Origin of the sequence: Roseburia amylophila (assembly GCF_025567465.1) — a bacterium.
GTDB classification, from domain to species: Bacteria; Bacillota; Clostridia; order Lachnospirales; family Lachnospiraceae; genus Roseburia_C; species Roseburia_C amylophila.
The window spans coordinates 57,672-173,014 of sequence record NZ_JAOQKI010000001.1 but is presented as its reverse complement, the minus strand read 5'-3'; the positions used below and the strand labels follow the sequence as shown (position 1 = coordinate 173,014).

99 protein-coding genes, 3 pseudogenes and 1 riboswitch (2 of these 103 cut by a window edge) are annotated in these 115,343 nt (G+C 40.5%); of the genes and pseudogenes, 15 read left to right on the top strand and 87 right to left on the bottom strand.

What is annotated here, in order from left to right:
• The 15 genes from yabP to OCV43_RS00750 form a co-directional block, all read right to left on the bottom strand.
• Positions 1-51, bottom strand: the 5' end (the start) of a protein-coding gene (gene yabP, locus OCV43_RS00820; protein ID WP_022242341.1) for a sporulation protein YabP. Its footprint begins 237 nt before the window's first position; 51 of the gene's 288 nt are visible here — the first part of the coding sequence; its start codon is at positions 49-51; its stop codon lies beyond the left edge, outside the window.
• Between the two features lie 82 nt (positions 52-133).
• Positions 134-373 (bottom strand): RNA-binding S4 domain-containing protein, encoded by a 240-nt coding sequence (locus tag OCV43_RS00815; protein ID WP_022242342.1) that lies wholly within the window; start codon positions 371-373, stop codon positions 134-136.
• Positions 374-981: 608 nt separating this feature from the next.
• Complete coding sequence (locus tag OCV43_RS00810) at positions 982-1,257, bottom strand: HU family DNA-binding protein (RefSeq protein WP_262623175.1); 276 nt, start codon at positions 1,255-1,257, stop codon at positions 982-984.
• 134 nt (positions 1,258-1,391) lie between these two features.
• Positions 1,392-3,128: a phospho-sugar mutase gene (locus OCV43_RS00805; protein ID WP_117697716.1), complete on the bottom strand. Its 1,737-nt coding sequence runs from the start codon at positions 3,126-3,128 to the stop codon at positions 1,392-1,394.
• Between the two features lie 94 nt (positions 3,129-3,222).
• On the bottom strand, positions 3,223-4,485 hold the full coding sequence (locus tag OCV43_RS00800) for a PEGA domain-containing protein (protein ID WP_022242345.1): 1,263 nt from the start codon (positions 4,483-4,485) through the stop codon (positions 3,223-3,225).
• Between the two features lie 66 nt (positions 4,486-4,551).
• Positions 4,552-5,559 carry a phosphotransferase gene (locus OCV43_RS00795; protein WP_262623173.1) on the bottom strand — a complete coding sequence of 336 codons (1,008 nt, stop codon included), beginning with the start codon at positions 5,557-5,559 and terminating at the stop codon, positions 4,552-4,554.
• 50 nt (positions 5,560-5,609) lie between these two features.
• Positions 5,610-6,944 (bottom strand): CCA tRNA nucleotidyltransferase, encoded by a 1,335-nt coding sequence (locus OCV43_RS00790; RefSeq protein WP_262623219.1) that lies wholly within the window; start codon positions 6,942-6,944, stop codon positions 5,610-5,612.
• Positions 6,945-6,966: 22 nt separating this feature from the next.
• Complete coding sequence (locus tag OCV43_RS00785) at positions 6,967-10,296, bottom strand: tetratricopeptide repeat-containing diguanylate cyclase (protein ID WP_262623172.1); 3,330 nt, start codon at positions 10,294-10,296, stop codon at positions 6,967-6,969.
• 256 nt (positions 10,297-10,552) lie between these two features.
• A complete protein-coding gene (gene cuyB / locus OCV43_RS00780) occupies positions 10,553-11,254 on the bottom strand; it encodes a cysteate racemase (RefSeq protein WP_262623171.1) in 702 nt (233 codons plus the stop codon).
• Between the two features lie 141 nt (positions 11,255-11,395).
• Positions 11,396-12,379 carry an SIS domain-containing protein gene (locus OCV43_RS00775; RefSeq protein ID WP_117697731.1) on the bottom strand — a complete coding sequence of 328 codons (984 nt, stop codon included), beginning with the start codon at positions 12,377-12,379 and terminating at the stop codon, positions 11,396-11,398.
• Positions 12,380-12,421: 42 nt separating this feature from the next.
• A complete protein-coding gene (locus tag OCV43_RS00770; protein WP_022242350.1) occupies positions 12,422-12,841 on the bottom strand; it encodes a hypothetical protein in 420 nt (139 codons plus the stop codon).
• Between the two features lie 23 nt (positions 12,842-12,864).
• Positions 12,865-13,770: a fructoselysine 6-kinase gene (locus OCV43_RS00765; protein WP_022242351.1), complete on the bottom strand. Its 906-nt coding sequence runs from the start codon at positions 13,768-13,770 to the stop codon at positions 12,865-12,867.
• 234 nt (positions 13,771-14,004) lie between these two features.
• The gene (locus OCV43_RS00760; protein ID WP_022242352.1) at positions 14,005-15,318 is read right to left on the bottom strand and encodes an anaerobic C4-dicarboxylate transporter family protein; all 1,314 of its coding nucleotides are present in this window, start codon (positions 15,316-15,318) and stop codon (positions 14,005-14,007) included.
• Positions 15,319-15,614: 296 nt separating this feature from the next.
• The gene (locus OCV43_RS00755) at positions 15,615-16,244 is read right to left on the bottom strand and encodes an HAD family hydrolase (RefSeq protein ID WP_262623170.1); all 630 of its coding nucleotides are present in this window, start codon (positions 16,242-16,244) and stop codon (positions 15,615-15,617) included.
• Positions 16,244-17,254 carry an SIS domain-containing protein gene (locus OCV43_RS00750; RefSeq protein ID WP_227701292.1) on the bottom strand — a complete coding sequence of 337 codons (1,011 nt, stop codon included), beginning with the start codon at positions 17,252-17,254 and terminating at the stop codon, positions 16,244-16,246. The genes OCV43_RS00755 and OCV43_RS00750 overlap by 1 nt, the downstream gene beginning before the upstream one ends.
• Before the next feature lie 155 nt (positions 17,255-17,409).
• Here OCV43_RS00750 and OCV43_RS00745 point away from each other — a divergent pair, with 155 nt between their 5' ends.
• Entirely contained in the window at positions 17,410-18,120 is a 711-nt protein-coding gene (locus OCV43_RS00745; protein ID WP_262623169.1) for a GntR family transcriptional regulator, read from the top strand.
• Between the two features lie 101 nt (positions 18,121-18,221).
• Here the strand turns inward: OCV43_RS00745 and OCV43_RS00740 are convergent, their stop codons facing one another.
• From OCV43_RS00740 to OCV43_RS00715, 6 genes are all read right to left on the bottom strand, one after another.
• On the bottom strand, positions 18,222-19,886 hold the full coding sequence (locus OCV43_RS00740; protein ID WP_262623168.1) for an EAL domain-containing protein: 1,665 nt from the start codon (positions 19,884-19,886) through the stop codon (positions 18,222-18,224).
• Between the two features lie 69 nt (positions 19,887-19,955).
• The gene (locus tag OCV43_RS00735) at positions 19,956-20,843 is read right to left on the bottom strand and encodes a hypothetical protein (RefSeq protein ID WP_262623167.1); all 888 of its coding nucleotides are present in this window, start codon (positions 20,841-20,843) and stop codon (positions 19,956-19,958) included.
• Positions 20,844-20,863: 20 nt separating this feature from the next.
• Entirely contained in the window at positions 20,864-21,157 is a 294-nt protein-coding gene (locus OCV43_RS00730; RefSeq protein WP_262623166.1) for a HAMP domain-containing protein, read from the bottom strand.
• A gap of 35 nt (positions 21,158-21,192) precedes the next feature.
• Positions 21,193-21,657 carry a response regulator transcription factor gene (locus OCV43_RS00725; RefSeq protein ID WP_262623165.1) on the bottom strand — a complete coding sequence of 155 codons (465 nt, stop codon included), beginning with the start codon at positions 21,655-21,657 and terminating at the stop codon, positions 21,193-21,195.
• Between the two features lie 310 nt (positions 21,658-21,967).
• Positions 21,968-23,563 (bottom strand): GH1 family beta-glucosidase, encoded by a 1,596-nt coding sequence (locus OCV43_RS00720; RefSeq protein ID WP_262623164.1) that lies wholly within the window; start codon positions 23,561-23,563, stop codon positions 21,968-21,970.
• A 510-nt stretch (positions 23,564-24,073) separates the two neighbouring features.
• On the bottom strand, positions 24,074-25,009 hold the full coding sequence (locus tag OCV43_RS00715; protein WP_117841594.1) for a glycoside hydrolase family 113: 936 nt from the start codon (positions 25,007-25,009) through the stop codon (positions 24,074-24,076).
• A gap of 153 nt (positions 25,010-25,162) precedes the next feature.
• On the opposite strand from OCV43_RS00715, the gene OCV43_RS00710 reads away from it, so the two are divergent.
• Positions 25,163-26,059: an AraC family transcriptional regulator gene (locus OCV43_RS00710; RefSeq protein WP_262623163.1), complete on the top strand. Its 897-nt coding sequence runs from the start codon at positions 25,163-25,165 to the stop codon at positions 26,057-26,059.
• A gap of 24 nt (positions 26,060-26,083) precedes the next feature.
• Here OCV43_RS00710 and OCV43_RS00705 read toward each other — a convergent pair whose 3' ends face one another.
• The 4 genes from OCV43_RS00705 to OCV43_RS00690 are packed head-to-tail and all read right to left on the bottom strand — an operon-like array spanning position 26,084 to position 27,908.
• The gene (locus OCV43_RS00705; RefSeq protein ID WP_262623162.1) at positions 26,084-26,401 is read right to left on the bottom strand and encodes a LiaF transmembrane domain-containing protein; all 318 of its coding nucleotides are present in this window, start codon (positions 26,399-26,401) and stop codon (positions 26,084-26,086) included.
• Positions 26,402-26,406: 5 nt separating this feature from the next.
• Positions 26,407-26,943: a hypothetical protein gene (locus OCV43_RS00700; RefSeq protein WP_262623161.1), complete on the bottom strand. Its 537-nt coding sequence runs from the start codon at positions 26,941-26,943 to the stop codon at positions 26,407-26,409.
• A gap of 1 nt (position 26,944) precedes the next feature.
• Positions 26,945-27,403 carry a hypothetical protein gene (locus OCV43_RS00695; protein ID WP_262623160.1) on the bottom strand — a complete coding sequence of 153 codons (459 nt, stop codon included), beginning with the start codon at positions 27,401-27,403 and terminating at the stop codon, positions 26,945-26,947.
• A 1-nt stretch (position 27,404) separates the two neighbouring features.
• Entirely contained in the window at positions 27,405-27,908 is a 504-nt protein-coding gene (locus tag OCV43_RS00690; RefSeq protein ID WP_262623159.1) for an RNA polymerase sigma factor, read from the bottom strand.
• A 215-nt stretch (positions 27,909-28,123) separates the two neighbouring features.
• On the opposite strand from OCV43_RS00690, the gene OCV43_RS00685 reads away from it, so the two are divergent.
• A complete protein-coding gene (locus tag OCV43_RS00685) occupies positions 28,124-29,482 on the top strand; it encodes an MATE family efflux transporter (protein WP_262623158.1) in 1,359 nt (452 codons plus the stop codon).
• A 140-nt stretch (positions 29,483-29,622) separates the two neighbouring features.
• On the opposite strand, the gene nrdD is transcribed toward OCV43_RS00685, so the two are convergent.
• The 5 genes from nrdD to OCV43_RS00660 all read right to left on the bottom strand — a co-directional run bounded on the left by nrdD (position 29,623) and on the right by OCV43_RS00660 (position 37,643).
• Positions 29,623-31,785 (bottom strand): anaerobic ribonucleoside-triphosphate reductase, encoded by a 2,163-nt coding sequence (gene nrdD / locus OCV43_RS00680; RefSeq protein ID WP_117841589.1) that lies wholly within the window; start codon positions 31,783-31,785, stop codon positions 29,623-29,625.
• Between the two features lie 94 nt (positions 31,786-31,879).
• Entirely contained in the window at positions 31,880-33,802 is a 1,923-nt protein-coding gene (pulA, locus tag OCV43_RS00675; RefSeq protein WP_262623157.1) for a type I pullulanase, read from the bottom strand.
• Positions 33,803-33,910: 108 nt separating this feature from the next.
• Positions 33,911-33,986, bottom strand: a riboswitch (cyclic di-GMP riboswitch).
• A gap of 88 nt (positions 33,987-34,074) precedes the next feature.
• Positions 34,075-35,544, bottom strand: a complete 1,470-nt coding sequence (locus tag OCV43_RS00670) for a UDP-N-acetylmuramoyl-L-alanyl-D-glutamate--2,6-diaminopimelate ligase (protein WP_262623156.1) — start codon at positions 35,542-35,544, stop codon at positions 34,075-34,077.
• 17 nt (positions 35,545-35,561) lie between these two features.
• A complete protein-coding gene (gene dapF, locus OCV43_RS00665) occupies positions 35,562-36,422 on the bottom strand; it encodes a diaminopimelate epimerase (protein WP_022243023.1) in 861 nt (286 codons plus the stop codon).
• Between the two features lie 36 nt (positions 36,423-36,458).
• Positions 36,459-37,643 (bottom strand): trans-sulfuration enzyme family protein, encoded by a 1,185-nt coding sequence (locus OCV43_RS00660; RefSeq protein WP_022243024.1) that lies wholly within the window; start codon positions 37,641-37,643, stop codon positions 36,459-36,461.
• Positions 37,644-37,850: 207 nt separating this feature from the next.
• Between OCV43_RS00660 and OCV43_RS00655 the strand changes: the two genes are divergently transcribed.
• The 3 genes from OCV43_RS00655 to OCV43_RS00645 all read left to right on the top strand — a co-directional run bounded on the left by OCV43_RS00655 (position 37,851) and on the right by OCV43_RS00645 (position 41,334).
• A complete protein-coding gene (locus OCV43_RS00655) occupies positions 37,851-38,684 on the top strand; it encodes an AraC family transcriptional regulator (protein ID WP_227701326.1) in 834 nt (277 codons plus the stop codon).
• Positions 38,685-39,221: 537 nt separating this feature from the next.
• Positions 39,222-40,385, top strand: a complete 1,164-nt coding sequence (locus OCV43_RS00650; RefSeq protein WP_262623155.1) for an SLC13 family permease — start codon at positions 39,222-39,224, stop codon at positions 40,383-40,385.
• 88 nt (positions 40,386-40,473) lie between these two features.
• A complete protein-coding gene (locus OCV43_RS00645; RefSeq protein WP_262623154.1) occupies positions 40,474-41,334 on the top strand; it encodes a class I SAM-dependent methyltransferase in 861 nt (286 codons plus the stop codon).
• 74 nt (positions 41,335-41,408) lie between these two features.
• On the opposite strand, the gene OCV43_RS00640 is transcribed toward OCV43_RS00645, so the two are convergent.
• From OCV43_RS00640 to OCV43_RS00595, 10 genes and pseudogenes are all read right to left on the bottom strand, one after another.
• Positions 41,409-42,335, bottom strand: a complete 927-nt coding sequence (locus OCV43_RS00640) for a site-specific integrase (RefSeq protein ID WP_262623153.1) — start codon at positions 42,333-42,335, stop codon at positions 41,409-41,411.
• A gap of 83 nt (positions 42,336-42,418) precedes the next feature.
• Positions 42,419-45,565 (bottom strand): type I restriction endonuclease subunit R, encoded by a 3,147-nt coding sequence (locus OCV43_RS00635; RefSeq protein ID WP_262623152.1) that lies wholly within the window; start codon positions 45,563-45,565, stop codon positions 42,419-42,421.
• Positions 45,566-45,581: 16 nt separating this feature from the next.
• Positions 45,582-46,139, bottom strand: a pseudogene (locus OCV43_RS00630) (restriction endonuclease subunit S); the annotation flags it as partial.
• Positions 46,140-46,163: 24 nt separating this feature from the next.
• Entirely contained in the window at positions 46,164-46,637 is a 474-nt protein-coding gene (locus OCV43_RS00625) for an NADAR family protein (protein ID WP_262623151.1), read from the bottom strand.
• A complete protein-coding gene (locus OCV43_RS00620; protein ID WP_334307675.1) occupies positions 46,634-47,062 on the bottom strand; it encodes a hypothetical protein in 429 nt (142 codons plus the stop codon). Before OCV43_RS00620 ends, OCV43_RS00625 begins: the two co-directional genes overlap by 4 nt.
• Entirely contained in the window at positions 47,059-47,712 is a 654-nt protein-coding gene (locus OCV43_RS00615; protein ID WP_262623149.1) for a DUF3990 domain-containing protein, read from the bottom strand. The genes OCV43_RS00620 and OCV43_RS00615 overlap by 4 nt, the downstream gene beginning before the upstream one ends.
• 13 nt (positions 47,713-47,725) lie before the next feature.
• Entirely contained in the window at positions 47,726-48,361 is a 636-nt protein-coding gene (locus OCV43_RS00610; protein WP_262623148.1) for a restriction endonuclease subunit S, read from the bottom strand.
• Entirely contained in the window at positions 48,342-50,912 is a 2,571-nt protein-coding gene (locus OCV43_RS00605; protein ID WP_262623147.1) for a type I restriction-modification system subunit M, read from the bottom strand. The genes OCV43_RS00610 and OCV43_RS00605 overlap by 20 nt, the downstream gene beginning before the upstream one ends.
• A 70-nt stretch (positions 50,913-50,982) precedes the next feature.
• Entirely contained in the window at positions 50,983-51,189 is a 207-nt protein-coding gene (locus tag OCV43_RS00600) for a helix-turn-helix domain-containing protein (RefSeq protein ID WP_262623146.1), read from the bottom strand.
• Between the two features lie 284 nt (positions 51,190-51,473).
• Positions 51,474-51,770 (bottom strand): hypothetical protein, encoded by a 297-nt coding sequence (locus tag OCV43_RS00595; RefSeq protein WP_117697786.1) that lies wholly within the window; start codon positions 51,768-51,770, stop codon positions 51,474-51,476.
• A 214-nt stretch (positions 51,771-51,984) separates the two neighbouring features.
• Here OCV43_RS00595 and OCV43_RS00590 point away from each other — a divergent pair, with 214 nt between their 5' ends.
• Complete coding sequence (locus OCV43_RS00590) at positions 51,985-52,815, top strand: substrate-binding periplasmic protein (RefSeq protein ID WP_227701603.1); 831 nt, start codon at positions 51,985-51,987, stop codon at positions 52,813-52,815.
• Positions 52,802-55,003: an ATP-binding protein gene (locus OCV43_RS00585; protein ID WP_262623145.1), complete on the top strand. Its 2,202-nt coding sequence runs from the start codon at positions 52,802-52,804 to the stop codon at positions 55,001-55,003. The genes OCV43_RS00590 and OCV43_RS00585 overlap by 14 nt, the downstream gene beginning before the upstream one ends.
• An 88-nt stretch (positions 55,004-55,091) precedes the next feature.
• On the opposite strand, the gene OCV43_RS00580 is transcribed toward OCV43_RS00585, so the two are convergent.
• The 7 genes from OCV43_RS00580 to OCV43_RS00550 all read right to left on the bottom strand — a co-directional run bounded on the left by OCV43_RS00580 (position 55,092) and on the right by OCV43_RS00550 (position 63,734).
• The gene (locus OCV43_RS00580; RefSeq protein ID WP_262623144.1) at positions 55,092-57,113 is read right to left on the bottom strand and encodes an ABC transporter permease; all 2,022 of its coding nucleotides are present in this window, start codon (positions 57,111-57,113) and stop codon (positions 55,092-55,094) included.
• Positions 57,106-57,873: an ABC transporter ATP-binding protein gene (locus OCV43_RS00575; protein ID WP_022243488.1), complete on the bottom strand. Its 768-nt coding sequence runs from the start codon at positions 57,871-57,873 to the stop codon at positions 57,106-57,108. The genes OCV43_RS00580 and OCV43_RS00575 overlap by 8 nt, the downstream gene beginning before the upstream one ends.
• Positions 57,874-58,094: 221 nt before the next feature.
• Positions 58,095-59,090, bottom strand: a complete 996-nt coding sequence (locus OCV43_RS00570) for a sensor histidine kinase (RefSeq protein WP_262623143.1) — start codon at positions 59,088-59,090, stop codon at positions 58,095-58,097.
• On the bottom strand, positions 59,087-59,758 hold the full coding sequence (locus tag OCV43_RS00565) for a response regulator transcription factor (protein WP_117841571.1): 672 nt from the start codon (positions 59,756-59,758) through the stop codon (positions 59,087-59,089). The genes OCV43_RS00570 and OCV43_RS00565 overlap by 4 nt, the downstream gene beginning before the upstream one ends.
• Before the next feature lie 58 nt (positions 59,759-59,816).
• Entirely contained in the window at positions 59,817-61,850 is a 2,034-nt protein-coding gene (locus tag OCV43_RS00560) for an LTA synthase family protein (RefSeq protein WP_262623142.1), read from the bottom strand.
• Positions 61,851-61,956: 106 nt separating this feature from the next.
• On the bottom strand, positions 61,957-62,721 hold the full coding sequence (locus tag OCV43_RS00555; protein WP_117841569.1) for a TraX family protein: 765 nt from the start codon (positions 62,719-62,721) through the stop codon (positions 61,957-61,959).
• A 20-nt stretch (positions 62,722-62,741) separates the two neighbouring features.
• Positions 62,742-63,734, bottom strand: a complete 993-nt coding sequence (locus OCV43_RS00550; protein ID WP_227710757.1) for a lysylphosphatidylglycerol synthase transmembrane domain-containing protein — start codon at positions 63,732-63,734, stop codon at positions 62,742-62,744.
• A gap of 726 nt (positions 63,735-64,460) precedes the next feature.
• Here OCV43_RS00550 and OCV43_RS00545 point away from each other — a divergent pair.
• Complete coding sequence (locus OCV43_RS00545) at positions 64,461-65,426, top strand: zinc dependent phospholipase C family protein (protein WP_262623141.1); 966 nt, start codon at positions 64,461-64,463, stop codon at positions 65,424-65,426.
• On the opposite strand, the gene OCV43_RS00540 is transcribed toward OCV43_RS00545, so the two are convergent.
• The 5 genes from OCV43_RS00540 to OCV43_RS00520 form a co-directional block, all read right to left on the bottom strand.
• Positions 65,390-66,340 (bottom strand): D-2-hydroxyacid dehydrogenase, encoded by a 951-nt coding sequence (locus tag OCV43_RS00540; protein ID WP_262623140.1) that lies wholly within the window; start codon positions 66,338-66,340, stop codon positions 65,390-65,392. The genes OCV43_RS00545 and OCV43_RS00540 overlap by 37 nt on opposite strands.
• Positions 66,337-67,794, bottom strand: coding sequence for an MFS transporter (locus OCV43_RS00535; protein WP_262623139.1), 1,458 nt, complete (start codon positions 67,792-67,794; stop codon positions 66,337-66,339). Before OCV43_RS00535 ends, OCV43_RS00540 begins: the two co-directional genes overlap by 4 nt.
• A 12-nt stretch (positions 67,795-67,806) precedes the next feature.
• Entirely contained in the window at positions 67,807-68,658 is an 852-nt protein-coding gene (locus tag OCV43_RS00530; RefSeq protein WP_117947180.1) for a patatin-like phospholipase family protein, read from the bottom strand.
• A gap of 30 nt (positions 68,659-68,688) precedes the next feature.
• On the bottom strand, positions 68,689-69,114 hold the full coding sequence (locus OCV43_RS00525; RefSeq protein WP_022243497.1) for an NfeD family protein: 426 nt from the start codon (positions 69,112-69,114) through the stop codon (positions 68,689-68,691).
• A gap of 99 nt (positions 69,115-69,213) precedes the next feature.
• Positions 69,214-69,654 (bottom strand): MarR family winged helix-turn-helix transcriptional regulator, encoded by a 441-nt coding sequence (locus OCV43_RS00520; RefSeq protein WP_262623138.1) that lies wholly within the window; start codon positions 69,652-69,654, stop codon positions 69,214-69,216.
• Between the two features lie 128 nt (positions 69,655-69,782).
• Between OCV43_RS00520 and OCV43_RS00515 the strand changes: the two genes are divergently transcribed.
• Both OCV43_RS00515 and OCV43_RS00510 read left to right on the top strand, forming a co-directional pair.
• Positions 69,783-71,534, top strand: coding sequence for an ABC transporter ATP-binding protein (locus tag OCV43_RS00515; protein ID WP_117841563.1), 1,752 nt, complete (start codon positions 69,783-69,785; stop codon positions 71,532-71,534).
• Positions 71,534-73,408 (top strand): ABC transporter ATP-binding protein, encoded by a 1,875-nt coding sequence (locus OCV43_RS00510; protein WP_262623137.1) that lies wholly within the window; start codon positions 71,534-71,536, stop codon positions 73,406-73,408. The genes OCV43_RS00515 and OCV43_RS00510 overlap by 1 nt, the downstream gene beginning before the upstream one ends.
• 219 nt (positions 73,409-73,627) lie before the next feature.
• Here OCV43_RS00510 and OCV43_RS00505 read toward each other — a convergent pair whose 3' ends face one another.
• From OCV43_RS00505 to OCV43_RS14160, 6 genes are all read right to left on the bottom strand, one after another.
• On the bottom strand, positions 73,628-73,954 hold the full coding sequence (locus OCV43_RS00505; RefSeq protein WP_022243501.1) for a putative quinol monooxygenase: 327 nt from the start codon (positions 73,952-73,954) through the stop codon (positions 73,628-73,630).
• 391 nt (positions 73,955-74,345) lie between these two features.
• The gene (locus OCV43_RS00500) at positions 74,346-75,230 is read right to left on the bottom strand and encodes a MurR/RpiR family transcriptional regulator (RefSeq protein ID WP_227700789.1); all 885 of its coding nucleotides are present in this window, start codon (positions 75,228-75,230) and stop codon (positions 74,346-74,348) included.
• Between the two features lie 15 nt (positions 75,231-75,245).
• On the bottom strand, positions 75,246-75,908 hold the full coding sequence (locus tag OCV43_RS00495) for an HAD family hydrolase (protein ID WP_262623136.1): 663 nt from the start codon (positions 75,906-75,908) through the stop codon (positions 75,246-75,248).
• A gap of 76 nt (positions 75,909-75,984) precedes the next feature.
• Positions 75,985-76,701, bottom strand: a complete 717-nt coding sequence (locus OCV43_RS00490) for a 4'-phosphopantetheinyl transferase family protein (RefSeq protein WP_262623135.1) — start codon at positions 76,699-76,701, stop codon at positions 75,985-75,987.
• A gap of 225 nt (positions 76,702-76,926) precedes the next feature.
• Positions 76,927-77,529, bottom strand: coding sequence for a P-loop nucleotide/nucleoside kinase family protein (locus tag OCV43_RS00485; protein WP_117697827.1), 603 nt, complete (start codon positions 77,527-77,529; stop codon positions 76,927-76,929).
• Between the two features lie 158 nt (positions 77,530-77,687).
• On the bottom strand, positions 77,688-78,287 hold the full coding sequence (locus OCV43_RS14160; RefSeq protein ID WP_227700791.1) for a glycoside hydrolase family 3 N-terminal domain-containing protein: 600 nt from the start codon (positions 78,285-78,287) through the stop codon (positions 77,688-77,690).
• Between the two features lie 95 nt (positions 78,288-78,382).
• Between OCV43_RS14160 and OCV43_RS00475 the strand changes: the two genes are divergently transcribed.
• Positions 78,383-78,982 (top strand): HD domain-containing protein, encoded by a 600-nt coding sequence (locus tag OCV43_RS00475; RefSeq protein WP_227700792.1) that lies wholly within the window; start codon positions 78,383-78,385, stop codon positions 78,980-78,982.
• 281 nt (positions 78,983-79,263) lie between these two features.
• Entirely contained in the window at positions 79,264-79,824 is a 561-nt protein-coding gene (locus OCV43_RS00470) for an RpnC/YadD family protein (protein WP_262623134.1), read from the top strand.
• A gap of 201 nt (positions 79,825-80,025) precedes the next feature.
• On the opposite strand, the gene atpC is transcribed toward OCV43_RS00470, so the two are convergent.
• The 24 genes and pseudogenes from atpC to OCV43_RS00350 form a co-directional block, all read right to left on the bottom strand.
• Entirely contained in the window at positions 80,026-80,442 is a 417-nt protein-coding gene (gene atpC / locus OCV43_RS00465; RefSeq protein WP_022243510.1) for an ATP synthase F1 subunit epsilon, read from the bottom strand.
• Positions 80,443-80,473: 31 nt separating this feature from the next.
• Entirely contained in the window at positions 80,474-81,874 is a 1,401-nt protein-coding gene (atpD, locus tag OCV43_RS00460) for a F0F1 ATP synthase subunit beta (protein WP_022243511.1), read from the bottom strand.
• A 15-nt stretch (positions 81,875-81,889) separates the two neighbouring features.
• Entirely contained in the window at positions 81,890-82,783 is an 894-nt protein-coding gene (gene atpG, locus OCV43_RS00455) for an ATP synthase F1 subunit gamma (protein ID WP_022243512.1), read from the bottom strand.
• 18 nt (positions 82,784-82,801) lie between these two features.
• Positions 82,802-84,322, bottom strand: a complete 1,521-nt coding sequence (gene atpA, locus OCV43_RS00450) for a F0F1 ATP synthase subunit alpha (RefSeq protein WP_416906615.1) — start codon at positions 84,320-84,322, stop codon at positions 82,802-82,804.
• Positions 84,319-84,837 carry an ATP synthase F1 subunit delta gene (atpH, locus tag OCV43_RS00445; RefSeq protein WP_022243514.1) on the bottom strand — a complete coding sequence of 173 codons (519 nt, stop codon included), beginning with the start codon at positions 84,835-84,837 and terminating at the stop codon, positions 84,319-84,321. Before atpH ends, atpA begins: the two co-directional genes overlap by 4 nt.
• Entirely contained in the window at positions 84,815-85,267 is a 453-nt protein-coding gene (gene atpF, locus OCV43_RS00440) for a F0F1 ATP synthase subunit B (RefSeq protein WP_022243515.1), read from the bottom strand. Before atpF ends, atpH begins: the two co-directional genes overlap by 23 nt.
• A gap of 33 nt (positions 85,268-85,300) precedes the next feature.
• Positions 85,301-85,531, bottom strand: coding sequence for an ATP synthase F0 subunit C (atpE, locus tag OCV43_RS00435; RefSeq protein WP_012743658.1), 231 nt, complete (start codon positions 85,529-85,531; stop codon positions 85,301-85,303).
• Positions 85,532-85,587: 56 nt separating this feature from the next.
• A complete protein-coding gene (locus OCV43_RS00430) occupies positions 85,588-86,274 on the bottom strand; it encodes a F0F1 ATP synthase subunit A (RefSeq protein ID WP_117698228.1) in 687 nt (228 codons plus the stop codon).
• A gap of 309 nt (positions 86,275-86,583) precedes the next feature.
• Complete coding sequence (locus OCV43_RS00425; protein ID WP_022243517.1) at positions 86,584-86,904, bottom strand: rhodanese-like domain-containing protein; 321 nt, start codon at positions 86,902-86,904, stop codon at positions 86,584-86,586.
• A gap of 23 nt (positions 86,905-86,927) precedes the next feature.
• Positions 86,928-89,594, bottom strand: a complete 2,667-nt coding sequence (locus tag OCV43_RS00420) for a hybrid sensor histidine kinase/response regulator (RefSeq protein WP_262623132.1) — start codon at positions 89,592-89,594, stop codon at positions 86,928-86,930.
• Positions 89,595-89,678: 84 nt separating this feature from the next.
• Positions 89,679-91,799: a SulP family inorganic anion transporter gene (locus OCV43_RS00415; protein ID WP_262623131.1), complete on the bottom strand. Its 2,121-nt coding sequence runs from the start codon at positions 91,797-91,799 to the stop codon at positions 89,679-89,681.
• Positions 91,800-91,973: 174 nt separating this feature from the next.
• On the bottom strand, positions 91,974-93,875 hold the full coding sequence (locus OCV43_RS00410; protein ID WP_262623130.1) for an NPXTG-anchored protein: 1,902 nt from the start codon (positions 93,873-93,875) through the stop codon (positions 91,974-91,976).
• A 128-nt stretch (positions 93,876-94,003) separates the two neighbouring features.
• Positions 94,004-94,546, bottom strand: coding sequence for an ECF transporter S component (locus tag OCV43_RS00405; protein WP_262623129.1), 543 nt, complete (start codon positions 94,544-94,546; stop codon positions 94,004-94,006).
• 126 nt (positions 94,547-94,672) lie between these two features.
• Complete coding sequence (locus tag OCV43_RS00400) at positions 94,673-96,604, bottom strand: [Fe-Fe] hydrogenase large subunit C-terminal domain-containing protein (protein WP_262623128.1); 1,932 nt, start codon at positions 96,602-96,604, stop codon at positions 94,673-94,675.
• A gap of 224 nt (positions 96,605-96,828) precedes the next feature.
• A complete protein-coding gene (locus OCV43_RS00395) occupies positions 96,829-97,404 on the bottom strand; it encodes a DUF6553 family protein (protein ID WP_262623127.1) in 576 nt (191 codons plus the stop codon).
• A gap of 18 nt (positions 97,405-97,422) precedes the next feature.
• Positions 97,423-98,436 carry a galactose ABC transporter substrate-binding protein gene (locus OCV43_RS00390; RefSeq protein ID WP_317246650.1) on the bottom strand — a complete coding sequence of 338 codons (1,014 nt, stop codon included), beginning with the start codon at positions 98,434-98,436 and terminating at the stop codon, positions 97,423-97,425.
• A gap of 16 nt (positions 98,437-98,452) precedes the next feature.
• Positions 98,453-99,418, bottom strand: a complete 966-nt coding sequence (locus tag OCV43_RS00385) for a sugar ABC transporter substrate-binding protein (RefSeq protein ID WP_262623125.1) — start codon at positions 99,416-99,418, stop codon at positions 98,453-98,455.
• Positions 99,405-101,285, bottom strand: a complete 1,881-nt coding sequence (locus tag OCV43_RS00380; protein WP_331494949.1) for a cache domain-containing sensor histidine kinase — start codon at positions 101,283-101,285, stop codon at positions 99,405-99,407. The genes OCV43_RS00385 and OCV43_RS00380 overlap by 14 nt, the downstream gene beginning before the upstream one ends.
• Positions 101,286-101,299: 14 nt before the next feature.
• The gene (locus OCV43_RS00375; RefSeq protein WP_117841665.1) at positions 101,300-102,898 is read right to left on the bottom strand and encodes a response regulator; all 1,599 of its coding nucleotides are present in this window, start codon (positions 102,896-102,898) and stop codon (positions 101,300-101,302) included.
• Between the two features lie 167 nt (positions 102,899-103,065).
• Positions 103,066-104,718, bottom strand: a complete 1,653-nt coding sequence (locus OCV43_RS00370; RefSeq protein ID WP_022243527.1) for a galactose/methyl galactoside ABC transporter permease MglC — start codon at positions 104,716-104,718, stop codon at positions 103,066-103,068.
• 19 nt (positions 104,719-104,737) lie between these two features.
• On the bottom strand, positions 104,738-106,246 hold the full coding sequence (locus OCV43_RS00365; RefSeq protein WP_262623124.1) for a sugar ABC transporter ATP-binding protein: 1,509 nt from the start codon (positions 106,244-106,246) through the stop codon (positions 104,738-104,740).
• 88 nt (positions 106,247-106,334) lie between these two features.
• Complete coding sequence (locus tag OCV43_RS00360; protein WP_022243529.1) at positions 106,335-107,612, bottom strand: substrate-binding domain-containing protein; 1,278 nt, start codon at positions 107,610-107,612, stop codon at positions 106,335-106,337.
• A gap of 168 nt (positions 107,613-107,780) precedes the next feature.
• Positions 107,781-108,248, bottom strand: a complete 468-nt coding sequence (locus tag OCV43_RS00355) for a hypothetical protein (RefSeq protein WP_118057006.1) — start codon at positions 108,246-108,248, stop codon at positions 107,781-107,783.
• Between the two features lie 172 nt (positions 108,249-108,420).
• A pseudogene (locus tag OCV43_RS00350) lies at positions 108,421-109,329 on the bottom strand (ORF6N domain-containing protein); the annotation flags it as partial.
• 18 nt (positions 109,330-109,347) lie between these two features.
• Between OCV43_RS00350 and OCV43_RS00345 the strand changes: the two are divergent.
• A complete protein-coding gene (locus OCV43_RS00345) occupies positions 109,348-109,965 on the top strand; it encodes a hypothetical protein (RefSeq protein WP_262623123.1) in 618 nt (205 codons plus the stop codon).
• Positions 109,966-110,157: 192 nt separating this feature from the next.
• Positions 110,158-110,238 (top strand): annotated as a pseudogene (locus tag OCV43_RS14155) (DNA polymerase family A protein); the annotation flags it as partial.
• Between the two features lie 131 nt (positions 110,239-110,369).
• On the opposite strand, the gene OCV43_RS00340 reads toward OCV43_RS14155, so the two are convergent.
• The 5 genes from OCV43_RS00340 to OCV43_RS00320 all read right to left on the bottom strand — a co-directional run.
• Positions 110,370-111,551: a sigma-70 family RNA polymerase sigma factor gene (locus OCV43_RS00340; protein WP_262623122.1), complete on the bottom strand. Its 1,182-nt coding sequence runs from the start codon at positions 111,549-111,551 to the stop codon at positions 110,370-110,372.
• 381 nt (positions 111,552-111,932) lie between these two features.
• Positions 111,933-112,427 carry a hypothetical protein gene (locus OCV43_RS00335; RefSeq protein ID WP_262623121.1) on the bottom strand — a complete coding sequence of 165 codons (495 nt, stop codon included), beginning with the start codon at positions 112,425-112,427 and terminating at the stop codon, positions 111,933-111,935.
• A 56-nt stretch (positions 112,428-112,483) separates the two neighbouring features.
• Entirely contained in the window at positions 112,484-114,478 is a 1,995-nt protein-coding gene (locus OCV43_RS00330; RefSeq protein ID WP_262623120.1) for an AAA family ATPase, read from the bottom strand.
• Positions 114,460-114,633, bottom strand: coding sequence for a hypothetical protein (locus OCV43_RS00325; protein ID WP_196805302.1), 174 nt, complete (start codon positions 114,631-114,633; stop codon positions 114,460-114,462). Before OCV43_RS00325 ends, OCV43_RS00330 begins: the two co-directional genes overlap by 19 nt.
• Positions 114,626-115,343, bottom strand: the final stretch of a protein-coding gene (locus OCV43_RS00320; protein ID WP_262623119.1) for a DEAD/DEAH box helicase family protein. Its footprint extends 1,493 nt past the window's final position; the window shows 718 of its 2,211 coding nt (coding positions 1,494-2,211); its start codon lies off the right edge, out of view — the gene reads right to left on this strand; its stop codon occupies positions 114,626-114,628. The genes OCV43_RS00325 and OCV43_RS00320 overlap by 8 nt, the downstream gene beginning before the upstream one ends.

The window sequence follows — 115,343 nt, the reverse complement described above, 5'->3', positions numbered from 1 at the left end:
CCGGTTTGCCAACAATACTTTATGTGCTTTTGCTGTTTTCAATTCTTCCATTCAGTCTCATACTCCTTTACCCGAAAGTTAGTCCTTTCCAAAATATATGAGACTGTTTCTCTTTTTATGCGTTTTTACTCTTTTACAGATAGCGGAATAATTCTCCTGCCTCTTCTTTCTTGGTGGTATCTGCGATTGCAACCACTTCTACTTTCACCGTCTTCTGGCCAAACATGATTTCGATGATGTCACCTGCTTTTACATTGACGGATGCTTTCGCCGGTTTGCCATTTACGGTGACACGTCCGGCATCACAGGCTTCGTTGGCAACGGTTCTGCGTTTAATCAGGCGGGTTACCTTTAAATATTTGTCTAATCTCATTTGCTTACCTTCTTTCTTTTTTGAAATTCGAATGAAAACAGATATCTTTTCCTTCTTTCAAGTACAGCATGTACAGGAAACAATCCTGCCAAATCAGAATGTTGTAATTGCAAGGCTGCGTTTTTTCTTTTCTGATAAAACCAGTCTTTCCAATGTTTGACAAAATGCGGTGGATTGTTCGTCTGCATGCGGATACATGAACGAGACGGTTAGGGCGGCTTGCATTCTTTGGAGCAACCGGCAACGCTGACACAGGGATGTGTCAGCGAGGCGCAATTGGAGCATGGATGCGACTTTGCGCCGGTTGCCGGAACAGCCATTTTTTTTAAAAGAATGCCTAGCCGCCCTTACTGGTGAGTGTCGTATCCGCAGCAGACGGACAACCGCCGCATTCCGTCAAAGCAACCGGAAAGACAGGTTCTGCCAGAAAAAACGCAGCCCTGAAATTACCACGCATTCTGATTTCACGCAGCATTCTTTCCTGTACATGCTTTACTTTAAAAAAGTGAAAAATAAATCTCTTTCTCATTCGAATTTCAATAAAAAAAGGTGTAGCAAAAGCAGTTTTCTACTTTCGTTACACCTCTAATCAGAATCATTTTATCAACTTATTTATTGATTAAATCTTTTAAAGCTTTTCCTGCTTTGAACTTAGGTGCTTTAGAAGCTGGAATAACCATCTCTTTACCGCTCTGTGGGTTTCTTCCTGTTCTTTCAGCTCTTTCAGATACTTCGAAAGTACCGAATCCAACTAACTGGATTTTCTCACCTTTTTTTAATTCTTCAGCTACGATATCAGTGAAAGCTTTTAAAGCTACCTCTGCATCTTTTTTAGATAAAGCTGTTTTTTCAGCCATAGCTGATACTAATTCTGCTTTGTTCATGTTAAAATTCCTCCTCTGGATTTTATAATTCTTCTTGAGGTCTACACTCTCCAAGATTACCTACGAATATATTTATACTTGTTTTTCCTTTATTTGTCAAGGAAAATACGGTAAATTAAGGCATACAATTTGGTCTATAACATTTTATTGATTTTGTCCAAAACTGCTTTTCCAAGGACTTCATATTTCTGCTCTGCTTCTTCCATAGATGAACCCTTCACACCAATGTAGAATTTTACTTTCGGCTCGGTACCGGATGGTCTTACACAGAACCACGCAGCATCGTTTAATTCATAGTAAAGTACATTAGAGCTTGGAAGTCCTGTTGCTGTTACTGCTCCGGTTGCAAGGTCTGTAATGGTATCCTTCTTGTAATCACGTACTTTTTCAACTTTATAGCCACCGATTTCAGTTAAAGTTTCGCTGCGCAGTGTATCCATGATTTCCTGAATCTTAGCCAGACCCTCGATTCCCTTTAATGTAATAGACTCAACATGGTCTTTATAGTATCCATATTTTTCATACATGGCAAGCATTGCATCCCAAAGAGTCATATTCTTGGTCTTGTAATATGCAGCAGCCTCACATAACGCCATAGATGCTACCACTGCATCCTTATCTCTTGCATAGGTTCCGGTCAGGCAGCCGTAGCTTTCTTCCATACCAAAGAGGTAGGTTCCTTTTCCGGTCTTTTCGAACTCTAAGATTTTGCCACCGATAAACTTGAATCCGGTTAATACTTCGATTAACTGAATGCCATAGTATTCTGCAATGGCATCTGCCATATTGGTAGACACGATGGATTTGATAAACGCACCATCTGCCGGCAGGGAGCCGTTGATTGCTTTCTTCTGTCCGATGATATAATCACCAATCAGGCAACCGGACATATTTCCGGTTAAGGAATGATATTCTCCCGTCTTAGAATCCTTTACATATACACCGAGGCGGTCTGCATCCGGGTCAGTTGCAAGGATTAAGTCTGCATCTACTTTCCTGCCCAGTGCAAGTCCCAATGCAAATGCTTCCTCTGCCTCCGGGTTCGGATAACTTACGGTTGGGAAATCTCCATCCGGAAGCTCCTGTTCCGGAACAACATATACATTTTCAAAGCCAAGCTCTTTTAACACACGGCGGACCGGGATATTTCCTGTTCCATGTAATGGTGTGTATACAATCTTAAGGTCTTTGCCTACTGCATCAATGGCATCCTGATGTACCACAAGCTTCTTAAGCTCTGCAATATAAGCATCATCGATTGCTGCACCGATGGTCTCATAAAGGCCTGCTGCCCTGGCATCCTCTAAGGACATGGTCTTAACGGTACTGTAATCAGTTACTTTCTTTACTTCATCCATAATTCCGGTATCATGAGGTGGTGTAATCTGTGCACCGTCCTCCCAGTATACCTTGTATCCATTGTATTCTGGCGGGTTGTGGCTTGCTGTAATATTAATTCCGGCAGTGCATCCTAATTTACGGACTGCATAAGATAATTCCGGTGTTGGTCTTAATGACTCAAATACATATGCTTTGATTCCGTTTGCTGCAAGGCAAAGTGCGGATTCATCTGCAAATTCCGGTGACATATGTCTGGAATCGAAGGCAATTGCCACACCCTTATCCTGTGCATTTACTTTTAAAATATAATTTGCAAGACCCTGTGTTGCTTTGCGGACAGTATAGATGTTCATACGGTTGGTACCGGCACCGATCACCCCACGTAATCCTGCTGTACCAAACTCAAGATCTTTATAGAAACGATCCTCAATTTCCTTGTCATTGTCTTTGATTGCCTGAAGTTCAGCCTTGGTTGCCTCATCAAAATACGCTCCCTCAAGCCATGCTTCGTAAGTTTCCTTGTAACCCATTCCTGATTTCCTCCTGCTTTTCATTTATGTTGTTTACCAAAAGAACCTGCCAGTGGCAGCCTCCTTCGGATGTCTCGCCCTTTCATTTCTCCCACTAATTCGTAAGACTGTTAACTACCTGATTTAATGTACTTGTCGAAGAATTATTGTTACTGGTTAATGTATCAATAATTTCACTCAATGCCTTCCTATATGCATCAGAGTCACTGGATGAACTTCCACTGGAGCTGTTAGTTCCACTGGAATTCGATGTACTGTCGGAATGCTTATGCTCCACGGTTGTGTTCTCTTCATTTCCGGCAGTTTCCGTCGATTCTGTCTCTGTACTGCCCGTATCATCACCTGACAACGCAATCTCTATCTGCGCTTCCGGCGAATTTACATATAGCCGCTTCGACCAGGTATCATATCCATCTGCAGTAATCTGTATGGAATGGATGCCATACTGCAACTGTAATGGCTGTGTATAATCAACCTGACTACCATCAATATACATCAAAGCGCCTGCAACATCAACCGCAAAGGTTAAAGTACAATATTTCGGATCCTCACCCTTTATGGAATCCACATCCACGGAGGTCTGCTCATTTCTTGTTACAGCTACCTCTGTGGAACCGCCGTAGCCATTGCCGGCAACGGTTAATTCATAGGTTCCTTCCGGCACCTCTAACTGCATATTCTCCGTGATCTTATAATAATTCTTATGATTCAGGCTTAACCAGCCGCCCTCTAATGCCTGTGTATTTACAAGCTGGATGACTCCATGTCCTGTTGTAACGGACACTGACAGCACTTTCCGGTCAATTCCCTGTATTCTTAAGGTGTCCTGTCCGGTAACTGCGGACAATTCTATGGCTGCATCTCCGGAAAACACTTGTAATTCTTCATCATAAGAATACTTTGTGTCTCCGATGGTAAATATCTTATCTTCTTCATTATAGGAAAATTTTCCGATATCGTCCATCTCCCATGCATCTGCCGACTGCTCCACCTTTTCTAATATCAGGTCTTTGTCCCGTAGTGTTAAAGTAACCACTTTTCCCGGTACCATGGATGCTGCCGAAATCAGACTGCCATGTCTGTCTTTAAAAATTGTCCCGTCTGTATAAGAATACTGTTCATAACGTCCCGTGTCAATATTCAGAAATGTCATTGTTGAAAGTGTTGTATCAACACCACTTACCGTATACAGGCTGCTTTCCTCTGCCTGTGTCTCTTCCTCCGTTGCTGCCTCAACACCTGATGCATAGCCTTTCATGCTGACAGGCCCATCGTCTTTCTTTCCACAGCCGCTCAAGGCCACAAATACTGTGAAAATAACCAAGGCCAACAGCCAGTGCTTCCCTGATTGCTTCATTTCGCACCTCTTTTTCTCCTGTATGCTCTTTTCCTCCGGCAATTGCCTGTACATGATTATACATGATTATTCCACAAAATAAAATAACATTCTTAAAAACTGCTGGCGGATTTCTTCCTGTTCGATAACCCGGTTCAACTTCTCAATGTCTCTGCCGGACACCCACGCCTTATTGGCATTAAAGTAGTGATTTGCCACTTTCCAGAACTTCTGTGGGTATGCCATCCTTACATAAAGCTGCTCCCATTCCTCTGGTAATAATTTTCGTCTTTTTTCGTAAGCTGCCAGCATATCCGTTGCCAGTCCGATATTAAAATTATGTTTTTCCATCAGTTTCCGTAAGAAATGCGCCAGATCCCCTACCAGCACATCATAATGTGCCTGTTCAAAATTTGTAATTATAATTTTACCATGGGTAAATAATACATTATGCTGGTTAAAGTCTCCATGGCAGATTCCATACATTGCTGCTTCCCGGCTCTGCTTTCCGCTCTGCCCCTGCGTTTCACCCGGATTTGGTTTCATCAGCCGATGTTCCACGTCCAGTGCCTGTTTTAAGAAAATCTCATAATTGCGCATAAATATCATTTCAAACTCATTCTTTTTATGCTTTCCATGAATATAATTGCGCACCTTTTTAAGCTCTCGGTTGTGCCGGAATACCTCCATGGCATAATCCTGTCCGCCAATTTTTAAATTTTCATCCTCCACCTTCTGAAGGACAAGATGCAGCTTTGCCAGTTCTTCTACCGCAGCAAGTACATCATCACGGCTCCTGGTCTCACACTCTCTGCCCTCCATATATTTTCTGGCATAGTACCATGTTTCATCCACCTCCTGGGCTAAAATTTCTCCTTCCCTGGTATGTATGATTTCATCTGCTTCTATTCCATTTTCTTTCAGACGGAGCAAAACATGTTCTATAGCTTCCACTCTGCCTTTTGACCCGCGAAAAGATCCTATTATTATTTTTCCGCCCTCTGATGTCGTGCAGATATAGGTTCCCCTTCCTTTCTGGATGGCGGTTACCTCAAACGGATACTGTTCTAACAACTGGCTCGATAAATTATACACAAAAACCCCTCCATACGACGAATTCGCACAAATCTTTATGCGTCTTTCTATCATATGAAGAGGTTCTTTAAAGTATAACCTGTCAGATATTCTTTTGTATTCTTTTCCGGTTCTTCAATTACCACATCTAAAAGCTTTGCCAAAATGTTCCCTATCTGCGGACCGGGCTTCACACCAAGTTCTATTAAGTCCCGTCCGTTAAGTGCAAGGTCTTTTAGTGTCAGACAGTCTGCATCTTTGATTATTTTATCATAAATCTTATGATATCCGTCCAATGCTTCCAGCTTTTCTTTCCTCTGATAATCACTCTGGGCTAAAATATCTGCTTTCTTCAGTTCAAATATAACCGGATAGCACTCTAATCCCGCTTTCTGTATTGCCTTTCGTACGGACTCCGGTGTCAGTGCCGGGTTAATATCGTGAATTGCCACCAGCCGGCAGACCATATCAATGGTTGCATTGTCGAATTTTAATCTGCGTAAAATTGTCTTCGTCTTCTTTGCTCCCACCTGCGGATGCTCGTAGAAATGGTCAATTCCATCTTCATCTGTACTGCGGCAGTCGGGCTTTGCCACATCATGAAATAATGCTGCAAGCCGTAGCACCTTGTCTGCTTCCACACCTTTTAACACTTCAATGGTATGCTCTCCTACTGTATAACAGTGATGGGGATTATTCTGTGGTGTACGCATCATCACCGAAAATTCCGGCAGTACCACATCAGCAATTCCTGTGGCATATACGGTATGCATCTCCTCCGGATGGACTGAGGTAAGAAGCTTAACCAGTTCTACCTGAATACGCTCTGCACTGACCTTTTTTAACATCGGTGCAAGCTCCTGAATCGCTTCTGCTGTCTCTTCTTCTATATCAAAGCCCAGCTGTGCCGCAAAACGCACTGCCCGAAGCATCCTTAAAGCATCTTCCCCAAATCTCTCCTTTGGTTCTCCTACACAGCGGATGATGCCACGCTTTAAATCTCCTGCTCCGTCAAAAGCATCCACCAGTCCCCGCTGTTCATTATATGCCATGGCATTAATGGTAAAATCCCTGCGTTTTAAATCCTCTAAAAGATTATCTGTATAGGTTACTTCCTTCGGATGTCTGGCATCCTCATATTCGCCATCAATCCGGTAAGTTGTCACCTCATACCCTTTTTTATCCAGCATTACCGTTACCGTTCCATGCTCAATTCCGGTATCGATGGTGCGCCCAAAAATTTCTTTTACGTCTTCCGGATAAGCAGAAGTGGTGATATCCCAGTCCTGAGGCACACGTTGAAGGAGGGTGTCTCTGACACACCCTCCTACTGCATATCCTTCAAAGCCTGCTTCCTGCAGCTTCTCAATTATAAACTTAACATGCTCTGGAAGCTTCATTACCATACGTTTTCCCGTTTCCTTTGCCTTACTTCTGTTCCTGTTCTTCAAAGAACTTATACGTTCCTTTGGATTCTGCTTTTACTGCATACAGAAGATCATCTGCCACTTTAATCATTTCATCAATGTCTTCTGCCTTCTTTACCTGATTGGAAGAAATAATACCAATAGAGCAGGAAAGTAATTTCTTATCATCAATCTCAACCGGCTGTCCGATTTCTTTTGCAATCAGTTCCCTGAACCCATCCTGTTTCTTAATCTCTTTATAGATAGCCTTTGCGGTATCCTCTAAGGTCTTTTTTTCTCCGGTGTAGAGGAAAATAATAAATTCATCACCACCGAAACGTGTCACAAAGCCCTTGTCCCTGCAGACCCTGCTGAAGATATTTGCCATGGACTTAAGCAGCAAATCTCCCACATCATGTCCAAAGGTATCATTATATCCTTTGAAATTATCCAGATCGATAAACATAATACCAAACTCATGCTTCATGCGGCCCTTTTTAATCTTCTGGATAATTTCCCCGATGTTCTGATAGAATCCCTTCCTGTTGAGAATTCCTGTCAGCTGATCGGTTACTGCAGATTTATACAATGCAGCATTCATTTCATAGAGCTTCTCATATGCATAGAGACGATTCAGTGCATACTGTACCTCCCGGAACAAAAGCTCATAAATCCGCATATCACTCTCATCTAACATATACCGGCTGACAGAGGAATGCCAGTTATCCTTCATCAGAATATATGCTATCATAATGCTTGTTACTTTTCCATTGTCAAAGAATGGAATGGCAACAAGGGAGCATACATTATCTTCATCAAACAGTTTGACCACATTCAGATGTTCCGAATAGTTACTGCTGATTTTCGATACAACAAACCCTCTCTGTGTCTTTTCGAACACTTCCTTTAAATACTTCTGCTCCTTCATAGAAAGGCTGGCTTCTGTATTATCATAAAGTACCTTTGGTTTTCTTCCATGATACTGTATATATAATGCCCGGTCCAAATTAAAGTGATACAGGAATGTCCGCATCACATTCTCTACCATTACTTCTGCCGAAACATCCGTCACATCAATGGTCTTCTGCCATGTCGACAGAAAATCCATCTGACGTCGTTCCTGCTTGTAAGCACGGTTAATGCTTTCCTGCTTCAGCTGCATTTCCATCTCCAGGGTAGATATCACATGAAGAGGTTCTTCTGATAAATACTGTTCCAATGGCTCTAATACCTTAATTTCTTCATCTGTGAGAGAATGGGTATTATCCTCAAGATATTGTTTTAAGATTGCCTCTTCATTGCTCTTAAGTTCCATTCTTCCTGTCTGCCCATAAAAGCGGATCCTGTCCTTACGGAACACCTGATAACAGAAAAACTGGTTTCCCTCAGTCCGCACCAGATGTGTCTCTGCACAATTAAAATCTTCAAATGCTGACGAATCATTACCGGAATCCATTTCAAGTAGTGCCCGTGTGAAATGATAAAGGAACATATCATCATCACAACGTGCATAATCGTGGATGATTCCCAGATCATTCTGAAGCTTTTCTTTTTCAATTATGTAATTTAAGAACTGTTTGCAGTTATTGAGGTACTGTTCACAGTTGAAGCGGTTGCCAAGCTTCTGATTGCACAATGCTAAGAGTCCATACAATTTACTTAAATTACAGACCCTCAGACTATTTAAATGCAGACGTTCAATGGCCTTCATACAGCGCATCAGATATTCATTGGCTTCCTTGAATTCTTCTGCTGCAATACAGTTAATTGCCATATTGTAATATACTTCCGCAATATCCTCCGGCAATTCCAGATTATATAAAATTTCTACTGCTTTCTGAAAATAACGCTTTGCAAGGTCATTCTGTCTTAATGCCGTTAAAGTATAACCGATTCCCGAGAAAATACGTCCACTTTCCACGGAGCATTTATTATCCAGTGCTTCGAAAGTTCTTACCGAATACAGCAGCGCAATCGGATACATACCGTTGCTAGACGCCAGCATAATGTTCTTCTGGTATGCATTGTAAATAAGCTGTGTATTGCCAATTTCTGTTGCCAGTCTGATTCCCTTACTGAAATAAATAAGCTGGGATTCGGAATAATATGCCTTTGCTACAATCTCCGGCTTATTGTCATAGGCATACACATAAATGTACGCCAGATGATTCCGGTAGTCATATTTTATTAATTTTTCAATCATGGCATCGCTGACTTCCACGTTCTGTGCGCAGAAGAAAATATTATTCCAGCCTGCCATCTTCGCCTGTATTTCTACCAGCTCTGCTTCAAACTGACCACGCTCCATGCCGCCTTCTGTTGCAATATTTTTTGCAACACCTGCACATTCAGTGGCTTCCTGCAGTTTTGACTGATACATATAAATTACAGAGCGGATATAATATGCATAAAAGCGCATCCTGCGGTTCTTTTTCTTCTCTGCAAGCTGTAAGATACTCTCACTTATTTCCAGCGCTTTTGGCAAATCCCTCATATATACCGATACATATGCATAGAACTGCCAGAGTTCGTATTTCACTTCATCCGATACGGTAAAATTTTCAAATCTGATTCTGCGGTCTACTTTTTCCAGATAAAACAACGCCTGTTCAAAATCCATGAAAAAAACAAGATTCTGCAATGTTCTGATATCATCTGCAATACTTTCTGCTGTAATAACCTCATCTCTTTGTTCCCGGGATTCTCCGGCATTTCCAATGCGGAATATTGCAACATTATTGTCCAATTCCTCCGTTACGCTTTCCCAGCCCGGCAGCATATATTCCGGCAGACGCTGCTGCTCATTCATACCGAGAACGATTCCGATATTCTCTGTATGCTCTGCTTTTAACAGTTCATAGACTATTTCTAGGGTTCCCTTTCCGGCAAACTGCATACGGTTAATCCAAAGCATAAACGGCTGTATCTTAGAAACTTCAACAAGCATTGCCACAATAGCATCATGCATCCGCTCCCGCTCATAGTCAACTTCTGTATACAATAAACTCTCTTTCCGGATACATTTTCCGGTCTCCCGGTATGCTGCAATAATCGGACGCTGCAGGGAATAGACATTACACTTGTCCAGAAATTCATCAAATGTCATCTCCTTCTGCTGGTCGAAAAGTTCAAAAATCAAATCCAGAAACGGCTCATATGCTCCCGATAATTTCTCTGCCCGGAATTCGTGGGCTGCAAAATGAACCTTTTTATTATTTGTTATCTGCTCTGATATTTCCAGCTGCTTTAATGAAAAATCATTACTGTATTTTGCCAGAACAATGTTGTGTTCTTTCTTTCCAATCTGTGCAAAAACCTGTTCCAGAATACTGTTATAATATTTTTGAATCATCTGTTTCCCCCTCAGAAATATTCAAAAAGGCTCTGAAAATATATGATAATTTCCTGTTATCATATACCTCCCTTTCTCTTTCTGTAATAACCTGTCTGGTATTTATAATTTATATATTAGTATAGTCCTCAAACCCACGGATTGTCAATGTTTGTTGCGACTTTTTGAAGGGAGTTTGAATGAAGTCCTGAAGCAGGTTTTAATAGAAATCCAGTCCTTTTCCGGTATCATTTATTTTCATAAAAATACAGCTGCTTTATAATGCATGTATTGGTAATTGCAGAAATTTTAATGCAGCTCTTGCTGCAATCTCCGTCGGGTCAACTATATTTTCTCTGATTCCTGCCAAGGAAAAAGCAATTGGTAATTCAGTACATCCCAGAATCACACTTTGCGCACCCTGTTTAATCAAGGATTTTAAAATATCGTCAAGTCCGTACTTTTCTACATCCTTTTTTCCAGCTTTAATACACTGATAGATTACTGCCATAATTTTCTGTTGCTGCTCTGCATTCGGATAAATCGTTTTGATTCCCTGTGCCCGAAGCTCTTTCTCATAAACCCCACTCTTTATCACGCCATCCGTAGCCAATACGGCTGCACATGATATATTCTGCTCTTTTAAAGCTTTTACTGTCTCGCGGGGCATATGCAATATCGGGATATCAGTAAATATTTTTAACCGGTCATAAAAAAAATGTGCTGTGTTACAAGGTATCATCAATAAATCTGCTCCCATATTTTGCAGACTTACTGCACTTTTTACCATCTCTGGTATAGGATCCTCTCCATTTTCAAGAATAGCTTTCGTTCTATCCGGAATATTCGTGTTACAATCAACACAAACATGCACATAGTTCTGATCGCAGTCTGCATCTGACACTTCAAAAATCTTTTTCATTAAATCGCAGGTAGCCATCGGTCCCATGCCACCAATAATACCTATTGTTTTTTTCAATTCCGTTCCTTCTTCCTCAGGTCATGTGTCAAAGCTCAGAAAGCCCGGAAATCATTATCATTTCCAGGCTTTCCTTGTAATGTACTTCAAATTTTCCATCAAAATCTGACATGCTGTATGTTTACATCATTTTTTAAGTTTTTAATACTCTACCTTCCACATATAGCGTCGTGTTGTCAGTGGATGCTGTCTCTCCTCAGCCAAAGCCTTATTATAAACCGGATATACATTTGTGAATAAGGAATGGTTAAAATAGTCTACGACTGATGCATCAATTGTAGACAGCCCTAAATCCTTTGCATCAATTACTTCAATCCGTTTTGCATAAGTCTTCAAAAACTTCAATGCACGTTCATCCAACGGTCGATTGGTTCCCTCAGAAACCTGAAGCACAAATGGTACTTCTTTATCTGTAATTTCGAAAGGTCCATGGAAAAATTCCCCACTGTGAATACTGGAAGAATGAATCCACTGCATTTCCATAAAAATACATATACTTTGCATATATGCTGCACCATAACCCGCTCCGCTTGCCATAGTATAAATAATTTTATCATCTTTATATTCCTTGGCAAACAGTTCAGCCCGTTTTTCCACATGCTTACATGCATGTTTCACAATACCATCAATACGTCCAACACCATCCATAAATTCTTCATAATGCTCATACCCTTCTGTCTGATTCAACAGTTCCACTGCCACCAGAAGTGCACAGATAATTTTTTCACCAGCAATATCCTTATTATCCCCAAAAGTATAATTGATAATATAATCACCAAATGGGGTAATCTCTGATTCCTCTTTCCATGTCAGAATAATTACAGCTGCACCTTTTTCCTTTGCCAGCTTCGCTGCATTAATTGTTTCCGGTGTATTTCCCTTATGGCATGATAAACACACGATTACATTTTTCCCCAAATCCTTCGGAGTACTATATACAAATTCATTACTATTAATTAGTGCTGACTTAATATTTGCACATTCTCTTTCCATAAATGTTTTCGCTGGATAAAGTGCTCCATTAGAGCCACCACATCCCACAAAATATAATGCTTTAATACCGCCTTCTTCTTTTCTGCTTTCTAAAATTTCTGTAATTACATTCTTGATTTCTGTTGGTTTCATTGATAATCCTCCTATAAATATTTTTAATACATTGTTGTTATATTATTCTGCAAGCATTGGTCTTGCTAATTTCTGAATATATGAAATTTCTTCCTGGCTCAGTTTACAATACTCACTATTATCCATACTACATCCGGCATCCTGCACATACATCATTTTGGTATCCTTTTCTACAATAGTAAAAAACCAACGCTCTTTAGGTACATTGTATAAAGTTCCTTTCTCCACCGGAGTTAATTCAATATTAAACTTTCCATCTATTCTGTCCGCTGTAATAATAATACATTTTCCAGAAATCAAAATGAATTGTTCATCTGTCGTATGATGTATCTCTAAATGTTCTAACCCATCAATGTCATTATTCGGTTTCCAATTTTTAATACAAACAACCCATTTTTCATTCCGATATGCACATTCTATTCCTTCTCCATCATATCTGTAACTTGTCGGCTTTATATCCATATACTGTTCCTCCCTAAACCTTTTTAATTATTTCTATTATCAATTATTCTTCCTGCAATTGGCATTCCATACCCAAACGCTCCTTCGACACCGCAAATCTTTGAAGCGAATTCTGCTCCAGCCTGCATGGCTTTCTTTAAAAGTTCTTTAGCATTCCCATCATCTTTACTTTCTTCTTTAAAAAATTCCGGGTCTTTATGCCGTAAAATATATGTCAAAAATGTCGCGAAATAAGAGTCTCCTGCACCCATAGTATCCATAATGCTTTCTGCCTTTACAGCTTTTTCATACATCATTTCACCATGGTATAAAATGTATGAGCCAGCTTCTCCTATTGTTCCCAGAACAAATGGGACTCCAAGCTCTTTTACTTTATTCATTTCCCTTTCGCGTTCTTTATCACTTAAATGTGCACAGGAAAGCATCGCCACTTTAATATGCGGACAAATTTTTTTCAGATATTCGTCTGTCCATCGATTTGAAAAATCAAATGCAACCGGAAGACCCAAAGAAGCAATTTCTTCTATGTCATCATCTATATAGGCATTCAGATTTGTATAAATCAGATCAAACTTTCTTATATATGAAAAATCTTCCTGCGTAAAATCATAAGGATACTCTTTTGCCACACCTCCATGATTGGATCCGATAAATACGCGATCTCCCTGATTCAGTGTCACACATGCAAATCCATTTTCACCTTCATAATTCCTGCTATGTGAAAAGTCTACATTCATATTTTTCAGTGCTGCCTGAATGCATTCTGCTACTTCATCATTTCCAAATTTACCTAAAAATGCACTTTCTGCATTATTCATATGCGCATATGCACATGTGTTAACACACTGACCTCCTGGATACATTTTCCCCCTGGAAAGATATTTGTCACAAACTGCATCTCCAATTGCAATTATTCTAGGCTGTCTCATTTTTATTTCTTTCTCCTTTCTTTCAATTTTTCTTTCACCCAGACTCCCTCACCTCTTCTTTTTGCAACAAGCAATTATTTTTCCAGATTCGCTCTTTCATTTTTTCAGATAGCCATTATTAATATTTATGTATATCTGGCAATCCATCATGAGGTGGCAGTTCCCACAGCCTGTCAGAATAACACAGGCTGTGTGCTATTACTGTTTTCTTTATTTTGCCACCACCGGTTTTTATCAGAAAACAAAATATCCGATTCCTGTTGCTACTAATACCGATACAATTGTACATACAAGTCCCGGCCGCATATAGCTGTGATTAAATATGAATTTTCCAATCTTCGTAGTACCTGCCGTGTCAAAAGCAAGACCTGCTATACACTGGCTGGAATCCGGGATAAAGTAGTTGGATGAGCATGCCATCCATCCACCTACGATAATATAAGCCGGCAGTTTCAATGCAATTGCAATCGGAATCATAATCATTGTCGTAGACGCTTGTGAACTCGTCAGTGCACCTACCAGAAATACTGCAATAATATAAATCCAAGGATATTTATTTGTTAATGCTGACAAATTTTCTGTAATGAAGTCTGTCTGTGCTCCAACAAAGGTATTTACCAGCCAGCAAAGTCCCGCTGCAAGAATAACAGCAAAGAATCCAGTCTTTAACAACGGTACTTCTAAAATGTCGTTACTATCAATTTTACTTACAATAACAATAATTGCGGCAGCTACATACATAATAATCTGGATTAAAGATGTCATTGCTAACTGTGTACCATCGCTAAATGTTGGACGGAGTGCCGGGAAAATACCGCATATTGCAATTACTACCATAGAAACCAGGAAGATAGCAACAGAAATCTTTGCTTTTTTGGTTACCTGTTTTTCTCCTTCTACTTTCTTTTTAAAATCTTTTACCAGTCCATCTGCAACCCTCTGCTGATATTCAGGATCATCCTCTAACTCCAGGCCTTTCTTGTATACAGACAATGCTGCAACCAATACTCCTATCAGTGCTGCCGGAATTGCTACCAGCATAATTGTTGCCAGATTTACTTTTTCAAAAATAGTCATATAACCCACAATAGCTACTGTTGCAGCTGTTATTGGTGATCCGGTATTTGCCTGCTGGGATGAAATAATACTAACAGAAATCGGGCGCTCAGGCCGAATTCCATTTTCCAATGCTATTTCATTAATAACCGGAAGTAACGAATATACAATATGTCCGGTTCCACAACAGAATGTAAATAAATACGCTACAAAAGGTGCTACCAAAGTAATGTTTTTCGGATTTTTCCGTAATATTTTTTCTGCAAGCTGTACCATAAAATCCAATCCGCCAGTCGCCTGCATCGTACAGGCTGCGGTAATTACTGCCAACATAATCAGTATAACAGTAATCGGTGGATCTGATGGAGTCACTCTAAAGATATATACGAAAATCAACATTCCGATGCCGCCAGCCATTGCCAGGAAACTTCCACCTTTTCTGGTTCCCCACACAATAATCAGCATTAAAACAATAAATTCAATCCAAAACATGGACATCTACCTCCTCTTTTTTATTTATTCCAAAGCATGTGCACTACTTTAAAACCCAAATGTGTTAATTTGTTTTTATTTGTATTGTTTTATTTTGTATCTATTTGTATTATATATATTCCATACATTTGTGTCAATAAAGAAATACATTTTCGACATTATGCACAATTTTTTGTTTCACTTTTTGTACATCAATATCAATTTAATTGTGCATAGTAAAACCCGCCAGGAGCACTGGCGGGCATACAATTAAATACTTTTTATTCTTCTGTTTTCTCTTTCTTTCACTCAAGCAGTTAAATGTATGAAGAAATAACATCATCCGCCTGACTTACATCCTGATTCTCACCAGCTCCTGTATACGCAACTACCTCTATATTTGCAGCCTTTGCTGCCTGTATACCAATAAACGAGTCTTCTATTGCAATACATTCTTCCGGCTTTGCTTCTAAATATTGCATTGCCTTTCTATAACATTCCGGATCCGGTTTTCTATTCCGGCACATGTCTCCGCATACCACCACATCGAACAAACCCAGCATTTTCATCCGGTTCAATGCTACTACAATCAGCCGTGTAGAGGTCGAAGAAACCACTGCCAGCTTTTTCCCCTGTTTTTTCAAACCGGCAATAAACTCCAGTAATCCCTCCATCGGCTTAATGCAGCCATTTTCATATGTATTTCCTATTTCTTTTCTTTTTTGCAAAAGCTGTTCCATTGTTATTTTCTCCGGCGAGCGTTCCAGTAGTCCCAGCAGAATATGGGAATCATGTGAGCCAATTAGTCTATCCCTGTCTTTTTGTGTCAGTTCCACTCCAAACTCTTTTAATGCCAGGCCCAGATAATTACCATTACTCTCTTCTGTATCTGCTATAACTCCATCAAAGTCAAACAATACATATTTTTTTTCACAGAATTTTTTCATTAATATTCTACCTTCCACATATAGCGGCGGGTTGTTAACGGATGTTCACGCTTTACTGCCAGTGCGTGGTTGTAAATCGGATATACATTATTAAACAGTGCATGGTTAAAGTAATCTACTACTGATGCATCAATTGTGGATAAGCCAAGCTCTTTCGCATCAAGAACCTCAATACGTTTTGCATATGTTTTCAGAAATGTAAGTGCTCTCTCATCCAGTTCGCGGGTTGAGCCTTCTGATATCTGAATCATAAACGGACGGTTTGCATCTGTAACTTCAAATGGACCATGGAAAAATTCACCGGTATGAATACTGCTTGAATCAAGCCACTGCATCTCCATAAATATACAGATGCTCTCCATATAGGCAGCTCCATATGCTGCACCACTTCCCATTGTATAAATCACTGAATCGTTCTGATACTCTTCTGCAAATGCCTCTGCTCTGGCAGCTACATGTGTACGTGCATTTCTGATGATATTGCTAATCATGCCTAAAGCTTCATAGAATTTATCATAATTAGCATATCCCTCCGTCTGTGCAACTAATTCCACTGCCACAAGCAATGCACACTGTGTCTTTTCTCCTGCATAATCAATATCCCCTGCAAGATGGTCAGGACTTGCATCAAATGTATAATGGATAATGTAATCTCCAAATTCTATAATTTCTGATTCCTCCAGCCATGTCAGAATAATAACCGCCGCTCCTTTTTCTTTTCCTAATCTGGCAGCCTTAATCGTTTCCGGTGTATTTCCCTTGTGACAGGCAAGACAAATAATAGAATTTTCTCCAAAGTCCTTTGGCGTACTATGTACAAACTCATTACTGTTTATCCAGGCTGATCTCAAAACCTGTGATTCTCTTTCCACAAATGTTTTTGCCGGATAAAGTGCACCAAGTGATCCTCCACATCCCACAAAATAAATATTTTTAATTCCACCGATGTCTTTTTTTTCTTCTAAAATTTCTTTCACAATGTTTTTAATGTCTTTACTTCCGTATCCCATTTTTTCTCTCCTTTTTTATAATGTATTTATTTGTTCTATGTATTTACTATAATACAATACAATACATTCTGTCAATATATATAATACAATATATACATTTTTGCAAATTTGTTTTATAATATTTGTGAAAGTTATATTAGGAGAGAGGTATTTATATGAAACTGAACAACACCATTGCCACACCACTGTACAAACAATTGGAGGAAAAAATACGAAAAGAAATTGACGCCGGAGAACGGGCAGCCGGCAGTCGTCTGCCTACAGAAAATGAATTAAGTGAATCATACCATGTGAGCAGAGTTACTGTCCGAAAAGCATTAGCCGTTTTATCTGAATCCGGATATTTAGAAAGGAAATCAGGAAAAGGGACTTTTGTAGCTGAGAAAAAATTGCAGCGTAACATTACAGAAGTCATAAGTTTTTCTGATATGTGCCGGATGAAAAACGCAACACCTGGAGCTAAGACCATAAAAATTGCATTGGAAGATCCTTCTGAACGGGATTTAACTGAAATGTCACTACACGAAGGGGATAAAATACTTGTAGTGGAAAGAATCCGTTATATGGATAATGTCCCTGTCATCTTAGAGTTCAATAAATTTCCTGAATCCTTTTCTTTTTTATTTGGAGAAGATTTAAACGACTCATCTTTGTATGAAATACTAAGAAAACACAATATCATTCTGGATCATTCACGCAAAACACTTGATATTGTTTTCGCTAATGCCCAAGAGGCTAAGTCTTTAAACATCAGTAAGGGATATCCTCTGCTCCGGATATCAAGCACCATCCACGATGTTGACAACACTATCACGAATCTTTGCAAACAGCTATGTATCGGTGATAAGTTCCAGTTTATTATTTAGTTACAATTTACACCATTTCCAATGCGGCTCATCTAATAGCAAATGCGATAAAGTTCCCTATTACAATTAACTTTATCGCATTTATTATATCCTTAAAGAGGTCATTTCTTAGCAGAAAGAAGTATCTCCAGTTCATCTGCTCCAACCGGTTTGGAATAATAGTATCCCTGAAACCAGGTGGCTCCCACAGTCCGGAGATAATCTTCTAATGCCTTATTTTCCACGCCCTCCAGACAACTCTTGATATTGGCTGCATTGGCAAAATCCACCATGCTCTGGACAATCGCCTTATTCTTTTTATTTACAAGAATCTTCCGGATAAAGCTCATATCAATCTTAATCTCATCAATCAGCATCTCAAGTGCCATGGCAGAAGATGAACTTCCTGTTCCAAAATCATCCATGGCAAATTTGATTCCATAGCCTCTTAATACCGCCATCCGCTCATTGATTACCGATACCGGAAGACTTCTGCATCGTTCCGTAATCTCAAGGCAGAGATGTCTTACCGGAAATTCCGTCTTATCCAGAAGCTCTAATACCACCCGGCAGAAATCCGGCCGCTCCAACTGCTTGGCAGATACATTTACATTAATAAAAAAGTCCGGGTTCTGCTGCAGGAAGAGTTTGCTGTCCCACAATGCCTGTTCCAGTACAAAATTTCCCAAATCATACATGGATGGGTCATTTTCCAGCCAGTCGATAAAAAGTCCCGGTGGAATTGCTCCATAAGGCTCCTTCTTCCAGCGCACCAGTGCTTCCGCACCCATTATTTTTCCATTCTCAGAAGTTACAATCGGCTGATATTCCACGTAGAATCCATCGCAATGATTCAATACGGACTGATGAATGATTTTCATCAAATCCAAATCCATGCCGCCATAGGACAGCACTAAATCATTAAAGAATAAAATGCCGGTGCTGCGGCGTTCCCTTGCTTTCTCCAAGGTGTATTCCAGCTTACTTTGAACCGTGGAAATATCTCCCTTATAATCATCTAAAATCAGCCCGCTGGCATAGATTTTAAATTCAAAAAAATGCCCGTCAATATATGCATTTTCCTTTAAGGTGTCCTTTATCTTTTCCATATATGCTTCCGCTTCTTCCCGGTCTGCATCCCTTAAGATAAAGGCAAAATTGGAACTGTTCATGCGATATACTGCTGTATCAGCATCCATCATATAGATGAAACGCAGTCCGATTTCCCGCTGCATCTGCTCGCTGTAATTCGTTCCATATAAAATATTCATGTCATTCATATGGTCAAATTCGATTTCAAGGACTGCCACTTTCCGTCTGGTCGCAAGATAATCTTTGATATGTTCTTCAAACTTGACCTGACTATATAAATCCGTCTGCGCATCAATCTCCTGAAGCGCATTTTCATTCTTCAGTACAACAATCAGATATTCCCGGTTCTCTTTTCTTAATACATCCACAGAAAAGCCCATCATATAATCCGTTTTCTCTTTTCCCATACGAATATAAAGAGGTTCTGAAAGTGCCTCCTTCTTAAGACGTTTTCCCATTGCTTCTTCATATTCCGGTATATCATATGGATGAACATGTGCCGTCAGTTTCTGATAAAAATCCAGACTGTATCCGGCTTCCATTCCAAGAAATTCTGCTGTTTTCTCCGGTACAAATGTCTGATTTTTCTGCAAATCAGTCACTAAAAGATACAGATTCCTTGACAAATCTGTTATCTTAGCCATCATATCTGAAAAAAATTCCACATCCTCTATCCAGAAGTCTTCCTGTTTCATCTTCAATCATCCTTTTTGCAATAACTGCAGGTGACCATCTATGCCCTAAAAAATACCTTGCCTTCTTTTTTATTTTACCATGTTACGCTTCGTTTGGCTATCTGATATTGTGCTGATTCCATAGATAAATCTTGTTTTATCATAGAGTTCAAAGTACCGATATGAGGCATCCTTTTCTTCCTGTATGTTATCGGATTTTATCCTCAGTCCGGCTACGTCCAACCCCGTGTAGGAAAGCTGTTCTGCCAGCTCTTTATCCACTGTTTTTTCTTTCTCTTCGCCATCATCTTTACCAGATGAGGAAGTTTCCTCTGTTGCTGCCGTCTCCGATAAAATATCTTCTCCTTCTGCCTCAGCCAGTAAAACGGTGCCATCCTCTAAGAGAAATACCATATGCTTCTCTGTGCCGTCATATTTTGTAAAAACAAGCTTCCAGTAGTAAGCACTGTAGGTGTGAAATGTGGTATCCAGTGCTTTCTCCGGAAATGCTTCCCAGGTATACCAGTTGGCATAAGAAGAAGCTAAATCAGAAGGATACTGCCCTTTCTGATAAATGGCTTCCATACTGTCTCTTGCCAGTGCCGCTGCCTCGTAATCCTTTAAAGTCATCTCATAGGAATAGGCTTCCTGTGTCTCACTCTCCCACTGCCCGGTAATCAGCTGGATGCGGTCATTAAGCTTAAGGCTTTCCGATGCCTCCTTTGCCAGCAGGGAATCGGAAGCAATATACTGTGCCGGAACCGCCTGCACTTCTCCCACTGCTTTACGTTCCTGCCCTTCAATCAGAATTCCCGGCAGAAAAATTCCTGTCAGCACCACCAGAAGTTCTTTATTTCCGCACAGTACTGCCGGCTCGATATTTTCCTTTAACACAAGCCCTTTTGCCTCAAAGGACGGTATCACCACCTTAAGTACTTCACTGCTGACATTTTCAACCTGAACTGCTTCCTTTTCCATTTCATGTTCTCTTAAATAAATCAAATCAAAGAGCTTTCCCGACATCCGCTCCAACCGTCTGCCTTCCGGTTAAAGTTTTCTGCCAGAAGTCCTACTTCATCCTGACTCTTTACTGTAATCCTCGTCTCATAAGAGCCATCGGTAATCTCCTCTGCCACCCGGTTCAACTGCTCCAATGGCCTGGTCAGATACCTGCTGATAACATAAATAAGCAGAGATTCTATCATAAGGCAAATGAAAAGAATCAGCCGGAAATAACGGATTTCCCGGTCTCTTAATGCGTAGGCATCGGACACATCACTTCTGCTGATCATGCAGAGGTTCTCATCCTCTACCTTACTGGCTGCCGTCACATAAATATAATAATTAATCTCTGGATATGAAGGTCTAAGGTTCTTGACTCTACGGAATATTCCGTTCCCCAGATTTCTTCATAGATTCTTTCCCGGAACAGTGTAATATTCCGGTTGCGCATCAGAATTTCTAAGAGTTCAAATTCCTTTGGCGTAAGCTCCACTTCTTTTCCTACCTTTGTCACCACCTGATTTTCACTGTCTAATTCAATATCCATAAAAGTAATCTTCTGCTCCATCTTATGATAGCGGCGCAGCACAATATTGACCCGTGCCAAAAGTTCTACCACTTCAAAAGACTTTACCATATAATCCTCTGCCCCGGAGGTCAGCCCCTGCATCCGGTCTTTTAGGGAATCCTTTGTAGTCAGAAAAATCATCGGAATTCCCATTGGACGGATGTATTCCATCAATTCAAATCCATTTAATTCCGGCAGCATAACATCCAATATCCGTATCATGCTGCCCGCTCCTTTTACTACTCTTTGATGTTTATTTTAACATATATTTGTATCTAAAATGTATCTGAACATTAAAAAAGAATGTGCCTTGCACATTCCCGCGCCTGCGGCGGTCGCTTGCGACATCTACCTTATACGCCGCAGTGCGCATCCTCGCGGAGCGTTTTTTGCTTTACAGGAAAGCAATTTCCTGTAAAGCAAAAAAAGTTTCTTCTATTCCTTCTGATTGCTCATCGGAATAAAAGAAACTTTTTTATTTCTTCCAGTAAACTATTTTCTCTTGAAAAAAAGTTCTCTATAAAATATTATCTTACGCCTGCACCAGTGTCATATTTCCACTGCAATGCATCTTCCGAATACCTTCCGGTATTGTAAGCCTGTCTCCGGCATCTACCCAGATGCTGCCGATTAAACCGCTGCCGGATGCCACATAAATAACATCTGTACCATCAGAAAGCAGCAAATCCATTTCCTGCTCTACCTTAAATCCTGCGCCTGTTACTTCTACGGTGCCACGCTCTATCCGGATTTTTCTATCCGGCTGGTTGCAGGATAACACTGCTCCATTGCTTTCCATGACTTTCTTATACCAGAATGCAGAATCCTTTACATAGCGCTGCTGGGTTGCATAATCCACATAAATGATTCCGAACCGTTCGGAATATCCCTCATGCCATTCGAAGTTATCTAAAAATGTCCATAAGAAATAGCCTGCAATCTCTACTCCTTCGTCTGCTGCCTTCTGCAGATTGCCAAGGTACTCATCTAAGAACTGGATACGGTTGGCATCATGTACACTGCCATCTGCTTCCACATTGTCATGACAGGACATTCCATTTTCCGTAATATAAATCGGAAGCTGATAACGTTCGTAGAGGAATTTTCCTGCCCAGTATAGGCATTCCGGTGTCACCGGCCATTCTGCGGCAGTCTTTGGGAATCCTGCCGGACGGTCTACAAATTCCGGCTCTCCATCTGCTCCTGCACGAACCGGATATCCGTTATAAATATTCTGACCGTAAAAATCAATAGGCTGGTGAATCAGTTCCATATCTTCTTTCGTGATTTCCGGCAGATACTCCTTGTATTTCTCAAGACCTTCCTTGGGATAATGTCCTAAAATAACCGGGTCGGAATACCAGGATACATTCCAGGTCCAGTTGTCGACATCATTATAAAAGCCAAAATATACCTTCTTTGCAGCTTCAATATCTTCCGGGGAATTACTTGCCGGATATGCCACCCCACTGGTTGGTGCATAGCCAATCTGTATCGGCTGCTTTGCATATTTCCGGAGAGTAATAACCGCTTTTCCATGTGCCCGCAATGCATTATGCGCAATCCGGAAGCTTTCCTCTGGTGTGACTTTCTTTCCCGGTGCATGAATACCACGGTAATATCCCAGTCCGATAAAGCACTGTGGCTCATTCAAAGTAAAAATCTTGTCGCAGATATCAGTAAAATTCTCTGCTACTACTTTTGCATATTCTGCAAACCAATCTATGATTTCTTCATTGAGCCAGCCGCCTTTATCCTCCAATGCCTGCGGAAGTTCCCAGTGATAAAGTGTCATATATGGCTCAATGCCGTTTTTCTTCATTTCAAGAATCATATCACGATAGAGTGCCACCGCTTTTTCATTGACTCTTCCGGTTCCCTCCGGCATCAGTCTCGCCCAGCTTACGGAAAAACGGTATGCCTTCACACCGAGTTCTCTCATCAGCGCATAGTCCTCTTTATAACGGTGCATGTCATCGGCACTGACATAGGCATTATGATGTTCGAAGGTTCTTCCCTCTTCGGTAAAGGTGTCCCAGATGCAGGTTCCTGCGCCATCGTTTTTGTCTCTTCCCTCTACCTGATAGGCACTGCTGGCAACGCCCCATACAAAGTCTTTTCGAAACATTTGTTTTCCTCCTGATTCTATTTCTTGTGTTATTCTTCTACAATTGTGAAAAATACTATAATTTTTTCAGTTCGAATATCTGTGCAGTTCCTCGAGTGCGAATGCCACATAAGAACTGCAAGGGGCACTAAGAATTTTGCGAACCCTTTTCTTTTTCCCGGCAACCGGCACAAATTCACATCCATGTTCATATGTGCCTCGCTGGCACTTCCCTGTGCCAGCATTGCCAGATGCCGGACAAAATTCCAAGTGCCCCTAGCAGTACTTAAAATGCATCCGTACTTCGACGAACCACCCAGATATATTCCAATCATAAAAACATATCATTTTTCACAATTGCAGAAGCATTCTCTTAATCGTTTTCGTTACAAAAACACTCTACCACGAAACAACTGTTCCGGGATAGAGTGTTTTACCTTAAAAATGGTAGAAATCTATTCTATTAAGAAAAATCAGAATGTACGGATTCCATATGACATAACAGTTTGTTTTAAGTCATTTGACTTTTTGTTACTTTTGAATAGAATCGTAGTATTTTTTCACGATTTTCTCCGCTGGTTTTGCATATATTTCATAATCTTTTCTCTTTAGGGCAGCATTCTTCGTGTAAAGATGACTGTTCCAGGACCAGAATGCCATGCCCCTTACCCATTCTCTTTTTAAGCAGGCTTCAAACATTGCTTCATACCAGTCTGCCTGTCCCTTAGCATCTGCTTCTCCCTGCACCGTCCAGTCATTTGGCACTTTATTGGAATCCACGATAGACATACATCCTGCCTCTGCAAAGAAAAATGGTTTTTGAAATTTCTTTACCACCGCTTCAATCCGGTCAAGCTGGTTCTCCCAGTCCTCCAACGGATAATAGCCACTGGAAGAAATCACATCTACTGCATCCCACCATTTCACATTATGCTCCTGATATTTATCGGTATTATAGGAAACAAGTCCGTCAAATTCACTCCGGATATCAGCGATCAGCTTCCGCCACTCTGCTTCCCTGCGCTCTGCCATAACCATTTCGCAACCTGCAATATGCATTTCCACACCCATTTCTTTTGCCAGTCTCGCATAATGAAGCTGAAATTCGGTATAAGATTCAAACCAGTTGCACCACTTCGGTTCACAGACTACGTCTTCGTCAAAGAAATTTACATGGGCACGCCAGGTTCCGTTCTTGCAGTTTACCGTAGGCTTTAATGCCACACGCATACCAAGCTCTTTCGCATAATCAATCATGCCCTTTAATTCATCATCTGACACCGTTGCTTCAGAAGTATAACAAATCTCTTCCGACTGTGCCGTATCCTGCAATCCGTTGGGTGCTAAGATAACAAAATTGCTGTTGGTATTTTCTTTCATTTTCTTTAAGCTGTCAAAAGCACTCTTCTCCTGATAGCTCCCTTTTCTTGCAAATGGTGCATATGTCATGCCGCAGATATATTCCATGGTAAGTGTTTCCTTTCTCCTCTTTCAATGACTTTTTATGATGGGAACTATAGCATTCGCCCTGTAATCTTGCTATAATGATTTATTATAAAAATAGTAAAAATCTCTTATGGCAGGAATTCATTTATTTTAAATATATTGGGGGATGACTTTATGAATTCACTTTTTGAATACAGCGACCGGCTGAATGCTCCTTTTGAATGCTTCTTATTTGACACGAGAATCCATTCTTTTCCCATCCGGTCCCACTGGCATTATTTTGTTGAAATTCTGTATATGTTAGAAGGCACCGCCATCATCAACTGTGATGATGATACTTATGTACTAGAAGAAGGTGATATGACGTTATTTCTTCCGCAGGCAATCCATTCTATCTATACTGCCACAGAGCAGCCATTGGTTTATTATGTCATGAAATTCGACTTAAACCAGCTTGCACCATCCGGCAATGCATTAAGCACCACCTTTTCCGGGATTAATTTTGTATCACTTTTCAATCTGGCGAAGAGTGATTCCCATGCTCCGAAATATTTTTCCAAAGCGATGTTAACAGGCTATCCCATTGCCGGAATCTTTTCCTCCTGTGAACACGAAATGCAGCAGCAGGAATACGGTTACCGGATTCTGGTACAGTCCCAGATTAATTCCCTTTTGACCTTTATCTTACGTATCTGGCGGGCACAGGGTTTTAATACGGATAAAGCTCTGGCTATTCCGCAAAATACAGAAGAAGCGTCCATACACTCCATTACGGAATATATCGACGCTCATGCCCAGGAGCCATTAAAGGTGGAAGACCTTGCCAGAATGTGTAATATGAGTTATTCCTATTTTGCCAAAAGCTTCCGGGAACTCTATGGCCAGTCCTGTAAAAAATATATTGAATTTATCCGCCTTTGTAAGGCTGAGGATCTGCTGCTCTTTACCAATCTTGACTTGAATTATATCAGTCAGGAAACCGGATTTTCCGATTGCAGCCATTTTATTAAGGCTTTCCGAAGCAAGCACAAAATGACGCCAAAGCAGTACCGGAAGGAGCATTCCTCTTAAAGTTACATTCTTAATGCTGCATTCTTAAAGGTGCATATAAATATCTGCCTGCTGGATTGCCACATCTGCTCCTGCCATCAGCATGGCAAAGAAGGTTAATGTGGTGGTAAGGAATACTGCCTTACCATCATAGACAAATTCCACATTCTTCTTCCGGTTGGCAAGAAGAATTTCTATTCCAAGTAAGATAAAGATACATGGCCAGATATGGAAAATGATTTCATAGGTCAATACCGGCACAAACAGATGCACCAGAAACAGGATTCCAAATAAAACCAGTGCACTGCCTAAGGTAATGCTGCCCACTCTGTGGGTGCGTACTTCTTTCACATTCTCATCCATTTTCCTTATGCCTCCTTTTTCTCTTCTTCCTCAAGGGATTTTTTCTTACCATGAACCAGATAAATTCCTGCTGCTATAATTGCAATTCCTGCCAGCAGTCTTGGAAGCCGGTAACTGATTTCCTGAAGTACCCAGACCGTTTCATCCGGAATTAAATTTGCAATCATCCAGTAGAAACTGTTCCAGATCAACATAATACCAAGCAGTATCAGCACGACCGCAATAATGGTACGATAACGCTTTACAAAGGATTTATCTTTCCCGCCTTCTCCACTTAAATGGAATAAATAATCATCCTCCACGGCATAGAATTCTTCATCGGATAAACCTGCTAAATTGTGTACATGGAAGAAGCTGTAAAACCATGCAATGACTGCAAGCACTGCCAGCGGTCCAAGTTCAAAAATGGATGCTGCCACAATAATGCCGAAGAACATCGACATCAGGCTTAAGCCCATTTTCATAAATCCCATATACATTTCCCCTGCTCCCGGTAAAAAGGAACAGCAAAATCTTAAAAATCCATTTCTCTTTTTCGTCATGTTATCTTTCCTCCTTTAAAAACCATCCATTTGTCGTCTCAGTAATAAAATTGCAAAATGCACTGGACGCATCATTTACACTCTGCAAGAAATTCTGTTCTTCACTACGCTTTTTCGTTTTCTCTTTCTGTTCCTGTAAGTCCTTATTGACCTGCTCTTTTGCTTCTGCCACATAAGTTTCCATGTCCGGTCTGCTCTGCTGCTCCACCGTAGGAACTACAATCAGAAATGCGATTGCCGCTGCCGCCGCTGCCATTACTTTCATGCTATAAATCAGGAGTTTCCGCTTCGCTGACACTTTTTCTTTGTATACGGTAACCTTCTGCTGCTGTTCAATTTTATGTAGAATATTTTCTTCTAAATATTCCGGCGCTTTTATCATCGGTCCTTCTTCTGTTTCCCGGATCAGTGCCTCTAACTCTTCGTCACTTAAATACTCTGGTGTATCTTCTTTTCTCATATCAGCTCCGCTCCTTTCCATATAGTTTTCTAAGCATTGCCCGCGCCCGGTATATCTGTGTCTGCACGGTTTTCAAATTTTTCTGCTTTAACTCTGCTATCTCACTGGCAGGACGTTCTTCACAGAAGTACAGCTTTGCGATTTCATCATAAGGTGGTTTCAACTGTCCGCATTTTTCCTGCAGTTCTTCCCGGACCACCTCTTCGATGCACTGCTCTTCCGGTCCTCCCGCTCTCGCCGGATGGCTTCCTAAGACTTCGTCTTCGGTGGGCACCATCCGCCTTGCCGCCTGTCTGCTGTAATCGATACATTTATTGGAAGCAATCCTGCAAAGCCAGGCTTTCTCATTCTTACCGTCGAACTCTTCTTTGTGCCGGTAGGCAGATAAAAATGTTTCCTGCGTCAAATCTTCTGCTGCAAAGTAATCTCCGGTCATCTTAACGCAAATAGAAAATACCAGATTCTGGTATTTATGAACCATCTGCGTAAATGGTTCCTGACACATTTTTATCCACCTCCTTGTCTCTTAAGAACGTTCTCATAATATATAACGAGTATCTTTTTCTATTGTCTTCAATTTTTTCAAAAAATCAATATTTTTTTAATTTATTCTATCCGGAATCCATTCTATTGACTTTTCTTTTCCGTGAAACTATAATCATTGTGGTTATCATAAATGATAGAGCAATTGCCAATACATCTAATATACGAGGGATTTAAATGATGGAAAAGAAGAAAAACTCCATTGATATGACACATGGAGCTTTATGGAATAAAATTTTGATTTTTGCGCTGCCGCTGGCTGCCAGCAGTATCTTACAGCAGCTTTTTAACTCTGTCGATACCGCTGTCGTCGGCAACTTTGCCAGCAGCCAGGCTTTAGCTGCCGTGGGAAGCAACAGTTCCCTGATTGCTTTGATGATTAACCTTTTTATCGGTATTTCACTGGGTTCGAATGTTATTATTTCCCGATATATCGGTCAGGGTGTCCATAAGAATATCAAAGCAGCCATTCACACTGCCATTGTGGTGGCTCTGGCTGGCGGCATTTTCCTGCTGGTTTTGGGACAGTTTATTGCAAGACCGGTTCTGGTGCTGATGGGAACACCGGATGATGTCATTGACCTTGCAGTCTTATACCTTCGGATTTACTTCCTTGGTATGCCATTCATTCTGTTATATGACTTCTGTTCCTCGATTCTCCGGAGTACCGGAGACAGCAGACGGCCGCTTTACGCACTGATTGCAGCCGGTGTTATCAATACCGGGCTGAATCTTATTCTGGTCATTGCCTTCCACCTTGGCGTATCCGGTGTTGCTATCGCTACCGTGGTTTCGAATATTGTAAGCTCCGGAATCCTGATTTACATCCTGCTGCATGAGGATGATCCGATTCGTTTAGAGCCAAAGGCACTTGCCATCTCCTGGCATGAATTAAAGAAGATTCTTGTCATCGGCGTTCCTGCCGGATTGCAGGGTATGGTCTTTTCCATTGCCAATGTCTGCATCCAGAGCACCATTAACAGCTTCGGCTCTGATGCTGTCGCCGGTTCTGCCGCATCGTTAAACTTTGAATATTTTTCCTATTTTGTGGTAAATGCTTTTGCCCAGACAACCGTTACTTTCACCAGCCAGAATTACGGTGCCGGTAAATATGACCGCTGCAAAAAGGTATTCCGTTTAAATATGATATTTTCCCTTATCTTCTGCGGACTCCTTTCCAGTGTCTTCATCTTAGGACGGGGCTTCTTCCTGCACCTCTACAGCAACGACCCGAAGGTACTTACCTTTGCCGTCCAGCGCCTGTTAATTGCAACAGCCTTAGAGCTTTTGACTTCTACCTATGAAATCAGCGGAGGCGCCATGCGTGGACTGGGACATTCCCTGTCGCCTGCACTGATTACCGTTTTCGGTTCCTGTGTCCTACGGCTCATCTGGGTATCTACCGTCTGTCGGTGTTTCCATGAGTTCTGGGTAGTTATGATTATCTATCCGATTTCTTGGGTGCTGACCGGAAGCATGATGCTCCTTGCCTATTACCTGCTGCGCAGGAAGTTATTCCGAAAAAGTGCAGTATAGAAAATCTGTCGAATGATTGAAATGTTTGCTAAAATGAAACCCCGGAAGCAGATGGTTCCTTCTTCCAAAGAATGAATCTTTCTGTTTCCGGGGTATTTTTATGGAGCCAGCTTTAAAGTACTCCTTTTTCTAAATTTTCTTTATAAATGTAATACACGGTCTTTGATTTCCTGGGTTCTTCCCTGATTCCAGAACTGGGTTCCGATATAACCACAGGTACGTCTTGCCACGTTCATCTTATCCTGGTCACGGTTACCACAGCTTGGGCATTCCCACACCAGCTTGCCGTATTTGTCTGTCACAATTTTAATCTCGCCATTGTAACCACATTCCATACAATAATCACTCTTGGTATTCAGTTCTGCATACATAATATGGTCATAAATATAACGGATGACAGACAGTACCGCTTCAATATTATCCTGCATATCCGGCACTTCCACATAGCTGATTGCACCGCCCGGGGAAAGCTCCTGGAACTTTGCTTCAAAACCAAGCTTCTTGAATGCGTCAATATGCTCTGTCACATGAACATGATAGCTGTTGGTAATATAACTCTTATCCGTAACGCCCGGAATAATTCCGAAACGCTTCTGTAAACATTTTGCAAATTTATAGGTCGTAGACTCAAGCGGTGTCCCATATACACTGAAAGCAATATTTGTCTCTGTCTTCCACTTATCGCAGGCATCATTTAAATGCTGCATCACTGCCAGTGCAAATGGTGTTGCTTCCGGATTAGTATGGGATTTACCGGTCATATAACGGGTACATTCACACAATCCTGCATAGCCTAAAGAGATAGTGGAATAGCCGCCATATAAAAGCTTGTCTATGGTCTCGCCCTTCTTAAGACGGGCCAGTGCACCATACTGCCAGAGAATCGGTGCCACATCTGAAGGTGTTCCCTTTAGGCGGTTATGTCTTGCCATCAATGCCCGATAGCATAATTCCAGACGCTCATCGAAGATTTCCCAGAAACGGGTCATATCTCCGCCGGAGGAACATGCAATATCCACCAGATTCAGTGTTACGACACCCTGATTGAACCGTCCGTAATATTTCGGCTTTCCTTCTTCATCCTTGTATACGCTTAAGAAAGAACGACAACCCATACATGGATAGCAGTTGCCCTCTTTCAGCTGTTTCATAATTTTTTCTGAAATATAATCCGGTACCAGACGCTTTGCGGTACATTTTGCAGCCAGCTCTGTCAGATAATAATACTTGGAATCCGGCTCAACATTATCCTCTTCCAGCACATAAATCAGCTTTGGAAATGCCGGTGTAATGTAGATGCCCTGCTCATTTTTCACACCAAGAATTCTCTGCTTTAAGACTTCTTCAATAATCGCTGCAAGGTCGTCTCTTACCTGTCCTTCCGGTACTTCATCAATATACATAAAGACTGTTACAAACGGAGCCTGTCCATTGGTGGTCATCAGTGTGATAACCTGATACTGAATCATCTGGACGCCGCGCTTGATTTCGTCTTTTACACGAATCTCTGCTACTTTATTAATCTGTTCTTCTATTAATTCCAGTCCTGCTGCTTCAAATTCTGCTGCTACCTGACGCCGGAATTTCTGACGGCTCACATTGACAAACGGAGCTAAATGTGCCAGCGAAATACTCTGTCCCCCATACTGGGAACTTGCAATCTGGGCAATACTCTGGGTTGCAATATTGCAGGCAGTCTCAAAGCTCTTTGGCTTATCAATCATGGTCTCACTGATTACGGTTCCATTCTGCAGCATATCCTCCAAATTAACCAGACAGCAGTTATGCATATGCTGTGCAAAATAATCGGAATCGTGGAAATGTATAATTCCCTGCTCATGAGCCTCTACAATATCCTGTGGCAGGAGGAAGCGCTTGGTAATATCCTTGCTGACTTCTCCTGCCATATAATCACGCTGCACACTGCTTACCGTTGGATTCTTGTTGCTGTTTTCCTGCTTTACTTCCTCATTCTTGCAGGCAAGCAGCGTCAGAATCTGGTCGTCGGTAGAATTGGTCTTTCTTACCAGAGCACGTTTATAGCGGTAAGTAATATAATTTCTGGCTACCGTATACGCACGCTGATTCATAATCAGGTTCTCCACCAGATCCTGAATCTCTTCTACGGTTAATGCACGGTTCATGGTATTACATGCCTTCTCCACATTTTCACCAATGGCATTAATCTGTGCCTCTGTCATACGCTCGCTGTCTACCACACTTTCATTGGCTTTACACACAGCCGCTAAAATCTTCTCTTTATCAAATATAACTTCCGTCCCACTTCTCTTAATGATTTTCATATTCGCACCCCTATTCAAAATAATTCATTTTCAACGCGTATACTATATATTGTATCAGATTAAATTATCTTTTCAAGGTATTGTGCCAAATTGTTTATTCTTTTTCTAATACAAGAGCGGAAAGCGGCTCTACATCGGCCTTTGCGGAAATAATTTTTTTACCGTCTGCACCTGCCGTTTTGTCATCCACCAGAATTTTCCATTTTCCTTCCGGCAAATTATACAAAATCTCTTCATCATTTCCGTTGAATATTACCAAAATGTTTTCTGGTGTATCATCTGCACCTTTTCCTTTTAAAAGATATGCCACAACATTTTCCGGTGTATCTGATAAGAAGCAGAGATTCTGTGTCATTTCCGCTTCACTCTGCATACGGAATACCGGATGGGCTTTCCGCAGTGCCATCAAGCCCTTATAGTATGCTATCATATCCGGATATTCATGTATATTATCCCACTTGATGCTGTTTACCGCATCCGACATATTATAGCTGTTTTCTGCAAAACCTTTTTTCTCCGGCAGCGGTTTGCTGCGGAGGAATTCTTCACCTGCCTGGATAAAAGGCACACCCTGGGAAGTAAATACAATGGCTGCGCACAACCGGTTCATGGCTTTCTTCTTTTCTTCCGATGCCTCCGGGCAGGAGACGGATAATTTATCCCACAGGGTATAGTTATCATGACAGGAGACATAATTAATACTCTGTCCCGGCTCTTTCGCCCACGGCTTACTGCCATAGGCATCATAATCTACCTGTGGATGTGCGACTGCTCCTGTAATGCCATAGCGCAATGCATTTTCCAGATGGGCGCCGCCATTAACGAAGCCCAGATGATCATCATAGAATACGCTTCCTTTTATGGTATCACGGATGTCATCATTGAACATGCCGATTCCCGGCATCTTTTTTGCACTGGCTTTAAATGCACGTTTCTCCTCTGCCAGAGAAGATGGGCCACCGTTCCAGCCTTCTCCGTAAAGGTAGATATCCGGACGTATTTCTTTTAACCGCTCTGCAATAACATTCATCGTATCAATATCCAGAACACCCATCAAATCAAAGCGGAATCCATCGATATGATATTCCTTTGCCCAGTAAATCAGGGAATCTACGATTAATTTCTGCACCATCGGACGGTCACTGGCCACTTCATTGCCACAGCCGGAGCCGTTGGTATATCCGGTCTCATCACTTCTATAATAATAACCCGGCACTATCTTCTGAAGGTTGGAATCATCCCTTCGATAGGTATGATTAAAGACCACATCCATAATCACTCCGATTCCTCTGCTGTGCAAAGCCAGCACCATCTGTTTCATTTCCTGAATCCGCACTGCTCCATCATATGGGCTGACTGCATAAGAACCTTCCGGAACATTATAATTATCCGGATCATATCCCCAGTTATACTGTGCTTTCTGATTTTTCTCATCTACAGTCTCAAAATCAAATGCCGGAAGAATCTGTACATGTGTCACACCAAGGCCACTAATATAATCAAGTGCCGTTGCTTCTCCAAAATGATTTGTAGTATTGGCTTCCGTCAGGCCTAAGAACTTTCCATTATGAAATACGCCGCTGGATTCATCCATCGTAAAATCCCTGACACTGCCTTCATAGATAATGGCATCTGTGATATGCTCCGGATTCCGGTACCCATCCATTTCAAAGCCCTGTGGGTTTGTCTTTGCCAGATTGATAACCATACCGCGCTGTCCGTTTACCCCGGCAGCTTTTGTATACGGATCTACTGCCTCCTGCTCTTCCCCGTGATTTACTACTGTATAGGTATAGTAGATTCCATTACAATCTCCCTGTTTTTCAAAAACGTAAGTACCGTTTGCTGACTTCTTCATAATATGCTGATCTATGAGATTATCTCCTTCGCCCTGTTTATAAAGGTTCAGCTTCACGGATTCTGCCTCTGGTGCCCAGACCTTAAATCTTGTCATTTTCGGTGAGTATACCGCTCCTAAATCATTTCCTGTGTATACTTCATAATCAAACTTCTGCATATTTGTTTCCTTTCCCTCGTTACCTGCGTACGGCTACAGGAAACACACTTTGCGCATTTCCCGCATAACCGAAAAAAGGAAGCTTCCGCCAATGCACGGATGCTTCCTTCTTGCAACTGGCTGTCATTTCAAAGACCCTATAGCTTTGCGTCACAGGCTTTCACCTGTTTTGCTGATACATAATCTTTATTATAATGGTGGCACAATTATAAGTCAATGACCCCGGTTACTTATTGCAATTCTTATATTTCAGTATAATTCACATATGTGAATTATAAATTTAACTCTTTTTTGACTTCGGCGATTGCTTCTCTTTCATCAAAATGATATTTTACACCTTTAATTTCCTGATAATCTTCATGACCTTTTCCAAGCAGCACTATCATATCACCCTTTTTGGCATTTTCGATACAATATTTGATGGCTGCTTTGCGGTCATCGATTTCGATATATTTTCCGTTGCTCTTTGCAAGGCCAATCTTAATATCGTTGTTGATGTCGCGGATTTCTTCATCTCTTGGATTATCACAGGTCAGCACGCTTAAATCTGCCAGTTCTCCTGTCACTTCCCCCATGTCATAACGGCGCAGCTTGGAACGGTTTCCACCGCCACCATAGACACAGATTAAACGCTTCGGATGATACTCTTTTAATGTGGTAAGCACACTTCTTGTGCTGACTTCATTGTGGGCATAATCAATAATTACCGTAAAATCTTTGGAAACCGGAACTAATTCCACACGGCCTCTGACTTTTACTTTATCCAGTCCACGTAAAATTGCCTCATCGGAAATTCCTGCCAGATGACAGGTCAGCATGGTTACCAGTGAATTGTATACTGAAAAGCTTCCCGGAATATGAACCACTGCATAAACATTCATACAGCCGGTAGTGGTAAAATGCATTCCAATCTGTCCCTCTTCATCCAGATATCCAACAGCTCCCGCCATCAGGTCTGCGTCTTTCTTACAGGAGAAGGTATGAAGCTTACAGGTATGATTTTTGATAATTCCATCTACGTGCTCATCATCTGCATTTACGATTCCCTCTTTGCACTGACGGAATAAGAGACTCTTGCATTCCTGATATTCTTCAAAGCTAGCATGCTCATTTGGTCCGATATGATCCGGTGATAAGTTGGTAAAGATTCCATAATCAAATACAATTCCTGCCACGCGGTGCATCTTAAGTCCCTGGGAGGATACTTCCATTACTACATATTCACATCCGGCATCTACCATGGCACGGAACATCTTATGTAATTCATAAGATTCCGGTGTGGTATTCTTTGCCGGAAGCTTCTCCTCGCCGATCAGGGCACCGATGGTTCCAATCAGTCCGACTTTCTTACCTGCTTCTTCTAAAACGCTCTTTATCATATAAGTAGTAGTGGTCTTTCCTTTAGTTCCGGTCAGTCCAATGGTGGTAAGCTCTCTGTCCGGGTGTCCAAAGAAAGCAGCCGACATAATTGCCAGGGCATAACGGGCATCTTCTACCTGAAGAACCGTACAGTTCTCCGGAATATCAATTTCTACTGCATGCTCTACCACAAGGGCTGCAGCACCTTTCTTTACCGCATCTTCAACAAAGTCATGTCCGTCTACAACAGCTCCTACCATACAGACAAATATGGTGTCTTTTTCTACTTTTCTCGAATCATAGATAATATCACTGATTTCTTTCTCCATCTCTCCCTGCAGGCAGGTATAGGTCAATTCTTCACATATTTCTGCTAATTTCATACTTCTCTCCTAATGTATTATTCCGCTGTTCCGATAATGTGGCTTGCATCAATTTCCGATTCAAATACCGTATGGGAAGGTCCGGTCATAAACATATGTCCGCTTTCTTCCTCCCACTCAATATAGAGCGGTCCGCCAATCTGCTCTACCGTTACTTTCCGGTCTAAGCGTCCGGTTAATACGCCGGCTACCACTGCAGTACAGCATCCGGTTCCGCATCCGATAGTCTCTCCGGTTCCTCTTTCCCATTCCCGGATTTTCACATAATCCCTGCGAACAAATTCCACAAAAGTTACATTGGTCTTATTGGTAAAAAGTTCTGTCATATGTTCAATGGTTTTTCCGTATTTTTCTACATCAAGGTCTGCCACGCTGTCTACATACATGGCACAATGCGGGTTGCCCCAGGATACTGCCGTAATATGGAAGGTCTTATCCAGTACCTGTACCGGCTGCTCTACAAATTCATCCAGCTTTGTGTTGACCGGAATCACTTTTGCAGACATTCTCGGTGCTCCGATATCTGCTCTGATATTGCTTACCAGACCGTCCGTTACGGTTAAGTTCAGATGCTGCATGCCGCCTAAGGTTTCAATTACAAGGTCTGTCTTATCCGTCAGTCTGTGGTCGTATACATATTTTCCTACGCTGCGCAATGCATTTCCACACATCTCGCCCTCTGTTCCATCCGGGTTAAACATCCGCATCCGGAAATCCCCTTTTTCGGACGGACAAATCAATACCATTCCGTCAGAACCAATGGCAAAATGCCGGTCACTTACGAATCTCGCAAGCTCCGGCAAATTGTCAAGATGCTGATGAATGGCATCGATATATACATAATCGTTTCCAAATGCCTGCATCTTTGTAAATTTCATTTATTTTCTCCTTGCTTTCTCTTTCCTTTATTTTTCTTAAGCATTCATTGCCCGGTCTAAATCTGCAATGATATCATCCACATTTTCAATTCCTACTGACATACGAAGGAAGCAGTCTGTAATACCAAGCTTCTCTTTTACATCAAGCGGTGTATCCTCATGAGTCTGTGTGGTCGGATATGTGATTAAGGTCTCTGTTCCACCAAGACTCTCTGCAAACATAATCATATCTACATTTTTAAGAATCTTTTTAACGGTCTCATAGCTGTCTACGGTAAAGGAAATCATTCCGCCAAATCCTGTTGTCTGGCGGCAGGTTACTTCGTAATCCTTATGGTCTTCAAAACCAACATAATATACTTTCTTTACCTTCGGCTGTGTACGAAGCCACTCTGCAACCTTCCTGGCATTCTCATTGTGACGGTCCATACGGACTGCAAGGGTCTTGATTCCCCTTAATACCAGCCAGCTGTCTAACGGTGCCAGCTGGCTTCCATGGGATTTGATATGGATGTGAATCTTATCTGCGATTTCTTTGTTATCCTTTACCACGACGATTCCGGAAATGGTGTCATTGTGTCCCCCCAGATATTTTGTTGAACTGTGGGTTACAATGTCAGCTCCCAACTGCAGCGGTTTCTGGAAATATGGTGTTAAAAATGTATTATCTACAACGGTTAATGCTCCGATGGATTTTGCGATTTCAGAAATGGCATGAATGTCTGCCACCTTCATCATCGGATTGGTCGGTGTCTCAACGAAGAACATTTTTGTATTCGGGCGGATAGCTGCCTTTACTTCGTCTAATTCAGACATATCTACATAAGTATGCTCGATTCCATATTTTCCAAATACATCTCCAATGATACGGAAGGTTCCACCATAAATATCATCGGAAAGAATTACATGCTCACCCGGATTTAATAAGGAAAATACTGCCATATTCGCAGCCTGTCCGGAAGAAAATGCAAATCCCTGGATACCGCCCTCTAAAATTGCCATGGTACGCTCTAATTCCTGTCTGGTCGGATTCTCAAGACGGCTATAGGCAAATCCTGTTGTCTGTCCTAATTCCGGATGACGGAAGGTTGCTGCCTGAAAGATTGGCATGCTGACTGCGCCGGTTAATGGTTCCGTTCCTAATGCTCCATGTACTGCCTTGGATTCAAAATGCAAATCCTCTTTTGTACTGTAATCGGTATAGTTGCTGAAGTTTTTCATATTGTTACCGCCTTTCTTCGTCTTAATTACCCACCAGATATTTTCATTTCTAACAGGACAACCGTCTATTGATGCACTTGTCCTTTTTCATATATCAATTATTATACCAACATTTTATTGAAATTGATAGTAAAATAATGCTTTCCTTATTGCAAATCGTGCTTTATACTGTTCCTAGATTGACTTTGTATATAGGATGTGATTTTTATGAAAAAATATGAGAAAACCGGATATCTTCATCATGATTTCAAGATATTTCACCTGACTGACCACGAAATGTCTGCCTACGACTTTCATTATCATGATTTTCACAAACTGCTCTTTTTCCTAAGCGGCAATGTCACCTATTGTATTGAAGGAAAATCCTACCAGCTTACCCCGGGGGATCTGGTTCTTGTCCGTGCCGGTGAAGTCCACCGTCCGGTCATTCATGATACCACACCCTACGAGCGGATGATTATTTATGTCTCTCCGGATTTTGCAGTTACATCATCCGATAAGACTATTTTCTTAAACCAGTGCTTTCTTCCGGACGCTGCCATGCCGTCCAATGTCCTGCATTTATCCGGCATGAAGGAACGGCGGCTCTTAGATACCATGATGGAGCTTGTCCACTCTTTTTCCGAAGACAGCTTTGCCAATGAGATTTACCAGAATACGCTTTTCTTAGAATTTATGATTCACTTAAACCGGGCTGCCTTATCCGGCACCCTGCAATATGAAGATTCCTTTCAGGCAAATGAAAAGATTCTGTCGGTTCTTACCTATATGAATGAACATCTGACGGAGGATATTACGGTGGATTCTTTAGCCGAGCACTTTTTTACCAGCCGCTATTATCTGATGCATTCTTTTAAGGAGCAGACCGGGTATACCATCGGAAATTATCTTTCCACAAAGCGGCTTCTCTTTGCCAGGGATTTAATCAGCTCCGGCACTGCAGTAACCGATGCCTGCTTTGCCTGCGGCTTTCACAATTATTCTACTTTTCTTCGTGCCTATAAGAAGCAGTTTGGAAAATCCCCGCGGGAAATGATTTAGGTGCTGCGAAAGAATAACATTTTAACAGAAATTTCTTTGCTATTTGAAGTAGGTGTGTTTATGTGCGTCAAAATACCAGTAGTTCTTAATATTATGTTTTGCTTGTCTGCAAGCAGTCTTTCCGTTGCTTTGACATAAGATAGTGCCACTGTCCGTCGAATACGGATGCCACATAACGCCTGCAAGGGGCACTAGGAATTTCGAATAATTAAGAAGTCCGTCTGGCAACCGGCGCATATTCACATCCATGTTCAGATGCGCCTCGCTGGCACGTCCTGTGCCAGCGTTGCCGGATGCCAGGCGAAATTCCAAGTGCCCCTAACAGCCTTTATCAGGCATCCGCACTTTGACGAACAGTGGTGCTATCTTTGTTAAACATTGGAAAGACTGGTTTTATCGCCAAAAGCAAAACTAATATTTTAGAACTACGGTATTTCGATGCAAAACAAAGATACTTTACATAACAAAGAAATTATTAGCAAAATGTTATTATCTTTCGCAACTGCCTAAGATATGATTTCATAGAAGGAGACCTGTATGTTTACAAAAGTGAAAGATTTTTTCAAAAAAGAAACCGTCTGCTGCATTGCTTTCCTGCTGGCAGTTGTATCCATGTTTTTTATTCCACCATCCGTAAATTACTTTTCTTATATTGATTTCCGGGTACTGGCTCTTTTATTCTCCCTGATGGCTGTGGTAAGGGGGTTTTCTTCGATTGGCGTCTTTACCAGACTTGGAACCCTGCTCCTTCATAAGGTGCATTCCCTGCGGACACTGGCAGCCCTTTTTGTCTTTCTCTGCTTCTTTTTCAGTATGCTGATTACCAACGATGTTGCCCTGATCACTTTTGTGCCTTTTACAATTCTGGTGCTGTCGATGGCTGACCAGCGACAGGCATTGATTCCAGTTATCGTTCTTGAAACCATTGCTGCCAATCTCGGCAGCATGCTGACGCCTCTTGGCAACCCGCAGAATCTCTATCTGTATACAATTTCCGGTCTGTCTCTATGGGATTTTATCCGGATCATGCTGCCCTATTCCGCTGTATCCGCCCTGCTGCTCATCCTTTTCCTGCTGGTTCTTCCAAAAGTCTCTTTCCAGGCAGGCAATTTTTCTACAGTCCAAACGGAATCTTCCGCCTGTTCCACTGATAAGCCAGCCTCTTCCCGCAGTCACAGGAATCCCCGGATTCTGTTTGCCGCTTATTGCATTCTTTTTCTGATATGCCTTCTGACGGTACTGCACATTCTGCCATTTCAGATAATGCTGCTTATCGTTTTCTTTAGTTTTCTTATTCTTGATTACCATGTGTTAAAAGATGTGGATTATTTTCTGCTGCTTACTTTTTTCTGTTTCTTTCTCTTTATCGGGAATATCAAACAGATTCCTTTTGTTCACGACCTTATTGCCGTGCTTTTAGTTCAGCATGAAGTGTCCATAGGAATTATCAGCAGCCAGATTATCAGCAATGTGCCTGCTGCCATCCTGCTTTCCGGTTTTACTAATAATTATTCCGCACTGCTTATCGGTGTCAACTTAGGTGGTCTTGGCACACTTATTGCTTCACTGGCAAGCCTTATTTCCTTTAAGTTCTATGCCAATACCGATGGCAGTAACAAGAAACGTTATCTTGGTATCTTTACCCTTTATAATGCCATTTTTCTTGTGATTCTCTTCGGACTTTACCGATTCTTTGGTTGACGGAACATTTTTGCCCTTATATAATAGGATTCAGATGTTTTAAGGAAATAATCATGAATCATACCGTAAGAATATTGGAGGAAATGCTATGTGGCTTGCAGATAACTGGAAAGATTATGAAGTAATAGACTGTTCAAAAGGTGAGAAATTAGAGCGTTGGGGTGACTATATCCTGGTTCGTCCGGATCCTCAGGTTATCTGGGATACGCCACGGAAAGAAAAAGGCTGGCATAAAATGAACGCCCACTATCACCGCAGTAAAAAGGGCGGCGGCGAATGGGAATTCTTTGACCTGCCACAGCAGTGGAGCATCCACTACCGCAGCCTTACTTTCCAGTTAAAGCCTTTCAGCTTCAAGCACACCGGTCTTTTCCCGGAGCAGGCTGCTAACTGGGACTGGTTCTCTGAACTTATTAAAAAAGCAGGAAGACCAGTTAAAGTCTTAAATCTTTTTGCCTATACCGGTGGTGCTACGATTGCTGCCGCAGCAGCAGGTGCATCCGTTACCCATGTAGACGCTTCAAAGGGTATGGTTACCTGGGCCAAGGAAAATGCTGCTTCTTCCGGTCTTGCAGATGCACCAATCCGCTGGATTGTAGACGACTGTGTCAAATTCGTAGAACGTGAAATCCGCCGTGGCAACCACTACGATGCTATTATTATGGACCCTCCATCCTACGGCAGAGGTCCCAAGGGTGAAATTTGGAAAATCGAAGAATCCATCCATCCACTGGTCAAACTCTGTGCACAGCTTCTGGTGGACAGACCTTTGTTCTTCCTGATTAATTCCTATACTACAGGCTTACAGCCGGCGGTTCTCTCTTACCTTATCGGAACAGAGCTAAAACGTTTCCCTGGCAAAGTCACAGCCGACGAAATTGGTCTTCCGGTCAGTTCCAACGGACTTACACTTCCTTGTGGGGCTTCTGGACGGTTTGAGGGGATTTAAATTTAATGCAAGAAAAGCTGCCATCGGCAGCTTTTCTCATTACTTTCATCAGCGTAAGTCTTCCTTATATAATTTTATAATCCTGATAAAGTTCTCATTACCAAATCGACATCCTTATTTTCAAGTTCCTGTATTATGTGTAAATATGTTTTTTGTGTTGTAGTCATACTTGCATGTCCCAATCTTCGAGCTACACTTGCAATGGATACTCCTGCAAATAGCAGTAACGACGCATGCGTATGGCGGAGTCCATGTATTGAAATTTCAGAAATACCACATTTTTTGCAATGCCTTGTAAGTATATCATTTACTGTAGAATTATATATCTTGGACTTTCCTACAAAAATCGGTTTATCATCCGGTAACCCTTTTACTAATTCTGAAAACTTAACTACTATCTGCCAATCAATCTGTATCTTTCTCACCGAAGACTTATTCTTTGTCGGCAAAAATCCTCCTTCTCCTTTATAATCCCAAGTCTTACTAATGGATAATGTTTGTCTTGAAAAATCAAAATCAGCTGGTGTAATAGCAAGAGCCTCAGAGAATCGCATTCCTGTTTTTGCCACCAAAAGAATAAACCAATCCCAGTTAGCTTCTTCTTTTATATCTAAATTGGCAATTAATGTATGCAATTCAAACTGATTTAAATACTTAATCTTCTTTGCTCTTGGTGTTTTCCCCTTTATTATCGCTTTTCTTGTTGGATCTCTTTCCAGCATCCCTTCATCTACCGCATCCAGAATTGCTCCTTTTAACTGATGGTGAAAATCCAGTGTTGTCTGTCTCTCATGTTCTTTTGCATAATCATTTAAAAGTTTCTGATAAGCAGTTCTCGTCAGTTCTGATAGTTTTAATTCGGGTGCTAATTTTTTAATCCATTTCTGGGACATCAAATATTTTGACATGGTTGCTTCTCTTATCGCACCCTTTTTGTACACATCCACCCATTGTTTATAATAATCGCAAAAAAATACCTGATTGTTCATATCCGTTAGCATAAGTTACCTCCATTTTGAATTTACTTACGCTGACATAAACATAATATATCATCCGATTAGTGCAATATTCTTATCTTACCTAACTACTTATACTCTTCCGGCATCTGAATTTCAAAGCCACCTCTGATAATAAATTCCCGCAGCAACTTGTCAACTTTAATATTAACTTTAGGTGGTATTATTTTTCTTCCTTCAATTCTTTCAAAATATTCTTTTGCCCTATTCTTATCAATAGTCTGTCTTAGCTCTTCATACCGACCAAACTCATTTATATTTGTATCATTTAATTTCAAGTCCATAATAATTCTAAGTTTTTCTTCATCCACACCTATGGCAAAGGATATTTGATGAATTTGGTTATCTTTCGCTTTTGACATGTATTCATTGATATAATCTCTCAATGATTTTCCAACAGTCACTTCTACATCTCCCCGCTGGATATCATGCAGGAAAATATTTGCATATTTCTGTTCTTCCTGAGAAAGTGTTGCAAATGTCTTATGCAATTCTGTTTCTGCCTGATCTACAGTTTCCTGTGTTGAACCTTCTCCATAAAGCAATTTAATATATTTATCAAAACGGGAATTCATATAATCTGAATCAATCAGACCTGTATCGATTTCTGTAATATATCCTTCCAAATCATAGGGTGCATCGCCATCACTCATTCCCACATCGTTACCACCTAGTTCTTTATAGCGAAGTACTAAAATTAAATATGTTTTTTCGTCTATACAGACATCAATTATTTCACCTGTATTCTCATTTACATATGAAGGTTTGCTCCATTTAAACCCTTGTATTTTAGCTGCCTCTAAATAACTATTTAATCTATTAAATTCCTTTGCAAACCTTCCACAAACCGATTTGTCTTCGGGCAGCTTTTCAAAGTTAGTTACTCCTGCATTTTCAAACAACTCTGATATTTCCGCAAAAATCCCATTCATCTCTTCCAAATTCTCTGGCAAATGCTGGACAAATAATCCCAATGGTCTATCACCTGAATAAAGTTCTACCGCATCATTAATATTCTTTTCCATTGTATGTGGTTTACGATAATAACGAATTGTTCCAAATGGTTTATCTGGTCCAAATAGACGATTAGTTCTTGAAAATGCCTGTATTAAATTCTCATACCGAAGAACTTTGTCCATATATAAAGTATTAATCCATTTAGAATCAAATCCTGTCAACATCTGGTCTACAACAATAAGCAAATCAATTTGTTTATCTGGCTCACTTGCAATTCTCTCATATGGCTTTTTGTGTGCCAGACGAGCCGCAATATCCTTTTTCATCTTTGGAAATGTTGCAATCGAAAATTCCTGACCATATTTTTTCTTATAATCTTCAATTATTTCAACAAGTCCGTCCTCTTTAAATGCAACACCGCCATTATTATCTATATTAGAATCAAACAGTGCTGTAACCTTCAATTCCGGCTTCATTTTTTTAAATAAACGATAATATTCTATTGCTTCCAGTATGCTGCTTGTTGCAAATATCGCATGGAATTTACTATTATGGCTTAGAGTTATCCAGTTATCCAATATATCTGTTACTACTGTTTTAGTATGCTCTTCTGTTCTATATTGAACATTCGGAATATAATCCTCAATTCCTTTTATATAATTACCTTTTTTATCAATATCTCCTGTCATGCTTACCTGACTTACATCCATATATTTATAATAAATCTTACTTTTATCAGGATTCGCAACTGCTTCTTCCTCCGTCTTTGCTTTGGCTTTTTCCAACGCAACAACTTTGCGGATATCTTTATCTTTAAAAGTCAATACTTTATATGGATCAAATCCAAGCACATTCTTATCTCTGATTCCATCTGCAATACTATATCTATGAAGCTCATTTCCAAAAACTGTTGCCGTTGTATTCTTTTGTTTTTCATTCTTCTCATGAATCGGCGTTCCTGTAAAACCAAAAAACATTGCTTTTGGAAATGTATTTTTTATTGTAATTAACATATCTCCAAATGTAGAACGATGACATTCATCAATAATAAATACAATTCGTTTTTTATTAATAGTTTCAATGTCACATGTATTCAGACCATCAGCTTCTTCCTTAATATTGCTCATTTTTTGTATAGAAGTAACAATAAGTGTGTCTGCCGGATTCGAGCTTTTTAATTTGGTAATAAGCACACCTGTATTCTCCGTTGCCTGAACAGTTTCGTTTTCATCTGCAAATCCACGATATTCTTTTAATGATTGTGTGCCAAGCTCAATCCTATCTACAAGAAAAATAACTTTATCTGCATCTCTTGAACTGGCTATAAGCTGTGCTGACTTAAAACTAGTCATTGTCTTTCCCGAACCGGTTGTATGCCAGATATAACCACCAAGCTGATTGTCTCCTTCCCACTTTGCTTTTGCCACCTTATCTGATATTGCACTTGCTGCAAAGTACTGATAACTACGCATTACTTTTAACAATCCATCAGAATCATCTGCAACCGTATAAAAACCAATCAGCTGATGTGCCATCGGAATGGAAAGCAGTGTAGACGCAATTTTATCCCATTCGTTAATTGGTTCGTTATTATAATCTGCCCAATGGAAATAATAATCAGAATTAAATTTACCATCTGGTCCAGGATTAGCAAAATAAACCGTTTCATCAGGTTCCATTGCCACAAAAATCTGAACCAAAGAAAACAATCCACTAAATACACCCTCCCGTGAATATTTTTCAATCTGATGATATGCCTTGCTTACTGGCACTCCACTTTTTTTCAATTCAATATGTATTACAGGCATACCATTAATAAGCAACATTAAATCTCCACGCCGATCATTCAACACACTCGACTTAGTTGGGAATTTAGGCTGTTGTACAATCTGATATCTGCTCTGTCCTGCTGCAATTTCACGACGGTCGTATATTTTAAGGCTGATTTCTTTACCAAAATGTAATTTATCATCCGGATTATCCCTCACAATAGAAACACTTTTTCCATTAATAAATCCATTTAATTTTAATGGAGTTCTGAGTGTTTCAATTTGTTCCAGAATCTGCTGCATTTCGCCATCTGTCAGTGGATAATCATTTAGTCTGTCTATATCACGGTTATTTTCAAAAAGAATATCTGCCCAATTTCGCAGTAAATCCTCTTCTGAGTAGTTTTTAAGTACTTCTTTTTCCCAGCCTTTTTCAGATAATATTCTAATTAAGGCTTCTTCAAAATCTGATTCTTTATTAAAAACCATTTTCTTCCTCCTTTGTTCAAATTATTTTACTTAACTTACGCTGATGAAGGGTGATAAGGCGGTCGAGTTGCTTGAAATATGCTCCGATTTGCTCCTGTTCTGACTCAGCTTTAGGATACATAATGTATGTATTTTGTATTGCGGATTTCGAAATTGATGAAATCTTCGTCCCCTGAATCAACGGAAGTAACTGGTCATGATATGAACCCGAATTCATATAATATCCCAGATAGCCTTCTGCGAAATTTTCTTTCGGTCTACATGGAATAGTATGCAGTCCTGACAATACTATTTCATCTGTCAAGCCCGCCATTTCACTGCATTTTCCTACAGTTTCATCCTCTGCTGCATCTGCAATAATTATATCTCCATTCTGCAACAACGAAGTCTGATACTTCTTTACAAGTGATTCATCCAATAGGTAAGTCAGTTCATCTTTTTTTACATCTATAACCTCTCCATATTTAATCAGAATATCTCCATAATGCACATTCATAACCTTGCCATCTGCACTACTTAATTCCGCCCTAGATAGAGCGTTATTCTGCATATAATCAAATGTATCTTTGAACTTACGCTGTTCCCAAGAAAATGGATTTTATAGCCAATCTCGCACCATCATTAATGTATAACCCAACAAATTTTGTCCCTTCCATTTACTTATTTCCAATCTATCTGGATCACCCATAGAAAGACCAATCCCCCAAATTTTATCCTTTACTGCACATTCGGCTAAAATAGAATGTTCTGTCTCTTGCAATTGCCTCTTTAAAGATTCATTCTGTGAAAATTTTGCCATCAATCCTTCGAATACAATAATTTGCCGTATACCATTCCAATAATTTTCATTATAATTTGAAATAAGTCGTCCTAATTCTTTAATATAAGCAACGTTTTCTGTCTTAAGAATTTTTTGAGCAATATCATTATCTTCGAAACATATTGCCTTTTGATACATCATAAATTGTTCCATAGAAGAAAAGGTGATATCATTGACAATAAATCGGCTTGGATACCAATTACTTAAATAACCATTTTCTTCCTCTGGATTATGAAAACAAATAACTCTCATGCTACTTTACCTACTTTTTTTACCGCCAATTCAAGTTCTAAATCATGCAATCCACTATAAGCCTTTATCAAAAAATTTAATGGAACTTTTTTGACAACCTCACTACTCGGGAGATTATAATACCATTGATAGTAAGCATAAAACTCCCCTATCCAATCTGGTAGAAATCCTTCAAGTGCCCTTCCATCCTTAAGTTCATATTTATCTGTTTTTTCAAAATAATCCCACAGCTCATTGGCATTCATAGTATTCACATAAGCTTGAGCTTCATCAATACTTTTTCTTGTTTTACTTACCATATAAGCATGAATAAAATCCGCTGTATCTTTTTGAGGATATTTTTGAGAAATAAAATCAAATAGTTTCCCCTGATTTTCAACTACATCATTTAAATATGCATCTGAATATGCTCTCAATTCAATCACCTCTCAAATAATGTGCTAAACACATTGGTTACCTTATTTGCATCTGAGTTAACAAGCTCACGCATATTTTTCCTTGCGACTACGTCTCTTTGATTATATTTATCATTGAATTCATTATAATTAACACTCATCAATTCTGCGTCTACTTCTTCTAACTTTGAATATGCTAACTCTGATTTTATACAATATTGAATACCAAGACCGCCCAACGATAATAACTCCTCGAGAATTTCTATATCAATATTATCGCGGACAAACTCTTTTGCCACATAAAAATATGATGCATTAGCTCTCCAACCTTTGATAACATCATATTGACTTGTATCCATTCCGTACTTTTCAATAAACTTTTGGGCTAAAATTCTATAACGCTTGGTGTCTGCTGCATCTCGATGCTTCATTAATTCTGCTAACCAGGCCAAAACATTGTGTTGTTGAAAATCTAATATTTTCAAATTAGTAATTTCCAATTCGTACTTATGAACCCATCCGTTCTTTTCATCTGGTTTACAAACAGCCCACTCTTTTGCAAGTTCAACATTCTCAGTAAGATAGAAACCTTTTCCGTAATCATGTTTCTCTTCACCCAATCCATATTGTGGTACGACTTTTTTATCTGAAGTCCCATGATATAAAATTATTTTTTCCATATTCTCACTTCTCCTATACAAACATCTTTTCAAGACACGCTTTTTTTAGTATTTTCAATTTTTCCAGCTCACGCTGATGAAGAGTGATGAGATGGTCGAGGGTCATAAAGTATTCACCAATTTGTTGCTGCTCTTCTTTTTTAGGAAAGAATCCTAAACATTCTGAAATATCTTCCTGTCCAATTGTCGTAAATGCCGTTGTCTTTGCCCTTACAATAAATTGCCTTTTAAAAGCATTTCCAGATAAATTGAGTTTAACAAAAAATGGATCATATTTTTCTTTGTTAACCTTAAGTCTTATAAGATGATCGTCATATACAAAATGTCCAGAATCCAGCAATACATTGGCTTCAGCAATACCTTCAGGTTTCAAGGAACTTCTTGTTAAAAAAATATCTCCAAACTCTACGTTGCATTTTTTTACAGCTTCTTCATCATAATTACTGAATGTCAATTTCTCTGGATGAATTTTGTCAGTGTCATACATATTAATTACATTAATATGCTTCACTCCTGTTTCATCGTCTGACTGATTATTCATTATGCCATTCGATAATTTTTCTATAGCTATCTCAGAAACCTTACGCTGTTCCCAAGTATCCTTGAATTTTGCAAATCTAATTTGAGGTTTACCATTTTCTTTCGTCATTTTGTACACCTCCCAACAATTTTTTTAACTCCTTAAGTCCAAGCATATCAGATTCACTACCTTCAAGTTCATCAATCATCCCGGAAATCACTTTTTCAGTTTCTGTAATTTCATTTTCAATTTCTTCAAATGTAGTCTCATACTTCTTTTCTAATAATTCAATATTAGCTACTAATTCTTTGATAATTCTATCTGGAAGCTGCATGATATTTTGAATAAGTGGAATTATCCATTTAGCTTTAAGAAGTTCACTAGCCTGTTCATCAGAAAGATTTTCAATGATATCCTTTGTTTTTGTTTCCAATGATGCACTCTTCGTTTTTATTTCTGCCTTCAATGACTTTTCTTCATCATTAATTTTTGCAATAGTCTCCAGCTTCTCCTTGGTTTCCAATTCTATACTATCGGATTTCAATGCTCTCTTAACTTCAGAAATTACCCAACCATCTTCACTTACAAAATCAAATCCTTTTTCTTCTTCTGTAAGAGAATCAAAGATTTCTTCATATTCAGAAGCTATTTCTGACAATCTGTTTTCTTGGGCTTTTATTCTTTCTTTTTCTTCCGATAGTATTGTATTTTGAACCAATTCAAAAGGAATAATATGTCCTTTCCATCCGTCCTGTACTTCCTGTTCCTTTCCAGCCTTCTTTTTTGTTACCATAAGTGGATCAACTTTTTTAATTGCTTCAGTTCCTTCCGTTTGGATAATTTCCAAATCTACAGCAATTTCTGTCCAATCATCATCCAGTAATTGATAAGCTTCATATTTATCTATAAGTGGAATATCTTCCAATCGTTTGAACATCTCTTCTGAAAGCATTTCCTCTGATTTCAAAACACTGCTTTCATTTATATTTACAATTAATTTATCATATAAATACTTATCAAAACTCTGAAATGCTTTTTGAAATTTCTTTTCGAAGTTTTTGACATCTGAATGTTCCTTTATACTTTTTTTAATATCATTCCTCGCAAGCTGACAATATCCTTTGGAGCTGTTTTCAAAAAGCTCTTCCCTAAGCAAAGGAAATGCTTTCCAATATTTATCCAATTTATCTATTTCCGAAATTGGAAGTCCACCAAACATAGATGCATAGATATCCCATGACTCTGCTTCTTCTGAAGAATCAACATATCTTGGAATATTAAGGTTGTAATCATTTTTTCTAATTTCATCCCTGCTTACCACACGCGAGAATTTGTATACACTTTCTCTGGCAGTTACTACATCTACTATTCTTTTTATATCAGATACACGAAGTTTATTGTTTTTCCCATCTTTCATAAATCCTTTTGATGCATCAATAATCAAGATATCATTATTTATTCTTTTTTGCTTTAATACCATAATGATTGTTGGAATACCTGTTCCATAGAAAATATTAGCTGGCAATCCTATAATCGTATCTATTTTATTTTTTTCAATTAAATTTTTACGGATTTCTCCTTCCTCGCCACCACGGAACAATACACCATGTGGAAGTACTATCGTCATTATTCCATCTGGTTTAATGTGATACAAGTCATGCAATAAAAATGCATAGTCAGCCTTTCCTTTTGGTGCTATTCCATATCCGGCATATCTCGGATCTGTTTCCTTATCAACCGGATTCCAAGCCTGAGAATATGGTGGATTTGATACAACAGCATCCACATAAAGCGGATTATAACTTCCAATCGGATCATTCTCATCAAAATACGGCCAATCATCTTCCAAAGTATCGCCATTCCTTGTCACAATATTGTCTGCCTCAATGCCACGCATAACCAAATTCATTCGCGTCAGATTATATGTATTTTGTTTCAATTCCTGAGCATAATATTTAACTTTATTTTCTCCCGAAATATATTTAGATGCACTCTTACCAATGTTGATTAGTAACGAACCGGAACCGCTCGTCGGATCATATATTTCAATTTTATCCCTATCCTTCAAATGATTTGCCACAATCTCAGACATAAGCAATGACACTTCATGTGGTGTATAAAATTCGCCCGCTTTTTTTCCTGCATTTGCTGCAAATTTTTCTATCAGATATTCATAAATAAATCCCAGAACATCATAACCTTGTTTTCCATCCATTGGAATATCCCTAATCAACTGAATAAGGTCACTAATAGATTTCGATTGTGATGCTGCACTATCACCTAACTTGGACAGTCCTGTCTGAAGTGTATCAAATACTCCTTCAAATACTTTTTTGTGTGCTGGATTTATCAAACGGCTAAACGCAGAAAGTGCATCTCTAACATTCTGAACACTAAAATCCCTATTTTTTTCAAGCCATGTTGAAAACAAATTTTCATATGAAATGAAATAACCCAGATTCTTCTGTATGCTCTCAACCGTCTCTGTATCTTCTTCCGTCAATTCAGACAAATATTCATCTGTCCAATCATTTTCTTTAAGATATTTTACTTCCTTTTCTGACAAAAATTTATAGAAAATAAATCCCAGAATATAATCTTTGTACTCATTTGCCTCAATTTTAGAACGCATCTTATTTGCGGATTCCCAAATTCTAGCTGCTAATTGTTGCTTATTCATAGCCTTCTCCTTGTTTTTAAATATTTTTATTATTTTATCCAAATTCTTGTCCTAAACAATGGACTTATTATTACTTTTCAGGAATAAACTCCACCATATCTTCCACCTTACAGTCCAGTGCCATACAAACTTTTCCAAGTACTTCTGTTGTTACATTTTCATCCCGGCTCATTTTGCTCATCGTATAATGACTTATACCGGCTAACATTTCCAAATCCTTTTTCTTCATATCCCTGTCCAAAAGAATATGCCACAATTTTTTATAACTAACTGCCATTTTATTACACCCTTTCTCTGTTAAAGCATGTGTATTTATGTGTATTTATATTATATCCTACAAGGTTGATATATTTCAACATTAATACTGTATATCATACATAAGTATAAAATTTCAAACTTACTTATAACTCTATCTTGATTAAAGGGTGAGAATCTTTCTTGGGAACAGCGTAAGGTTTTTATATATAAATCAGATATAAATTTGCATTTCAATTAAACATCAAAAAGGCATGACGTTAATCCGTCATGCCTTTTCATTCCTATCCTTTTCGAATCTGCTCATTAATAATCTTCATGTCCAATAAACTTGCACTTAGCAATATATCCACCACACCAGATGGCTCCTGCCACTGTTACAGACAACAGACACTTGAATACCGCCAGTGCGATGATTCCAATTGTAAGATTTCCTGCAAAGTATGCAGAAACCACCCCCTGTATTGGTTTACATAACATAAGCCAGCCTCCCACATAAAGGGCTAGCAGCGTTCCGATGACAGAACAGAGTGTTCCGATCATCAGTCTCAGTGTTTTATGGCTAATCTGTGTTTCCTCTGCCTGTTTTGTAACTTCTTTCATCCTAATTCCCCTCTTCTCTAACATATCCCTTAGCATTTCTACTTGTTTAAACTTTTCAGATAAAAATTTACATTTCTATATCAAATATACAATTTTTTTGTCGAAAATTCAAGTGATTTTCTATTACAATCTGTTGTAATCTGTTGTATCTGCGCCTTTCTTACTTTATAATAGTAACACAGTAAACAGAATTTTTCAGGGGTGACTCTATTATATGAATGGTCCGAAAAAACTACAACAGATATTGGCTGTTCTCTTTATTTTTACAATTTTATTATGCAGCTGTAGAAAAGCAGAAAATACTCTATCCACAAAACAGGAACCTTCACTGCCAACTATTGTAATTGGCAGTGACAATTATCCGCCTTTTAATTATAGCGGAACAGACGGCAAACCAACCGGCATTGATGTGGAACTTGCCACGGAAGCCTTCCACAGAATGGGCTATCAGGCTGAATTTGTCACCATCGACTGGGAAAATAAAAAAGAGCTTCTGCAGGATGGCAGTATCGACTGTGCCTGGGGCTGTTTTAGTATGGACGGACGAATGGATGAATACAAATGGGCGGGACCTTATATGATCAGCCAGCAGGTGGTTGCAGTCAGTCCAGACAGCAATATTTACACCCTGCAGGATCTTGCCGGTAAAAACATTGCCGTTCAGGCCACCACGAAACCGGAAGATATTTTTCTCAACCAGACCGATCCCGACATTCCAAACATTAACGGGCTTTTCTCCATGCAGAATCGTGAGCTGATTTACCCAATGTTAAGCAAAGGTTATGTGGATGCAGTTGCTGCCCACGAAACTTCTATTTTACAATATATGTCCGATTATCATGTGGAATACCGCATTCTGGATAAACCGCTTCTTACTGTCGGACTGGGTGTGGCTTTCTCTCTTGATGATACCAGTGGGCTTAACGAAGAGCTGTCTGATACTTTAGAGGAAATGCAAAAGGATGGAACCTCTGAGAAAATCATCGGAAAATACTTAGCGCATCCAAGTACTTATCTGGAGGTAGAAAATTATGAAGTCAAATAAGAACAAACCCTTTAGACTGCGTTTTTTCTGGCCTTTTTCAATATTTCTTGGCATCCTGTTCTTCCTTCTGGTATTTTTTACTTCCGCAAATGATGATATCGAATCCACAGAAGAACACCTTGCAGATACGGTTAATTATTTGAAGAAACAATGCTCCACCTACAGCAATTTAAATTTAGCCTCCGAAACAAAGAGCCTGATGCGTATTATTGAATGCTGTCAGCAGGCTGCCCACAATATTTCTACGGATAACCGTCTGCATGGCACAACATCCATGGAAAAAGCTTCCATGGAAGAATTTACAAAAGACCTTTATATTACCGGCATTATTTTTCTGGATGAAACCGGAACTGTAACCTCTGAATATTGTACTGATTCCATTGGCAGTGCCGGTCTAACCGATACGCTGGAAAAAGAAGTTCTTCTGGATGTTGCCATACATCCGGAAAAAACATACTCTTCCAGAATCGACTGTGAAGATGGCTCTTATATCGATCTGGCAGCGGTAGGACGTACCGATACCTCTGGTATTATTGTAACTTATTACCATACACCACTTGATTACATTGAAAGTTACAGCATCTCTTTTCAGAATTTGCTGTCTGGCTACAGTATCAGCCGTAGCAGCACCATTGTCATTACCAGTGGTGATAAAGTGATTGCCTCAAATGAAGAAAAACTCGAAGGAACAGATATTAAGAATATTGAAGTACTACAGAATATAAACAAAAAAGCGGTGAGTGGACAGATGGTTCATGTTCATAATACAGTCTCCTCACCAAAGCATGTCTTTGGTATGTTAGACCAGGGGCAGAATTATTATATCTACGTCTATCTGCCTGAGCATGCAGTTTTTGAAACGACTCCGCGAAAAGTATTTTATTATATGTTTGGTTATATCTGCCTTCTTCTGATTTTCCAGATGCTGCGCTGGAGGACTGACCAGAGCTACCAGGAAGCCCAGTTGAAGAGGGATAAGCTCTATCAGGAATCACTAAAGGAGGCTGCCAAAAAAGCAGAAAGTGCTAACCTTGCCAAGACTGAATTTTTGCAACGGATGAGTCACGATATCCGGACGCCGATTAACGGAATCCGTGGTATGGTGGAAATTGCCGGACATTATAAAGATAACCCTGTCAAGCAGCAGGAATGTCTCGGGAAAATCCGGGAGGCTTCTGGTCTGCTCTTAGAACTTGTAAATGAAGTTCTTGATATGGGAAAACTGGAATCCGGCGAAATTGTCTTAGAATCCCGCCCATTCCATGTTCTGCACCTGGTCCATGATATCACCACCATTGTAGAAAAGCAGGCTGCGGAACGTGGCATCGAAATTATTTCCGAAGTTCCTTCTGTCCAGCATCCCTGTCTCATCGGAAGTCCTATTCATATCCAACGGCTTCTTATGAATATTGTAAGCAATGCAGTAAAATATAATAAGGAAAATGGAAAAGTCATTCTAAGCTGTCATGAAGTACGTTTCACGGAAGATACTGCCTGGATTGAATTTACCTGCTCTGATACCGGAATCGGCATGAGCAAAGAATTTCAGGAGCATTTATTTGAACCTTTTACCCAGGAAAGCCATGATGCCCGTTCTACTTACAACGGTACCGGACTTGGCATGGCAATTGTAAAGAATCTTTTGGATAAAATGGGCGGAACCATTGATTTTTCCAGTGAGAAGGATGTCGGCACCACTTACCGGATTACGATTCCTTTTTGTATCGACCATAACGCCGCTTCCACTTCCGAAGCAGAAACTTCCGATGAAGAAATCTCTCTTTCCGGCTATCATATTCTGCTGGCTGAAGATAATTTGCTAAACCTTGAAATTGCAGAATTTATTCTGACTGATGCCGGTGCAGTGGTTACCAAAGCCTGCAATGGAGAGGAAGCACTACAGCTTTTTATGGAGGCTTCTCCTTATGAATACGATATCATTTTAATGGATATCATGATGCCGGTTATGGATGGTTATCAGACAACCCGTGCCATCCGTTCCTTAGACCGTCCGGATGCAAAAACAATTCCGATTCTTGCCATGACTGCAAACGCCTTTGCAGAAGACCGTCAGAAAACTTATGCTGCCGGTATGGACGAACACCTTACCAAACCACTGGATACGGAACTTCTTTTAAAAACAATTGCTAAATACACACCAGAGAAAAAAGCTCCTATGACACCATAATGCAGCAGAGCTTTCTTCTTCTTTGCCAGACAACCGTAAGAAACTGCCGACAGCAGGTTCTTACGGTTATTTGATATTATAAAAATCTCTACCCAATCTGACGTCCGACAATTCGATAATAGGTTCTTGAGGTCATCTTGTATACCAGCAGATAAATAACTGTAAATACTGCAATCGTACCAAGGAGACAATACGCAAACAGTCTTCCATTATTCAGATTCATCACTGCCAGTATCATCCGGATCATTGGAAACGCTGCCAGCACATGTAGCGCCGCGGTAACAATCGGTAGTAAAAATACCATCCGGATCTGTGCACTGATTGTTTTCTTTACCTCTTCATTGCTCATTCCTACTTTTTCCATAATGGCAAAGCGCTCTTTATCCTCATATCCTTCCGAAATCTGCTTATAAAAAATAATAAGTACGGTAATCATCAAAAACAGGATTCCAAGGAAAATACCAAGGAACAGAAAGCCGCCATACATCTGCCGGAAGGAATCTTCATTTTCTGCCCTTTTTTCTATCATGATATAATATTTACCGTCGTGCCCTTCTTCCATGCCGGATGCACCAATTGCTGCAGACACTGCATTTCCACAGGCAATTTTTTCTTCCCTGTTTCCATCGATGTCGATATACAGAGAATAATAATAGCTGCTGGCATTTTTCCCATAAATCTCTTTCTGTGCTTCATACAACGGTGCCATATCTTCTACGCTGTTTACTACCATATAATAGACCTGATTATCCATCCAATGTCCATTTTCAGAAGAAAAATGCTGTTTCTGTAAAATAGGATAAGTATAATCTCCAACCGTAATCGTATCTTTATCATAGTCATCACTGGTTGCCAACACCACTTCGTGATCCGAAAGCTCCGGAACCCTTACATTATAAGCTTCCTCATAATCTTCCCTTGTAATCATGCGGAGCATAATAATACCAGAACCATAATCGCCCTCATCATCATGTTTTCGAATTACAAGATTTCCATCTTCTGATATGCAGGAAAATGTCAGCGTCATCATGCCCTGTTCTTCTTTTATACTGCGGTTCTCCTGCCGGATGGTGCGGTTCACTAACTCCCGCAACGCATCACCTTCTGTAATCGGATTTTCACTGGTAATGGATACTCCGATATCTCCCTGATAACGGGCTGCCAGTTCATCATCCAGTCCGGCATACATACTTACCGTTGAAGAAATTACCACCAGTACCATCGTGGATAAAATACAGATGCTTGCCAGTCCTGCTGCATTCTGTTTCATCCGGTAAATAAGACCAGAAACTGCCACAAAATGTTTCTTTTTATAATAATAACTTTTTCTCTTTCTTAAGAACTTAAGCACGGCAATGCTGCCTGCCATAAATATAAAATAGGTTCCGATAATTACAAGTATTACCGCTACAAAGAACAGAAGCACTGCAGTTACCGGATTATCTACTGTAATTGCCATATAGTAGCCTGCTGCAAGTGTTACAATTCCAACTATTGCTATCAGCTTTTTCGTCTTCGGCTCCCGCTCGCCCTGGCTGCTTCCATGCAGCAGTTCCACCGGTTTGGCAAGCTGTATCTGAAACAGATTATATATAAAGGTCAGCATAAAAATACCGGCAAACAAAAGGATGGTACTTACAACGCCACTTTCTGATACATAAAAAACAATTTCTGCATGGTATCCAATCATAGCATACAATAACATACACATCAGTTTACTGAAAGCAATTCCTGCAACAAGTCCGCCACCGATAGCAACCACTGCCGAAAAAAACGTCTCCAGAAAAATTACTTTTGTCAGATGCCTTTTCTCCATTCCAAGAATGTTATAAATACCAAGCTCCTTTTTTCTCCGTTTCATAATAAAGCTGTTGGTGTAAAACAGGAATATCACAGAGAAAAATCCAATGATAACTGCACCCAGTCCCAACACAAGCTCTACATCCATGGCACCAAATGGCAGTTCATCCAGTCCCGGATTGTGATTGAGGTACAGCATGGTATAAAAGAATGCCACCGTCAGCATCCCGGTCAACAGATACGGCAGGTAAAACTGTCTGTTGTGCTTTATATTATTTACTGCCAGTTTTCCATATAAACCCCTATTCATGTTTCTCACCACCTGTCGTAAGCATCGTCAGTGTATCGGAAATCTTTGCATACAATTCCTCACTGGTTAAATTACCACGGTAAATCTGGTGGAATACTTCCCCATCTTTAATAAACAATACTCTTCTCGCATGGCTTGCAGCCTTAGTGCTATGGGTTACCATAAGAATTGTCTGTCCCCGCTCATTAATCTTATTAAATAATGTCAATAAATCTTCCGTCGCTTTGGAGTCCAGTGCTCCGGTAGGCTCATCTGCCAGTACCAGCTCCGGCTTGATTATCAAGGCTCTTGCTACCGCCGCACGCTGTTTCTGTCCGCCAGATACTTCATAAGGATATTTTCCAAGAATATCAAGAATTCCAAGCTGCGCCGCAATCGGTGTTATGCGCCGCTCCATCTCTTTATAATCCACACCGGATAACACCAGCGGAAGAACGATATTATCTTTTAATGAAAAATTATCCAAAAGATTAAAGTCCTGAAATACAAATCCAAGATTTTCTCTCCGGAATGCGGAAATCTCTTTTTCCCGGATATCCACAATGTTCTTGCCATTTAATATGACCTGTCCACCGGTGGGCTTATCCAGTGCTGCCAAAATGTTTAAAAGCGTAGTCTTTCCGGAACCGGATTCTCCCATGATTGCTACATATTCTCCTTCTTCCACTGAAAAGGAAAGATTCTTTAATGCCTCTACCTGATTTCCACCCAGGCGGGTTGTATAAACTTTTTTCAGATTATTTACTTCTAAGATTGCCATTGTTTTCTCCTCACTTTATTGCTCTGTCATCTTTTCCATTATCATAGCAAAAAAGGAAAATGTCAGCCATGGATTCTGCTTACATTTTCCCTTTATCTCTTACATTTTTGTAAGATTGAAATTATATTTTCTAGCTTTTTTATTGTACCATAATTATATTCCACATTTTTCAGGTGATAAATTTGCTAATATTTACATTTTTCAGGACATAATTTTGTATATCACTTATCTCTACTTCGCATTTCAAGATGTACCTTCGTTCCCACTCCAATCTCCGACTCAATCGTAATTTCATGGGACAGCTTGCGCATAATTTTCCGGCAGAGATACAGTCCGATTCCTGTGGAGCGCTTATCTGCATGACCGTTATAACCGGTATAGCCTTTTTCAAAAATCCTTGGCAAATCCTCCGGTGCGATACCGATTCCGGTATCTTCGATAACCAGCTCTTTTGTCTCTTGCTCCGGTTCTTCCTTTAAATAAACAGAAATGGTTCCACCGGCAGTATACTTAATGGCATTGGATAAAATCTGTTCGATTACAAATTCCAGCCATTTTTCATCGGTCAGTACCTGCGTGTCAATGGAACTTAATTCCATTTTAATTTTCTTTCGCACAAACAGTCTGGCATACTTGTGGATTGCCTCCCGCACTACTTTATCCAACGAAACTTCACCAATCACAAAATCCGTACTTTTCGCAGACAGTCTGGAAAACTGCAATGCCATTTCCACATACTGCTCAATGGAGAAAAGCTCTTCCCACATTTCCTGACTCCGCTCATCTTCTTCCTCTGCCAGCAGCAGGCGCAGTGCCGCAATCGGCGTCTTAATCTGGTGCACCCACATGGTAAAATATTCTGCCTGCTCCACCTGCCCGTTTTCCAGCTCATTAATCTGCTGCTGCAGTGTGATATATAACGAACGAAGCATTTTCTGGTAATCCGTTTCCATCTGTCCCTGCGGCAATGACAGCTTATCCATTGTCACTGCAATTTCAGAAGTCTGCTTTTCCAGCTTCTTATGATGCAGATAACGCCTTGTAAAATCTATGATTACTACCAGTAAATACAAAAAGAAGCACAAAAATGCGGCATATCCCCATTGTGCCAGCGGCACCTGCTCAAATCCGATTACAAAGCACAGGATTCCAAAGCAGGCAAGCACTAACAACAGCCATTTCAGATTTTCCTTCAGATAATTTTTGACAAATCTCATTTCAGCCGATACCCGATTCCCTTCTTCGTAAGAATAAAATCCTCCAGACCTGCATCCGCAAGTTTCCTTCTAAGGCGGTTTACATTTACGGAAAGTGTATTCTCATCCACAAAGCAGTCACTTTCCCAGAGCTTTGTCATCAGCGTATCTCTTGAGACTACCTTTTCCTTATTTTCCATCAGTGTCTTTAGAATCCGCAGTTCATTCCTGGTAAGTTCCACTTTCTTATCCTGATAGGTAAGGACTGCTTCCGCCACCTGAAGCATCACTCCGTGATAGGTCAGCATTTCTCCGGTCTCCGTAAAATCATAGGTGCGCCGCAGCATTGCCTGTACTTTTACCGTAAGGACACTTAAGTCAAAAGGCTTTGCAATAAAATCATCCGCTCCCATATTCACAGCCATGACAATATTCATATTGTCCGCAGCTGAAGAGAGGAAGATAATCGGCACCTTGGAAATTTTGCGGATTTCACTACACCAGTAATATCCATTGTAAAAAGGAAGTCCGATGTCCATCAGCACAAGCTGCGGTGCAAACTCCGCAAATTCTTTTGTAACTGCTGAAAAATCTTTTGTGCACTGCACTTCATATTCCCAGTTTTCTAAATGTTTTTTAATACTTCTGGCTATAATTACATCATCTTCCACAAGATAAATCCGGTACATCTTCCCCCTGCCTTTCCGTTTTTCCCATACACTTCACTTTCTCTATGTTTTTCACTCTTTAATCCGGTGTTTCATAATACGGAAAAAGATTTTTATCCTTGTCTTTTTCTTTTTCAAACATGTTGTTGTATTGCAGGATATTATACTGATTCAGAAGGTCTGCATCTTCTCCCTGTGCCTCGGAATAATGCAGAAATTCGTCCTGACTTTTGGAATAAAATGCTCTGGAATTCATTGCCGGTATCTCTTCCTGCAAGTCTGCTAAGAACTGGTTATATGCCGGCAGTTCAATACCCGCCTGCTGCAGTGTCATTGTAGATAAGTAATTCAGGCTGGTCAGTTCCACATCTTTACTTTCACTGTCATAATTCGTCCATACAAAAAATGGTACTGTAAATAATTCCTGCAGTTCATCCAAGGTAAGACCGGATAATCCCTTGCCATTCATGGACAGATAGAAATTATTATTCAGGCTCGGCTGATGGTCTCCGAAAAATACGATTTCGACCTTGTCATCCACATTTTCAAAATAAGTAATCAGATTTTCCAGTGCCTTGTCACTCTCATGAATCAGGCTTAAATACTGGTTCACATCACTGAAATAATGATTCTTAAGATTTATGGTGTTCTGGAAATTATCATAATAATCGGTATAGCCACCGTGATTCTGCATGGTAACACCTAAGATAAATAATTTTTCATCGGAAGTCTTTGCCTCATACTGGTCAATAATTTTATTGTATAATTCCTGGTCCGTAATATATTCCCGCATGATATTGGTCTGGTCAAAATCATCGATAAAGAGACTCTCATCGAAGCCCAGCAACGGATAAACCTTGCTTCTGCTCCATCCGGACGCATAGTAAGGATGCATGGAAATGCAGGAATATCCCCGCTCCTTTAAGGTACTTACCAGGGAATACGGTTTCTTTGACATATACTGCTGATAAGGCACGGAGCCGCTTGGCAGGAATGCCATGGAATTTCCCGTCAGAAATTCCCACTCGGAATCCGGTGTCTTTGCACCAAAGACAGAAGACAGTGCATATCCCTTAATGACATTGGTGTCCATGGAATCGAAAAATGGTGTTACCTCTTCCGTTGTCTCAAATCCATAATGGGAAATCACACTTAAATCCGCAAAGGACTCATTCATAATAACAATAATGGTCGGGTCATCTTCCGAGTCTTTATTCTCCAGTGCCGGATATTCTTTGGAGATTTCTTCCACCACATCTTTTGAGTATCCATCCGGCTCCGCCACAAAGGAATCCCGGATGCTGAGTACAAAATTTAAGATATAGCCGTTGCGGTAAGTTCCTTTCTGTTCCCAGGATTCCATTACCGTATCTTCTGCGGCAATTCCCACATAAATTCCCATCACCAGTGCTGCCGCAAAGGCACTGATCCGGAGCATCCATTTCTTTTTAAATTCAAAATTCAGCTTTCTTATAAAGGCAACATATATCATGCTAAAAAGTATGACATAGACCGCCCGGTCTTCCAATACAAATTTATAATTTGCTGCCACGGAAAGTCCGGTGGATGCCGCTTTCAAATCTCCGAAAGAAAATTCATTTCCACGGAACTGATAGACAAAGTAATTGATTCCTGCAAGGCTTAAAAGGAAAATATGTCCTATCATGCAGGCAATCTTCGGCTTTGCTGTAATCACTAACAGGGCAAAATAAAAGACCATGCAGCAGAGCACATTCCATCTGGTGTGATTCACACTGATTTTCTCCCGCAGTTCTGCATCCAGCAAAAGATACTGCACCATATGCTCCGTCATGATGGCACTTAGGAAAATTTCAAGAGCAGCCCAGAGTGGATTGGCTTTCTCCGGCAATGTAATCCTAAGATTTTTGATTCCAAAATAAATCAACCCTGCGGCAACTGCCACTGGCACATTTACCCCACCATAGAGACAAAAGCCCAACATCACTGCAAAAGCAATGAGTCCGGCTCTTATATTTGTTTTCTTATAATCCAGTCCGATAAGTCTAACTGAATGTTTTTTATTCTGCTCCTTTTTATCCTGTACGGTCTTATTCTGTTCTATTTCATTTCTTTCTGCTTTATTCTTATTCATTTCTTACAATCCTGCCGTCTTCTTCTGTGACAGAACTTCTGTCCATCCGCTACTATAACGCAGGTCTTTTTTGTTTGCAAGCCTCTTCACAAAATCTTAAAGAAATCTAAGCGACTGCAATCGGTCCCATTCCCATTGCCCAGCAGATGATATACAAAATCAGAAGGTGCGCCGGATAGAAAATGTAGAAAAAGTATTTCAAAGAAAGTCCACGTTTTCCATTATAAAATGCAATCGGAATGAATGCCAGCGGCGCAGTAAGCTCCCAGGAAAATCCGATACATCCTGCAAGCAGCTGGTAGGATTTTTTCTTACGGAATACATAGAGTAATACGATGCAGGCAACGCCAATTCCGGCATAGTCGGTATTTAAAAATTCTGCCGCAAGGATTCCTGCTGCAAGAATTCCCGCATCAAAAATAACTTTCTTAAACTTCGCAAACCGTTCCTGATTCTCCACTGCCTGGAATCCCCACATAACCATCAGTCCGATAAACAGTGTAAAAAATACATTCTGGTAACCGGATTCCAATATTTTTCCATTGAATAATAAGTCAAATGGAATTTCAGATACCAGGCAGAAGGAAAGCAGACGAAGTGCATATTTCTTCACATCATGGGTATGTTCAAAGCCTTCGATTAAAAGAAAACAGAAAATCGGAAATGCCAGTCTTCCGACAAAACGCATCATCTGATACGTAATTACCAGGGTACTGTTGGCATCAATCCATGCATTCAGATCTGCCGCCTCATTCATACCACGGACTACCAGCAGTCTGCCAAGAACTCCGGCTCCGATATGGTCAATTAACATCGTTATAATCGCAATGATTTTCAGTGTGCTGCCACTGATTCCTTTTCTTTCTTTCATCTTAATTCCTTCTCTTTCCCTTACTGCTGTGCCTTATCTGCCTTGCGTTTTGCAATCCGTCGGTCAATACGCTTATGCAGTAATACCACCACACCACCGATAACAAATGGAAGTACGAATGTTGCAAAACGGTATAACAATGCCGCAGAACCGGCTTCTCCGGTTCCTACCAATACTGTAAACAATGCGGTAAATACAAACTCTGAGGAACCGATTCCTGCCGGAGACGGAATGACTGCTGCCAGCATAAAAGCAAGGGAAGTAACTGCCCAGGACTGTAATAGTGTCAATCCATATTCCCGATATAAAATCACGAATGGTATGCCATAGCAGAATGCAAATTTCAACAGATTCTTAGCTACAATGGATGCGATTAGTTTTCCCTTGGTCAGAAGCATGCCTGCTGCATCCTCTAAGATGCCACACTGTTCCCGTAACATGGCTGCCTGCGCATCGAATTTTCCTTTGCGGTTCAGCTTGTCCACCAGGAAAAGTAAAATTCCATGGAACTTCTTTGAACAGCAGAATAAAAGTAATGCAGTTGCTATCACTGCCGTCAACACATATCCTGCAATCAGAAGATTAAAATATTCGGAATAATGTTCCTTCATAAATCCGAAATTTAACAGGAAGAAAATAATGGAAAAGATTGCAATCGTTACTTTATGAATCGCATATTCTACCATATACATTCCGGTTCCCTGAAAAACCGGAATTCCTTTTTCATTGAAATAATATACCGCTGCCACACCGGCACCACTGCCTAAGGTTGCCACACGGTAAAATGAGCAATAAAAGGCGCTCTCTACACCCATCCGGTATGTAAACTGTGGATTATACTGCTTTGCGAAGGAATAATTAATCCATCCTTCTACCACATTATACATAACACCGGCACCGCAGATGGTAATGACCACCCAAGGTGCAGTTGTAGAAAGCTCCTTTAAAATTGGTCCGGCTGAATCCCGGAACGTATAAATGATAATTGCTACGATGGCAATTACAAAAACCAGTTTCAGTATTTGCTTTGTCCGCTTATTAATAAAACCTCACTCCCAGTTCTCTTTTTCCTCTGCTGCCTGTCTATTTTACCACGTATCTCCATGGATTATTCGTCACACACAGGATTATATCAAATATCCATTTTTTGTCAAACTTCTGTATTATATTTCCTGGCAAAAAGTGCTATACTTTAATTATCTATATATAAGCGATTGCAACGAAAGAAATTCTAAATGGTGAGTTTTTGATATTCAAAAGATATCTTTTTCTTTGATATGAAATGCCTGCAGTTCTTAGTGCATGTTTTTCTTGATTGTAAACTGTCTTTCCGCCTGCTTTGACGGAAGTACCGCACTGTCCGCCGGATGCGGATGCGACATAAAGCCTGCAAGGGGCACTGGGAATTTCGATTTACATTTCATTCGTTCTGGCAACCGGCGCAAATTCACATCCATGTTCAGATGCGCCTCGCTGGCACGTCCTGTGCCAGCGTTGCCGGATGCCAGACGAAATTCCGGGTGCCCCTAACAGCCCTTATCATGCATCCGCATTTCGGCGAACCGTGCAGTACTTTTGTCAAACATTGGAAAGACGGTTTTTATCACAGGAAGAAAAACATGCACTTTAGAACTGCGGTATTTTATAGCCGAAAAAGATACTTTTAAATAGCAAAAAACTCACCCCTTTAAAATTTGCTGCAATCACTTAAAATATAATTAGTTGAAAGGATTGTTGTTATGCCAGGATTTACCACCCACTATTTATTTGGACTGAATTCTTTTCGTGAATTAGAGGAACCGAATCTTGTTTCCTGCATCCGTAAATTTCCGCATGCATTCTGTATGGGCTTACAGGGACCGGATATTTTCTTTTATTACCTGCCGTCCTACCTTCGCTCTTCCGGAAATATCGGGCAGTTGGCACATCACAAAAATACCGGTGTTTTTCTTACCCAGCTTTTAAAAAGTAAGGACATGTTCTTGGAAGAGACGGAGCAGCAGATTGCCATTTCCTATATCTGCGGCTTTCTTGGACATTATGTCTTAGATACTACCTGTCATCCATATATCTTTGCCAAGTCACACTATGGCACTTATGATAAGGGTTATTTTGGTCATCATGTATATCTGGAAACAGATATTGATGCAGAGCTTCTTACCTATTATAAGAACTGTGCGCCATCTGAATTCAACCAGAGTGCCACCCTGCACATCAGCCGGAAGGAACGGCACATCATTGCTTCTTTATTATTAAAGACTTACAGCTCCACATATAAAGAGTACCGCTTTACTTACCGCTCCATGCAGGCTGCCTTAAAAGCTGTGCAGCTTAATACCGCATGGATTCGTGACCCGCAGGGCAAGAAAAAAGTCCTTGCCCGTAAAATCGAGGCAAAGACTTTAGGTTATGCATGTATTTCTCCGTTGATTCCAAGTGACTACTTTACTTTTACGGTAGACCCGCTGAATCTTCGTCATTTCCGTTGGCGGAATCCATGGAACAAAGAAGATGTCTCCCATGAGTCCTTCTTTGACCTTTTGGATACTGCGGGAACCCGGTATCAGTCCATCTTAAATAAAACTGCAAGACTGTTTACGCTTCCAATCGGAACGCCGGTTTACCGGGAACAGTTAGATGCACTTTCCTTAGAGCTAGGAAACAACTCTTATGATTCCGGACTTCCATTAGAGAAAAATTCCTGAATCTGACCACAGATAATCTCCATGAGGCGGGTGCGGGCTTCCACACTCGCCCATGCAATATGCGGCGTAATCAGTAATTTCTCACTGTCTTTGATTCTGCGCAGCGGATTTTCCGGACTCATCGGTTCTACCCGGAGGACATCCAGTCCTGCTGCCGCAACCTCACCCTGTTCCAAGGCTTCTGCCAAATCCTCTTCTACCACAATCGGTCCTCTTCCAAGGTTTAAGAAAATAGCCGTTTTCTTCATCTGATGAAAAGCTTCTTTATTCATCATATCCAACGTGTTTTCATCCAACGGTGCATGAACGGATACAATATCCGATTCCTTTAACAGTTCTTCGAAGCTGACACGCTCATAGCCCGGCTGGCTGTTTCGTCCGGAAGTGGAATAGTAAATGACACGACAGCCAAAGGCTTTTGCAATATCTGCAACTCTTCTTCCGATATTTCCAAGTCCGATAATGCCCCAGGTCATTTTTGCCAGCTCTCCGAAATGTTTATCAAAGTGGGTAAACATTTTATCTCCGATATATTTTTCATCTTTTACATAGCGGTCATAATAAGGCAGTTTTTCCAGTAAATAAAACAGCATGGCAAAGGTATGCTGTGCCACCGATTCCGTGGAATATCCCGCTACATTGCGCCATGCAATACCACGTTTTTCAAGGTATGCCTTATCGAGATTATTCGTTCCGGTTGCCGTCACACACACAAGCTTTAAGTGGCTTGCATTTCCAATGGTCTTTTCGTTAACTTCTACTTTATTTAGTACCAGCACATCTGCATCCACGCTTCGTACTGCCGCTTCCTCTGCTGTCGAGAAATCATATTTTATAACTTCTCCCAATGCATCATATGCGGATAAATCAATATCCTCTCCAATTGATTTTGCATCTAAAAAAACGATTTTCATTCTGTCTCTTCCTCCTGCAATGCTGCCGCAATTTCATTCATTTTCTTCTTGTCCAGCCGGTAAAATTTCAACGCAATCAAAGAACTTACCCAGCCGATAATCGGTGTTCCGCAAAATAGGAATATGGTTGTATAACGCAATACCGGTGTCAAGGCATCACCAATCTGCGGAAATGTTTTATTATATCCAATCAGTAACATTACCAGTCCTACAAATGCCGTTCCCAGTGCTGCAAAGATTTTATCTACAAAGGAAAACAGTGCTCCCATCAGTCCCGGTACAAATTTACCGCTGCGGTACTGCTCATAATCGGAGCAGTCTGCAATCATCGGCACCACCATATTATTTGTAATGGACTTACAGCCATTTAACAATACAAAGAATAACATAAACCAGAAGGAAATGGCATTAAAATGTTTGAGATTAAAAGTAACCGTATTGATATTATCCTGCATCAATATCACAATCAATAGTAACTGGAAGAAAATGCCAAGTCCCGTAAATAATACCAGTGCCTTCTTCTGTCCCATCCGTTGTGCTGCCCGGATGCCAACGGTCACTACCAAAAGCGTTGGCAATGCTGCCACCACACCAATCCATCCGGCGATTCCATAATTTTCCATCATGATGCCATAAAGCATAACGCCTACTGTTGTATGGCTGTATACCGTTGCCGCAAACCGGTTGGTGCAGGCTGCCATAATCAGCATACGGATTGGCTTGTTCTGTTTTAAAATCAAGAAAAAATCCCACACCTTAATCTTCTGTGTCTGCTGATGTTCATAGCGTCCCGGCTGGTCTTTCTTCCAGATTCCGATTACCGCCAAAAGTGTTGCCAGTGCCGACAATACCACAACCCAGAATACATACTCCACATACAGCTCTTCGTTGGTAAATCCACCGTATTTCGGCACCAGATAATTGGCTACAAACAAGGCACTGCCGCCGTATGCCGCCATGATGAAAATGGAATCGAAATAAGTGGACAGCGGGCGTTTCTTCGGATTATTGGTAATAATCGTCTGCCCCGATTTGGCAACCACAGTCTGAAAGGTATATCCGATAATAAAAATTGCATAGATAATAATAAAATACGGAATCCGTACCCACTTTGGAATCAGATGTGTTGTCGCAAACAGGAGAACAGCACTGACTGCCATCAGTATATTTCCAGCCACCATAAAAGGACGGAATTTTCCAAACCGTCCTTTACTCTTATCCAACAGAAAACCAACCACAGGGTCAGTTACACCATCAAAAATATTCATTGCTGTTACCAGTGAAGAAATCAACACAACAGAAAAGCCAGCCATGGAATTGGCATAGTATGAGATATAGCCCATCAAAGCCAGATACAGATTTGCTGCTGTATTATTCATGGAAAAAAATGCAATCTGCCAGATCTTTGCATCATTATAATGAATTGTCTTTTCCTGCTCTATCTGTTCACTCATCATTCCTGCTTCTTACTTCTTCAAATAATTCTTTAATGCTACCATCTGTTCTTTTCCCTCAAGATAACCTTCTTCGTATAATTCTTCTAACCGCTTCGGGTCACTTTCGGTTCTGCCTACCCCATGGGTCGTATCCGGTGCAATTACAAAAACGCGTCCTTCTTTTTCCAACCGGAATAATTTTTGCATGGACTCATTATATTTTGCCGGACGCTCCTTCAAATCCTTTACGATATTTGGATAACGCCGATATAATGCAGAAGAAATCTTCGTTCCTCCATCCGTATGCTTCTCATAGCCACGCTCTCTTGTCAGTACGACAATTACTTTATCGCAGCCCTGCTCTAATGCCCTCTCAAATGGAACGGAATCTGCCACGCCGCCATCCAGATAATAGCGTCTGCCTACCTGCACCGGCTTGAAAAATACCGGAAGTGCACAGCTTGCTTCGATAACTGACATGCTGGAGCTGTCTCTTGGCACTTCAAGATACTCTGCTTTACCGGAATGAATGTTGGTCACTGCTGCTTCCACCTGTCCCGGAAATGCTGCAAATGCATCATAATCAAAGGGCAGTAATTTATTTGGCACTTCATCAAAGACGTAATCCAGATTATAAAAGGTCTTGCGGTTCTTATCAAATAAGAACTTAAATCCCTGATAATTGCCATCTGACATATATTTTCTTGCAAGCTCTAAGTTTCTGCCGTGCTGCTTTGACAAATAGGATAAGCCAAAGGCTATTCCTGCCGATACGCCGATAAAATAATCAGGCATTATATTTTCTTCAAGAAATGCGTCTGCCACTCCACAGGAAAAAATTGTCCTGCTGGCTCCGCCTTCAAATACCATTCCAAGTTTCATATGCAATCGCCTGCCTTATCTTTTCTTACTCTACTGTGGTTTTACAATCAGTTTGACACCACTTATTGCCACAACTTCTGCAGTAGTATCTGCTTCTATGGTAACTGCATCGTCATTGCTTCTTGCCGTCCATTCCTGTCCGTTTAATACAGCTGTTCCTGTCTCCTCGATATTGTCAATCTTCATGGTTACACGTACGGTCTTTCCGATGGCATCCTCGTAATTCGTCCGGGTCTTATGCGGGTTTAAATATTTTACTGCCCATGGTCTTGTAAAGAATAACAATACAAAAGATACCACAAGGAATAAAATTACCTGCAGCCAGACTGGACCTCCTACTGCTGCCACAATCAGGGCTGCCATGCTTCCTCCTGCAAACCAGATGGTTGTCAGTCCTACCGTAATAATCTCTATAATCAGTAATATTACAAAAAGTGCTAACCAGAAAATAATCATCTCCTGCTCCTCCCTTTTCTTCGTTTGCATCTATTATAGCAAAAAGTCATATATATAGGAAGTAGAACCTTCTCTTTTCCTTATGTCTTTTCCTAAGCTTTACAGATTCTTCTCAAGATTATGGCGCACCCGCTTTAAAAGAGAGTATAGCTCATCCGCTTCCTCTTTTGTCATTCCATCCACCAGGAGCTTCTCCACTCCAGAAAAGAAGTTCATCATTTTCAAATGCTGCTGTTCCCCTTTTTTCGTCAGAAGAATCTGCTTTAATCGTGCGTCCTCTTTTAGTTCTTTTCTGGTAATCAGCTCCTTTTTCTCCATGGACTGTAACATTTTGCTTGCCGTTGCCCTGGAAATTAAGAATTCCTGCTCGATGTCCTTCTGGCAAATGACCTTATCTTTATTACAATATAAAAAGCCCAGTGTCCGCCCCTGCATCGGTGCCACACCATCTCGGTGATCCGCACCATACCGGTCGCAGTACATCCCTATCATATTGTGTATGACCCGGATATCGTTTCCAAGTTTTCTCTCTTTGCACATTTCATAATCCTTCTTTTCTTTCCCGAAAAATTCATTGACATATAAAAAATATTGTTATATAACAATATCTGTTAGTATGCTAACATTTATGTTATAGCATACAATTTAGAAAAAAGGAAGTGAAATTTATGTTAAAGACTTTAGCTGCCCAGATTAAAGAATTTAAACGTGATTCCATCTTAACTCCTATCTTTATGATTCTTGAGGTTCTGATGGAAACTTTAATTCCTTTTCTGATGGCTTCCATCATTGATAATGGTGTCAACAAGGGTGACATCCATCACATCTACGTAGTCGGTGCCTGGATGGTCGTTGCTGCATGCTTCTCCCTGTTTGCCGGAATTATGGGTGGAAAATATGGTGCCCGGGCATCCACCGGATTTGCCCGCAACTTAAGGAAATCCATGTTTGAAAATATTCAGACCTTTTCCTTTGCTAACATTGATAAATACAGCACTGCAGGTCTTGTTACCCGTATGACTACTGACGTCACCAACCTGCAGAATGCTTACCAGATGATCCTCCGCATGTGTACGAGAGCACCGGCCAGTCTGATTTGTGCCATGGCAATGTCCTTCTTTATCAGTCCGAAGCTTGCCAGCGTTTATCTGATTGCCGTTATCCTCTTAGGTGGTGTGCTTGCTATCATCATCCGGTTTGCTACCAGATATTTTAATGAAGCTTTTCCAAAATATGATGACTTAAATGCAAGAGTCCAGGAAAATGTTTCCGCTATCCGTGTCGTAAAAGCTTATGTCCGTGAAGACCATGAAGCTTCTACTTTTAAGAAAGCCAGTGGAAATATTTACAAGCTCCTGGTAAAGGCTGAAAATGTTGTTGTTTTCAACGCTCCTGCCATGCAGTTTACGGTATATACCTGTATCCTTTTAATCAGCTGGCTTGGTGCAAAGATGATTGTAAACAGCAGCCTCACTACCGGTGAGCTGATGAGTCTCTTAACCTACTGTATGAATATTCTGATGAGCCTGATGATGCTCTCCATGGTATTTGTCATGATTACCATGAGTGTTGCCAGCGCCCGCCGTGTTTCTGAAGTATTAAACGAAAAGAGTAACTTAAATAACCCAAAGCATCCGGTTATGGAAGTAAAAGACGGAAGTATTACCTTCGACCATGTTACCTTCAGCTATAAAGAAGATGCGGCTGAGCCGGTTCTTTCCGATATCAATCTGTCTATTCATTCCGGTGAAACCATTGGTATCTTAGGCGGAACCGGAAGTTCCAAGTCCAGTCTGGTGAACTTAATCAGCCGTCTGTATGATGTAAATGAAGGCTCTGTCTCCGTTGGCGGCATTGATGTAAGAAAGTATGACCTTGATACCCTGCGTAATCAGGTTGCTGTTGTACTGCAGAAAAACGTACTTTTCTCCGGTACAATTCTTGATAACCTGCGCTGGGGCGATAAAAATGCTACGGAAGAAGAATGTATCCGTGCCTGCAAATTAGCATGTGCCGATGATTTTATCAACACTTTTCCGGATAAATACAATACATACATCGAACAGGGGGGAACCAACGTATCCGGTGGTCAGAAGCAGCGTCTTTGTATTGCCCGTGCCCTCTTAAAGAAACCGAAAATTCTGATTCTGGATGACAGCACCAGTGCCGTAGATACCGCAACCGATGCGAAAATCCGCAAAGCCTTTGCCGAAGAGATTCCGGGTACAACCAAGCTGATTATTGCCCAGCGAATCTCCAGTGTCCAGAGTGCTGACCGCATTATTGTCTTAGATGAAGGTAAGATTAACGGCTTTGGAACCCACGAAGAATTATTAGCAAATAATGCCATCTACCGTGATGTCTATGAATCCCAGACCGGCGGCGGTGGTGACTTTGATGAGAATGGAGGTGCTCAGTAATGGCTGAAAAAAGAAAAGTAAAGAATCCGGGCAAATTATTCTGCCGTCTGATGGCTTACATTTTCCGGAAATACGGAATTGCCTGCTTCCTGGTACTTGTCTTTATTGTACTAAGTGTTCTTGCCAACACCCAGGGAACCATGTTTATGAAAACCCTGATTGACAGCTATATTATCCCGATTCTGAATTCACCGGATAAGAACTTTGCACCGCTGGCTGCTGCCATCCTTCGTGTTGCATGCTTTTACGGTGTGGGAGTTTTAAGTACCTTTGCTTATTCTAAGATTATGATATATGTTACGCAGGGTACTTTAAATGATTTGCGAATCGATTTGTTTACCCATATGGAAACACTGCCAATTAAATACTTTGACACGCATGCCCACGGCGATATCATGTCTGTATACACCAATGACATTGATACCCTTCGTCAGATGATCAGCCAGAGTATTCCGCAGTTAATCAACAGTGTCATTACCATTGTCAGTGTACTGATTTACATGATTATCCTGAATATCCCACTGACTGTTCTTACTCTTGTAATGGTTGGTGTCATGCTCCTTGTCACGAAAAATCTTGCCGGGAAAAGTGGTAAATACTTTATTGCTCAGCAGCGTGACCTTGGTGCAACCAATGGTTTTATCGAAGAAATGATGGATGGTCAGAAGGTAATTAAAGTCTTCTGCCACGAAGAAGAAAGTATCGAAGCTTTTAACAAATTAAATGACCAGCTTTTCCACAGTGCTGACAATGCCAACAAATTTGCCAATATCTTAATGCCGGCAAATGCCCAGATTGGTAACATCAGTTATGTACTCTGTGCCATGGTTGGTGGTGTCCTCGCCTTAAATGGCATCGGCGGATTTACACTGGGCGGACTGGCAAGTTTCTTAACCTTTAACAAAAGCTTTAATATGCCAATCAACCAGGTCAGCCAGCAGTTAAACAGTATTGTTATGGCTATGGCAGGTTCCGAGCGAATCTTCACCCTTTTGGATGAAACACCGGAAACAGATGAAGGTTATGTTACTCTTGTCAATGTAGAAAAAGACGGAGAAAAGCTTGTAGAGACCTCCAATACCCGAAGCGGACGCTGGGCCTGGAAACACCAGCATCAGGCAGACGGCTCCATTGACTATGTAGAGTTAAAGGGAGATGTGGTCTTCGATGATGTAGACTTTGGATATAATGATGATAAGATTGTCTTACACAATGTAAAATTATTTGCTACTCCCGGTCAGAAAATTGCTTTTGTCGGTTCTACCGGTGCTGGTAAGACCACCATTACGAACCTGATTAACCGTTTCTATGATATCCAGGATGGTAAAATCCGTTATGACGGTATCAATATCAACAAGATTAAGAAAGCTGACTTAAGACACTCTCTTGGCATCGTATTACAGGATACTCACCTCTTTACCGCCAGCGTAATGGAAAATATCCGCTACGGTAAACTGGATGCTACCGACGATGAAGTTATCGCTGCTGCAAAGCTTGCCAATGCTGATTCCTTTATCCGCCATCTTCCGGATGGTTACAATACCATGCTGACCGGTGATGGTGCCAACTTAAGCCAGGGACAGCGTCAGTTACTTGCCATCGCCCGTGCAGCTGTTGCCAATCCTCCGGTACTGATTCTTGACGAAGCAACCAGCTCCATCGATACCAGAACCGAACGTATCGTTCAGGATGGTATGGATAAACTGATGGCAGGCAGAACAACCTTTGTCATTGCCCACCGTCTCTCCACTGTTAAGAACAGTGACTGTATCATGGTATTAGAGCAGGGCCGCATTATTGAACGGGGCAGCCACGACGAACTACTTGCCCAGAAGGGTAAATATTATCAGTTGTATACCGGACTGCACGGATAAACTTTCTACATACAGGTTCTGTCATAGACAGTGCTTTATAGCTTCTTAGCAACGTAAAAGACACGAAGTATGTTTTAACCAACTGTTGTTTGTCTGAACATACCTCGTGTCTTCTTTCGTATTCTATGCAATGTCTGCTATGCAAATGGTTTTGCCACAAATTTTCCTTTACAATATCTGGCAAGAATATTCCGATCATTGCCATCATAGATATACTGCTTATTTTCGAATGAATTTATCATCCTGCGTGGTTTCATCGTCCGATACGTAACGTTCTACTCTCATGTGAAGGTCGTATTTATCCCTCAATGCCGCAATGGTCTGCATCATCGGAGAAGCATGATGCACATCTAATGCCTGCTGATTCTCCCAACTGTCTATTAAAAGCACCGTTTTCTCATCCTGCATCGGTATAAAATATTCATACCTTAAATTGCCCTCTTCCCGGCGGATTGCATCTGCCGTTCCGCTGCTTTCCATCTCCCGGGCAAACTTTAATGCATTTCCATTTTCACCGGTGTAATAAAGATTTACTGTTATACTCATATGCGTCTCCCTCCTGATAATATTTTTATTTTATAAATGTAATATTGCAGTTATCAAAATTCTAGTTATAAAGTCTCTAAGAAATGAATCATCAGTTTCTTTAATCCCTGTTGCTCTGTTGCAAGTATTACATTCATCAGATTTGCTTCTAACATTCGTTTCATTTTCTTCTTTAATTTCATATGCGTCACTCCTTTTTTAACGGAGCCCGGAATTTATTTTCCGGGCTCCAACATGCTATAAATGCAAGGGACATATGGCGATGTCTTCCTTACAGTCCAAGGATAACATGTTTTCTGTTCTCTGCAACAAGTGTGACGGATTTTGAATGATCGTTTCAAAAGAATCGGCTCTTATGAATAAAATCTTGAAATTTTGTTTCATTTTATTGCTATGATTTTTCTGTATCACACAGGTTCTTTACACCAATCTCATAATATTGCTTGCTCAGTTTTATATTTTCATCATAACCGGCAGAAAATTCCATTGCAAACATAACATCCAGAAGGTATTTTGTTGCTGCGGAAAATGCCACTGTCCACAGTCCTTCCATCCGGATACTTCCACACTCTGTCAGTGTTCTTGGTGTCAGCAGAACCTCATCCACATATGTTTTCATCCTGCTTTTGCCCTGGGATGTAATCAGAATGGTTTTTGCTTTTGCCCGATGTAAATCCCTTACCAGTTCCACCAGCTTCTTATTATTTCCGGTATGACTAATCATGATGGACAGATGATTTTCATTATTCTGCAATGCCATCATCCTTTGTATATTATCTTCCGCATAAGTATTTGCCACCTTATCGCAATGGAAAAACTGACTGCAGCCGTAGCGTGCCAGATGTATATTCATATCAAAGGCATAGAAATCAATGTACTTGGCCTCATGCACCATTTTTCCCACCCGCGCCAGCTGATCAATCGTAAGAAGACGCTTTGTCTTTTCAACGGCAAGGGTGTCAATGTCCGCAATCTTATTCATAATGGTCATGGCATTTTCCTGCTGCTGTATTACAAAATGCTCTGTGGTCGTCTCCTGTCCACCCTCCGTACTCTGCAATTCACTTAGGAAACGCAGCCGGAATTCTCCATAATCCTGACAGCCGATTTTCCGGCAAAAGCGGCTTACAGCAGCAGTACTGCTATAAGAAACTTCCCCTAACTGCTTTGCTGTCATGGAAATGACAGCCTCCGGATGTTCCATCAGATAATCACGAATATTTCTTTCCCGTTCCGTCAAGTCCTTCCGCTCCTGCATCTGTCGGATAATTTCCATTTACCATTCTCCTTTTTACGCATTGAATTCCTCTAAAATTGCATACAATTCTTCAGCACTAGCTGCCAGATGTGTTGCTCCATGCTCCTTTAAAAACGGAACATCCCGGAATCCCCAGGTCACACTGATACATGGCATACCGGAATTTGCTGCTGTTGCAATGTCCACATCAGAATCGCCTACATAGACCGCTTCTTCCCTGCTGCTTCCAAGCTCCTTTAACGCCTGCATAACAGTGTCAGGTGCGGGTTTCTTACGAATGCCATCTTTTTCTCCAATGGCAACTTCAATCTTTCCTTTAAAATAAATCTGCTGTAATTCCTTTACTGCAAAATCCGCTTTATTTGAAACAATTGCAAGGCGATAGCCCTGTCCCTTTAAGGAAGTAATTATTTCTTCCACGCCCGGATAAAGACAGGTTGTATCATTACAATGCTCACCATAATATTCTTTAAAAGCTGCAAATACATGCTCAAATTCCGGATTTTCCTCTCCGCCCTCTAACGCACGCTCAATCAGCTTGCGGATGCCATTTCCGACAAATTTCCGGACATCCTCTATACTGTGCTGTGGCTGTCCATATTTTTCCAATGCATAATTGGTTGCATCAGTCAAATCCTTTAATGTGTTTAATAAGGTTCCATCCAAGTCAAAGATAACAGTGTTATATTTTTTCATCCTTCTTCTGCCTTTCTGTCACTTCCCCCGCCCCATAATTAGCAGACAGCAAATGTAAATCATGCGCTGACATTGCTCATGAGAAGCTGTCCTCTTGTAGCCATATAATTTCTGCCACATTTTCTTTCTCAGACTCCGTGCACACGCAGATGTGGTAATCCGGTATCTCATCATACTCTGCGAAGCTTACCGGCTGCAGGATGCCTTCCCGGTAAAATGCTATGCCATCTTTCTTCGGATAAGATGCGATGCCATTCTCCCTCCGGTGAACTGCAATGCAGTTTAAGGGAAAGGTAATTCCTTCGCCACTCCATTTTACATAGCTTTCCTTGGCTGTCCAGAGACGTACAAATGCCATTTCTTTATCCGGCTGGCTTTGTATCCATGCCTGCTCGTCCTTTGTGAAGCACTTGTCTAAAAGCGTCTGCTTTAATGCTCTCCGGTGTTCGATGTCAATTCCAACCGGTGCATCAGAAAATACCGCCACTGCATAGTTTCCTGTGTGAGACAGATTAAAATGCAGTCCCTCACAGCCTGCCACCTGCGGCTTGCCATGGGTTCCCATTATAAGCTGACAGGCATCTAAATCTATGCCATTTTCCCGTAACCCATAGGAAAGCAGGATGCCTGCAGCAATACTCCGCAGTCTGTCCTCTTCTTTTTTTATTTTATTTACCTTCTCCCAACGTGTGGGAAGCAATTTTATTTGTTCTTTATATTCCGGATGCTCTTTTAACAGCCGGATATCCATTCCATATATGCTCCACATATCCACATCATAGCACAAATACAAAAAGTTCTCCACATTCTGTTATAAAAAAAGAATGTGCCTTGGCACATTATCGCGCCTGCGGCGGTCGCTTGCGACATCTACCTTATACGCCGCAGTGCGCATCCTCGCGGAGCATTTTTTACTTTACAGGAAAGCAATTTCCTGTAAAGTAAAAAATCCCCGGGCAAAATACTTCTCTTCCCATAAGAAGCATTTTGCCCGGGGTTCCACTTTTAAACTATGTAATTAGTCCTGATTGATAGTCTCATTTAAGATTCCAGTAATCTCTTTCATGGACTTTTCAAACTCTTCATCATTGTTGTTATTGAAAATCAGTAAATCATCTTTTACATTCGGATCATGCAGATCTTCCGGAATCTCAAAGTTACAGGATGCAATATATTCATCCCAGTGCTCTAACTTCCAATCATCACGGTCAGATGCTCTGGTAATCATTCTCTCATGGACGATTTCCGGATCTGTCTGTACCCAGATTGTTACTAATGTAGCATCTTTCTTTGCCAGCTGGGCTTTCAGACCTTTGATATATTCCATATCACGGATTTCTCTTGTAAATGGTGCATTGATAAGAACCAGATCTTCATACTCCAATGCCTCCAGTGCCAGATTTACGACACATTCATATTCATAATCACGAATGTTCTTCTCAAAGAAATCACTGCTTCTATTATATGGCTGTCCAGCCACTACAAAAATCTGTTTAGATAATGTAATTAAAGTATCCTTATCCAGATATACAATATGATTTAATCTCTTTGCCAGTTCTTTTGAAATATATGTTTTCCCGCAAGCTGGCGGTGATGTTACGATAATCAGTTTCTTGCTCATTTCTACTTCTTCCTCCGTATTGCCTGTTCATTTTTCCCTCTATTATAAAACAGGTTTTCCGATAGAACAAGGGGTTTTTTTTACTTTTTTTCCTATTTTTTCATAAATATGCAATATTTTTTAAGATAATAACAGCCGTTTATCTTAGAATTTCTCCGTTACTTTCGATTACTTTTTTGTACCAGTAAAAGGATTTCTTTTTGGTTCTCTTCAAGGTGCATTATATCCGATTGGTGGTCTCCCACTGTCGGTTTTCCGCTGGCACTGATAGCATCTCCTAATACGATGGTCAGTACCTTCTTATATTTATCCTTAGAAAGTGGCAGAAGATTCTGCTCATCCTTTACCAGTGTAATTGCTTTATCGGATACCTGATATGCCATGTCAATATGCTTCTTACAACGCAAAATATCAAGGGCGGACTCATCCGGAATCAGAGTATGCGATTTCTGTTTCTCATGCAGCTTCAAAGATGCTTTTGTTGCCAAAATATAAGTAACCGCCTCATTCAGACGTTCTTCTGAAATTATGCCACTCTTAACTGCCTCTAAAACAGTCTCGTAATCCTCTTTCAGATTCTTCGTAAATAAAAGCATGTCACAGCCTGCATTGATGGATTTCGGAAGCAGCTCTTTACGTCTTCCGGCACAGCCAAAGCCTACCATATTGGTGACATCTGTAGTAATCATTCCGTTGAAACCAAGCTTTCCTCTTAACAATCCCTGTAGCAGTTCTTTCGATAATGATGCTATATGCAAAAAAATGCCCTTTTTCCACACAAATTTGATTTGCACATTTATTTTATCCGGTGTATATTTTTACTGAACTGACAAAAGAAAGAAGGTCGAAAAAAATGGAACACATTGCAAGAAATGATGCTTTGGCATTACTGAAAAAATATAACAAAGACCCTTTTCATATTCAGCATGCGCTTACGGTTGAAGCTGTTATGAAATGGTATGCCAATGAATTAGGCTATGGCGAGGATGCTGAATACTGGGGTATCGTGGGACTGCTTCACGATATCGACTTCGAATTATATCCTGCCGAGCATTGTCTTAAGGCTCCGGAATTGTTAAAGGATGGCGGCGTTTCGGATGACATTATTCATGCGGTCTGTTCCCACGGCTACGGCATTACCGTAGAATGTGGCACAACCATTGATGTGGAACCGCTTCACGAAATGGAAAAGGTCTTATTTGCTGCAGACGAATTAACCGGTCTTATCTGGGCAGCCGCACTGATGCGTCCGTCCAAAAGCACGAAAGATATGGAATTAAAATCCCTAAAGAAGAAATATAAAAGCAAAGGCTTTGCTGCCGGATGTTCCCGCGAGGTCATCGAGCGCGGTGCCGCTCAGCTTGGCTGGGATTTAGAGAAACTGCTTACCATGACTTTACAGGCAATGGCGGCAACCGAAGATGAAATTAAGGCGGAAATGGACGCGGAATAATTTTTCTGTCTTGCTCCTGCCCTCTTCCTATGTTAAAATGTGAAAAAGCATATATTATACAATCTATATGGCACTTTCTATAGTTCAAATCCGGTTCTGCATAGAACCCAGCATTTCTGTATCTATCTATGCTTTTGATTCACTATTTAACTAAAAAGCAGGAGCGATACAGTATGGAAATAACTACCATTATTCGATAGCAGGTAATCTTTTGCCACTGGATATGATATTTATTTTCTATTGCTGCTTATCCTCCTGCCACACACAAGGAGGACTTGCTTATGACAGGAAAAGCACATGAAGCAAATGAAACAACGAAACGCACACCGGTGGCGAACCGCAAATTTAAGGACACTGTTTTCCGGATGCTGTTTTCGGATAAGGAAGCACTATTATCCCTTTATAATGCAGTTAATAACAGTCATTACACGGATTCTTGTGCACTTGAAATTGTAACCCTGGAAAATGCCATTTATGTTACAAAGGTTCGTTCCTTTACAGAACAGATGCCTTTGGATGATGCCGTGCAAAAGGCTGTCACCGAATGCATTCAGGAAAATATTCTGGCAGATTTTCTTAGGAAGAATCAGGCGGAGGTAATTGCTATGAGTATTTTTGAATATGATAAAGTTGAAGAAGAGAAAAAACTGAGAAAAGCTGAATTTGACGCCGGTGTTGAACAGGGATTAAAGCAGGGTGTTGCCCAGGGGATTGAGCAAGGATTAAAGCAGGCTTCTACCGATACCGCCCTTCGTCTATTAAAAACAGGAAAGTTTGATGCGAAGGAAATAGCGGAACTTTGTAATCTTCCTTTAGAGGACGTTACTGCACTCATGAAATAACTTTTATATTACATAAATATTTGATACCTATAGAACCTGCCACCGGCAGCTCAAGAAACCCGCAGACCACCTGTTTTCAAACAGATAATCTGCGGGTTTCCTGCTATAATCTTATTTCTAGTTCTATTTCTATTTCCGGTTCTATCTATATTATATCTTCATTTATAACACTATCACAGCATATCTCGACTTTCCTGTTGCTTACTGGTACTTGCTGGTTGCCTTCAGTCGGGTCAGGGCACGGGATAAGGATGCTCTGGAATGATAGTATTCCTGAATGCTCTGCTTCTGCCGCATCTGCTCCTCGGCACGTTCTTTTGCTTCTCTGGCACGGGCAACGTCAATCTCTTCCGGATGCTCTGCAGTTTCTACCAGAAGCGTCACACGGTTGTTGACGATTTCCACAAAACCCATGCCAACTACTGCATATTCCCAATTTGCAGTAGCTTCCGGCTGAAAACGCATTTCACCCTCATCAATGGCAATGACCATATCTTCATGGTGTGCTAAAATCTCTTTCTGTCCGTCATATTCCGGAACAATCAGAGAACGGCATCTGCCGGCATAGAATACCCGGTTTGCTGCAATTATTTTTAAATAAAATGTATTTCCTGCCATACCTGTACCTCTATTCTAAAGATGATAGCTCCTATGCATTCTGGTGTTCCATCTCTTCTGCTTTACGGATAACGTCTTCTACTGTTCCTACGTTGAAGAATGCATTTTCCGGATACTGATCCATATCACCATCGATGATTGCCTTGAATCCTCGAATGGTTTCAGATAACGGAACGTAAACACCCTTTACGCCGGTAAAGTTCTCTGCTACATGGAACGGCTGTGATAAGAACTTCTGAATCTTTCTTGCACGATATACCAGTAACTTGTCCTCATCTGCCAGCTCTTCCATACCAAGAATTGCGATGATATCCTGTAACTCTTTGTATTTCTGCAGAATCTCCTGTACTTTCCGGGCTACCTGATAATGTTCTTCTCCAACGATGTCTGCCTCTAAGATACGGGATGTAGATTCCAGCGGGTCTACTGCCGGATAAATACCCTGCTCTACAATCTTTCTGGAAAGTACGGTGGTCGCATCCAGATGTGCGAAAGTAGTAGCCGGTGCCGGGTCAGTTAAATCGTCTGCCGGTACATAGACTGCCTGAACGGATGTAACAGAACCGTTCTTTGTAGATGCAATACGCTCCTGCAATTCACCCATTTCAGTTGCCAGTGTCGGCTGATATCCTACTGCGGAAGGCATACGTCCTAACAATGCAGATACCTCAGAACCTGCCTGTGTGAAACGGAAAATATTGTCAATGAAAAGAAGCACATTCTGGTGTTTCTCATCACGGAAATATTCTGCCATGGTAAGTCCGGTCTCAGCCACACGCATACGTGCTCCAGGCGGCTCGTTCATCTGACCGAACACTAAGGCCGTCTTCTCTAATACACCGGATTCCTTCATTTCTGTCCAGAGGTCATTACCCTCACGGGAACGCTCTCCAACACCGGTGAAAATAGAATATCCACCATGCTCTGTTGCAATATTGCTGATTAACTCCTGAATTAATACGGTTTTACCTACTCCGGCTCCACCAAACAATCCAATCTTACCACCTTTTGCATATGGAGCTAAAAGGTCGATAACTTTAATTCCGGTCTCTAAGATTTCTTCTGCCGGATTCTGGTCTTCAAATGCCGGTGGTTCACGATGAATGACCCATTCCGGTGCATCCTTCAGTGGCTCGCCACCATCGATTGCTTCTCCTAATACGTTGAACAGTCTTCCCAGTGTCTGCTCACCGACCGGAGTTTTAATTCCGCTTCCTGTAGCGGTTACTTCCATATCACGGCAAAGTCCCTCACTGGAAGCTAACATAATACAACGTACCGTATGATTTCCGATATGCTGTGCCACTTCCATGATGCACTTCTTATCGCCGTTTTTCACTTCAAGGGCGTCTTTGATTGCCGGCAATTCTTCGTCTTCAAATGAGACATCCACTACCGGGCCTAACACCTGTATGATTTTTCCTGTCTTCATGAAAAAGCCTCCTTATCACTGCCTCTTTTTCCGTTTCTGAGCTTTCGCTCCTGCAATGACCTCGGTTATTTCCTGGGTAATTGCTGCCTGTCTTGCACGATTATATAAGATATCCAGCTCATGGAGCATGTCTTTGGCACTTTTGGTTGCTGCCTCCATTGCCATCATTCTTGCGTTCTGCTCGCAGGAATAAGACTCAACTAACGCTCCATAGATGAAACCAACTACATAATCCGGTACAATTCGATCCATCACCGCCTCCGGAGATGGTTTCAATGCCAGTTCCTCCATCGGAATATCTGCAGGCAGTTTCACGTTAAAACTTGCTTTCTTCAGTGGGAGCAGCTGTCTGATCTGTGTCTCCTCCTGAATCGCATTGACCATGCTGGTATAGATGATATAGACTTCGTCTAACTCTTCTTTCCGGTACAGTTCCAGAAGTTCCTCTGCAATATTTCTTGCACGGTTCAGTGTCGGATTCTGTACGGTATAGTGGAACTGCTTATCAATCTCAATTCCACGCTGTTCAAAATAGTGACGGCCTAACTCACCTAATACAAACAGTTTGTTATTTTTATGTGCTTTCAAATGCTCCTCTGCAAGCTTTAATACATTATGGTTATAGGAGCCTGCCAGACCCTTATCTGCCGTAATAACAATATAACCTACCATCCGTTCTTCCGGCTTTTTCTCTTCGTTGGTCTTAAAATAAATGTCCTCAATATCCGGAAGATGTCTTAAGATTCTGCTCATTTCCGACTGCAGGGTAAAGAAATAAGGTTCTGTGTCAGAAAGCATTTTCTTTGATTTCTTCAGCTTCGAAGAAGAAATCATATACATTGCATTGGTAATCTTCAATGTATCATTGATACTCTTCATCCGATCCTGAATTTCCTTTGCATTTGCCATAACAACACCTGCTCATTCCTATTGATTTCTACTGTCTTCGAATTCTTTTGCAGCCGCAACAATCTTATCGGTCAGTTCATCGGAAAGCACTCTGGTTTCTTCGATTTCCCTGCCGATTTCCGGATGCTTCAAATCCATATATTCAAGAATCTCATTCTGATACTGTTTTACATTCTTTGTTTCTACTTTATCAAATACACCATGGTTTGCCATACACAGTGTCTCTACCTGCTCATGCAGGGAAAGCGGATGGCAGAGTGGCTGTTTTAAAAGCTCCATCAATGCTTTTCCATGCTGTAACTGTGCCTTGGTCATATCATCAAGGTCCGATGCAAACTGGGTAAATACTTCCATCTCACGATACTGTGCCAGGTCGATACGGATACTTCCGGATGCCTTCTTCATTGCCTTGGTCTGTGCAGCACCACCGACACGGGATACGGACAAACCAACGTTGACTGCCGGACGCATACCTGAGAAGAAAAGGTTACTCTCTAAGAAAATCTGTCCGTCTGTAATGGAAATGACGTTGGTCGGAATATATGCGGATACATCTCCTGCCTGTGTCTCAATGATTGGCAGTGCGGTAATGGAACCTCCGCCCAATTCTTCACTTAAACGGCTGGAACGCTCTAACAATCTGGAATGTAAGTAGAATACATCACCAGGATAAGCTTCACGTCCCGGAGAACGCTCTAACAGCAGAGAGATTGCACGATATGCTACCGCATGTTTGGATAAATCATCATATACGATTAACACATCTTTTCCCTGATGCATAAAGTATTCTGCCATTGCAGTTCCTGCATATGGTGCGATGTACTGCATGGATGCAGGATCACTTGCAGTTGAGGAAACCACAATGGAATAATCCATTGCATCATGCTTGGTCAGTGTAGATACGATTTTTGCTACACTGGACGCCTTCTGTCCGATGGCAACATAGATACAGATTACTCCTTTGCCTTTCTGGTTAATGATGGTATCTGTTGCAATGGAGGTCTTTCCGGTCTGACGGTCTCCGATAATTAACTCTCGCTGTCCTCTACCAATTGGGAACATGGAGTCAATGGACAAGATTCCTGTTTCCATTGGTGTATTTACTGATTTACGTTCTACAATGCCCGGTGCTTCCTCTTCGATTGGACGATAATCATCTTCCTTAATCTCGCCCTTTCCATCAATCGGCTCACCTAATGCATTGATAATTCTTCCAACAAAGCCTTCCCCTACCGGGATTCCGGCTTTTTTCCTGGTACGAACCACTTTGGTTCCTTCTTTGATTCCGGTATCACGGCCGAATAAAATAACACCGATTTCATTCTGTCTGATATCCTGTACCATTCCTTTGACACCGTTATCAAATACAACAATTTCACCATACATTGCATGGTCAATTCCGTAAATGGTTGCAATTCCATCACCAACCCAGATTACGGAACCGGTCTCACGACTGGATTCATCCCAGTCAAATTCTTCTATCTCGCTCTGGATAATCGAGATTATGTCTGCAGCACTAATTGCGCCCACAGGCTTCACCTCCCTGTTAATTTTCTTTCCAACTGACGTAAGCGGCCTTCATAGCTTCTGTCATATTCTTTATGATGAACCTTAATGATGTATCCGCCTAAGAGATTCTCATCTTCCTTTTCTGTCAGAACAATCTCACAGTCGGGATATTTCTCTGCAAGAATCTTTCTTGCCTCTGCTTCTTCTTCCGGCTGTGGTGTGCCTGCACAGGTCAGTTCTGCACGCAGGATATGATTCTGTCTGTCCCAATAGAGATAAAATGCATCCAGGATATCCTCTATTTCTCCGATATAACCCAGTCTGCACATCATCTTGGTATAGTTCACAAGCACCTTGGATAATCCGGCATCCTGATAAATTTTCTCTATCACGGCATCCTTCTTATGTATGGAAATCACCGGACTTGTGAGAACCTTAAGCAGTTCCGGTGTAAGCTCATAAAGCTCCCGGAGTTCATCTGCCTCCTGTCTTGTGGCACCCAGCCGATACAATACCTTTGCGTTATTTATTGCTTCCTGTGTCATGAGCATCACCTGTTTTCATAATTTTCCGTGCAGCGATGACTGCCAGTTTGGCAATCTCAGCCTGAGCTGCCTGCTGTGCCTTTTCCTGCTCGTTTGCAATATCTTCCTTGGCTTTTTCTAACATATGCTCAGTCTCTTCCCGGGTCTTCTCTACCGAGCGTGCATGCTCTTCTTCTGCTCTTGCTCTGGCATCAATAATAATCTGGTCTGCCTCCGTTCTTGCATCCGATAAGCGTTCTTCATAATCTGCCTTTAATTTTCTGGCATCTTCTTCGCTTTTCTTTGCATCGTCGAACTGCTTCTTTACCATTTCTTCTCTTGCCTCAATCACATTCATGACTCTCTGATAAAGAAATTTACGAAAGACTACATATAATACCAGCAGATTTACAACGGTCCATAAAATATTCCAAAAATTAATGCTAAGCATTTCCCGTACCTGCCTTTCTATAATCTTTCTTTATTATTTTAAGAAGAGGATGATTAACAATGCGATAACGAATCCGTAAATAGCAGTTGCCTCTGCCAATGCACATCCAAGAAGAAGTGATTTGCTGATTTTGCTCTCTGCTTCCGGCTGTCTTGCAATTGCATCTACTGCGGATGATGTTGCTTTTCCAATTCCAAGTCCTGCTCCAATACCTGTTAATACTGCGATACCTGCTCCGATTGCTACTAATAATGTTGATGACATAATATGCACTCCTTTTCTTTTCTACTTTTTTGTTTCTCTTTTTGTTTTTTTCTTCCCTATTCGGTTGCTTCTTTGACGAACAATGCGGTCAGAAATACGAATACATATGCCTGAATCAATCCGTCAAAAATGTCAAAATAACAGCTAAATACTGCTGGCAGAATTGCCGGTACTACCATTTTCAGCAATTCCATAATGACAAATGAACCTAATACATTTCCAAAAAGTCGCATACACAGCGACAATGGTTTGATAAAGACCTCCAGAATATTGATTGGAAGTACTACCGGCATCGGCTCTGCAAAACTCTTAAGCCAGCCCTTCGTTCCTTTCCTGCGGATACCCGCCATCTCAATCAATATGATACTCATCAGGGACAATGCTGCAGTAACATTCATATCCTTAGTCGGTGGTTTAAATCCCAGCAGACCGATTAAGTTGGCAATTCCGATATAGATTGCCACCGTCATAAGATAAGGAATATACTGCTTTCCATTCTCACCTATGGTATCCCGGAAGAAGTTATTCAACCCGTTTACAGCCGTTTCCAGAATAATCTGTCTGCGTCCCGGATGTTCCACACTTAAGTTCCTGGTCAGGAGTATGCACAGCACAATAACTACTGCCATGATAATCCAGGTTACTACTACGGATTCATAAATGGGAATGCCTCCGAAAATCGGAATTGTAAATACCGTTTCACAGTTCAATTCTTCCATCAGGCTATTTACCAGAGCATCCATCTGTCTCACTTCCTTCTGCTGCTCTAAGGCATTTTTAAATCGTTAAAATTCTAACAAGAAAAAAATGCAAACGCAACCGTTTTCTTTCTGCAAAAATAGGTCTGACCATTTGCCGTTTTTTCGTGTAAATATTCCATATTCTTCTGCAATTTTTGCCAGTTTTTTGGTTGTTTTTTTATGCAATTTGTACACTTGCGTCAATTTGTATATTTTGGCATTAAAAAAATGCAGAAATTTCCTGTTTTTTCACAAACATTTTCTGCATTTTTCTTATTCTTTATAGACTTTATACAATTTTAATCATTAAGCTTACTTCACCAGAATTCCGTGGTGTTCCTCCATATAACCGCCGAAAATGGCATTCTTATAGCCTAATTTCTTAAATGCTTTTACCGCCTTTTCGGACCGGTAGCTGTAACTTCCTATAATATAAAAAGATTTTTCCTTATCCGGAAATCTCCGCAAAATACGGTCTTCCGTTATCTTGTCCAGCGGAATATTCTTTGTTCCTGCCACATGTCCTTTCTGGTAATCTTCCTTTGCCCGGCAGTCAATTATAATTGCATTTTCCGAAGTATGCGCTGCATTGATTGCTTCATTTACAGTCAGACGTTTCTTAAAAATACCCATTCTTCTGTTCCCTTCTTCTTTTGTTATGCTTTTGCCTGCATATAAATCCGGATGTTTTCTTCTAATAAATCCAGATCCACCGGTTTGGCAATGTGTGCATCCATCCCTGCTTCCATACAGGTCCGGATATCTTCCGCAAAGGCATTGGCAGTCATGGCAAAAATCGGTATTTTCGCTGCTTCCTTCTTCTTAAGTCTCCGGATTTCTTTCGTTGCATCATAGCCATTCATAACAGGCATCTTAATATCCATTAAAATAATATTATATCGTCCTTCCTCCGCTCTTGCAAACATTTCTACGGCTTCCTTGCCATTTACTGCCCGGTCACAGTCTGCACCTTCCATTTTTAACAGTTCTTCCAATATTTCTGCATTTAAATCATTATCATCTACTATCAGAAAACGCATTCCTTTTAATGTCATTTTCTCTTTTTCTGTTGCTTGTCCTTTTCCCTGCAATTGCTGCTCTTTTCTTGCCTGTTCGATGCACCGTTTAAAATTTGTCACAAAAAACGGCTTGCTTAAAATACTTTGAATTCCAGCATAACCCGCTGCTTCTTCTATCTCCTTACAATCATAGGCAAAAAGCAGTAATACTGTTTTCTCTCCCAGAATCCGATGCAATTTTTCTGCTGTAGTAACACCATCCATTCCCGGCATCTTCCAGTCTATAATTACAACATCCCAACTCTTTGTTTTTCCAGTTTCTACCATCTGTTCTGCCATATGAACCGCCATTTCGCCGGAATCTGCTGTCTGCACATCAATCCCAAACGGATGCAGCGTATCCATAATATATCTTCCTGATTCACTCTCATCATCAACCACCAGTACCTGGCTTATCTTCTGCAGTTTCCACCAGTTAACCTTCTCCTGGTACTTTATTTTCCGGAAATTCAAAATCACCTCAAAAGTAGTTCCTTTTCCAAGCTTACTCTCCACATGAATGCTTCCACCCATTAACTCCACCAGACTCTTGGCAATTGGCATTCCAAGACCCGTTCCGGAAACCGGATTAACAGTGCTTTGCACTTCCCGGCTGAATGGGTCAAAAAGATTCTTAAGATACTCTTCACCCATCCCCTGTCCATTATCACTGATCCGGAACTGATACTGTGCAAAGTTTCCCTTTTTCTTTGGTACTTCTGTAATATCAAATACTATCTTACCGCCCTTTGGGGTATATTTTACTGCATTGGATAAAATGTTCAGCAGTATCTGCTTCAGACGTAATTTATCTGCTTCCACTTCTTCTGTTTCTATCCGATGTACATGAATCATGAATTCCTGCCTCTTCTCTCTGGTCTGTGAACGGATGATCATATCCAGTTCTTCCACCAGTTCAGCAATATTCGTGTTCGTAATATTAAGGACCGTTTTACCGGCCTCAATCTTCGACATATCAAGGACATCATTAATGAGTCCAAGCAGATGTTCCCCTGAATAAGTCAGTTTTCTTGCATATTCCCGGACACAATCCGGATTTTCAGCATCTCTTGAAATCAGTGTAGCCAGTCCCATAACCGCATTTAAAGGAGTCCGCATATCATGGCTCATATTGGATAAAAATACACTTTTCGCTTCATTGGCACGCTCTGCCTCTGCTTTTGCCGTATTTGCAAACTGCACCGTCTCTTCCAATGCAGTATTGACTTCTTCCAGCTTCTCTGCTGCTTCTGCCTGCTGCATTGCATTTCGTCTCGCGTAAGCTACCTTATTCTTTTCATTATAAATCCATAGAATACTGATACCCAGTGCTGCTAACATTGCAATGATAATGCAGGTCACTGTCAGCCAGATATGCAGCATCATAATCTGATAATCTGCCAGTACATTCTGCACAATCGTACTGTCCACTTCACAGGCTATCATATACTGTGTTCCTTTTAATGCACGATACGAAAAATAGTCGGACTCATTTTCACGTTCCAGGGTTATACACCCGGAGCTGCGTTCTGCATAGTCCGACTTCACTTTTTCATAATCTTTCTTATTCATAATCTTTTGTTCATGGTAACTATCAAACAGATTATAATTTATGGTTACTTCACCCGGCTCATTATTAATGCTTGCGTATGCCACTTCTCCGTTTTCATCCATGACATAGATATTAGCCTGTCCGTTATAAGCAGACGTTACAAAAAGATCGTTAATAATCTGTGGTCGGAAGAGAAATGCAATTGCTTCATATTCTTCCCCATTGACCAAAAAAGAATCTACTGATTTTGCAATTATAAAGATTTCCTCTCCATCCTTCCAGGTGCAGTACTGGGCAATTCCTTTATTCTCACCAAATAATTCCGACAATCCATCCTGCATCTGTATCCTGCCATTCAGTCCACGCATGCACAGATATTCACCTTCATCATTGACAAAGACAATATCCCGCACCATATTACTTTCCATAGAGTCAAAATAGTTCTGGTAATCTTTCAGTTCTGCTTCCCTTTCCCCATCCCCGAACATATATTTTTCAATAGAATCTATCTGTTCATAAGTAATCTCCAAACGGTTCCGGTAAGCACGCTCCATCTGTTCCATCAGTTCAGATAAACTCTGTTTGCTATTCTTATCAATGTATTGGTTTGAACCCCCAAGGTCTTTTGACATCCATCCAAATATCAAAGCCATAACCACAATACATACAATTAATACCGTAAAAACCTTTTTTTCCTGCTTTTCCTTTTTCATCCCGCATAATACCTTCCAATCTGTTTCAGCTTATCAGACTGGTTCCTGCAAATTTTGTCGAAAAAACAAGATGTCTCTGCCTAATTAAATCTTTCCTGAAGTCCGTTTTTCCCTTAAGTCCTCTACCAGCGCATAAACCTCCGGTCTCCGTTCCTTCAGATGTTCGTCTAACGCATGCCGGCGTTCTTTAAAGCGCTCTGCCAGTTCCGGATGTTCCTTTGCAATACGCTCATGTACTTCCCGTCGATGTTCCTCTAACCGCATAGCCAGCGTTCTTTCATCTTTACCGGAAATATTAACAATCTCTTTCAAATGTTCCTCTAAATGCTCCAGCCACTCATCTTCGTCCAGTTCTTCCATATGGGACCAGCTTCCATGTAACAGCTTTTCCACATCTCCTGTCTTTTTCAGCTGTTCTATCTGTGCCACAATCTGCCGCTCTATAGCATCTTCAGTTTCCGAACCAAATGCCCAGACAAATTCCTGCACCCGGTTATCCGCCCGCTTTCTTGAGGCACTGCGCTGTCTATTGTCTACACCGCCCTCCAGCGGATAAGGACGTTCATAACCCATATCCTTTAAAGCAATATGTATTGTTCTTCTTGCGCTGCCCTCTTCTATGATGTGTCCCAGACCAAGCTTTCGCATCTGTTCATTCAAATCTGCAATATGTTCTGTAATATAAAAACAGATACCACGTTTCTTAAGACCCTGATACAGCATTTCCAACTGATCCGCCGCTGTAATGTCCATGGAGCCGATAGCACTGGCATCTAAAATGACTGCCTTCGTATCCTCTTTTATATTGTCTTCAATGTCCCGCTTTAACATCTGCACATTAGCAAAAAAGAGATTACTGCTGAACCGGTATATCAGAACGCCTTCTATCGCATGTATCTGATGACTTTCTTTTAAATCCCGGAAATGGCGATGTCCCGGCTGGATTCCAAGAAAACATCTTGATGGCTTGGCAGTACGGATAATCATCTCAGTAAAGGAAAGTATAATGCCAATCAAAACACCATTGATGGTTCCAAGCATCAGCACGCCAAAGAATGCTCCTAAGAAAATGAAGAATTCTGTACGGCTGACCTTCAACAATCTTGCTGCAAGCTCAAATTCCGTTGCCCCAAGTAATGCAGAAATTACAATTGCCGTCAGCATCGGAATCGGAAGATAGCCGATAAATCCGGTTCCGCAAAGCAGCAATACCAGCATGGATAAACCGGCTATGATTCCGGTCAGCTGTGTCTTACTCTGATACTGTTCTCCCATTGCAGTTCTTGAAACAGAGCCATTAATAGGACAGCAGCCTGTAAATGCTGCCAGGAAATTTCCCATGGAGAATGCAAAAATTTCCTGATTATCATTCATTCGATATCCATTCTTCTGTGCGAAATTATTTTCTGCCAGAAGCGTTTCTGCCATAATGACCACTGCCACCGAAAGGCTGATAGTTACCACCTCTTTCATCGGAAGCATGCGGATATCCGGAATCACAAACTGTGGAAGTCCCGGTTCTACTGCAGACAGCGTCTGGATTCCCCATTCCCTCACCGGAAAAAATTTTGTCATTACTGCTCCTGCTGCCATTAAAAGCACTGCCATTGGAAATTTCGGCATTACTTTCTTTGATACAAGAAGTATCAGAAGGGAAATGCCGCCTAAAATCAGGGATGGCAGATTCACCTTCGTCTGCCCGATATGCTCCACCAGCTCAATGAGTTCTCCAACGCCGGCGGTACCGCCCATTAACTTTGGTACCTGCATCAGAATAATCGTGGTGCAGATTCCGGTAATAAATCCACCCATAACCGGTGCCGAAATATAGTTCACCAGTTTTCCCGCTTTCATAAAATAAAACGCCAATAACCAGACTGCCACAAAGAAAGTAAGTACCGGCACTGCTGCAATTGCTTCACTGCTTCCACTCTCAATACCAAGTCCCACCAGTGCCGAACCGATTAAGGCTGCCGGTGCCGCATCTACGCCAAAAATAAACTGTGGTGAAGTCGAACACAGTGCAAATATCAGAATTGGGAAAATGGAACCATATAGACCATAGACTGCCGGAAGTCCTGCAATCTGTGCATAGCCCATAGCTATCGGAATGGAAACTGCCATAATAATAATACCGGCCAGAATATCCTTTGGAAAATTTTTCTTATCATATTTACGAATGGTAGCTGCAAGTTGTATGCGCATATTATCGCTTCTTTCTACTATATTATTTTTTATTATACGGCAAATAAGATGATTGTACAATTCTTTTGGCAGCAGAAAGGACAGGCTCTTTATCCGTGCCTGTCCTTTCTGTTCTGGTTGTTCTAATTATTCTGTTCTGTTTATTCCATTCTGATTATTCTTTTTTATTTCTGATTATTCATTTTCAGTTGCTTTCTTTCTTCTGAAAACAAACATTCCTCCACAACCTGCTGCAATTAATGTCATACAAACTGCAATTGCAGAATTATCACCTGTCTTTGGTTTACCGGATGTCTTTACGGTTGGCTGGCTATTTGCTGTTGTTGATGCATTTGCTGCTGTCCCAGCCGCACCACCGGAAGCTGTACTGTCACTTCCGGAAGTTGTCCCGCCATTTCCGGATGTTGTACCACCATTTCCTGTGGCTGCCGTATCTGCCAGCTTTTCTGTGGTAATAAGATAAGTAGAGCAATGATTCTGTTTTACGGTCAGATATCCTTCTGAATCTACTACTCCCGCATCAATATTTAAAATCGTTCCATTGTCAAATAACCGGCTGTAATATAAGGTCTTTCCGGCATACCGGGTTCCCACAAAAATACGAATCTGTGCTTCTGCCGGAAGCTGACCGGAATAATTATACTTAATCTGTTCAATGAAAATATTCTTATTTACTGCACTTGGAAGTGTGCCCAGCTCACTGTAATCTTTTACAATCTTTACTCCAAAATCATAGCTGGAAACATGATCAACGGCTGACATGGTTCCTTTTCCAAAGGTAAAGGAAAGCTCATCATTGGATTTGATAACAATGTCCTTTGTCTGATTCTCTGCCAATATCTGCCGGAATCCATTGTCGGAAATAGCGGTATCTCCATCTGTTACATCCACTACGCCATTCACTACAACCTGCTTCGGTGTAAAGGAAATCACATCCGCCCCGGAATATACATTGTAAACATTCTCTACTTCTTTTCCTTCAAATTCATAACCAGCCGGTAAGGTATCTTCCGCAAGCGCCATGTTTTCTACAAGTTCTTTCATAACCGGATGTGCTGCGTCCATAAGATATCTGGTTTCCTGTGTATTATAATCCGTATAACTCATAAGAATCGGACAAAGAATCCGGTAAGAATTACCAGCCTCATAATAGGTTCTTCTATAAATAAAGGTGTCTCCCGTATCCTGTTTCTTTACCAGACAGGCATCACTTCCTCCACTTGCCATCGTAGTGGAATAATAAGCTGCTATCTCTCCATTTGCTGTATATGCCGAAATATCCGTAAGCTTATCTTCTACAGTTATTGCTACCTCTGCATCCAGCGTAGTGCATTCCAGCAATTTTTCAATCCGGTAGGTCTTATTTCCGGACATATCGGTTACTTCTGTTATAACAAACCGGCCTTCTTCTCCGGTTTTTGTATACACATCACTCTGAACCGGACTGATATCAGTTCCAAAATAACCACCATATACCTGAATCATTTCAAAAGGATGCTCTGCCTGAATCTTCATGTCATTAACCTGTCCCTTTGCCACAATCGGTGATGACGTATAATTCCAGGATGAACCAAACGGACATCCGTCAGTTCCGCGATATACCGTTACTGTACTGTCCCCGGAAACCGTCAGCAGCGACTTGCCGCCTTCTGCAAATAATTCAATACCATCCGGGTTCTTTCTGTTTTCATTGACGGTAAGGCTTCCGGAACCGCAGATTGTCAGGGAGCCGCCCCAGCCGCCATGCCAGATTCCAAGATTCTGCAGCTTATTACTGCCTACCAGATTCAATTTAAAATCGTCTCCCATCATGTTGGTATAAAGTGCAACATCCGGATGGTCATAATTGGTTAAGGTCAGCGTATTGCTTGTCTGGTCATAAGACGCTCCGTCCACTGTATTTTTCTCATTGGTGGAAAATACAACCGTATCATTCAATTGAATATTGGCAAATGCAAACTCTCCTTCCATGCATGGTCCATTTGATGCCTGCACCGGAATCATGGACGGAACCATCATCAGGGATGCTGCCAGTGCCACTGCACCAATACATTTTAAAGCACGTTTCAATTTCATAAATCTATCCTTCCTTTCTTCGTATTATAAAAACACTATAAAGAAAACGATAGATTCTGTGCAGTCTACATCCGTTTCAAAATATGAGAAATTTATCTCACCCAGCTTTTTTGCAGCATTTCAAGCTACTAATCCTGCTTGCCTAATGAAGTCTTTCTTAATGCTGCCGCAATAATAAATGCATACACTCCACCAATCAGTGCGGTAACTACCTGAGTCAGTGAGAACTGAAGCTGCAATACCCTTAACATTGGTGCCATTTTCTCCGGAAGCATATTGGGTAAAATAATCAGGGAAATTACAACTCCCATAAATAATCCTTTTAAGATAGAGCCGATTACAATAGAAACCGGGAATCCTGCTTTACTACCAAACTTACCCTTAAGCAACGCTACACAAAGCACCAGGATGACATTTCCTGCCATAATGCATGGGAACATCGCCGGAATGGCTGCCATTACCGGGCTTCCGGTAATAAAGAATGCCGTAACCGGTGTAATGATACTTAAAATAATTCCGCATGCCAGTCCCGCATATAATACGGTTAAAATTAATGCTGCATTGATAATCGGACCTGTTATGTATACACTTAAGTTCTTAAAGAACTGACTTGCAATACAGATTGCAAGCATAATTGCAGTAACTGTAATTTGTCTGGTTTTCATTTTCATGATGTCTTTCTCCTCCTGTGCATCTATATTCGTAGGAACTGACCTGTTCCATACCAACGCAATCATACTCCAATGAAAGCTAGAATGCAACCGGATGATTTTCATCTACGATTCTGTAAACCATTTTTATAATTGTTCCAGTGTGCTCTTTACACTATTTGCGGCACTTAAAATCACATTGGACGATGCTGCAATCTCCTCTGTTGCAGCGGCAAGATTCTGAATCCGGTTGCCGGTATCATTTACAACATTTGCCAGCTCATCCGCATCTTTGATAATCTCCACAATGGATTCTTTTACCTTTGCCTGGCTCTCTGTACTCCGGGATGCCGTATCCTTGGAATTCATAGCCAGTTTATTTATCTCATCTGCAACTACTGCAAAACCTCTTCCTGCTTCTCCGGCACGGGCTGCTTCGATATTGGCATTCAATGCCAGAAGGTTCGTCTGTGCAGCAATGGAGACTACTTCCTGATTATTCTCTGCCATAGATTCCAACAGCATATCAATCTCCTGCATTCTGCCAGTCAGCTTCTCACAGAATTCAGACACATTACCAATTTCCTCGGATACTGCACTGCATTCCGTCGCATTGCTTTCGTTTCCATTCACCATATCATCCACAGAATCATAGAGTGATACAAACAAGTCATTGACTGTCTCCACCGTTGTTTTAATATTTTCCTGCTGTTTCTCCATTGCATCTTTTTCTGCCTTGATTTCATCAGCAAGTTCTAATGCTCTCTTCTTCTCTTCCTCTACGATATCCTTTACAAAATGAATACAATTTTCCTTCTTATTGAAGCCATTATAAATAGCAAATGCCATCTTTTCACAGCTTTCATAGCCACAGCATTCGCAGTCAATGCATCTTGCTTCCTTCGTCTTCTTGCCCATCTCATCATAAATCTGATTCAGTTCCTCTGTAGACGGAAGTTTATAATTACACTCTTCGGAGTGGTCTGTATATTTTCTAAGATAATTCTCCAGTTTTAATTTTGAGAACTGCTTATTTAATTTTGCAAGCCGCTGTGCCGGAGTCAGTTTTCTTGACCAGGCACTGTTCTTCGTATTCTTCTTACAGTTCTCCTGTATCTGATGGATATTATATAAAGCTGTATCTGTTCTTGCAATTTCCTCTTCGACACCGGTTCCATAAATACAACCCATGCCACAGTTTAATGCGTCAATGAATAATTCCTTATTCATGCCCTTTGCAATTTCTTCCTTATGCTCCTCTAAATAACAATATGTGTGCTTCTCTCCTTCTATCTGGCGTATATATACATCGTCCCCTAAGAACCAGTATACATTTTCCTTTAAGCCACCCGGCATCGGATAGATGGAACCAAGTCCATATTCAATTTCATCACTGGCAAATGTGCCTGATATATTATGTTCTCTTACATATTTCATCAAATGATCAAATGTCACATTATACGATACATAGCCTTCTGTATCCGGGTCATGAATCTCTGACCATTTTGCAACACATGGACTGATAAATGCCAGTTTATCCGTAATTCCCATCTCCTGTTTTGCATAAATTGCGCTGCACATCATCGGACTGTGTACCGGGAATAACTTTGGAAGAAGCTCCGGTAAGTAGTGTTCAATGTATCCCACAATTGCCGGACATGGCTGGGAAATTCCACCGGTAAAGTTGTATTTCTTTACATAATTAAGATATCCCCAGGTTGTAATGTCTGCACCGAAAGATACACTGATTATACGGTTCACTCCAAGATTCTTTAATCCTCCCAATACCCTCTCATAATCTCCAGGATAATTTGCCTTGAACGCCGGAGCTAATAGTATGGATATTTTCTCACCTTTTGCAAGGTCTGCAAAGAATTGCTCCGTATCATCTTCAAACTCTCTTGCACCATGCTTGCAGGCATCCATACATGCGCCACAACCAATACACTTTGCCGGATCTACCTGAATCCGCTCTGTTCCATCTTCTTCTGTTACTGCCACACATGCCCCCGGGCAAGGACACACGCGAATACATTTGTTACACCCAATACAGCTGTCATTGGTAAAAACCAGACTCATTTCAAGCACCACCCTTTACTTATACTTATACTCATACATTACCTTTTTCAATTTCAACAAATAATATCCCATATTTGTCTATTCGTTAATAATATTATTTCTCAGCAAAATTGTCAAATATTCACACTTTCTCACAGGATTTATTCTTACGATTTTTGTCAATTTTCGACAATTTTTGTGCAAAAAAATAATCTTTGCAGCTATTGTCCGATAGAAGTTCGCAGCTACTTCATCAGAAAATGCTCCCGCTCAGGGTATTGCTGGCGGAATGCTTCCAACGCAGCTTTCTGCAAAACAGCAAATTCTCTGTCCATATGAAATTTATGTGGCATTGTAAATGCAATTGCACTTATCTGCTCTGCAATTTTTTTAGCAATTCCTTCCTCTGACAACTGTCCCATTCCAAATACGAAAGAGGTGAATCCTCTTCCCTTTTTACTCACATCCATAAATGTAAGAAACGTATTTTTTAGTTCTGCCTGAAGTATCTCCTGTTCCACCCGGTTTCGATTTTCTACATCCAGAAGATATAACCCATTTATGATTTCTACTGCCTGTTTCTTCCGCTGTCCCGAAAAATCTACTCCGGTACTTTCCGAAAGATATTTCATCTGCATCAGATAACCAATAAAGGTATCCTCTTTCTTTTTCTTCTTTCCATATCGTGCATATAAAAGCTGCTCCCGGAAAGTGTCTCCTTCTGTCTGTTCCGTGCACCCATGCTTCTGCCATAGTTCCATTCTTTTTCCAGCATTAACTTCCTGATAAAAATCATTCAGCCACTTTGAATCTTCCTGCATAATATTTCCTCTTCGTCACTATTTTATAAAATCTTCAACATTACTGATGTCAACTTTACGATACTGGGATACATAATATTTTTCTTCCTGCAGGCTTTGTACTTCCTGATTTTTTCCATCGTAAATGTCCACTGCAAGCCTTGCCATTTCTTCAGCCTGGTCTTCCTTGTCATTATATACGGTTCCCTGCATGGTTCCATTCTGTATTGCCTCTAATGCATCTTCCAATCCGTCAATGCCAAATATAATCGGCCACTCCTGCCGATTATAACCGGCATCTTTATAAGCTTCAATTGCCCCTAATGCCATTTCATCATTGTTGGAAATAACCATCTCCACTTCGGTCCCATACTGACTGATAATCTGATTCATTCTATTTTCCGCCTGTCCCCTGTTCCAGTCTGCAAACAGGTAGCTCAGTTTTTCCAGATTGATTCCCTGTTCTATCAGTGTCTTTACCGAACTATCTGTACGACTGATGGCATCCTGATGTCCAGCCTCTCCCTCCAGTAAAATATACTGAATTCTCCCATCCTGATTCCTGTCAACCTCAGGATGATTCTTTATATAATCTGCTGCAATTTCTCCCTGCATCTCGCCAGACTGTTTTGCCTCACATCCTACATAGTATAGTTGATTCCACTGCGACAAATCCTCCGGAACCGGTTCTCTGTTAAAGAAAATGACAGGAATATCATGCTGTCTTGCCAGTCTGATAATGGTTGTCGGATCCGTTCGATCAACCAGATTTACACATAAAATATCACACCCGGCATCTATCATTTCTTCGACAATTTCATTCTGGGCTTTCTGATCATTATCTGCACTTCTGACAGATGTTATAATCTTCCGTTCTTCTGTTTCCCGCTTCTTTAACTCTTCCTTCAGTTCATCCACCGTGGCGTTAATAAACGGGTCATCATGCGTATAGGTAACTACACTCACCCTCAGTGTATTTTCTATCCGCTTTGTCTTCTGATTGCATCCGGGCAGCACCAGTATCAGTATTATCAGTGTTACCGTAACCGCCATTGTCCTTCTTCTTGTTCTACTCATATGAATACAAAAACCTTTCCAGATCTTTTGAATACAAATCTTCTTTATTGATTATTCTGACTTCTGTTTTACAACTGTTCATTTTGTAAAAGGAATGCCTTAGCTTTTTTGCAATCTCATTCATACTCTTATACCCCGTCTCATAATCATCCGGTACGACAAGACATTCTATATTCTGATTATCTAATAACACAATTGCTTTTTCACTGCTTCCAACTCCATAAATCTTTGCACCGTGATACTTATTTTCTTCTGCAGCCTCACCCACTTCTTCTAATGCCCAATTGTCCAGAATTACCAGATAATCCACCTGTTTCTTAGATGCAATAATCTCACTGGTGTTCTGGTTTCCCCTGGCATAATTGTACTCCCAGGAAATTTCACAACCACTTCCCTCCAGTCCATCTTTCAACCCTGCAATTCTGTTCACATTTTCCTCTGTCTCTGCCTTTCCAAGAATGACACCGATTTTTTTATTCTCCAGTTGTTCTTCATCATCCTGTATTAACCGCTCCGCAAGCATCTGACCAATCTTATAATTATCCGGTTTTACCGTTGCATAACCAGATGGCTCTTCTGCGTAGGTATCCTCATTAATCAGTATAAACGGTCTCTCTCCCTGCAGCCGGTTTAGCATAGTCTTTGTTTCTTTTCCCGGAGCCGGACAGATTACAAATGCATCTACATTATTCTGCAGTTGTTCATTAATCAGTTCTTCTTCATCCTCCATGCTTTCAATTAAATCTGTATTACAAATGATCAGATGCAGATTATTATTTTCCGCAGACTGTTTTAACCCATTCAGCAATGCATCCCATCTCTTATCTCCGGAATCTTCCACAATAACCGCAACTCTTTTCATAGACTCATTATCTGAAAAAATCCTGATTATAAAAAATGCAGCCAGTACAATAAGCATCAGTTCTGTGAGGATAAAGGTAATCTTATTTTTTTTCATCTTCTACCCTCTCTCTTTTTCTGTTCTGATTTTCAAGTTCTCCACGTTTTTCCTCTGAATAAGGAATTGCTGGGATATGTATTACAGCCTTTGTTCCTTCATCCGGCTCACTGTAAATTTTTAATCCATATTCTTTTCCAAACATCAGTTGTATTCTGGTATGCACATTGATAAGCCCAACTCCCGAACCATGCTTTGGAACTTTTTCACTATTTGTCAGAAGATTATCAACCACTTCCCGGCTCATGCCCATTCCATTGTCCTCTACTGACAGGAAAATATCGTTCCCTTTCTGCTCACCGCGGACAATAATTTTGCCGCCCTCATCTTCATCCATATTTCCTACTCCATAATAAATCGCATTTTCAAGCAATGGCTGTACTACCAGTTTTACAGTACAGCATTCCTCTACGTTTTTATCAATCAGAAATTCCACCTGAAAACGGTCTTTATAACGAATCTGCTGTATATTCATATAACTTTTGCTATGTTGTAATTCTTCCGAAATCCTTATCACTGTTTTTCCTTTTGAAAGACTGATGCGAAGCAGTTTTGCCAGTTCCGAAATCATAAAAACAGCTTCTTCATTCTTATTTGCCTCTACCATCCAGGTGATGGATTCCAGTGTATTATAAAGAAAATGTGGATTAATCTGGCTTTGCAGTGCATCCATTTCACTTTTTCTCCGCTTATTCTGCTGCCGGATAATTTCTTCCATCAATTGTTCTATCTGCTTATATGAATTCTGGACAGAATATGCCAGATGCCTTATCTCCGAAGCACCCCCTATATATATTTCAGTCTTTTCTCCTGTTTCATAAGACTTTACGGATTCATCCAATTTCAAAATCGGTTTTGAAATCTTTTTTGCCATAATTTTATTCACAACAAAAAGCATCATCAGAAGAATAATTGCCGTGGCAATTATATAATACCGGAACTTATTAATGCTTGCCGTCTGCACCCCCTCCGGTACAACTCCTACCAGTTTCCATCCGGTATAAGATAGACTGTTCACTACTATATTACTTTTTACCCCATTCACAGAAATCTCATATGTACCATCTGCATAACCAGCAGCTGTACTGCTATCTTCTGTAAAAAATCCCCTGTCTATTTCTGCTTTTCTTGGGTGATAAAGAATTTCTCCATCATCTGTACATAAATAATAATACGTCTCTCCCGCTGCTTCATTCAGGTTATCTAAAACCTCTTCTATCATGGAATACTTCATATCAACCAGCAATACTCCACTGTCCGGAGTGTCACCATGATTCATATCCACCAGGCTGCTTAAAGACACCACCCAGTTATATTGATATGTCTCATTCCCAAACAAATCCTGAATATGGGGTGTTGATATATGTATATTTTCTATCTCATCTGTAGCACTTTTATACCAGTCCTGCTCTGTTACTTTCTGATTCTTTTCTCTGGTAGCCACTGGTTCTGCTGCAATAATTTTCCCATCACTGTCATAAAGGGCCATACTCTGCAGCTTATCATTATTTACTTCATACAACAGACTGAACTGCCTGCTGAATTCCTGGTCAGAAATATCATATTCCTGTACGATATTATAATTAACAGCATTACAAATCTGTCTCATATTCCGCAATTCATTATTTACCTGATCCACTGTACTCTCTATCCGGCTTTCTGCATTGGAAATTGCTGTTTCTTTTACTGACATTTTAAAACGGCTATAAATCAGTAATCCCATAACTATTGTTGTAACAATGGTCATGGCAGAAAGAACTGTCATAAGCAGTGACTGTATATCCATCCAGGCTGAAATATTCTGCATCATATTTTGAATTATATTCCTTTTTTCGTGCTTTTTCTTTCTGTTTTTTTTCTGATTCATAGCTCTCCATATTCCTATTCTGGTGATTTTCTGTATTTTGACGGAGATACTCCAAATTTCTTTTTAAACACATAACTGAAGTAATTTGCGTCCAGATATCCTACTTTTTCTCCAATTTCATAACTTTTATCATTGGTTTCTACAATAAGCCTGACTGCGACATCCATCCGGTAATCCGTCAGATATGTAATAAAGGATTTCCCGGTTTCTTTTTTAAATATCGTTGAAAAATACGAATTGGATACACCAAGCACTGAGCATACCGTATCCAGAGAAAAATCAGGTTCCATATAACGCTCTGCCACAACATTCTTTGCATCTGTAATCAGCCGCCTTGAAGTATTATTTCTTGCACTTTTCAACTTTTCACTAATTGCCACTGCTGCTTTTTTCATCCACTTCATCAGAGTTGCTTTATCCAGTTCCGGCACCTTTTCATAGAGATTTTCTTTTTCTTCAAAGAAATCATTAAAGTCCATAAAATTATTGGCACAGAACCGGTAAAAAGCACCTACCATCTCCATAACTGATAAATGATACTGATTTACTGTGGCAGCACTTTTATGAAGTTTTTCCACTTCCCTCTCTACTGCTGACTCAATGTCTTTTACATTTCCAAGATAAATCGTTTTAAACAACTCATGCATTTTTGTATCTTCTGACTGTACGGCTACCGTCTGCTCCCGTGGAACTACTTCCGCAATATTTATAGCCCTTGCAGTTCCATAAAGAACCCGGTAGGATACTGCTTTTCTTGCACCTTCATAAGAATTACTGATATTCAAAAGACTATCGCAATATCTTCCAACACCAGCCGTTACAACTGCACCAATCACACGGTTCGCCCATCTGCAGAATCTATCGCAAAAATCTGTCAGTTCTGTTGCCTTATCTTCTGAATCAAGCGATACTATCAAAACTGTATTCCCAAGATACATAAATTCCTGACAGTTGAGTTCTGATGCAATCCTTTCCTTTATTTCATGCTCGACAGACATGGATAACAACAATGGATTCATTCCTTCCGGCACATGGTGCTCTGAAGTATGAAATACCACGCTGCAATAATAGGGTCCCTCCAGTGGAATCTGATAAGCAGATAAAAATTTCTCATATTCTGTCTCATTTACCCTGCCTTCAATTAACGAAACAAAAAAATTCGTCCTTAGCACCGGAAGTGCATCCTGGAAATAATTTTGCAGTTTTTTAACATTTAATTTTTCTTCTCTTTCCCGGTTTAAAGTCTCTTTCAGTCTTTCCATGCAGTCAGATAATTCAACTGCATTTACCGGCTTTAACATATATTCTTCAATTTCCAGATGTACTGCCTCTTTGGCATATTCAAATTCATCAAATCCTGTAAAAATAATAATATGTATATTTGGATAATCATTATTTAACTTCTGCGCCAGTTCCAGGCCATTCATATAAGGCATTTTTATATCGGTTATCACAACATCCGGCTGTATATTTTCTACCAGTTCCAGGGCTTTCACTCCATTGGTTGCACTGCCTGACACCTCAAAGCCCAGTCCATCCCAGTCCATCTTATGTTCCATTGCCTGGATTGCTTCTATTTCATCATCAACTAAAATCACTTTATACTTTTCCATATGACGTTCCTCTTTCAGCATGTTCAGCTCTTTCTTCTCCTGCTCTTATTATATCAGACAAATGTCTTTTTCTGAATACCTGATATTGTTTAGGCCGTCCATTCATCTCTGACGATGAGCGGGCGGCCTATGGTGATTATATGTGAATGATTCTGATTACGAATTACTTATTTTTTCTGTACATATTTCAGACAGTCAAGTGTTACTGCTGCCAAAATGATGATTCCTTCGAAAATAAACTGAAGATTTGTATCAATACCCAGAATAGTAAGGGAATATGTAAGGGATGTAAAGATAAGTACACCAGTTACAACTCCGGAAATCTTACCAATACCACCGGTAAAGGATACACCACCAACTACGCAGGCTGCAATAGCATCCATATCCCATCCTTGTCCATATGCTGCACTACCGGAACCAACCATTCTGTTACATTCCAGCCAGGAACCAAATCCATACAGGATACCTGCCAGAATAAATGCTCCTAATGTTACTTTAAATACAGATATACCGGAAACTGCTGCTGCTTCAGGATTTCCACCAACCGCATACAGATTCTTACCAAATGTTGTTTTATTCCAGATGAACCATACTACGATAATTGCAACAACAGCCCAAAGGATAATTGTCGGGAATTTTCCAATCTGCGGAATAAACATAGCCGGGATTGCAGAATCAATAGCTCCGAAGGAAACACCTTTTGTTGCATATGTTACAAGTCCGAAAATAATCAGCATGTTTGCCATGGTTGAAATAAACGGATGCATCTTGAACTTCGCCATAAAGAAGCCTGCCAGCATAGAAAATGCTGTTGTAAGTACAATACAGACTGCCAATGCAAGAATTGCTCTTGCAGCAACCGGGATACCGGTAAAGTCAAAGATATGGCCAAATACACCACCTGTATTAATTCCATTATGCATGATGATGGTTGCTGTTACCATACCCATACCAACCATACGTCCAACAGAAAGGTCAGTACCTGTTAAAAGAATCAGTCCTGCAACACCTAATGCCAAGAACATTCTTGGTGAAGCCTGCTGCAGAATATTTAAGATGTTTGTCGTTGTCAGTAACTGTGTATTCTTTACAACCGGTGTAATAATACATAAAGCAATGAAGATTAAAATAATGACAATATACAATCCATTTTTATAAAGGAACTGTGTGGTATTAAAGGTATATTTGTAATTTTCAAATTTCTGTGCTCTCTTCTGTGCAAATGTATATCTTGACATACGGAGTAAGTCAATCAGATGATACTTATGTGCATATGCATCATGCCTTCTGTCCTTAATCTCCTGAAGTCTGGACTCATGTGCCATCTGGGCATCAAATAATTTATTCTTATAAACATACTTCTCGTCTTTTTTCTCATCTGCATCGCTGAGTCTGCTCATATTCTGCTCATGCTCTGCTTTGATGGAAGCACATATATTTTTGTATTCTGCATTTTCAGCTTCTTTCTCAGCTTTGCAGCTATCAGCAACTTTCTGATAGTAATCATTTTTATAATGTTTTGCAAGATAACCTTCTGCATCTGCGATAAGCTTTGATACTTTGTCTTTATTCGAAGACTCCACCGCTTTTGCCTTTTCTAAGGCTTCCTTGTCCTTTGCAATCATTCTGCTCTTTTCTTCTTTTGTTAAATTCTTATTTTCCTTTACGATTGCAATGTGATTTTTTAAGCTGCGCACCTTATCTGAACCATCCTTACGAAGTTCATCAATCTGTGCCTGTATTTTTCCTACATATTCATCAATCGGCTTCAAAAGCTCTGCCTCTGCAGCGGATGAAAGAATAATACTACTGTCTGCCATATCCAATGCTCCTTCCTGATTATAAATATTTCGCACTGAGTCTTAATAACTCTTCCTGATTTGTTTCCTTAGTATTAACAATTCCGGCAAGATGTCCATTTGACATAACACCAATCCGGTTTGTGATTCCAAGGATTTCCGGCATCTCAGAGGATACAACAATGATTGTTTTTCCCTGTTTTGCCATATTGATAATTAATTCATATATTTCGTATTTGGCACCTACATCAATTCCTCTTGTAGGATCGTCCATCATAAATATATTTGGTGAGCGCTCCAGCCATTTACCAAATATTGCCTTCTGCTGATTTCCTCCGGACAAACTGGAAATCATATCATCTGGTCCCATACATTTTGTATGCATGACTTTAATTTCTTCTGCCGTCGCACGAACCATATCATCATTGGAAAGTGCGAATCCATTTTTATAATGATTCATATTGGCGATTGTAGTATTAAATGTAATATCTGCTTTCAGGAAAAGTCCATTTGCTTTTCGTTCTTCTGTAATTAAAGCAAATCCATGATCCATTGCATCTTTCGGGGATGTAAAATTCATTACTTTTCCATTATAAATTACATTTCCTGCCGCTCTGGTACGCATACCAAAAATAGTTTCCAATAGTTCCGTACGACCGGCTCCAACCAGACCATACAGTCCAAAAATTTCTCCTTCTTTAATATCAAAAGAAATATTCTGTAATTTTGGTGCATACTTAGTTGAAAGATTCTGTATAGAAAGAACCGTTTCACCAGGCTGGTTATCTACCGGTGGAAAACGGTTATCCAAAGAACGGCCAACCATTGCAGAAATCAGTTCATTCATATTGGTATCTTTACTTGCCTTTGTCATAACAAGGCTGCCATCCCGAAGAACTGATATTTCATCACAAATTTCAAAAATTTCATCCATTTTATGTGAAATATAAATCAATGAAATTCCCTGTTCTTTTAACTGCCGCATCATCTTGAAAAGTTTTGCAACCTCCGGTGCTGTCAGTGATGAAGTCGGCTCGTCTAATACGATTACTTTGGAATGATAAGAAATTGCTTTTGCAATTTCACACATCTGGCGCTGTGATACAGACATTTTTTTCATTGGCTGTGTCAGATTAACAGTAATACCAAGTTTACGGAATAAATCGGAAGTTTCTTTTCTCATTCTTCCTTCGTCAATCATTCCCAATGAATTCTTCGGATAGCGTCCTAAGAACATATTGTCAATGACACTGCGCTCCAGACACTGATTTAATTCCTGATGAACCATTGCGACACCATTTTCAAGTGCATCCTTTGGGCCAGAAAAATTAACTTCTTTTCCATCTAATATTATTGTTCCTTCGTCCTTTTGATAAGTTCCGAAGAGACATTTCATCATTGTCGATTTACCGGCACCATTTTCACCCATAAGTCCCATGATTGTTCCAGGTCTGACATTCAGATTGATATGATCCAGAACCTTATTTCTTCCGAACGATTTGCTCATGCCGTTAATCGATAAGACATATTTATTCTTATCCTCTGCCATAATTCTACTTCCTTTTCTTTGAAAAGAAGGACACCATTTTTATCTGATGCCCTTCTGTATCTATGCTGTTTTCTTCCGGGCAATAACCTTATTTTGAAAGAAGTGATGTATAAGATGATGCATTGTCTGTTTTAACCATGTTGATTGCAAATGCATCATACTCACCCGGGTTGCCGAGACGGTTTGTAATGTTAGACTCTGTCTGTCCATCACCACCGATATAATCTACTTCAAGGTTCAAAAGTTTGTCATAGTTCTGAAGAAGTGGCTGATAAGTTGAGCTAAGGAAGTTATCGGAAGCATTGTAAATATCAAGCCATACCTTCTTGCTTGGACTCTTGCCTGCATCCAGCTGGTTGGATACTTTGCTATAAACCTTGGTTGAGTCTGTGAAATCCTGATAATTATCAGCTGTAACAGCTATATTTAATGCATAGTAAGATCTTTCTTCTTCACTATATCTGTAATCTTCTCCTTCTGTTAAGCAGTTTCCTGCATCATCCGGAGTACCGATACCGGTATCAATGTCTACTCCATCTAAAGCATTACGAAGCACTCTTAATGTCAGGTAAGCCTGAACATCTGCATGCTGTGAAATTGTTCCGCCATATCCTTCTGCGATAGCTGCAACAGCATCACTATTTGCATCGTATCCGAAGGTTGGTACTTTGTTATCTTTTGCCCATGCATTAAACATTGACATTCCCATACCATCATTATTAGAAACAACTACGTCAATCTGGTCACCAAAAGATGCGGTCCATGTTCCGATTGCATTTCCTGCTGTAGCTGCATCCCATGTTGCACCAGCAGAGTTCTTCATCTCCTGTGAAGCAAGTTCACGAATTGTATAAGTCTTTCCATCTACATCCAGTGTTGCATCCTGAACAACTTTTGCAGAACCGTCTACGTTTGTACCAGCCGGTGTTGAATCAATTGCTCCATTTGCATCTACTCCGGTTCCAAGTGCAGAACGGACACCACGGGTACGTGCAATAGAGTCGTTATGTCCGATGTCTCCGATTGCAAGTACATAACCAATTACTCCGTCTCCGTTACGGTCAATGGTCGCTGCATTTTCTTTGATATAATCAAGAACCATCTGTCCCTGCAGTTCAGCACCCTGATTTGCATCAAAGCCTACATAATAGGTATCTTTGTTGTAATTTAATGCATCCATGTCAAGTTCTCCTGTGGAACTGTTGGATGGCTGACGGTTAAACCAGCAAAGTGGTTTATCCTTGTTTGCTACGCTGCTGGTGCTTCCTGAGTCACCAGAGCCGCTTCCTCCGGAAGAGCCACATCCAACCATGGATAATGCAAGTGTTGCTGCTACCAATACAGTTAATAATTTTTTCCTTCTCATTCTTTTTTCCTCCTGGTTTGCAATTTGTTGATTTTGGTTTCTCCGAACCTGTCTCATCGACTAAATTCATTATAATCACAAACCAATCTGGAAAGAATAGAATTTTTTTGGATGAAATAGCAAAATATTTTGATAATCTGTAATTTTTATATGTATTTTGACGAACAACTATGCAGCTGCACCATCATTCTGTTGGCATGTATGCAGGAATGCCTCTGCCAGCTGCTGGTTCTGCTGTGCCTGTTTTCTGATATGATTAACCACGAAAAAAGGCAGGAAAAATAAGGAAAGGAAACCTAAACACAATGCGATGGCACCGACTAATAAATCAATCGGAAAATACGGGACTACAAACCAGCCAAATTTTGCAATGTTCCATGCCCATTTTGCCGCTATTCCAAAACCACCCACTTTGCTGTAACAAACACAGCCCATAACAAATCCTATCATAATAAAAATCGGATGGAATGCCAGCACCATTCCGATACCTCCACAGACCGTTCCGGCAATTGCCAGTCCCCAGATTTTCTGAATCTCATATAACTGTGTCTCCGCTTCCCGTTTTACCTGCATTGCATAACCATAATCGTTACCAAATTCTACTTCTTCATAAAGATTTCTTTTTTCTTTTGCCATAATATTTTCCTCTTTTCTCCGATGTTCCACCGGTTTTTATTATTGTTTTCACTTATATGACGGAATAATATTATGGCAGGTTTTATTTTTTTAAAAATTTTTTTGACAAGTCCTTATTGCTTTCTTCCGATTACCTGCTTCCCACACTTCCTTTCCAATACATTCACTCCCTCTACTGTGGTAAAATTAAAGTTGGATTTTTCAACAGCGTTGCAATCACCGGAGTATATTTAGATACTCCATAGTCTTCAACAATACTGGTTATTCTAGCCCCTGCATCCTTTGACGAAGCACCACATAAGAAAACCCTTTCATCAGCAGTTCCATAATCCAACACTATAAATCGATCATGAAATATACCGCCTGTCTTTTTCATTGATATTTTTACGGATGGATATTCTTTGCAAAAATCCGTAAATTCTATATTATGAAGTTTATTATTCCCAACATTATCGCTGAATAAAGTAATATTTACTCCTGCAGGAGAATTTTTAAGATGTACCAGCGTTCTTAATCCAATATAATTGTCAACGACATATATTGACGACTTTGCCTGCTTATAAATGGACTCATACACCTCATCTGCACTACTAAATTTTGCATTAAACATGAGCCACTTTTCATCATCATCTGAAACAAAGCTGTTCATCATATCAGCCAACTCAGATTTTGTCACAACATCCCTCAGTCCTTCTGCAACATCTGAAATCTGCTTTTCAAGAGATATCATATCTGAGTTGATTTTGCTAATTTCTATTCTGTTGTTAGCAGTTTCCATGCTTAACTGAAGAATTTCCCGCTGACCTATAAGATCTCGATTTTCTAAAATGTAATCTTTCATTTTCTTGAAAGTCTTCACAAGTGCACGGCTTTGTTTAATTGCAAGCTCGCCGTGCAAAACTGTCATAAGCATATATACTCCCTGCTCTGTAAACACATAAGGTTTGTATTTTATATTTGAACCTCTTCCCATATTCAAGGTGAAATTTTTGCACCTTGAAAGATTTTCCACTTCTTCATCATTCAATTCAAACATAAAATCATCGCCTTCAAATTTGGCAATGTTATTCTTAACCTGCTTGAAAATGAAGATGACACTATGAACACCATGAATCAGAAGCGCTATATCAATCTACTCTCAAATCTTTATAACAATCTGTCCAATGTATATCTTGCACTTAAAAAAACTGATAAAGCAACCGAAGCCTTACACAAGGCATTTGAGATAAGGATTTCATATGCTGACACCGGCATAATTGAAACGCATGATATGCTCCAACAGATGCTTAATCTTGTAAATATGCTGATACTTGCTGGTGATTTAGAGCTTGCACGGCTTGTCCTTAATCAATATGATGCTCTTGTAACAGATAACGAAGGCTACAACACTTTAGATTATGGCTGCTGCCGACTTGCTTCCGGAATAATTGCATTAAAGGAAGGTAAACCAGTAGAAGCCGAAAAGAATCTACTGGCAGCAGAGAGTATTATCAATACTGCTATGGATACCAGTGATTCTGATTTAGCTTCATCTGATACTGCTGTTTCAGCATTTGATAATTATGTTTCTAAGAATAACTATCTGAAATCTGTATACGGATATCTGAATAATCTATATGCCAGATGGCACAAGCCTGAGAAAGCACTGGAATATAAAGAAAAATGGCTGAATGCCAAGAATGAACAAAATAAGAATATCACACACAGAAACGCATAAACTATTAATGCCACTAAAAAAAATACTGTTTGACATCGCCAGATATCAATGGTATATAATTTGTAGTGGTTGTGCTACGGAAACTTGCGATGCCCGTAGCCGGTGGAGTTCCATGCGTGGGCTCCACTTTTTTATTTTCCACGAAGGTACCTTAAGTTTACTACTTGTGTCAATAATTTGCATTATGAAGAAAATGGTCATCTCAGACAAAAGGGTAAAATCGCTGAGTTAGCCCTGGAATATGGTGTATCTGTAGGTGCTTTGAAATCTATATCAAGGTAAAAGCCTTTTTCATTTCAAAGACATCATCCAACAAAAACAGCAACTCTAAAAAGCAGCATCTCCTGCCGCTTTTCTTTATACTACAATATTTTGTTACCAGTTTGGCAGTGCGTAACTACCAACTAAAGAAAATCTTTCAATTCTCGGATTCTTGTAGGATGTGAAAGTTTTCTTAAAGCCTTTGATTCTATCTGACGGATTCTCTCCCGGGTGACGCCAAACGTCTGCCCTACTTCTTCTAGTGTTTTTTCAACACCATCTTCAAAACCATATCTTGCTATGAGAACCGCCTGCTCCCTTTCTGATAATTCTCCCATTAGTTTTTCAAGAATTTCTCTTAATGCCCGCTGCTCGATCTCTTCATAAATGCCATCATTCCAATAGAATGCATCCGGATTAATGTTTTGAAAGACATTCGGCTGTATTTCGTTTTCTATAATGTTTTCAAAAACATCGTCCTGTATTTCATCTACATCAATGTTTTTCAAAAACATTTCGTAGATTTCGTCAAGTGATTCGATTGGCATAGACTGCCTGATTATGTCCTCTGCCTGATCAATACCACAGCCAAGCCGATCTTGAATTATCCTTCTCACCTCAGGATCAGTCCATATATCAAAATTCAAGTATCCATTTTCCTTCAAAATCGGATACATTGTAAAATAGCCTTCCTTTTTATGAACAGGATAATATACAGCAGGCCTTTGAGTTGCCTGTGCTCGACCAATATTTTGTAGTATCCACAGTGAAGCATATGATCCAAAAGGCCCACTTGAGTCAGGATCATATTTGTCTACAGCCGTTACTAAACCTATTAAAGCTTCCTGTATAGTGTCAGAAATTTCACAATCATAGGTTTCAGCTCTCTGCAGAGCAATACGCACAGCAAATCTTAAATACATCTGTATTACTCGCTCACGAGCGTATAAATTTTCCTCCTGAACCTGATATTTCAGTTGATCCATCTCACGCGCTTGAGGTGGAACGATAGCCCGGACAGCGTTGATAAAATCCTTTAAATCCGAATCAAGCTCAATAACTCTATTGAATACAGCCTCATAGTCTCTTTGCGCATAATCATCGTATTCATCCTCGGAAGAACCGGCTGCATCAGTAACCGGTGCCTCATCATATACAATGATTCCACGGGTAACAATAGAGCTTGAAAGGTAGTCCACATCTCGGATAGATAGAAACCATTTATCAGCCTCATCATAAATATCATCAAATACCAGGAATCCCTTTTCAGATGATAACTGTATTAAATTTGCAAGAGCACTTTCAATACCATTCTTATTCTCCATTAGTTCTCTTTTCATTTTTCAGCAAGAAATTGTTTCAAGATATATCCGTTAGAATCTACCCATACAATATTCCCATTCACCGAATTTCCTATCAATACTTTTGCAGCCGTTAAAAGGCTCCCAAACTGAACATCTTCAGTCAAAACCCCATCTTTCATTTTGCCAGATTGCATTAGATCACGGCGCTTGTTACCTATTGCAATTGTACAAGAGAAAGTGACAACCTCATTTTACTCTGAACCTTTATACACAACAAAACCTTTAGGTAAGACCATTCTTCCATCATCAAAGAGCAAATAACCTTTCTTCTGTGACAGAGCTTTTAACTCTATAAAGACCCTGTCTATATCGTTATTGCTCATTAACTCATCTCGCTATTACTTATGACTTATTAACACATAACTGCAGAATATCGTTACTGCTGATTTCGCTGTTGAAGCGATCATTAAACTCATCGATAAATTCATAAAGTCTGTTTGCAAATGCCTCAGGAGTGCTATCTCCTTCTACCAGCTTTTCATAAAGAACATCAATGCCACCTCTTACGTAGCTATCAAAACGCTCTTCATCAGCCGGATCCTGACCATAATGTCTGAAAGCTTTATCGATTCGCTTTTCTTCATCGGGCTCATAATTTGCATCAAGTAGCATAATCAGCCAGAAGTTATACTGTAATTCATCACCAGAATAAATTACGCGATCACCCATGACATTCTGATTATATATCTGACCGGTCTCTGGATTTTTAAGATCATCAAGGTCAGCAGTTCTTCCATATAGGAATCCGATCAACGGTGCATTCGTATAGACATCTACGTTACGGTCTATCAGCTTTGCTTTGCTTAATTCATCGAATACTCCTGTGAGCTGATCCACACGAAGAGCATGCCTACCTTTAAACCTATATTGTTTATCAAACATGGCGCTCCTCCTTATACCAAATTGGTCTCAAACTCATTTTTCTTGTCAAACTGGTGTCTGCTGCCGATCCTGTTACCCATGTAATCCTCAGCCAGTTCACCATCTGTATCCTTGATAAAGATAATTACCTGCTCAGCAGTCTCTGGCAAAGCCTCACATACTGTCTTGATTCTTCTCTTATCAAAGGCAGACAGCGGTGCATCCATTACAAGTGGATATGGCTCAGATGAAAGCAGCTTAGCATCATCATCACTAGCATTTCTATTTTCTCTGGCCATTTTTATGATACCAGTAATGAAAGCAAAGATAACGGAAATGCTCTGCGCTGTAGAAGTTTCTACATCACCCTCATAATCATTGGCCTGAACGGTAATATGATATTTTGAATCTATTGTTAATGATAAGCCACCTTCATAAATCTGCTTGAAAATATCATTAATCGTATCCTGCAAGCGATTACGGATCTCTTCTTCACTTGTACGATACACATTTTCCAGCTCTTCATAAATCTTTCTGGCATAAGTCAGATACATCTGAGTCTTTCTGTTCTTTTCATCAAGCAAAGTCAGATTCTGTCTCTCTGTATCTGCACGCTCGCGCTCCTTCTCAAGACCGCCACGTTCTATATTCAGCTTGTCTCTATCGTTATTACACTTATTGATAGTTTTAACACAGATCTGAATCTCATTATTTATTGCACGGACCTTTTCGCTGACATCTTTACCACTAAGCTTGGCCTCAATCTTGTGAAGTTCATCAGTCTTATCCATAATATCATCACTCTGCTGACTGGCAGTCGCAAGATTCTCCTGCATCTGTTCAACCAAATCCTGAAGAGCTCCTGCTCTACGTTTTGACTCCTTCTTGAAATCCGTCACATATGTACTGAGTGATTTCGGAGGGATAACATCCAGTAGTGATTTCACTTTCTCATAAGGCACAGATCCTTCATCCAGGTGGGTACCGCAAAGGCATACCTTCTGCTTCAGCAGATACTCAATAGTTTTATCACGGATAAAAGGAATGTCCTTGCCAGAATAATCATGTCTTGACAGAACTTCCAATGCTCTCTTAATCAAAGAAATTGAAAAGAATGGACTCATTGAAGCATTGAAATCCTTACACATCGTCTTATAGACTGTGGCTCTCATACGAGTAGTATTTTCAATCTGCTTCTGTAAATCTTCTTTTTCTTTTTGCAGTTTTTTACCTTCGGAATACTGCTTCAACTCTATAACTTTTTCAGATTTTCTAGTTTCAGCTGCCGCTTTCTGTGTATCAAGTTCCTCTAAGGCTGCATCAATTTCTGCAAGTCTTGCATTGCACTTATCTATTTTTGCAGTGTATTCCTGTATCTTAGTGTTGCTCTTTGAGTCAAAGCTCTTCTCATAGCTACCAATAACGCTAAGACTGCTTCTCGGATTAAAGTGACCAATAGCACTTATCATCGCATTGAGACCCAAAAGACCCTTTACAGCCTCTGCAAAGTCAGTTGCCTTCTTACCTGTAGAAATATCTTTACTCATCTTCTCAATACGCTCTCCATCAAAGAAGAAGTATCTGGACAGTTCCTTAGGCAGAATGCTCTTAACCTCGGCTTCGCACTGAGACTTTTTAACATAAGAAGTATTACCGCTGGTATCCTTTATTGCAATGTCAAATACGGTATTATCACCCTTAACATTGTTTGCATAGTCCTTGTGATATGCCTGCTCTCTTATGAGGGTATAGTCAACCTCACCATGTCTAAGAGCCAAAGTTACACGAACCTTCTCTTCTGAGCCGGGAGTCATTTCGGTGGCTACCATCTTATTCAGAATAATCTTGTCAGAGAACTCTGTTTCTCCATACAGGCACCAGAAAAATGCCTGAGCAAACGTAGTTTTACCCGTTCCGTTTTCACCAATGATGATGGTTACGTTTTTGCCGCCTTCTCCCTGAGCAAAATCAATGGACTCATTGCGAAATTGGCGGAAGTTCTCAAGTTTTATTGATTTAAGTAACATTGCACTTCCTCCTCAATCTTCTTCTTAATCCATGCCACCATCTGAGAATCATTCATTGTTCTCGTTTTCAGATTCATGTTTTCCTTAATGATGATTGACCGCTTCAGTCGCTCAATGGCCTTGCTATCAACCTGGATTTCGCCGTTATCACTCAAAATCTTCACCCTCCTTTTCAAGATCTGTTTCGTTAAGATGATAAGCCTCCTGGATGTCCCAGATCAGGTTGTTTGCCAGCATCGAATTTAATGCCAGCCTACCAAATTCCTTAATCCGGGCAAGCTCATTTTTCACCAATGTCTTATCCCTATTCGCTTGCTCAATCGTCAACCCTGACACTGAGTCAAGCGGTCTAGGAAGAGTAACAAAATCGTATATTTCCGCAAATGGCTTATTAGCTGCTTTACGGAGCACTCTACCTCTACGCTGTATGTATTCCTTAGGATTCGTTGTACTTGCCAGTATAAAGGCCGTTCGTATGCCTGGTATATTAACACCTTCATCCAGACACTTTATCGCTACTATAGCCTGCAGCTTGCCGCCGTCCTGGAAATGCTCTTTAATTAAAGCACGCTCCTCCATATTTTCTTCTGAAGTAAAACGCGCCACGTTCATATTAAGTTCATTTCCAAGAATCTTGGTAACTGCTTCTATCTGCCTGATATCACTTTCGTCATCTGATGAAGTATCACTATCGTCTATCACCCTCGTAGCTCCACAGTACACCAGAATATTATTATCATCTTTGTAAGGAGTGATTTCTCGCTTCAAAGCCTCCAGTTTTTGCATTGCTCCTGCAACAACCCTGGATCTCTTTAGGGCAAGGATTTCTCCACGCTTGCTTAATTTATACTTTCCATGCTTGTCC

Excerpts from the sequence above, each read along its gene's own strand:
- OCV43_RS00815 (WP_022242342.1), bottom strand. The coding sequence starts at position 373 with ATGAGATTAGACAAATATTTAAAGGTAACCCGCCTGATTAAACGCAGA.
- OCV43_RS00810 (WP_262623175.1), bottom strand. The coding sequence starts at position 1,257 with ATGAACAAAGCAGAATTAGTATCAGCTATGGCTGAAAAAACAGCTTTA.
- OCV43_RS00805 (WP_117697716.1), bottom strand. The coding sequence starts at position 3,128 with ATGGGTTACAAGGAAACTTACGAAGCATGGCTTGAGGGAGCGTATTTT.
- OCV43_RS00800 (WP_022242345.1), bottom strand. The coding sequence starts at position 4,485 with ATGAAGCAATCAGGGAAGCACTGGCTGTTGGCCTTGGTTATTTTCACA.
- OCV43_RS00790 (WP_262623219.1), bottom strand. The coding sequence starts at position 6,944 with ATGGTAATGAAGCTTCCAGAGCATGTTAAGTTTATAATTGAGAAGCTG.
- OCV43_RS00785 (WP_262623172.1), bottom strand. The coding sequence starts at position 10,296 with ATGATTCAAAAATATTATAACAGTATTCTGGAACAGGTTTTTGCACAG.
- OCV43_RS00775 (WP_117697731.1), bottom strand. The coding sequence starts at position 12,379 with ATGAAACCAACAGAAATCAAGAATGTAATTACAGAAATTTTAGAAAGC.
- OCV43_RS00770 (WP_022242350.1), bottom strand. The coding sequence starts at position 12,841 with ATGGATATAAAGCCGACAAGTTACAGATATGATGGAGAAGGAATAGAA.
- OCV43_RS00765 (WP_022242351.1), bottom strand. The coding sequence starts at position 13,770 with ATGAGACAGCCTAGAATAATTGCAATTGGAGATGCAGTTTGTGACAAA.
- OCV43_RS00760 (WP_022242352.1), bottom strand. The coding sequence starts at position 15,318 with ATGTTTTGGATTGAATTTATTGTTTTAATGCTGATTATTGTGTGGGGA.
- OCV43_RS00755 (WP_262623170.1), bottom strand. The coding sequence starts at position 16,244 with ATGAAAAAATTCTGTGAAAAAAAATATGTATTGTTTGACTTTGATGGA.
- OCV43_RS00750 (WP_227701292.1), bottom strand. The coding sequence starts at position 17,254 with ATGGGATACGGAAGTAAAGACATTAAAAACATTGTGAAAGAAATTTTA.
- OCV43_RS00745 (WP_262623169.1), top strand. The coding sequence starts at position 17,410 with ATGAAACTGAACAACACCATTGCCACACCACTGTACAAACAATTGGAG.
- OCV43_RS00740 (WP_262623168.1), bottom strand. The coding sequence starts at position 19,886 with ATGAAACAGGAAGACTTCTGGATAGAGGATGTGGAATTTTTTTCAGAT.
- OCV43_RS00735 (WP_262623167.1), bottom strand. The coding sequence starts at position 20,843 with ATGGAAAAGGAAGCAGTTCAGGTTGAAAATGTCAGCAGTGAAGTACTT.
- OCV43_RS00730 (WP_262623166.1), bottom strand. The coding sequence starts at position 21,157 with ATGATCAGCAGAAGTGATGTGTCCGATGCCTACGCATTAAGAGACCGG.
- OCV43_RS00725 (WP_262623165.1), bottom strand. The coding sequence starts at position 21,657 with ATGATACGGATATTGGATGTTATGCTGCCGGAATTAAATGGATTTGAA.
- OCV43_RS00720 (WP_262623164.1), bottom strand. The coding sequence starts at position 23,563 with ATGTTTCGAAAAGACTTTGTATGGGGCGTTGCCAGCAGTGCCTATCAG.
- OCV43_RS00715 (WP_117841594.1), bottom strand. The coding sequence starts at position 25,009 with ATGGAATATATCTGCGGCATGACATATGCACCATTTGCAAGAAAAGGG.
- OCV43_RS00710 (WP_262623163.1), top strand. The coding sequence starts at position 25,163 with ATGAATTCACTTTTTGAATACAGCGACCGGCTGAATGCTCCTTTTGAA.
- OCV43_RS00705 (WP_262623162.1), bottom strand. The coding sequence starts at position 26,401 with ATGGATGAGAATGTGAAAGAAGTACGCACCCACAGAGTGGGCAGCATT.
- OCV43_RS00700 (WP_262623161.1), bottom strand. The coding sequence starts at position 26,943 with ATGACGAAAAAGAGAAATGGATTTTTAAGATTTTGCTGTTCCTTTTTA.
- OCV43_RS00695 (WP_262623160.1), bottom strand. The coding sequence starts at position 27,403 with ATGAGAAAAGAAGATACACCAGAGTATTTAAGTGACGAAGAGTTAGAG.
- OCV43_RS00690 (WP_262623159.1), bottom strand. The coding sequence starts at position 27,908 with ATGTGTCAGGAACCATTTACGCAGATGGTTCATAAATACCAGAATCTG.
- OCV43_RS00685 (WP_262623158.1), top strand. The coding sequence starts at position 28,124 with ATGATGGAAAAGAAGAAAAACTCCATTGATATGACACATGGAGCTTTA.
- nrdD (WP_117841589.1), bottom strand. The coding sequence starts at position 31,785 with ATGAAAATCATTAAGAGAAGTGGGACGGAAGTTATATTTGATAAAGAG.
- pulA (WP_262623157.1), bottom strand. The coding sequence starts at position 33,802 with ATGCAGAAGTTTGATTATGAAGTATACACAGGAAATGATTTAGGAGCG.
- OCV43_RS00670 (WP_262623156.1), bottom strand. The coding sequence starts at position 35,544 with ATGAAATTAGCAGAAATATGTGAAGAATTGACCTATACCTGCCTGCAG.
- dapF (WP_022243023.1), bottom strand. The coding sequence starts at position 36,422 with ATGAAATTTACAAAGATGCAGGCATTTGGAAACGATTATGTATATATC.
- OCV43_RS00660 (WP_022243024.1), bottom strand. The coding sequence starts at position 37,643 with ATGAAAAACTTCAGCAACTATACCGATTACAGTACAAAAGAGGATTTG.
- OCV43_RS00655 (WP_227701326.1), top strand. The coding sequence starts at position 37,851 with ATGAAAAAATATGAGAAAACCGGATATCTTCATCATGATTTCAAGATA.
- OCV43_RS00650 (WP_262623155.1), top strand. The coding sequence starts at position 39,222 with ATGTTTACAAAAGTGAAAGATTTTTTCAAAAAAGAAACCGTCTGCTGC.
- OCV43_RS00645 (WP_262623154.1), top strand. The coding sequence starts at position 40,474 with ATGTGGCTTGCAGATAACTGGAAAGATTATGAAGTAATAGACTGTTCA.
- OCV43_RS00640 (WP_262623153.1), bottom strand. The coding sequence starts at position 42,335 with ATGCTAACGGATATGAACAATCAGGTATTTTTTTGCGATTATTATAAA.
- OCV43_RS00635 (WP_262623152.1), bottom strand. The coding sequence starts at position 45,565 with ATGGTTTTTAATAAAGAATCAGATTTTGAAGAAGCCTTAATTAGAATA.
- OCV43_RS00625 (WP_262623151.1), bottom strand. The coding sequence starts at position 46,637 with ATGAGAGTTATTTGTTTTCATAATCCAGAGGAAGAAAATGGTTATTTA.
- OCV43_RS00615 (WP_262623149.1), bottom strand. The coding sequence starts at position 47,712 with ATGGAAAAAATAATTTTATATCATGGGACTTCAGATAAAAAAGTCGTA.
- OCV43_RS00610 (WP_262623148.1), bottom strand. The coding sequence starts at position 48,361 with ATGACGAAAGAAAATGGTAAACCTCAAATTAGATTTGCAAAATTCAAG.
- OCV43_RS00605 (WP_262623147.1), bottom strand. The coding sequence starts at position 50,912 with ATGAATAAGCAACAATTAGCAGCTAGAATTTGGGAATCCGCAAATAAG.
- OCV43_RS00600 (WP_262623146.1), bottom strand. The coding sequence starts at position 51,189 with ATGGCAGTTAGTTATAAAAAATTGTGGCATATTCTTTTGGACAGGGAT.
- OCV43_RS00595 (WP_117697786.1), bottom strand. The coding sequence starts at position 51,770 with ATGAAAGAAGTTACAAAACAGGCAGAGGAAACACAGATTAGCCATAAA.
- OCV43_RS00590 (WP_227701603.1), top strand. The coding sequence starts at position 51,985 with ATGAATGGTCCGAAAAAACTACAACAGATATTGGCTGTTCTCTTTATT.
- OCV43_RS00585 (WP_262623145.1), top strand. The coding sequence starts at position 52,802 with ATGAAGTCAAATAAGAACAAACCCTTTAGACTGCGTTTTTTCTGGCCT.
- OCV43_RS00580 (WP_262623144.1), bottom strand. The coding sequence starts at position 57,113 with ATGAATAGGGGTTTATATGGAAAACTGGCAGTAAATAATATAAAGCAC.
- OCV43_RS00575 (WP_022243488.1), bottom strand. The coding sequence starts at position 57,873 with ATGGCAATCTTAGAAGTAAATAATCTGAAAAAAGTTTATACAACCCGC.
- OCV43_RS00570 (WP_262623143.1), bottom strand. The coding sequence starts at position 59,090 with ATGAGATTTGTCAAAAATTATCTGAAGGAAAATCTGAAATGGCTGTTG.
- OCV43_RS00565 (WP_117841571.1), bottom strand. The coding sequence starts at position 59,758 with ATGTACCGGATTTATCTTGTGGAAGATGATGTAATTATAGCCAGAAGT.
- OCV43_RS00560 (WP_262623142.1), bottom strand. The coding sequence starts at position 61,850 with ATGAATAAGAATAAAGCAGAAAGAAATGAAATAGAACAGAATAAGACC.
- OCV43_RS00555 (WP_117841569.1), bottom strand. The coding sequence starts at position 62,721 with ATGAAAGAAAGAAAAGGAATCAGTGGCAGCACACTGAAAATCATTGCG.
- OCV43_RS00545 (WP_262623141.1), top strand. The coding sequence starts at position 64,461 with ATGCCAGGATTTACCACCCACTATTTATTTGGACTGAATTCTTTTCGT.
- OCV43_RS00540 (WP_262623140.1), bottom strand. The coding sequence starts at position 66,340 with ATGAAAATCGTTTTTTTAGATGCAAAATCAATTGGAGAGGATATTGAT.
- OCV43_RS00535 (WP_262623139.1), bottom strand. The coding sequence starts at position 67,794 with ATGAGTGAACAGATAGAGCAGGAAAAGACAATTCATTATAATGATGCA.
- OCV43_RS00530 (WP_117947180.1), bottom strand. The coding sequence starts at position 68,658 with ATGAAACTTGGAATGGTATTTGAAGGCGGAGCCAGCAGGACAATTTTT.
- OCV43_RS00525 (WP_022243497.1), bottom strand. The coding sequence starts at position 69,114 with ATGATTATTTTCTGGTTAGCACTTTTTGTAATATTACTGATTATAGAG.
- OCV43_RS00520 (WP_262623138.1), bottom strand. The coding sequence starts at position 69,654 with ATGTGCAAAGAGAGAAAACTTGGAAACGATATCCGGGTCATACACAAT.
- OCV43_RS00515 (WP_117841563.1), top strand. The coding sequence starts at position 69,783 with ATGTTAAAGACTTTAGCTGCCCAGATTAAAGAATTTAAACGTGATTCC.
- OCV43_RS00510 (WP_262623137.1), top strand. The coding sequence starts at position 71,534 with ATGGCTGAAAAAAGAAAAGTAAAGAATCCGGGCAAATTATTCTGCCGT.
- OCV43_RS00505 (WP_022243501.1), bottom strand. The coding sequence starts at position 73,954 with ATGAGTATAACAGTAAATCTTTATTACACCGGTGAAAATGGAAATGCA.
- OCV43_RS00500 (WP_227700789.1), bottom strand. The coding sequence starts at position 75,230 with ATGGAAATTATCCGACAGATGCAGGAGCGGAAGGACTTGACGGAACGG.
- OCV43_RS00495 (WP_262623136.1), bottom strand. The coding sequence starts at position 75,908 with ATGAAAAAATATAACACTGTTATCTTTGACTTGGATGGAACCTTATTA.
- OCV43_RS00485 (WP_117697827.1), bottom strand. The coding sequence starts at position 77,529 with ATGAGCAAGAAACTGATTATCGTAACATCACCGCCAGCTTGCGGGAAA.
- OCV43_RS00475 (WP_227700792.1), top strand. The coding sequence starts at position 78,383 with ATGGAACACATTGCAAGAAATGATGCTTTGGCATTACTGAAAAAATAT.
- OCV43_RS00470 (WP_262623134.1), top strand. The coding sequence starts at position 79,264 with ATGACAGGAAAAGCACATGAAGCAAATGAAACAACGAAACGCACACCG.
- atpC (WP_022243510.1), bottom strand. The coding sequence starts at position 80,442 with ATGGCAGGAAATACATTTTATTTAAAAATAATTGCAGCAAACCGGGTA.
- atpD (WP_022243511.1), bottom strand. The coding sequence starts at position 81,874 with ATGAAGACAGGAAAAATCATACAGGTGTTAGGCCCGGTAGTGGATGTC.
- atpG (WP_022243512.1), bottom strand. The coding sequence starts at position 82,783 with ATGGCAAATGCAAAGGAAATTCAGGATCGGATGAAGAGTATCAATGAT.
- atpH (WP_022243514.1), bottom strand. The coding sequence starts at position 84,837 with ATGACACAGGAAGCAATAAATAACGCAAAGGTATTGTATCGGCTGGGT.
- atpF (WP_022243515.1), bottom strand. The coding sequence starts at position 85,267 with ATGCTTAGCATTAATTTTTGGAATATTTTATGGACCGTTGTAAATCTG.
- atpE (WP_012743658.1), bottom strand. The coding sequence starts at position 85,531 with ATGTCATCAACATTATTAGTAGCAATCGGAGCAGGTATCGCAGTATTA.
- OCV43_RS00430 (WP_117698228.1), bottom strand. The coding sequence starts at position 86,274 with ATGGATGCTCTGGTAAATAGCCTGATGGAAGAATTGAACTGTGAAACG.
- OCV43_RS00425 (WP_022243517.1), bottom strand. The coding sequence starts at position 86,904 with ATGGGTATTTTTAAGAAACGTCTGACTGTAAATGAAGCAATCAATGCA.
- OCV43_RS00420 (WP_262623132.1), bottom strand. The coding sequence starts at position 89,594 with ATGAAAAAGGAAAAGCAGGAAAAAAAGGTTTTTACGGTATTAATTGTA.
- OCV43_RS00415 (WP_262623131.1), bottom strand. The coding sequence starts at position 91,799 with ATGCGCATACAACTTGCAGCTACCATTCGTAAATATGATAAGAAAAAT.
- OCV43_RS00410 (WP_262623130.1), bottom strand. The coding sequence starts at position 93,875 with ATGAAATTGAAACGTGCTTTAAAATGTATTGGTGCAGTGGCACTGGCA.
- OCV43_RS00405 (WP_262623129.1), bottom strand. The coding sequence starts at position 94,546 with ATGAAAATGAAAACCAGACAAATTACAGTTACTGCAATTATGCTTGCA.
- OCV43_RS00400 (WP_262623128.1), bottom strand. The coding sequence starts at position 96,604 with ATGAGTCTGGTTTTTACCAATGACAGCTGTATTGGGTGTAACAAATGT.
- OCV43_RS00395 (WP_262623127.1), bottom strand. The coding sequence starts at position 97,404 with ATGCAGGAAGATTCAAAGTGGCTGAATGATTTTTATCAGGAAGTTAAT.
- OCV43_RS00390 (WP_317246650.1), bottom strand. The coding sequence starts at position 98,436 with ATGGCGGTTACGGTAACACTGATAATACTGATACTGGTGCTGCCCGGA.
- OCV43_RS00385 (WP_262623125.1), bottom strand. The coding sequence starts at position 99,418 with ATGAAAAAAAATAAGATTACCTTTATCCTCACAGAACTGATGCTTATT.
- OCV43_RS00380 (WP_331494949.1), bottom strand. The coding sequence starts at position 101,285 with ATGAATCAGAAAAAAAACAGAAAGAAAAAGCACGAAAAAAGGAATATA.
- OCV43_RS00375 (WP_117841665.1), bottom strand. The coding sequence starts at position 102,898 with ATGGAAAAGTATAAAGTGATTTTAGTTGATGATGAAATAGAAGCAATC.
- OCV43_RS00370 (WP_022243527.1), bottom strand. The coding sequence starts at position 104,718 with ATGGCAGACAGTAGTATTATTCTTTCATCCGCTGCAGAGGCAGAGCTT.
- OCV43_RS00365 (WP_262623124.1), bottom strand. The coding sequence starts at position 106,246 with ATGGCAGAGGATAAGAATAAATATGTCTTATCGATTAACGGCATGAGC.
- OCV43_RS00360 (WP_022243529.1), bottom strand. The coding sequence starts at position 107,612 with ATGAGAAGGAAAAAATTATTAACTGTATTGGTAGCAGCAACACTTGCA.
- OCV43_RS00355 (WP_118057006.1), bottom strand. The coding sequence starts at position 108,248 with ATGGCAAAAGAAAAAAGAAATCTTTATGAAGAAGTAGAATTTGGTAAC.
- OCV43_RS00345 (WP_262623123.1), top strand. The coding sequence starts at position 109,348 with ATGAACACCATGAATCAGAAGCGCTATATCAATCTACTCTCAAATCTT.
- OCV43_RS00340 (WP_262623122.1), bottom strand. The coding sequence starts at position 111,551 with ATGGAGAATAAGAATGGTATTGAAAGTGCTCTTGCAAATTTAATACAG.
- OCV43_RS00330 (WP_262623120.1), bottom strand. The coding sequence starts at position 114,478 with ATGTTACTTAAATCAATAAAACTTGAGAACTTCCGCCAATTTCGCAAT.